109 protein-coding genes, 1 tRNA gene and 1 riboswitch (1 of these 111 running past the window's edge) are annotated in these 115,343 nt (G+C 35.0%); of the genes, 50 read left to right on the forward strand and 60 right to left on the reverse strand.

The features are described 5' to 3' along the window. The 7 genes from HXY53_00865 to HXY53_00895 all read right to left on the reverse strand — a co-directional run. The coding region (locus HXY53_00865; protein NWF75121.1) for a class I SAM-dependent methyltransferase at positions 1–4,595 on the reverse strand (4,595 nt) is incomplete at its 3' end. 829 nt (positions 4,596–5,424) lie between these two features. Next, positions 5,425–5,820 carry a DUF86 domain-containing protein gene (locus HXY53_00870; GenBank protein ID NWF75122.1) on the reverse strand — a complete coding sequence of 132 codons (396 nt, stop codon included), beginning with the start codon at positions 5,818–5,820 and terminating at the stop codon, positions 5,425–5,427. Then, complete coding sequence (locus HXY53_00875) at positions 5,804–6,271, reverse strand: nucleotidyltransferase domain-containing protein (protein ID NWF75123.1); 468 nt, start codon at positions 6,269–6,271, stop codon at positions 5,804–5,806. The genes HXY53_00870 and HXY53_00875 overlap by 17 nt, the downstream gene beginning before the upstream one ends. 229 nt (positions 6,272–6,500) lie before the next feature. Beyond that, entirely contained in the window at positions 6,501–6,986 is a 486-nt protein-coding gene (locus tag HXY53_00880) for a hypothetical protein (GenBank protein NWF75124.1), read from the reverse strand. Next, complete coding sequence (locus HXY53_00885) at positions 6,964–7,347, reverse strand: nucleotidyltransferase domain-containing protein (protein NWF75125.1); 384 nt, start codon at positions 7,345–7,347, stop codon at positions 6,964–6,966. Before HXY53_00885 ends, HXY53_00880 begins: the two co-directional genes overlap by 23 nt. Positions 7,348–7,604: 257 nt before the next feature. Continuing rightward, a complete protein-coding gene (locus HXY53_00890) occupies positions 7,605–7,982 on the reverse strand; it encodes a DUF5618 family protein (protein ID NWF75126.1) in 378 nt (125 codons plus the stop codon). Further along, entirely contained in the window at positions 7,975–8,157 is a 183-nt protein-coding gene (locus HXY53_00895; protein NWF75127.1) for a hypothetical protein, read from the reverse strand. Before HXY53_00895 ends, HXY53_00890 begins: the two co-directional genes overlap by 8 nt. A 641-nt stretch (positions 8,158–8,798) precedes the next feature. Between HXY53_00895 and HXY53_00900 the strand changes: the two genes are divergently transcribed. The 3 genes from HXY53_00900 to HXY53_00910 all read left to right on the forward strand — a co-directional run bounded on the left by HXY53_00900 (position 8,799) and on the right by HXY53_00910 (position 11,343). Beyond that, positions 8,799–8,873 (forward strand) — tRNA-Gly (locus HXY53_00900). Between the two features lie 268 nt (positions 8,874–9,141). Continuing rightward, positions 9,142–10,506: a putative sulfate exporter family transporter gene (locus HXY53_00905; protein ID NWF75128.1), complete on the forward strand. Its 1,365-nt coding sequence runs from the start codon at positions 9,142–9,144 to the stop codon at positions 10,504–10,506. Between the two features lie 243 nt (positions 10,507–10,749). Beyond that, the gene (locus HXY53_00910) at positions 10,750–11,343 is read left to right on the forward strand and encodes a hypothetical protein (GenBank protein NWF75129.1); all 594 of its coding nucleotides are present in this window, start codon (positions 10,750–10,752) and stop codon (positions 11,341–11,343) included. Positions 11,344–11,392: 49 nt separating this feature from the next. Here HXY53_00910 and proB read toward each other — a convergent pair whose 3' ends face one another. The 4 genes from proB to HXY53_00930 form a co-directional block, all read right to left on the reverse strand. Beyond that, positions 11,393–12,490: a glutamate 5-kinase gene (proB, locus tag HXY53_00915; protein ID NWF75130.1), complete on the reverse strand. Its 1,098-nt coding sequence runs from the start codon at positions 12,488–12,490 to the stop codon at positions 11,393–11,395. A gap of 215 nt (positions 12,491–12,705) precedes the next feature. Further along, positions 12,706–14,127, reverse strand: a complete 1,422-nt coding sequence (locus tag HXY53_00920; GenBank protein ID NWF75131.1) for an HD domain-containing protein — start codon at positions 14,125–14,127, stop codon at positions 12,706–12,708. Positions 14,128–14,239: 112 nt separating this feature from the next. Further along, complete coding sequence (locus tag HXY53_00925) at positions 14,240–14,872, reverse strand: response regulator transcription factor (protein NWF75132.1); 633 nt, start codon at positions 14,870–14,872, stop codon at positions 14,240–14,242. 1 nt (position 14,873) lies between these two features. After that, positions 14,874–16,301, reverse strand: coding sequence for a response regulator (locus tag HXY53_00930; protein ID NWF75133.1), 1,428 nt, complete (start codon positions 16,299–16,301; stop codon positions 14,874–14,876). A gap of 178 nt (positions 16,302–16,479) precedes the next feature. Here HXY53_00930 and HXY53_00935 point away from each other — a divergent pair, with 178 nt between their 5' ends. From HXY53_00935 to HXY53_00945, 3 genes are read left to right on the forward strand one after another with little or no spacing between them, the layout of a single operon-like run. Then, positions 16,480–16,671, forward strand: a complete 192-nt coding sequence (locus HXY53_00935; protein ID NWF75134.1) for a hypothetical protein — start codon at positions 16,480–16,482, stop codon at positions 16,669–16,671. A 52-nt stretch (positions 16,672–16,723) separates the two neighbouring features. Then, complete coding sequence (gene scpB, locus HXY53_00940) at positions 16,724–17,254, forward strand: SMC-Scp complex subunit ScpB (GenBank protein NWF75135.1); 531 nt, start codon at positions 16,724–16,726, stop codon at positions 17,252–17,254. A 17-nt stretch (positions 17,255–17,271) separates the two neighbouring features. Continuing rightward, a complete protein-coding gene (locus HXY53_00945; GenBank protein NWF75136.1) occupies positions 17,272–18,366 on the forward strand; it encodes a LysM peptidoglycan-binding domain-containing protein in 1,095 nt (364 codons plus the stop codon). Between the two features lie 7 nt (positions 18,367–18,373). Here the strand turns inward: HXY53_00945 and HXY53_00950 are convergent, their stop codons facing one another. From HXY53_00950 to galT, 5 genes are read right to left on the reverse strand one after another with little or no spacing between them, the layout of a single operon-like run. Next, on the reverse strand, positions 18,374–20,347 hold the full coding sequence (locus tag HXY53_00950) for a molybdopterin biosynthesis protein (GenBank protein NWF75137.1): 1,974 nt from the start codon (positions 20,345–20,347) through the stop codon (positions 18,374–18,376). Further along, entirely contained in the window at positions 20,347–20,697 is a 351-nt protein-coding gene (locus tag HXY53_00955) for a response regulator (protein ID NWF75138.1), read from the reverse strand. The genes HXY53_00950 and HXY53_00955 overlap by 1 nt, the downstream gene beginning before the upstream one ends. 15 nt (positions 20,698–20,712) lie before the next feature. Beyond that, the gene (locus HXY53_00960) at positions 20,713–23,163 is read right to left on the reverse strand and encodes a PAS domain S-box protein (GenBank protein ID NWF75139.1); all 2,451 of its coding nucleotides are present in this window, start codon (positions 23,161–23,163) and stop codon (positions 20,713–20,715) included. After that, positions 23,163–24,629 carry a glycogen synthase GlgA gene (gene glgA / locus HXY53_00965; protein ID NWF75140.1) on the reverse strand — a complete coding sequence of 489 codons (1,467 nt, stop codon included), beginning with the start codon at positions 24,627–24,629 and terminating at the stop codon, positions 23,163–23,165. Before glgA ends, HXY53_00960 begins: the two co-directional genes overlap by 1 nt. Further along, positions 24,626–25,621, reverse strand: a complete 996-nt coding sequence (gene galT, locus HXY53_00970; protein ID NWF75141.1) for a galactose-1-phosphate uridylyltransferase — start codon at positions 25,619–25,621, stop codon at positions 24,626–24,628. The genes glgA and galT overlap by 4 nt, the downstream gene beginning before the upstream one ends. Before the next feature lie 104 nt (positions 25,622–25,725). Between galT and HXY53_00975 the strand changes: the two genes are divergently transcribed. Next, positions 25,726–26,721 carry a ribonuclease Z gene (locus tag HXY53_00975; protein NWF75142.1) on the forward strand — a complete coding sequence of 332 codons (996 nt, stop codon included), beginning with the start codon at positions 25,726–25,728 and terminating at the stop codon, positions 26,719–26,721. On the opposite strand, the gene HXY53_00980 is transcribed toward HXY53_00975, so the two are convergent. Further along, positions 26,684–27,940 (reverse strand): beta-ketoacyl-ACP synthase II, encoded by a 1,257-nt coding sequence (locus HXY53_00980; GenBank protein NWF75143.1) that lies wholly within the window; start codon positions 27,938–27,940, stop codon positions 26,684–26,686. The two genes, HXY53_00975 and HXY53_00980, sit on opposite strands and share 38 nt — an antisense overlap. A 50-nt stretch (positions 27,941–27,990) precedes the next feature. Between HXY53_00980 and HXY53_00985 the strand changes: the two genes are divergently transcribed. The 3 genes from HXY53_00985 to HXY53_00995 are packed head-to-tail and all read left to right on the forward strand — an operon-like array spanning position 27,991 to position 30,984. Further along, the gene (locus HXY53_00985) at positions 27,991–29,685 is read left to right on the forward strand and encodes a DnaJ domain-containing protein (protein ID NWF75144.1); all 1,695 of its coding nucleotides are present in this window, start codon (positions 27,991–27,993) and stop codon (positions 29,683–29,685) included. Between the two features lie 2 nt (positions 29,686–29,687). Continuing rightward, a complete protein-coding gene (locus HXY53_00990; GenBank protein ID NWF75145.1) occupies positions 29,688–30,455 on the forward strand; it encodes a ribonuclease H-like domain-containing protein in 768 nt (255 codons plus the stop codon). Then, positions 30,442–30,984, forward strand: coding sequence for a hypothetical protein (locus HXY53_00995; protein NWF75146.1), 543 nt, complete (start codon positions 30,442–30,444; stop codon positions 30,982–30,984). Before HXY53_00990 ends, HXY53_00995 begins: the two co-directional genes overlap by 14 nt. Here HXY53_00995 and moaA read toward each other — a convergent pair. Continuing rightward, positions 30,967–31,971 (reverse strand): GTP 3',8-cyclase MoaA, encoded by a 1,005-nt coding sequence (gene moaA / locus HXY53_01000; GenBank protein NWF75147.1) that lies wholly within the window; start codon positions 31,969–31,971, stop codon positions 30,967–30,969. The two genes, HXY53_00995 and moaA, sit on opposite strands and share 18 nt — an antisense overlap. Positions 31,972–32,606: 635 nt before the next feature. On the opposite strand from moaA, the gene HXY53_01005 reads away from it, so the two are divergent. The 12 genes from HXY53_01005 to HXY53_01060 all read left to right on the forward strand — a co-directional run bounded on the left by HXY53_01005 (position 32,607) and on the right by HXY53_01060 (position 45,736). After that, the gene (locus tag HXY53_01005; GenBank protein NWF75148.1) at positions 32,607–33,299 is read left to right on the forward strand and encodes a hypothetical protein; all 693 of its coding nucleotides are present in this window, start codon (positions 32,607–32,609) and stop codon (positions 33,297–33,299) included. A gap of 37 nt (positions 33,300–33,336) precedes the next feature. After that, the gene (locus tag HXY53_01010; protein NWF75149.1) at positions 33,337–34,041 is read left to right on the forward strand and encodes a 4Fe-4S dicluster domain-containing protein; all 705 of its coding nucleotides are present in this window, start codon (positions 33,337–33,339) and stop codon (positions 34,039–34,041) included. 103 nt (positions 34,042–34,144) lie between these two features. Next, positions 34,145–34,753 (forward strand): twin-arginine translocation signal domain-containing protein, encoded by a 609-nt coding sequence (locus tag HXY53_01015; GenBank protein ID NWF75150.1) that lies wholly within the window; start codon positions 34,145–34,147, stop codon positions 34,751–34,753. Positions 34,754–34,801: 48 nt separating this feature from the next. Further along, positions 34,802–37,411 carry a molybdopterin-dependent oxidoreductase gene (locus HXY53_01020; protein NWF75151.1) on the forward strand — a complete coding sequence of 870 codons (2,610 nt, stop codon included), beginning with the start codon at positions 34,802–34,804 and terminating at the stop codon, positions 37,409–37,411. A 211-nt stretch (positions 37,412–37,622) separates the two neighbouring features. Next, positions 37,623–38,552, forward strand: coding sequence for a formate dehydrogenase accessory protein FdhE (locus HXY53_01025; GenBank protein ID NWF75152.1), 930 nt, complete (start codon positions 37,623–37,625; stop codon positions 38,550–38,552). Positions 38,553–38,593: 41 nt separating this feature from the next. Next, complete coding sequence (locus HXY53_01030; GenBank protein ID NWF75153.1) at positions 38,594–38,812, forward strand: SAP domain-containing protein; 219 nt, start codon at positions 38,594–38,596, stop codon at positions 38,810–38,812. Positions 38,813–39,044: 232 nt separating this feature from the next. Then, positions 39,045–39,926 (forward strand): hypothetical protein, encoded by an 882-nt coding sequence (locus tag HXY53_01035; protein NWF75154.1) that lies wholly within the window; start codon positions 39,045–39,047, stop codon positions 39,924–39,926. After that, entirely contained in the window at positions 39,911–40,945 is a 1,035-nt protein-coding gene (locus tag HXY53_01040) for a 6-bladed beta-propeller (protein NWF75155.1), read from the forward strand. The genes HXY53_01035 and HXY53_01040 overlap by 16 nt, the downstream gene beginning before the upstream one ends. Before the next feature lie 116 nt (positions 40,946–41,061). Next, positions 41,062–42,843, forward strand: a complete 1,782-nt coding sequence (locus HXY53_01045; GenBank protein ID NWF75156.1) for a hypothetical protein — start codon at positions 41,062–41,064, stop codon at positions 42,841–42,843. 2 nt (positions 42,844–42,845) lie between these two features. Continuing rightward, positions 42,846–43,880 carry a 6-bladed beta-propeller gene (locus HXY53_01050; protein ID NWF75157.1) on the forward strand — a complete coding sequence of 345 codons (1,035 nt, stop codon included), beginning with the start codon at positions 42,846–42,848 and terminating at the stop codon, positions 43,878–43,880. A gap of 111 nt (positions 43,881–43,991) precedes the next feature. Continuing rightward, positions 43,992–44,621: a hypothetical protein gene (locus HXY53_01055; GenBank protein ID NWF75158.1), complete on the forward strand. Its 630-nt coding sequence runs from the start codon at positions 43,992–43,994 to the stop codon at positions 44,619–44,621. Then, positions 44,615–45,736 carry a cytochrome C gene (locus HXY53_01060; protein NWF75159.1) on the forward strand — a complete coding sequence of 374 codons (1,122 nt, stop codon included), beginning with the start codon at positions 44,615–44,617 and terminating at the stop codon, positions 45,734–45,736. Before HXY53_01055 ends, HXY53_01060 begins: the two co-directional genes overlap by 7 nt. A 15-nt stretch (positions 45,737–45,751) precedes the next feature. Here HXY53_01060 and HXY53_01065 read toward each other — a convergent pair whose 3' ends face one another. The 11 genes from HXY53_01065 to HXY53_01115 form a co-directional block, all read right to left on the reverse strand. Further along, positions 45,752–46,414, reverse strand: a complete 663-nt coding sequence (locus HXY53_01065; GenBank protein ID NWF75160.1) for an NAD(P)/FAD-dependent oxidoreductase — start codon at positions 46,412–46,414, stop codon at positions 45,752–45,754. Then, the gene (locus tag HXY53_01070; GenBank protein NWF75161.1) at positions 46,411–47,091 is read right to left on the reverse strand and encodes a phosphatidylserine decarboxylase family protein; all 681 of its coding nucleotides are present in this window, start codon (positions 47,089–47,091) and stop codon (positions 46,411–46,413) included. Before HXY53_01070 ends, HXY53_01065 begins: the two co-directional genes overlap by 4 nt. Next, a complete protein-coding gene (gene ilvC, locus HXY53_01075; GenBank protein NWF75162.1) occupies positions 47,088–48,104 on the reverse strand; it encodes a ketol-acid reductoisomerase in 1,017 nt (338 codons plus the stop codon). The genes HXY53_01070 and ilvC overlap by 4 nt, the downstream gene beginning before the upstream one ends. Before the next feature lie 139 nt (positions 48,105–48,243). Continuing rightward, a complete protein-coding gene (glgP, locus tag HXY53_01080; GenBank protein NWF75163.1) occupies positions 48,244–50,358 on the reverse strand; it encodes an alpha-glucan family phosphorylase in 2,115 nt (704 codons plus the stop codon). Then, positions 50,355–50,813 carry a DUF4079 family protein gene (locus HXY53_01085; GenBank protein NWF75164.1) on the reverse strand — a complete coding sequence of 153 codons (459 nt, stop codon included), beginning with the start codon at positions 50,811–50,813 and terminating at the stop codon, positions 50,355–50,357. Before HXY53_01085 ends, glgP begins: the two co-directional genes overlap by 4 nt. Next, positions 50,814–51,677, reverse strand: a complete 864-nt coding sequence (locus HXY53_01090; protein ID NWF75165.1) for a transaldolase — start codon at positions 51,675–51,677, stop codon at positions 50,814–50,816. Continuing rightward, positions 51,674–53,506 (reverse strand): transketolase, encoded by a 1,833-nt coding sequence (locus HXY53_01095; GenBank protein ID NWF75166.1) that lies wholly within the window; start codon positions 53,504–53,506, stop codon positions 51,674–51,676. Before HXY53_01095 ends, HXY53_01090 begins: the two co-directional genes overlap by 4 nt. 24 nt (positions 53,507–53,530) lie before the next feature. Then, the gene (locus HXY53_01100) at positions 53,531–53,983 is read right to left on the reverse strand and encodes a hypothetical protein (protein ID NWF75167.1); all 453 of its coding nucleotides are present in this window, start codon (positions 53,981–53,983) and stop codon (positions 53,531–53,533) included. Between the two features lie 15 nt (positions 53,984–53,998). After that, entirely contained in the window at positions 53,999–55,381 is a 1,383-nt protein-coding gene (gene bioA / locus HXY53_01105) for an adenosylmethionine--8-amino-7-oxononanoate transaminase (GenBank protein ID NWF75168.1), read from the reverse strand. 52 nt (positions 55,382–55,433) lie between these two features. Beyond that, positions 55,434–56,291: a peptide chain release factor N(5)-glutamine methyltransferase gene (prmC, locus tag HXY53_01110; protein ID NWF75169.1), complete on the reverse strand. Its 858-nt coding sequence runs from the start codon at positions 56,289–56,291 to the stop codon at positions 55,434–55,436. A gap of 20 nt (positions 56,292–56,311) precedes the next feature. Further along, positions 56,312–57,190: an EamA family transporter gene (locus tag HXY53_01115; GenBank protein ID NWF75170.1), complete on the reverse strand. Its 879-nt coding sequence runs from the start codon at positions 57,188–57,190 to the stop codon at positions 56,312–56,314. A gap of 226 nt (positions 57,191–57,416) precedes the next feature. On the opposite strand from HXY53_01115, the gene HXY53_01120 reads away from it, so the two are divergent. The 6 genes from HXY53_01120 to HXY53_01145 all read left to right on the forward strand — a co-directional run bounded on the left by HXY53_01120 (position 57,417) and on the right by HXY53_01145 (position 60,282). Continuing rightward, complete coding sequence (locus tag HXY53_01120; protein ID NWF75171.1) at positions 57,417–57,725, forward strand: hypothetical protein; 309 nt, start codon at positions 57,417–57,419, stop codon at positions 57,723–57,725. A 110-nt stretch (positions 57,726–57,835) separates the two neighbouring features. Then, positions 57,836–58,072: a 30S ribosomal protein S16 gene (gene rpsP, locus HXY53_01125; protein ID NWF75172.1), complete on the forward strand. Its 237-nt coding sequence runs from the start codon at positions 57,836–57,838 to the stop codon at positions 58,070–58,072. A 29-nt stretch (positions 58,073–58,101) separates the two neighbouring features. Further along, the gene (locus HXY53_01130) at positions 58,102–58,335 is read left to right on the forward strand and encodes a KH domain-containing protein (protein NWF75173.1); all 234 of its coding nucleotides are present in this window, start codon (positions 58,102–58,104) and stop codon (positions 58,333–58,335) included. 173 nt (positions 58,336–58,508) lie between these two features. Then, the gene (trmD, locus tag HXY53_01135) at positions 58,509–59,246 is read left to right on the forward strand and encodes a tRNA (guanosine(37)-N1)-methyltransferase TrmD (protein ID NWF75174.1); all 738 of its coding nucleotides are present in this window, start codon (positions 58,509–58,511) and stop codon (positions 59,244–59,246) included. After that, the gene (rplS, locus tag HXY53_01140; protein ID NWF75175.1) at positions 59,243–59,626 is read left to right on the forward strand and encodes a 50S ribosomal protein L19; all 384 of its coding nucleotides are present in this window, start codon (positions 59,243–59,245) and stop codon (positions 59,624–59,626) included. The genes trmD and rplS overlap by 4 nt, the downstream gene beginning before the upstream one ends. 44 nt (positions 59,627–59,670) lie before the next feature. After that, positions 59,671–60,282, forward strand: a complete 612-nt coding sequence (locus HXY53_01145) for a ribonuclease HII (GenBank protein NWF75176.1) — start codon at positions 59,671–59,673, stop codon at positions 60,280–60,282. 243 nt (positions 60,283–60,525) lie between these two features. Here the strand turns inward: HXY53_01145 and HXY53_01150 are convergent, their stop codons facing one another. Both HXY53_01150 and HXY53_01155 read right to left on the reverse strand, forming a co-directional pair. Further along, positions 60,526–60,912, reverse strand: a complete 387-nt coding sequence (locus tag HXY53_01150; protein NWF75177.1) for a nucleotidyltransferase domain-containing protein — start codon at positions 60,910–60,912, stop codon at positions 60,526–60,528. Beyond that, positions 60,909–61,313 carry a DUF86 domain-containing protein gene (locus tag HXY53_01155; protein ID NWF75178.1) on the reverse strand — a complete coding sequence of 135 codons (405 nt, stop codon included), beginning with the start codon at positions 61,311–61,313 and terminating at the stop codon, positions 60,909–60,911. The genes HXY53_01150 and HXY53_01155 overlap by 4 nt, the downstream gene beginning before the upstream one ends. A 124-nt stretch (positions 61,314–61,437) precedes the next feature. On the opposite strand from HXY53_01155, the gene HXY53_01160 reads away from it, so the two are divergent. Further along, on the forward strand, positions 61,438–61,617 hold the full coding sequence (locus HXY53_01160; protein ID NWF75179.1) for a hypothetical protein: 180 nt from the start codon (positions 61,438–61,440) through the stop codon (positions 61,615–61,617). 38 nt (positions 61,618–61,655) lie between these two features. Here HXY53_01160 and HXY53_01165 read toward each other — a convergent pair whose 3' ends face one another. The 12 genes from HXY53_01165 to thrS all read right to left on the reverse strand — a co-directional run bounded on the left by HXY53_01165 (position 61,656) and on the right by thrS (position 72,888). Next, complete coding sequence (locus HXY53_01165) at positions 61,656–62,300, reverse strand: ABC transporter ATP-binding protein (protein NWF75180.1); 645 nt, start codon at positions 62,298–62,300, stop codon at positions 61,656–61,658. Between the two features lie 6 nt (positions 62,301–62,306). Then, positions 62,307–63,059 carry a cobalt ECF transporter T component CbiQ gene (cbiQ, locus tag HXY53_01170; GenBank protein NWF75181.1) on the reverse strand — a complete coding sequence of 251 codons (753 nt, stop codon included), beginning with the start codon at positions 63,057–63,059 and terminating at the stop codon, positions 62,307–62,309. A 15-nt stretch (positions 63,060–63,074) separates the two neighbouring features. After that, the gene (locus HXY53_01175) at positions 63,075–63,866 is read right to left on the reverse strand and encodes a hypothetical protein (protein NWF75182.1); all 792 of its coding nucleotides are present in this window, start codon (positions 63,864–63,866) and stop codon (positions 63,075–63,077) included. After that, complete coding sequence (gene cbiM / locus HXY53_01180; protein ID NWF75183.1) at positions 63,863–64,468, reverse strand: cobalt transporter CbiM; 606 nt, start codon at positions 64,466–64,468, stop codon at positions 63,863–63,865. Before cbiM ends, HXY53_01175 begins: the two co-directional genes overlap by 4 nt. A 2-nt stretch (positions 64,469–64,470) precedes the next feature. Continuing rightward, the gene (locus HXY53_01185; protein ID NWF75184.1) at positions 64,471–65,223 is read right to left on the reverse strand and encodes a DUF4198 domain-containing protein; all 753 of its coding nucleotides are present in this window, start codon (positions 65,221–65,223) and stop codon (positions 64,471–64,473) included. Between the two features lie 79 nt (positions 65,224–65,302). Further along, a complete protein-coding gene (locus tag HXY53_01190; GenBank protein ID NWF75185.1) occupies positions 65,303–66,412 on the reverse strand; it encodes a carbohydrate porin in 1,110 nt (369 codons plus the stop codon). Between the two features lie 218 nt (positions 66,413–66,630). Further along, positions 66,631–68,685 carry a phenylalanine--tRNA ligase subunit beta gene (locus HXY53_01195; GenBank protein NWF75186.1) on the reverse strand — a complete coding sequence of 685 codons (2,055 nt, stop codon included), beginning with the start codon at positions 68,683–68,685 and terminating at the stop codon, positions 66,631–66,633. Between the two features lie 50 nt (positions 68,686–68,735). Next, complete coding sequence (pheS, locus tag HXY53_01200) at positions 68,736–69,749, reverse strand: phenylalanine--tRNA ligase subunit alpha (GenBank protein NWF75187.1); 1,014 nt, start codon at positions 69,747–69,749, stop codon at positions 68,736–68,738. A gap of 7 nt (positions 69,750–69,756) precedes the next feature. Then, complete coding sequence (rplT, locus tag HXY53_01205) at positions 69,757–70,104, reverse strand: 50S ribosomal protein L20 (GenBank protein ID NWF75188.1); 348 nt, start codon at positions 70,102–70,104, stop codon at positions 69,757–69,759. Between the two features lie 34 nt (positions 70,105–70,138). After that, positions 70,139–70,336, reverse strand: coding sequence for a 50S ribosomal protein L35 (rpmI, locus tag HXY53_01210; protein ID NWF75189.1), 198 nt, complete (start codon positions 70,334–70,336; stop codon positions 70,139–70,141). A 225-nt stretch (positions 70,337–70,561) separates the two neighbouring features. Beyond that, positions 70,562–71,056, reverse strand: a complete 495-nt coding sequence (locus HXY53_01215) for a translation initiation factor IF-3 (protein ID NWF75190.1) — start codon at positions 71,054–71,056, stop codon at positions 70,562–70,564. Between the two features lie 17 nt (positions 71,057–71,073). Then, positions 71,074–72,888, reverse strand: coding sequence for a threonine--tRNA ligase (gene thrS, locus HXY53_01220; GenBank protein ID NWF75191.1), 1,815 nt, complete (start codon positions 72,886–72,888; stop codon positions 71,074–71,076). 93 nt (positions 72,889–72,981) lie between these two features. On the opposite strand from thrS, the gene def reads away from it, so the two are divergent. The 19 genes from def (at position 72,982) to HXY53_01315 (ending at position 91,856) form a co-directional block, all read left to right on the forward strand. After that, complete coding sequence (def, locus tag HXY53_01225) at positions 72,982–73,497, forward strand: peptide deformylase (GenBank protein ID NWF75192.1); 516 nt, start codon at positions 72,982–72,984, stop codon at positions 73,495–73,497. Positions 73,498–73,511: 14 nt separating this feature from the next. Next, complete coding sequence (locus tag HXY53_01230; protein ID NWF75193.1) at positions 73,512–74,435, forward strand: methionyl-tRNA formyltransferase; 924 nt, start codon at positions 73,512–73,514, stop codon at positions 74,433–74,435. After that, the gene (locus HXY53_01235; GenBank protein ID NWF75194.1) at positions 74,422–74,958 is read left to right on the forward strand and encodes a DUF116 domain-containing protein; all 537 of its coding nucleotides are present in this window, start codon (positions 74,422–74,424) and stop codon (positions 74,956–74,958) included. Before HXY53_01230 ends, HXY53_01235 begins: the two co-directional genes overlap by 14 nt. A 30-nt stretch (positions 74,959–74,988) precedes the next feature. Further along, on the forward strand, positions 74,989–75,681 hold the full coding sequence (locus HXY53_01240; GenBank protein ID NWF75195.1) for a PASTA domain-containing protein: 693 nt from the start codon (positions 74,989–74,991) through the stop codon (positions 75,679–75,681). 227 nt (positions 75,682–75,908) lie between these two features. After that, entirely contained in the window at positions 75,909–76,568 is a 660-nt protein-coding gene (locus HXY53_01245; protein NWF75196.1) for a ribulose-phosphate 3-epimerase, read from the forward strand. Next, entirely contained in the window at positions 76,522–77,664 is a 1,143-nt protein-coding gene (locus tag HXY53_01250) for a tetratricopeptide repeat protein (protein ID NWF75197.1), read from the forward strand. The genes HXY53_01245 and HXY53_01250 overlap by 47 nt, the downstream gene beginning before the upstream one ends. 86 nt (positions 77,665–77,750) lie before the next feature. Then, the gene (locus HXY53_01255; GenBank protein NWF75198.1) at positions 77,751–78,293 is read left to right on the forward strand and encodes a CDP-alcohol phosphatidyltransferase family protein; all 543 of its coding nucleotides are present in this window, start codon (positions 77,751–77,753) and stop codon (positions 78,291–78,293) included. Further along, positions 78,283–79,572, forward strand: coding sequence for a DUF512 domain-containing protein (locus tag HXY53_01260; protein ID NWF75199.1), 1,290 nt, complete (start codon positions 78,283–78,285; stop codon positions 79,570–79,572). The genes HXY53_01255 and HXY53_01260 overlap by 11 nt, the downstream gene beginning before the upstream one ends. Positions 79,573–79,664: 92 nt before the next feature. Next, positions 79,665–80,345 carry a lytic transglycosylase domain-containing protein gene (locus HXY53_01265; protein NWF75200.1) on the forward strand — a complete coding sequence of 227 codons (681 nt, stop codon included), beginning with the start codon at positions 79,665–79,667 and terminating at the stop codon, positions 80,343–80,345. Next, complete coding sequence (gene nadA, locus HXY53_01270; protein NWF75201.1) at positions 80,287–81,330, forward strand: quinolinate synthase; 1,044 nt, start codon at positions 80,287–80,289, stop codon at positions 81,328–81,330. Before HXY53_01265 ends, nadA begins: the two co-directional genes overlap by 59 nt. A 6-nt stretch (positions 81,331–81,336) precedes the next feature. Beyond that, positions 81,337–81,720, forward strand: a complete 384-nt coding sequence (locus HXY53_01275; protein NWF75202.1) for a DUF1992 domain-containing protein — start codon at positions 81,337–81,339, stop codon at positions 81,718–81,720. Further along, positions 81,717–82,562, forward strand: a complete 846-nt coding sequence (locus HXY53_01280; protein NWF75203.1) for an ABC transporter substrate-binding protein — start codon at positions 81,717–81,719, stop codon at positions 82,560–82,562. Before HXY53_01275 ends, HXY53_01280 begins: the two co-directional genes overlap by 4 nt. 104 nt (positions 82,563–82,666) lie before the next feature. Continuing rightward, positions 82,667–82,875: riboswitch (cobalamin riboswitch) on the forward strand. A 25-nt stretch (positions 82,876–82,900) separates the two neighbouring features. Then, positions 82,901–84,751: a TonB-dependent receptor gene (locus tag HXY53_01285; GenBank protein NWF75204.1), complete on the forward strand. Its 1,851-nt coding sequence runs from the start codon at positions 82,901–82,903 to the stop codon at positions 84,749–84,751. A 67-nt stretch (positions 84,752–84,818) separates the two neighbouring features. Next, positions 84,819–86,255 carry a cytochrome c biogenesis protein ResB gene (locus tag HXY53_01290; protein ID NWF75205.1) on the forward strand — a complete coding sequence of 479 codons (1,437 nt, stop codon included), beginning with the start codon at positions 84,819–84,821 and terminating at the stop codon, positions 86,253–86,255. 3 nt (positions 86,256–86,258) lie between these two features. After that, a complete protein-coding gene (gene ccsB, locus HXY53_01295; protein NWF75206.1) occupies positions 86,259–87,341 on the forward strand; it encodes a c-type cytochrome biogenesis protein CcsB in 1,083 nt (360 codons plus the stop codon). Between the two features lie 250 nt (positions 87,342–87,591). Next, on the forward strand, positions 87,592–88,434 hold the full coding sequence (htpX, locus tag HXY53_01300; protein ID NWF75207.1) for a zinc metalloprotease HtpX: 843 nt from the start codon (positions 87,592–87,594) through the stop codon (positions 88,432–88,434). A gap of 77 nt (positions 88,435–88,511) precedes the next feature. Further along, positions 88,512–89,474, forward strand: coding sequence for an NAD(P)-dependent oxidoreductase (locus HXY53_01305; protein NWF75208.1), 963 nt, complete (start codon positions 88,512–88,514; stop codon positions 89,472–89,474). Continuing rightward, positions 89,435–90,661, forward strand: coding sequence for a pyridoxal phosphate-dependent aminotransferase family protein (locus HXY53_01310; GenBank protein ID NWF75209.1), 1,227 nt, complete (start codon positions 89,435–89,437; stop codon positions 90,659–90,661). Before HXY53_01305 ends, HXY53_01310 begins: the two co-directional genes overlap by 40 nt. 73 nt (positions 90,662–90,734) lie before the next feature. Continuing rightward, a complete protein-coding gene (locus HXY53_01315) occupies positions 90,735–91,856 on the forward strand; it encodes an N-acetyltransferase (GenBank protein NWF75210.1) in 1,122 nt (373 codons plus the stop codon). Positions 91,857–91,926: 70 nt separating this feature from the next. Here the strand turns inward: HXY53_01315 and HXY53_01320 are convergent, their stop codons facing one another. The 15 genes from HXY53_01320 to HXY53_01390 form a co-directional block, all read right to left on the reverse strand. Continuing rightward, positions 91,927–93,306: a diguanylate cyclase gene (locus tag HXY53_01320; GenBank protein ID NWF75211.1), complete on the reverse strand. Its 1,380-nt coding sequence runs from the start codon at positions 93,304–93,306 to the stop codon at positions 91,927–91,929. Between the two features lie 21 nt (positions 93,307–93,327). Continuing rightward, positions 93,328–94,641, reverse strand: a complete 1,314-nt coding sequence (locus tag HXY53_01325) for a hypothetical protein (protein ID NWF75212.1) — start codon at positions 94,639–94,641, stop codon at positions 93,328–93,330. Between the two features lie 299 nt (positions 94,642–94,940). Continuing rightward, positions 94,941–96,185 carry a hypothetical protein gene (locus HXY53_01330; protein ID NWF75213.1) on the reverse strand — a complete coding sequence of 415 codons (1,245 nt, stop codon included), beginning with the start codon at positions 96,183–96,185 and terminating at the stop codon, positions 94,941–94,943. Between the two features lie 50 nt (positions 96,186–96,235). Beyond that, a complete protein-coding gene (locus HXY53_01335) occupies positions 96,236–97,546 on the reverse strand; it encodes a hypothetical protein (protein ID NWF75214.1) in 1,311 nt (436 codons plus the stop codon). Continuing rightward, positions 97,539–99,479 (reverse strand): hypothetical protein, encoded by a 1,941-nt coding sequence (locus HXY53_01340; protein ID NWF75215.1) that lies wholly within the window; start codon positions 99,477–99,479, stop codon positions 97,539–97,541. The genes HXY53_01335 and HXY53_01340 overlap by 8 nt, the downstream gene beginning before the upstream one ends. Positions 99,480–99,531: 52 nt before the next feature. After that, on the reverse strand, positions 99,532–101,154 hold the full coding sequence (locus HXY53_01345) for a peptidyl-prolyl cis-trans isomerase (GenBank protein ID NWF75216.1): 1,623 nt from the start codon (positions 101,152–101,154) through the stop codon (positions 99,532–99,534). Further along, positions 101,145–102,185: a hypothetical protein gene (locus HXY53_01350; GenBank protein NWF75217.1), complete on the reverse strand. Its 1,041-nt coding sequence runs from the start codon at positions 102,183–102,185 to the stop codon at positions 101,145–101,147. Before HXY53_01350 ends, HXY53_01345 begins: the two co-directional genes overlap by 10 nt. Next, complete coding sequence (locus HXY53_01355) at positions 102,175–102,759, reverse strand: hypothetical protein (GenBank protein ID NWF75218.1); 585 nt, start codon at positions 102,757–102,759, stop codon at positions 102,175–102,177. The genes HXY53_01350 and HXY53_01355 overlap by 11 nt, the downstream gene beginning before the upstream one ends. 65 nt (positions 102,760–102,824) lie before the next feature. Beyond that, positions 102,825–103,403 (reverse strand): DUF799 family lipoprotein, encoded by a 579-nt coding sequence (locus tag HXY53_01360; protein ID NWF75219.1) that lies wholly within the window; start codon positions 103,401–103,403, stop codon positions 102,825–102,827. Beyond that, positions 103,388–105,664 (reverse strand): hypothetical protein, encoded by a 2,277-nt coding sequence (locus HXY53_01365; GenBank protein ID NWF75220.1) that lies wholly within the window; start codon positions 105,662–105,664, stop codon positions 103,388–103,390. Before HXY53_01365 ends, HXY53_01360 begins: the two co-directional genes overlap by 16 nt. A gap of 78 nt (positions 105,665–105,742) precedes the next feature. Next, positions 105,743–107,368, reverse strand: a complete 1,626-nt coding sequence (locus tag HXY53_01370; GenBank protein NWF75221.1) for a YncE family protein — start codon at positions 107,366–107,368, stop codon at positions 105,743–105,745. A 347-nt stretch (positions 107,369–107,715) separates the two neighbouring features. Next, positions 107,716–108,663: an SBBP repeat-containing protein gene (locus HXY53_01375; protein ID NWF75222.1), complete on the reverse strand. Its 948-nt coding sequence runs from the start codon at positions 108,661–108,663 to the stop codon at positions 107,716–107,718. 92 nt (positions 108,664–108,755) lie between these two features. Continuing rightward, a complete protein-coding gene (locus tag HXY53_01380; protein ID NWF75223.1) occupies positions 108,756–109,910 on the reverse strand; it encodes a hypothetical protein in 1,155 nt (384 codons plus the stop codon). A 501-nt stretch (positions 109,911–110,411) separates the two neighbouring features. Then, complete coding sequence (locus tag HXY53_01385) at positions 110,412–111,572, reverse strand: hypothetical protein (protein ID NWF75224.1); 1,161 nt, start codon at positions 111,570–111,572, stop codon at positions 110,412–110,414. Positions 111,573–111,581: 9 nt separating this feature from the next. After that, positions 111,582–112,604 carry a hypothetical protein gene (locus HXY53_01390; protein ID NWF75225.1) on the reverse strand — a complete coding sequence of 341 codons (1,023 nt, stop codon included), beginning with the start codon at positions 112,602–112,604 and terminating at the stop codon, positions 111,582–111,584. Between the two features lie 332 nt (positions 112,605–112,936). Between HXY53_01390 and apgM the strand changes: the two genes are divergently transcribed. Continuing rightward, on the forward strand, positions 112,937–114,238 hold the full coding sequence (gene apgM, locus HXY53_01395) for a 2,3-bisphosphoglycerate-independent phosphoglycerate mutase (protein NWF75226.1): 1,302 nt from the start codon (positions 112,937–112,939) through the stop codon (positions 114,236–114,238). 4 nt (positions 114,239–114,242) lie between these two features. After that, positions 114,243–114,497 (forward strand): hypothetical protein, encoded by a 255-nt coding sequence (locus HXY53_01400; protein ID NWF75227.1) that lies wholly within the window; start codon positions 114,243–114,245, stop codon positions 114,495–114,497. A 106-nt stretch (positions 114,498–114,603) separates the two neighbouring features. On the opposite strand, the gene HXY53_01405 is transcribed toward HXY53_01400, so the two are convergent. Both HXY53_01405 and HXY53_01410 read right to left on the reverse strand, forming a co-directional pair. Continuing rightward, positions 114,604–115,266 (reverse strand): TIGR04282 family arsenosugar biosynthesis glycosyltransferase, encoded by a 663-nt coding sequence (locus tag HXY53_01405; GenBank protein NWF75228.1) that lies wholly within the window; start codon positions 115,264–115,266, stop codon positions 114,604–114,606. A gap of 3 nt (positions 115,267–115,269) precedes the next feature. Beyond that, positions 115,270–115,343: the final stretch of a VTT domain-containing protein gene (locus HXY53_01410; GenBank protein NWF75229.1), read on the reverse strand. It continues 1,618 nt past the right edge of the window; the window shows 74 of its 1,692 coding nt (coding positions 1,619–1,692); the start codon falls outside the window, past its right edge — the gene reads right to left on this strand; the stop codon is at positions 115,270–115,272.

The raw sequence follows: 115,343 nt of genomic DNA on the forward strand, positions 1-115,343 counted from the left end.
ACTTCTGAATCTTCAGGATTTGCCTTCAAATATTCATCAAACAACTCCTTAGCCTTTGCATACTTCTTTAAACTCATCAACATCTCCCCATAACCCATAACCACTGACCTATAACCTGCTACCGTTGCCTGTTGCCTGTTGCCTATTGCCTGACTCTTTGTAATTTTTAAAGCCTCTTCAAAATATCTTGTCGCGTTCTCAAAATCCCCTTCATCACAATAAAGACAGGCAAGATTGTTATAGGCAGGGTAAAAAGATTGATTAATTTTTGTAATTTTCAACAATATCTCTTTAGCACCCTGCTTGTCTCCTTGCTTAATCTTCAAAACAGCTTGTTCATTAAGAAGTTCAGGAGAATCAGGGAATTTTTGGAGTGCCTCGTTTATCACACCCTCTGCTTCAGAGAATTTTTGAATATTCATCAAACTGTTTATTTTTTGTATTTCCTCAAGTATGTTAGATTGGATACACATTGATTCTTTTTCTTTAACCCTTTCGGGTATTTCAGGCACTTCTCCTACAGGAATAATTTCAACTGAATTAATGTCCAAAAATCTATCAAACCATTTCCATTGAGGTTCTCCTAATTTTGGATTCCATAAAGACTTACCCTGAACAAAAACACGGGGTTTGTTCGATTGACTATTTAATGTTTGACTTATTGCATAGGAAAACACTTCAGGTAATATATCCCTGATACAATAAACTCTATGGTACTTACAATACCAACTGCATTTATAGCATTCTAAAGGAAGGCAAACAACTGATGTAAGAAACGAGAAGGGCATAAAACGACCAAATTGTCCACCACCAAGTAAAATGATATTGAATATACCAACTGCACATGCGATATGGGCCAAACCAGTTTCGGCTCCAACTGCAAGACGGCATTTTTTCATGAGAGCAGCAGTCTGACGAATAGTTAATTCACCACTAAGATTTATCGAATACATTCTAGTTGCATCAAGATTACTTTGATTAATAGCCCTGTCTTCGGCTGCACCAAAAGCAATGAGTGTAAACTTTTCGTCTTTTAAAGCATCTTTTAAGGCTTCTCCATAATACTCATAAAAACGAGTATTTTGTTGGACACCTGTGAAAAGCGCTATTGTCTTTTCAGGATCTAATTTATTTTCTCTAAAGAATTCTTCTGCAAATTTTTCATCTTCAGGGGTCAACCAAATAATAGGCTGTAGTTGTGGTGCTTCAATCCCAAGACCTTTAAGAAAATCTCTATGCCTTTCAAGCTCTGTTTTGTAAGTGACTTCTGTTTCTAAAAGCTTTGAATAATATTTATTATTTTCAGCCCAAACTTGTGGTTGTATATTACAATGGTCACCTTTAAATCCGATTCTTTCTTTAGCATTACTCCCAATTGTGAAGAAATCTGTCAAAGGTTCCCGAGAATATACAGAATTCAAGGCAATATCTGAATTTAAAGCTTGAACCTTAGCCAATATTTCATTTCTATAACTTTCATCTTGATAACATCTTATTCTATCAAAAGTAATTATTTCATCTATATGTGGACATGATTCGTAAAGCTCGGCTATATGTTTTTGACATAGTACTGTAATCTTAGTATAAGGGTATTTCTGTCTAATATATGGCAACATGGACATTGCAAGCACATTGTCACCTATAGAATCCGTGCGAATGAAAAGGATGTTAGATGGTTCTGTCGATGGTATTTCGTATTGTCTAAATTTCCAATGTCCAAGAATATTTTTTCGTGCAACAGGTCTAATTCCTATAGACGAAGTTGTGTTAACTTGTGCAGTATCTTTAACCCAAGGGAAATAGTCTCTTAAATAGACTGGAAATTTATTAACTTTTTGTAACTGCTTCCAAACAGAAGTAGCTCCTTTATATCCAAAATAAAATTCTTTAAAAGCTAATTGTTTTTCGATTGCATATGCATAATGTTGAAAGATCATGCCCCTTTCTTCTGTCTCACCGTGTCGGAATGGATTAATTGAGGCAATATCAATCCAATCATTTTCAATTTTTCTGCAAAGTTTTGGGGGTTCATGCGCAATCCACTTATCTCCGGGTTTATATCTCCACGTTCTAATCCATTCATAATTCGTATGATTACCATACGTGTCCCGCGTTGTAATTACCAAATCTTCCCCGACAAAATAATGACAAAAATAAAACGCTGCTGTTTTTTCAGGATTTTGTAGAAACATAAATTGAGCAGCACATATTTGCTCAACTGTCCATAATTCATCAGCATCAATTTGCCAGAGTAAGCATTCCTCGTTAATGTTTTTCAACGGGGCATTCACCATTTCGAGTTTTCCATCCCAGAACTTACCTCCTTCTTTTCGGTAGATGGTTATGTTATCAGGATATTGTTTTTTAAGGTCGTCAAGATATTCGGTTGTGCCGTCATTGCTAAGGCCATTCTTATGAATTTCATCAGTAATTCGTGCTCCAAATTGCAGGCTCCAGGCCGTATCGTGCTTTAGATCCGCAACTCCCTCAATAATATGCCAGTGCCATTTAAAAGGCAGTTGTTTGAATACTTCTATGTGATGACGGATAAAACGTTCACCGTTAAGGACGATGGTGAGAAAGTGAAAGGGCAGTTTGTTTCTAAGATTGTATTCCTTTATTTTCTGTCCGCATGCAAGGGTTGAGCAGTATTCATGATTCTCTAAAATATATTTTGCAATGTCATTCCAAAGACGTTCAGGTCCAGGCCATGAATGCACTACGTCATGGAAAGCAATTAATCCACCCTTTTTAATAAATGGATAAGTCATTTCAAAATCTTTGAGTACATCTAAAAATCGATGAGACCCATCAATAAAGATAAAATCAATCATTTTCCCATTAGTAAGTTCATCCCAACGGGACAATATATAGTGTGAATTTCCTTTTAGTGGTGTCACATGTTTTTCAATTCCATTTTTTCTGATATTTTCCTGCCAAACATCATAAAAGTTTCGTTCTTGAAAATCTGTTTCATTGCCATCCCATGTATCTATACAGTAAATTCGGCGTTTTGTGCCTTTACACGCATAGCCCATCGCAACAGTTGATCGACCTTTATATGAACCAATTTCAACTATGATTGCATCATCCTGTAAAGAATTAACTTTATTAAAAAGAAACTCTTCTTGACCTGGAGCTAATAGTCCAGGAATTGATAAAACAAACATTTTTATATCTTCCCACATAACGGTTTTTTTTGCATCTTGAATAACTTTGATTGGCTTTTGACCTTTTACATTCAGACTCAGTTCCCATCTGGCGCAATCTTTTTTTGTAAAATTATATAGAAACGGATTAAATTTAGATATATTGACAAGCCCCAATTCTTTAAGACATTTACTGAGCAAGACCTCATCAAACGCATTAAAATGAAAGTTTTCTTTATAATCTTGTCCCCCAAAAAGTGGAGGTAATATGTCCTCGATTCTTTTTGTTTCTAAATATTTTTTACATAAATATTCAAAATCTGGTACTGAAATATATATTTCTCCACCTTCTTTAAGTTTCGAAATCCATTTTCTTAAAATGTCTATTACCTTATCTCTTGGAAAATGTTCTAATATATGACTCGCATATATTAGTGAAAATGATTTATCGGGAAGAGAATTCAATGAACTTACATCATCAACAAATACATAAGGATTTATTTTTCTAATATCAACATTTAAAAAACCTGGTAAAACATTTTCCCCACATCCTAAATGCAACCTATCTGAGGAAGTATAAGTATCCTCGACAAATTTAACTATTTGCTGTATTCTTTTTTCAATAGTATGATTACTTAAACAATTATTATAACCATTTTCAGCAATTTTTTTATAATCATTAAAATTCTTTTTAACTTCTAATATCCTTTCTATTAAATTCTTAATACAATTTGGGTCATATGGATCATAATAAATTATATCTATACCATCTTTAAAAAGTTCATTGTTTTTAGGGCGGTTTTTTATTATATCTTGAAATAAAATATTTTTTGACGCTAAAGCTTCAAACGTGCGTGTATTGAATCCCCCAAAATTGCTTGGTAAGTTAATTGAGTATAAATGTCTTTGATACTCAGACATCAACTCATAGTCACTAATTTCTTTGTCATAGTAATCAACTAAATCATTATCTATTAAAGCCTGTAAAATTTTTATCCTTAAATCATAAAATAATGATCTACTTGTTTTCCCCTTAAAAAAGAGTTTTTCGCTATAAATATTTTTATTATTAATTGGGTAAAAGTGGTAATGGTCTACACATTGTGGCAACCAAATTGATGGAACATCGTATTTTTCAAATATTAACTTATCAATTTCATCACAATAAATAAAATGAGTAAAAAGATTAATTGCAGAAACAGTTTTTTCAATAGAATTTGGAAACTTTGATTCTAATATCGACTCATAACAAAAAACAATTGTAGGTATTTTGACTTTATGCCATAAATCTTTCTTGTAATCAGAATCATGTAAAAAATAAAGATGATGATCACCTCCCATTAAAATAATCATATCAGAAGATGGATTAGATATATATTCAAAAATTAAACTCTCTGTCAATTTATTCACATAAAAAGCTTTATTTAAAACACCCAGTTTCTTCAAATTATATTCCCAGCCTTGTTTTAAATTCCAAGAATGCCTGCCTGGTGGTAAAATTATATCGATCTTAATATCTTTAAACATTAAACTAAGTTCTAAATAGCAAAATCAAATACTATATTGATAGAGCATCAATTTAGGGGTCACCCATTAAAAGGTCCTTTGTCAAGAGAAAACAACTCCTATCGAAAAAATATTATTTTTTTTACCATAATGATTATGCATGATACTTCATTCGCACCCGTTATTTCTTTCTTTATTGGTTGCAGATAGTTACATGGGCATGGGGTCAGGTTTTGAATCTTGAATTTCTAATCTCATCACCACACGGCTAACCCCTTACCACCTTCTCTCTTATTAACTTAAAAATCTTCAATATCACAATAAACCTTTCATAAAAAATAAAATAACTCAAATCTTTATAAGGTGTTAACTCTTAGTCTTACTTAATTATAAATTAAATTTTTACAATAACTATTTCCACTTTTACAATAAAAATACTAAATAAACTCTTAACCCCTTGTATTTCTGAATTGCAAGGGAGCTTTGAGAGTTGACTAAAAAACTGTTTTCTTGTATTTGAACTAGATGTATAAATATTTTTGTGAATAGATTTCTTATGGCTAAAGCTAAAAAAGCTAAATTTTTGTTTTTGGAATTATCCATAAAAATTTTTTGTTTTTATTTCATTTAACCCTAAAAACCCTTAAAATTTCAAGGAAAAATAACAACCGACACAATAAATACCTTTTTTGTAATCTCCAAATTAGCTGCTATGTTACTTTGTTACTTCAGGCATGTTATTCCATATCCTTTTCATGCTTTATAGCCTTTAGATTAAATCTTTTATTTTTTGAATAAAATGACGGATATCATCAACGTTGTTTAATAAATCGTATAGTTTGCTTTTGTCTACGGTGAGATACTCGTGAATGAGTATATTCCTTAAACCAACCATACCAAGGAGTTTAACAGTTAAATTCTCATCAATATAACTATACTTTTGTAAAAGCTCAATGCATTCTGAGTACGTGGAGGGATTACCGAGATTATATTTGCTGACCAGATGGCATGCAATATCTATCACTATCTGAATTGTTTCGACAAATCCATATCTCAATGCCCATTCTTTATATTTGTCACTTTGAATATCCTCAAGTGAAATTCTCTTTTTAAATTCCAGAAGTTCTTTAATATTTTCTTCAAGTAATTTAAGCCGTTCCAGCATAATTTCTTTCCCCTAAGCGCTTCTCACTGAGCCGCTTTCTGAAACTTTCATCAACAGTATATCTTAACGGCGCTGTATCAAGATGATACAAGAAGGTATTCTTTTTAAACCCTATAAATTTCTCTTGATCATGGCACAGAATTAATCGCCCCTTTGATACTATCTCAAATGCGAGAACAGATTTCTTTTTGTATAAGTTATTCAAAATTATTATATCAACTTTCGTGTTAGCTATTTTTTCAATACGGGTTACTACCGCACCAATCTCCAAGAGAGAAACAGTTCGATTTGTGTAAATACCTATATCAATATCGCTTACGCGCATTGCTCTGTTTTCAGCAAAAGAGCCAAATAGAAGTGCAAATACAATAAAATCATATTTCGCCAACTCTTGTACAATTAAATTGTCTTCTATAAACCCTTTACTTTCCTTCTTGTCCTCGTTCCTCATAATCCTTATTGTAAAGTTTGGGGGTTAGGTCTTGAATCTTGAATTTCTAACTCCATATCCAAATTGCTAACCCCTTATTCCCCTCTTTTATTAACTTAAATATCTTCAATATCATAATAAACTTCTCACCAAGAATCAAAAACTTAAATCTTTACATATGGGATCACACATATAATATTATTTCTTATCAATAAATTTTCAGTTACTCACATAAAACATATGCAACAAACTACTCTACAAGCTTTTTTAAAAAACGAATAAAACTGTTAATCTCCTCTCTTAATCGTTCGTGGGTTCCATATATTTTCTCTACAAGACTTGTCAATCTTTCACTATCTATTTCAAATCCATATATGTTTCTTATAACGTGCCTGAATGCAAGATATTCTTCAAGAAGTTTCGATGTATCTTTCGATATTACTGGAGGTCTTATGTTTTCTATCTCAAGGGACATACTTTTTAGTAATCTCTTGTGCCAGTCCCATGAATGTGGAACCCCAACGTTAAGTTCATCTGCTATTTTCTGAAAAATACGTTCATATCCTGTATAAAAATTATGCAGTTTAAGGGCAAGACTTTCTTCATAAATTTTTTTTTCCGGGTTGGACGGAGGTATTTTATCAGCGGTTTCTATAATGTCATTTGCTAATTTATCTAATAGTAGAAGTTCATCTTTTATTTCTGAAATTAGTTCAGGAATCATTTCTTTTTTCATAGAGAATCTTTCCTTGTGAAATTCTCTTTCTGAGTAAATCACTTGTATCTTCGATAGGTTTCAAATCAACTTCAAAAGGGCTCTCCATAATAAGACGTGCAAGTGCTGTGAAAAAAGCATTCTTGGGAAGACCTTCAACGGCAAGATCAATGTCTGAATTTTCATCAAAGTCACCTTTTTGCAAAACAGATCCGAATATTACAATTTTTTTCACAGAAAAATTCTTTATGAGAATATCCTTGAGTCTTTCAGCGGTTTTTAAAGCATCCTTACGCAACTTTTCTTTTTTGACTTCAGACCGTAGTGCTTCCTCTTTCCAATACTTTTTATATTTTCTTAAATCAATCTTTGTGATTTGCATAAACTTATTATAACCTAAATCTAATCGATCTTGTAGATATTGAAACCGCTTCTCCTCTTCTAAGAAAAAAGATTTTTGATAATTACAAAATAATTTACCTAAAAGATGCCTCTTTGCTCTATCAGGTAGAATTAACGAGTCTAACTATTTAAACGGGGTCAAGATATTGATAGGGAAATCACACTCTTACACGCCCCTGCACCCCTCTTAATAGAGGGGAAATTACACACGCCGTGAAAATTTACACTTCGGAAGCACTACTTAATTTTATCTATAAAGGACTTAGCAGCTTTAAGTGCGTCTTTTACCATATTGACATCTTCTAAAAGACCTCTGTAATATCCAGCTATATGTAAGGCTTTGTACAATTTCTCAAATTCTCTTGTAAGCTTTCCGTTATGAACTGATAGGTGCTTTCTAATCATTTCTCTGTAACCTTCAATAGATTGTGGTAAGTCTTTTGAATCTACTCCTCGATTTATTAAATATTCATCTATAGCTTTTAGTATTGCGAGGTAGGCAGTGCCACATGCCTCTTGAACTGTTTTTATATCAGTATATGTATTGTCTTCAATTGAGGCCTTTCTTAAAATTTCCTTAGCATTTTCTAAATATCTTATCGCTTCTTTATGCATGGAAAAACGCTCCTTTTACCTCTAATTCTGCAAATTCTTTTTTGACTTCTTTGCGGAAACGTTCAAGTTTATCATCAACAGTAGTGACTCCCTCTGCTATAAATTGAATTTTTGTCTTCAATGATTCTGCAACTAATTTAAAATGCCTTTTGATTTCCTCAATGTCATTTTTCATTACAGCTCCTTATAAAAGAATTGTTCTTGGAGTCAAGTCTTGAATCTTGAATTTTTAATCTCATCATCAAACTGCTAATCCCTTACTACCTTCTCTTCTATAAATTTAAAAATCTTCAATATCATAATAAACCTATCATCAAGAATCAAAACAACTTAAATCTTTACAAAGTGTTATCTCTTATTTTTACTTATATTTATTACATTTCATTTAATTTTTACAAAAACCTTCTTCCTCTTGCAATTAAAATATTTCATAATAATCAACTCTATATATAAATTTACAATTTTTTGTACAATTATATTCAACCACCAGCCAAATTTATAATGAAAGCCTGTATTTTTTCATAACATAAATCCATACACAGTATTATCTAACTCACAATAACTTTTTGATACAATCGCAAAATCTTCTAATTTTAATTCATTTCTTGAATAATAGGGACACATCCCATTTTCTATATTGCCTCATGTAAAAATCTAAACGAAATTATTTTCCTTTTTTGTTAAGTTTATTTTGTCACTTAGTAATGTTTCTTTTAAGCTCTGCATGGTTAAGCTCCTCATACTGTCTTAGGGATGATTTCTTTTAAAATTCTTACGTTACTTGTTATAATAATTTAATTTGTAACCACTTGATTTGCGGGCGTAACTCAGCGGTAGAGTGTCAGCTTCCCAAGCTGAAGGTCGCGGGTTCAAATCCCGTCGCCCGCTCCATTATTGGTATATATGCTTTTTAGCATCCTTTCGACAGACCTTTTCCCTTTATAAAGATCAGGTAATAACCAGTATCTTTTATGGTGCGGAAGTTTTTCTACGCTACCCAATAAGTATTAAAATCATTGACGTTTCTTTTTGTGCTTTCTTAAGTCGTTTTGTGGCAATGGTACTCATTCGCACCTAAGTTTATATTTCAGTATTGACTTTTAATAATAACAGAGATAACCTATTTTCAAATAAATAATTTTTAGAAAGGAGGATATTTATGGAAGAACAAAAAAAGCCAATGGGATGGAAGGAACTCTATCTAAAAGAGGATTGGTGGGCTATATATCTTGGTCTTGGAATAGTAATCGCTGCTATTTTATTCTTCTATTCCGGAAGTCCATTTCTAAAATCCTTAAGTGTTCTTCCACCTGAATGGACAGACTTTAATAAATTAAGTGAGCACTTTTCTTCAAAATTCGGCTGGTATGTGCTTCAATTTTTTATATGGATAATAATATTTAGCATAAGTACTAAAATACTCGGTTTCAAACAATCTGAATATATTCCTTCATTTATTTTTCTTTATATCCTATCAATAATAACATTCATTATAGGCGAATATAAGCCACTAAGTTCATATGGTTTTGAAGCTCCTCTGGTTGCCCTTTTACTCGGGTTGCTAATTTCAAATATCATTAAGCTACCTAAATGGATGGATTCAGGTTTCAGAGTCGAATATTATATTAAGACTGGTATTGTGCTTTTAGGAGCTACGCTTCCTTTTACCTTGATAATATGGGCTGGACCTGTTGCATTTTTACAAGCAACCATTATTTCTGTTTTCACCTGTTTAACTATTTTTTTTGTTGCAACAAAAATATTCAAACTTGATAGAAGATTTGGTGCTGTTCTCGGTGTTGGAGGGGCTATATGCGGAGTTTCGGCAGCAATCGCAGTAGGAGGAGCTGTAAAAGCTAAGAAAGAGCATGTTTCGGTCGCTATAGCTCTTGTAACTATATGGGCAATCGTAATGATTTTTTTCATTCCATATTTCTCAAAATTGCTAAATTTGCATCCTGCACCTGTTGGAGCATGGGTAGGTTCATCTGAATTTGCAGACGCTGCAGGTTTTGCTGCTGCAGTCGCATATGGTAACATGGTCGGGAATGAAGAGCCAGCTATAAGAGCTTTTACTCTTATGAAAGTTATAGGAAGGGATATATGGCTTGGTATTTGGTCTTTTATGTTTGCAGTTATTGCTTGCATTAAATGGGAAAGGGACGAGACAGGGACAAAACCAAATATATCGGAAATCTGGTGGAGATTTCCAAAATTCGTGCTCGGTTTTTTCTTTGCTTCTGTGATTATCACAATTATCGCTTCAGGATATTCATTGGATGATTACAACAAGATAATCAAGCCTGAATTGATTAAACCTATAAAAAGCCTCAGGTCATGGACGTTTATTTTCTGTTTTCTAAGCATCGGGCTTACAACAAGATTCAGAGAACTCGCAGCAGCTGGTAAAAAACCTTTCTGGGCATTTACTATTGGTGTAGCAGTAAATGTTGTTCTTGGATTTATCCTCTCTGTAATAATACTTGGTGATTATTGGATAAATAAAACTATGACAGGATATTAAAATAGAAATGGAATTCACTTGCAGAGACTGTAAATATTTTAACAATAATGCGGTCTGGCTTGAGAAGATATTTCCTGGTTTGAATGCTTTAAGTTCTGCATATGGGTCAGCTCGGGGAGAGGCAGGTTTATGTAGCAAGAATGACATCTTTCTCTCCCCAATAAAAAAATGTAAATACTTTGAATATAAAGGCCTAACAGACCTCGATAATAAATAAAGTAGATTACATCGAGATTAGAGTTTATGAGAAAGGCTATATCCATTATGGTTATCATTTTTTTATTAGTATTTTATCTTTGCGGGTGCGCTTATCTTATAGAAAATAACAGGAGAATGGGAGCAGGAGCACTCGGAGGTTTTATAGTAGGCGGAATCATTTCAGGCAATGGGATTGGAGCTGTATTGGGTGGGATGTGGGGATCAGCAATAGGTGTGTTAATTGTTGATACATATGATAGACAGATTGAATCAAGGGAAGATGCTTTGAATAAATATAAATTGAAAGATGGGGAGATAAAGCTTGTTGCTGAGACGCTTTCGATTTCTCCACAAAAAATAGCTCCTTATTCAACAGTTGTTGTAAAATTTCAGTATACAGTTCTTGCACCATTGGAGAAAGAAAAAATAAAGTTGATTGAAAAAAGAGTTCTTTTTAACGAAAAAGAAGGAATATTAAGCCAAGCTGAAAGAGAGGTTTACAGAAAACAGGGAACTCATATTGCAAAATTCAAGTTTAAAATACCAGAGAAAATACCAAAAAGCGATACAACTTTAATAATTTCAATTTCGAATGAAAATCAAACGCAAACAATATCATCACCCTTAGAAATTATTTAACCTACAAAATGCTATTTCAATTAAGATAATGTCCCGATATAAAAAATATTTACAATAAAACAAGATTATCTCTGTGTATTGCTTCATCAGAATATTTATAACCTAAAATTTCTTCGATTTCTTTTGACCTTCTACCTTTTATCTTCTCAATCTCTGAAGATGAATAATTGATCAGACCCTTTGCAATGCGGTTCCCTTTGATATCAATACAATAGACTGAATCTCCTGTCTCGAAATCACCATTAATATACAAAATGCCAGATGGCAGAAGACTTTTTCCACCACTGACTAATGCCTTTACTGCACCATCGTCTATCACGACACTTCCTTTCGTCCGACTGCTATATGCAATCCATCCCTTCTTTGAGGACAACTTTTCCTCTTTTGGTTTAAATATAGTACCAGAATGTTTACCTTGCATAAGAGATAACAGAAGACCATTCTTTTTCCCATTTATAATATGGACAATAATACCATGATTAATTGCCCATTTTGCTGCAAGAATTTTTGAATACATTCCACCTGTTCCTACAATACTTCCAGATCCCCCTGCCCTTCTCTCAAGATCAGTTGTTATCTCTTCTACACATTCAATAAGTTTTGCCTTAGAAGAATGTTTCGGATCTTCTGTATAAAGGCCATCTACATCTGAAAGAATTATAAGTCTCTCTGCTTCGACCATACTTGCAACTAAGGCAGCAAGACGATCATTATCTCCAAATTTTATTTCGTCAGTTGCAACTGTATCATTTTCATTTATAATAGGAATGACGTTATAAGAAATCAAGGCAAGAAGGGTATTCTTTGAGTTTATATATCTTTTTCTGTCAGCAAAGTCATCTTGCGTGAGTAATACCTGAGCAACTTTTATCTGAAATCCTCCGAAACTTCTTTCATAAGCCCACATCAGACTGCTCTGGCCAACAGCTGCTGCTGCTTGTTTCATTTTTATATCTCTTGGCCTTTCTTTTAATCCAAGCTTTTTCATCCCAGCAGCTATCGCACCAGAAGAAACAATCACACAATGATATCCCTTCTCGCGCAGTTGAGCAATATCTGATGCAATAGAGGAAATTCGTTTTGTATCAAGACCCTCATTAATATCAGCGAGGATATTGCTGCCAATTTTTATAACAAGTCTTTTCATAAATGATAAGATTTATTTTAACAATAAACTACAATAGACTATATTACCAGACAGACATATAAACATCAAAAGCATTATAAGCCGAAAACTTTTTAGCAGGATTTAATGTTTAGGAAGTAATTATATTGTCATTAGATTAAATGGATAATTTAATAATCATATCGAGTTAAAGAAATTTTCGAGCAATGTCTGCATTATTTGGGTTAAAGGGTATTTTATAGAACCCTTAGAGCAATTTCTACAATTTCTGGGTCAAATTGTAACCCATTACATCTCTTCAGTTCAGAGAAAGCATATTCTTTGCCTAAGGCAGGTCTATATGGACGGTCAGAAGTCATTGAATCAAATGATTCAGCAATATGTAGTATCCTTGCACCAATAGGGATTTCTTCCCCTTTCAATCCTTCAGGATAACCTTTTCCATCGATTCTCTCATGATGATATTTGATTAACGGCACAATGTCGTCCATCTTTTTAATTTTTTCTAATAAAATTGCACCATGTACTGGATGTTGCTTTATCGTTTCGAATTCCTTGTCTGACAACCGAGTCGGTTTTTCTATAACAGATTTTGCAATACAGGTAGTACCTATGTCATGAAGCAGTGCTGCAAGGCAGAGCTTTTTTATCTGTAGTTCATCAAGTTCTGTTTCTCTTGCAATTTTTTCAGTATAAATAGCCACACGTTCTGAATGCCCCTTTTCCCAAATATTTTTTTCAACAAACGTGTTTACTATTGTTTTAGCGAAACAGACAAAAATATTTTCCATTTCTTTATATGATTCACAAATATCATCTATTATATTGAGAAATTCATCTGCATTTTGTGCCAATCTTTCTGCACAACTCCTGAATCGCAATTCACTTTCACGCAGTTTTTCCTCAGCATATTTTTTCTCTGTTATATCCTCTATTGTTCCTCTATAGTAAATTATATTGCCCTTACTGTCACGTATCGCAATTACATTCTCAGAAATCCATTTAATATCTCCATTATTACAATTAATCTGTGATTCAAAATTAGAAATAATATCATTTTTTTGCATTAACCGTTTAAATTCTTCATATCGATCAGTCATAACACTCATTTTGCATCTTATACTATTAAAATCAACCAAAAGTTCTTCTGGAGATTGGCAACCTAATATATTGGACAGCGCTGGATTAGCAGCAATACATTTATGGTCAGGCTTCATGAGATAAATGCCCTCAATGGAGTGTTCAAAGATGGAACGATACATATCCTTTTCTTTCTTTATTTTTTGCACTTTTATTGCATTAGAAAGAGTCTTAAACAGCACTTCAAGGTTGAATGGTTTTAATATATAATCAAAAGCCCCTGCTTTCATAGTCTCAATAGCATTATGAATTCTTTCCTGTTTTGTAATTATAATGCAGCTAATATAAGGGTCTATGGCCATAACCTGATTTATGAAGGTCATATAATCAAATTCTGGGGTATCAATATCAATTAAAAGAATATTAAAAGATTTATTCTCTAATATATTCAGTATCTCCATACTTGATGTGAAACCTACGTTAAAATATCCTGATTCCGTTAAAATTCCACTTAAGGATGACATATAATTAAGATTATCACTTAAAATAATAATTTCACCTCTTTGTGTTTTTACCATAGAATAACTCCTGATATTTTTAGAAATCTTATACATTTAATTAAAAGTAACAATTTCAGGAAGGAAAAACTATCGTTAAACTTTGATTTGTTTTTGTAGTATTTTTACTACATTATTCTACTAATCCTAATTTAACTGCATATCGGATAACATCTGCAATAGTATTCATTTTCATCTTATAAAGTATTCGAGACTTATAAGTACTAACGGTTTGTATACTCAATGATAATTCCTCTGCTATCTCTTTAGTTGTTTTTCCTGAAGCAAACATACACATGACCTGAAATTCCCTGTCGGATAGTAACTTATGGCATGGCTTTTGTTCATTCTCTTCCAATTCTATAACTAATTTCTCAGCAAGTGAGGCACTGAGGTATTTACCTCCCATTGAAATTCTTCTGATAGCACGAACCAATTCTTCAGGGGCACTTTCTTTTGTAAGATAACCGGAAGCACCTGCTCGAAGCGCCCTAATAGCATATTGCTCTTCAGGATGAACGCTTAACATTAATACAGGTAGTTTTGGATTTTTACTCTTCAATTTTTTCAATACATCAAGTCCATTTTTACCAGGCATTGCAATGTCGAGAAGAACAACATCATAAACATTTTCTGAAGCTTTCTTAATCGCTTCAAGACCATCTTTTGCTTCACCGGCAACAACCATATCAGAAACTTCGGAGATAATTTGTTTCAATCCTTCACGAACTACTGCATGATCATCGGCAATAAGTATTTTAATCATTTTATATCTCTGTTAATGGAATATTAATATAAATGGTTGTCCCTAAATTTGGGATACCCTTGATTTTTACTTCTCCCCTAAGAAGATGAACACGCTCCCTTATTCCTGTAAGTCCAAAAGATTTTGGATTAGAAATCTGTTCCTCGGTTATACCGATACCATTATCCGTGATTTTTATAATGATTTTATTTTCCACCTCTGTCATATTTATACTTAATTTCGTAGCACGTGCATGACGTGCTACATTTGTTAATGCTTCCTGAACAATCCGATAGATAGCTATTGAAATATCATGGTCTAATGTTGAATCGTTCGTATCCAAAAAAAGCTCGCATTTTATTCCCGTCCTATTTTGAAAGTCAGCAGAATACCATTCAATTGCTGATGAAAGGCCAAGATCATCAAGAATTCCAGGCCTTATCTCCGATGAAATTTTTTGTATTGTTTTTATAGCAGTATCAATCAATTCACACATAAATCTCGTTTTTGAAACGAGATTCTTATTGTCTTTTGGCATCTTGCAGTTTAACCAGAATAAATCTATCTTAAGTGCGGTCAAAATCTGACCCAATTCATCATGAATCTCTCGAGCAATATACTTTCGTTCCTCTTCAATAGCAGTCTGTAAATGTATAGAAAGATTTCTTAATTGTTCACGTGAGCATTTTAATTCCTCTTCTACTTCTCGGCGTTTAGTAATATCCTCAACAATACCTTCATAATAAAGAAGGTTTCCATTTTTACTATATACTGCATGAGCATTTTCAGAGACCCATATTTTGCTACCATCTTTACGATATACTTGTGATTCAAATCCTGTTACAACAGAATTTTTTTCTATTAGTTCTACGAATTCAGAACGACGGTTATGTTCAACATATAATTGTCCTATATCTTTGACATTCTCAATCAATTCATCAGGAGAATCATAACCAAGAATAGAAGCTAAGGCAGCATTAGCAGTTATACAACTTCCTTCTGGAGTAGTCTGATAAATTCCACCTATTGCATTTTCAAATATAGAACGATATTTACTCTCTGCTACTCTAAGCCTTCTGACCTCAAGTGCACGTGTTAGAATCTGCTTAAGCATCAACATATCTAATGGTTTCAATACATAATCAAAAGCTCCAGCCTTCATAGCTTTTACAGCGGTTTGAATTGTGCCCTTACCTGTAATAATAATTCCAACAATATATGGGTCTATCTCAATCGCTGCTTTAAGAAGTTCAATTCCATCCATCTCAGGCATTACAAGGTCTATAAGAAGCAGATCAAAAGTATAATCTTTTAGTAATTCAATTGCATCTTTCCCAGATGTAAAGCCTGTCACAACATAACCCCATTTTGAAATAATTTCACATAGTGGTTTTAAAGATTCATTTTCATCATCAACAATCATTAAGTTTGCCGGGTTTTTCTTTTCCATTTATAAATTTATAAATCCTTTCATAGTAAGTAAGAATTCAATGTAACAGAATCATAAAGAATCATGTTTTAATCACATATAATTTTTTAACAATAATTATAGCAAATGATTAATTAAATTTAAACATAACTATAAATTATTGCAATTTAGATACCATTTAGATATAAATTTATGAAATATGGTTAAACGACAAATATCAAAAAAAGTTTCAAAGAAAAAACTGAAAGCCCGCCTACCTCTTGAAGCAGCCTTGAAACTTAGAAACCATCCTGTAGCATCAAAGAAAGGAAAGAAAGGTTATGATAGAACTCGATTGAAAAAACAAAATCGAAAAATATTGCAAGATTGGTGGAAATATGACATTGAATAAGAAAATAATTGCAAATTTAACTATTTTCTGGTATATTTTAATTGTTTTGATTATGGAAGACAGAGAAGGAAAAGCAGTCATTGAGGCGCTTTTGTTTCTTTCGGGAGAACCACTTACGCTCTCATCTATTAATGAAGTTATTGAATTGCCACATGCTGAAATAAAGAGGCTACTTGAAGAACTTATTATGGACTATAGAGAGAAAAGAGGAGGTTTACAGATAGTCGAGATTGCTCAGGGATATCAGATGGTTACCAGTCAGGAATGTTCAGAATGGATTAAAAAGTTTAAGAATATTAATATTTCTACCAGATTGTCACTACCTGCTCTTGAAACACTCGCTATTATTGCTTACAAACAGCCTATCATAAGGGCAGAAATTGAACAGATAAGGGGTGTTAATTCTGATAGCGCTATACGAACTCTCCATGAGAAAAGGCTAATTAAGATTATGGGGCGCAAAGAAGCACCAGGAAGGCCATTTTTATATGGAACCACAAGAGAATTTTTACAATACTTCGGACTAAAGGATTTAACAGAATTACCAACGTTGAAAGAAGTAGTCCGAGAAGAAGCAGCTTAATACAAGGAGGTTATAGCATGAAATGGTTTTTTATTTTATTGACCACTTTTTTGCTATCACTTTTCATTACAGAATATAGCTATGCTGATAAGACTTATGTTATTAAAAAAGGAGATAATCCTGCAAGAATTGCAAAAAAATTCAATGTTAAAACAGAAGACATTCTAAGAATAAATAACATCGAACCACGGAAACTTAAACCTGGTGTAAAAATAATCATACCTACTAATAGTATCAAAACTGCAAAAAAAATCAGTTTATCCAGTAAACATAAGGAAGAAGATATTCAGAATAAAACTCAAGTTACTAATTATATTGAAGACGCTCTGTTCCACGTAGTGATAAAAGGTGATACACTTACTTCAATATCAAAAAGATATGGTGTTTCTGTAAATGAATTAAAAAAACTCAATCACTTAAGTTCTGCGAGATTAAAAATTGGCAAAAAACTTGTTGTAAAAGAAACAAAAACAAAAGTATATACAGTCAGAAAAGGTGATACTATTTATAAGATTGCAAAAAGATTTAAGGTTAATATCGATGAATTAAAGGATATAAACAATTTTGAAACAGATTTGCTGAAACCAGGGCAGAAAATATTGCTCGAGCAGGAAAAAGCAACTGATTTACCCAAAAAGTATGATACAATCATTTCTCAAGCAGAAACAGATGATGAAATACATTTATCAGAAATATCTGAAGATATTGGCATAAAAGAACGTCTTATGCTTTTTGCAAAAAAAATGCTGGATATACCATACAGGTTTGGCGGTAATAGTATCCTTGGTATCGATTGCTCAGCTTATGTTAAGAAGGTATATAGTCTGATTGGCATAGATCTTCCACGTTCTGCAAGAGAACAGTTTACAAAAGGAGAGCCTGTTGATAAAGAAGACCTTTCTATTGGCGATCTTGTTTTCTTCAGAACATATGCTTCATTCCCTTCACATGTAGGAATTTATCTTGGAAACAATTTATTTATTCATGCTTCCTCAAAAAAGAAGAAGGTAACAATAGATAGTATTGATGCACCCTATTATTTAAAGAGATTCATTGGGGCAAAAAGAGTTATTGATAAAGTTGATGATGAAAAACCAAATAATGATGGATAATTAATATTCAAGACTCAAAGATAATTTTACCCATGTCCGAAATATCATATCCTCCAAGACTGAGCACCATATTTCTGAATTCAGCGTCTTCTTGTATAATTTTTATTAGACGCTGAAGCATTTCTGTCTCATAAAATTCTGCAGGAATTACAATATCATATCGCTCTTTTGCAACAGGTATGAATTCAAGATTGAGTGCCCTTGCAGAAGCAAGAATTGCCAGCCCTGTATCTGCAACCCCTGTTAATACTGCTGAAGCAACACCCATATGTGTATACTCTTCATGTTCATAACCATTAACATCTCTGGGGTTAATAGATAGCTCTTTAAGACATTTGTCTGTTAGTAGTCTTGTCCCTGAACCAGCCTGTCTATTAATGAAAACAACATCATTTCTTATAAGATCATGAAAACCTTTTATATTCTTAGGATTTCCTTTTAGAACAAGAAGGCCTTGCTCTCTGTAAACAAGATTTACAAGAACAATTTTCATATCTTTTAAAAGTTTTTTGATAAAAGGAACATTATACTCTCCAGTTTCTTCGTCAAGCAAATGTGTTCCTGCAATATGTGCCTCCTTTCTCTTCAATGCAATTAATCCGCCCATTGAACCGACATGAGCTGATGATAGTGAAAATCTTGGATACCTTTTCTTGAGTGTATTTGCAAGAATATCAAGTGTATTGTCATGACTTCCTATACAAACAATTGTATTTTCGATATCTTCTCTTGATCTCATCAGTTCAACTCTAATTTCTGTCCCTGCCCCTATACCCTCTGACATTGCAGGTATTTGAACAAAACCATCAGCACGAACGAGTGACATCAGGACTCCAGCCCCACGACTTATAGGAGTTGCAATAAATTGATTACCAACCTTTCCAACTTTTACCCTGACAAATTCCTCATTCCCAAGAGTTGATGCAATCTGACGTGATAATTTTGCATTAAGGATTTCAGGCTTTTGCATTTCAAGTCCCTGCAGTTTATATATAAGTGGTTTAGCAAATAGATTAAAAGTTATGTATGTAGATACAGGATATCCAGGAATACCGAGAACAGGCTTTCCTTTTATTAATCCTAAAATAACTGGCTTTCCAGGTTTTATGCTTACACCATGCAAAATTATCTCTCCGAGTTCTTTTATAGCTTGCGCAGTAAAATCTTCTGATCCTGATGATGAACCTGCATTCACAACAACAAAATCGCATATATCGATCGAATTAACAAGAGCTTCTTTTAGTTCTTCGAGCCTGTCAGGAACAATTTGATGTCTAATTGGTTCACCTCCCCATTCAGAAACAAGGCCACTGAGTATTCTTGAATTGAATTCAATTATATCGCCCTTTTTCAAATCTTTTCCTGTCTCAACAAGTTCTGTCCCAGTCGGAATAATAACAACCTTTGGTTTTGTTCTTACCTTTATTTCTACATGCCCGCCGGCAAGCATTGCACCTATATCAATAGGTCTTATCTTTTGATTCTCAGGAAGTATCAATTCTGTCTCTATTATATCTTCACCGATAACCCTTATATGCTGCCATGGAGTTGCTGGTGAAATTATCTCTATGAATTCAGGCGGATTTTTTTCATTTAACTTTTGATTGTTGTATCCTGAATCCTGATTTCTGATAATATTTACATCTTCAATCATGATAACTGCATTAAAACCATCAGGAAGCGGGTCACCTGTATCAACATAAACAGCTTCTTCGCCAATCTTAAGACGTTTTGGTTTACGCTCAGTAGCACCAAAGGTATCAGTAAATCGAACAGCATAGCCGTCCATTGCAGAAGAATGGTAGAAAGGTGCAGATATTTTTGCATTTATGGCTTCAGATGTAACTCTTCCGAGTGATTCAATAACCTTTATAACTTCTTCTTTACGAGTCTTTAAAATACTTGCTTCTTCAATTTTCGAAAGCCATAATGAAAGTGCTTCATGTAAAGGTGTGCTTTCAAGATATATCTTTTTTGACATTATTGTTTCTCAAGTAATTTTTTAATCATTGACTTTAATTCATTCAAATCCGATGATTTTACTATATATGCTTCAGAAGCCCATACAGCAAAATCGTCTCTGTAATCATATGCGGTTGACATTATAATAGGGACTTTAGGTTTCTTTTCTTTCATCTGCCGCAAAAGACGTATACCGTCTATATCTGGCAACAAGATATCGAGTGTAACAATATCGGGGGACTCTGTATCAAACTTTTCCAGAGCCTCCTGTCCATTTGATGCAACAACAACATCATAGCCCTCGTCCTCAAATTCCTCTTTATAAAGTCTCTGGATATGCAGGTCGTCGTCAACTACAAGTATTTTCATCTTTTCCTCCTTTTTCTAAAACTTTTTTTCGCAATATTCAGCTAAAGGGATGAAAACTCTGAAGGTGCTGCCTTTTCCAAGGTTACTTTCTACATTTATAGTGCCACCATGCTCTTCGACTATTCTGTTTGTAATCGCAAGACCAAGTCCTGTACCGCTCTCTTTTGTTGTAAAAAATGGATCAAAAATGAAAGGCATATTTTCTTCGCTTATTCCTGTGCCAGTATCGTTTATTTCGAAAACACATAATCCATTTTTTGTATATGTCTTTACAAAAATTGAGCTATCTGCACTTACAGCTTGAACTGCATTCTTTAAAATATTCAGCAACGCTTCCTTAAACCTGTTTGGATCAACAAAAACTTCAGCCGACTGTTCATAATTACGCACAATGTTAATATGCTTTTCATCTATCTCAGACTGTATAACAGACAGAGCATCATCCATAAGTTTCTGTGAATTGATTGTTTCCTTTGAAATTCTTACCTCTTTTACAAAACTGAGAATCTCGTTAAGTATGCCCTCAAGTCGTAAAACTTCTTTTGCTATAATGTCAGCATAATCCTTTAGATTTCCATCAAGATTTTTTGTAAGTCTTCGTGCGAAACCACCTAATGAGATTAGAGGATTTCTGATTTCATGGGCTACCCTTGCTGCTACTTCTCCGAGGGCAGCCATCCTCTGAGTTTTAACAAGCTTTTCTCGTAGAATTTTCATTTCTGTTACATCTCTAACAACATTTACCGTCCCTATAAATTGCCCTGACATATCAAATATAGGTGAACTTGATGTAATAAATGTTCCTCCAAGATATTCATCTTCAATTTCGTTTACCGAAGCCTTTCCTGTTTCAACTGTCTTTTGATGTGGACAATTTATCCAGGGCTCATTCGAACCATGAAATATCTCATAACATTTCCTACCGATTATTTCCTCTGATGATTTTCCTAATTTCTTGCTCACTGCTTTATTTATACTCTTTATTACATAATCAGAATTTACGAAATAGACCATATCTGAAATGGATTCAAAAATATTCTCAAGCTCCTGTTCTGTTAACCGCACCTGTTCAAAAAGCCGTGCGTTCTCAATAGCTGCTGCAACGTGGTTCGAAAAAGCATTTAAAAATCTCATGTCTTCTTCAAGAATAGGCTTATTATTGAAATAATTATCTACCCATAGCACTCCGATTACTTTATCTCGTGATATAAGAGGAACAGTAGCGTATGCCTGTGTTCCTAACTTCTGAATAAGGACAGCATCGGATAAAGGTTCCTCATTAACATTTTTAACATTAAAACTGCTCTTTTCTTTTACTGCCATGGTTAAAATTGTTTGTTCTGATAATGGTATTTCTATACTGCTGCTGAGTTTGTCAAAGTTAGAATCTTTTCTTGAAGGTCCAACTTCAATCTCATGCATGATATCAGATAAAGTCTTCTTTTCTATAGAAAGACTTTCCCATATCTGTCCTGCTTCGGCAGGATTTGTAGGTCCTACACCCATTGCTCCTTTCAGCAAATTCCTTTTATCATCAACAAGAAAGAGTATTGCACGATTAAAGCCGAGTCCGTCTCCCATTGTCACGGCAGTAAGAACCATCCTGAGCAATTTTTCCAGTTCAAGCGTTCCTCTCATTGCAGAACTGATAAAGAAGAGCCTTGATAGCTCCTGATTTCTACGTATTAATTCATTTTCAACTTCTTTCAGTTCTGATATATCTCTGGAAATTCCACTGATACCAATAACTTCTCCTGCTGCATTTTTAATGGGAGAAAGAGTCAAACTTACGGTTATAATCGTTCCGTCTTTACGCTTTCTGAATGTCTCAATTCTCTTGATTACTTCACCATTCCTAATCCTTTTGTTGTTCTCCCATTCAGGATCAATAAGGAAATCAGGAACAAAAGGTAAAAATTTACCCACCGCTTCTTCTTTTGTAAAACCATAAATCTTATCCGCACCCTTATTCCACGAAGTTATAATTCCATTCAAATCGGAAGTTACAATCGCATCTGCTGAATTTTCGATAATGCCCTCTATGTATTCTTTTGTTTGTGTGACTTCATTGTAAAGTCTAAGAATTTCGTCATGACAGAGCATTTTATCAGTAATATCCTGAATAAAAACAACACTCTCAAAAACTTTGCCATTTTCATCTGTTATTGGATATGCTGAAAGCTCGGCATAATAAGTATTTTCTCCTCGGTTGAGCTTCTGAGTAACAATATTAACTCTTTCTGTTTCGAATGTTACTGTAGCAACACAATGCGGGCATAGGCAGCAATTCTCATGAAATACATCAATACAGCTTTTCCCAATGATTTCAGAAGAAGGTTTTCCTATCCACTTCTCAACAGATTTATTCGCTGCAATGATTAAGTAATTTCTATCAAGAATCACAATCCCGTCACGGATGTGTTCAAAAATGACTTCTGCCAATTTCTGCCTATATGTAATATCCATCAGTTATATAAACTTCTATCACCTCTTTTTTTTAAGGCATTTTTATATATTGTAAGATACTCTTCTGCTGATTTTCTCCATGAAAAATCCATCTTCATCCCTTCTCTGATTATCCTGTTCATTTTATCCTTATCAGTGTAAATACAGAAAGCCCTTTTCAGTGAATCAAGAAACGCAGAAGATGTATAATCAGTAAAGAGGAAACCAGTGCCTGTTACATTCAAGGGATCATAATCTTTTATTGTATCAGCAAGTCCACCAGTCTTGCGTGCAACTGGTATGCTACCGTAACGAAATGCAATTAACTGACCGAGTCCACATGGTTCATATTTTGATGGCATTAGGAAGAAATCTGCACCTGCGTATATCATATGTGCGAGTGATTCTTCAAATCCTATCGTAATAGAAACCTTTTCTTTATATCGGTTTGCCATTTCGAGTAATTTACTATGAAAACGCTCATCACCTTTACCGAGAATAACAAGCTTTATAGGAAAAGACAAGAGTTCATCAGCAGAATCGAGGATAATATCCAGCCCTTTTTGTTCTGACAGCCTGCCAACCATCCCTAAGAGTGGTGCTTGAATATCTTTTTGTTCTGAAGATTTAAAAAGCAACTTAATAAGTTCTTTTTTACAGATTGCCTTGCCAGAAAAATCATTGTAATTGTAATTTACAGGTATAAATTTATCGTTTGACGGATTCCACTCATCATAATCTATACCATTAATTATACCGAAAAGATCATCTGTCCTGGTCCTCAACACACCTTCTAATCTGAAGCCGTGTTCTTTTGTAAGTATTTCCCTCGAATATGTTTTACTTACAGTATTTAAAATATCTGCAGAGATTATACCTGCTTTTAGAAAGTTTACATTCCCATAGAATTCAATGCCGTCTGGTGTAAATAAATTCCATCCAAGGCTTATAAGAGGCATCTCTGATGCAGGGAAATTTCCCTGATATCCCATATTATGAATTGTCAGCAGGGTAGCAGTATTTTTAAAAAATTTATCGTCTTTATAGAGTTGTTTTAGATAAAGCGGCACAAGTGCAGTCTGCCAGTCATTACAGTGAATAATGTCAGGCTTTAATTGAAGAGCTTTGCATGCCTCTATGATCCCCTTTGAAAAAAAAATAAATCTTCGTGCATTATCAGCATAATCTCCATCTGGCGTTCCATACAATTCATCTCTGTCAAAAAATTCATCACAACTTATAAAATATGTTTTTGCATCATTAAATATTGTCGCATTAATTGTCCTTTCTCCCAGAGGAACCCGTATATTTATTCCTTTATTATTTATTTGAGGATTTGCATTCTTTATCTTTTTGTATAGAGGCAGGATAAGATATGCCTCATGCCCCATTTTATTGAATTCCTTACACAATGTGCCAGTAACATCAGCAAGACCTCCTGTTTTAGCATAAGGGATTGCTTCTGGTGTTGCTATAAGTATCCTCATATCTTTGCATCCCTCATGAATTTTGCTGACTCTTCAGGAGGAGTTGGATTAATGTAAAATCCTGAACCCCACTCAAAACCTGCAATCTTTGTCAGTTTTGGCACGATTTCTATATGCCAGTGGTAATATTCGTTGTTCTCATCATAAAAAGGTGAGGTGTGCAATATAAAATTATAAGGTGGGATATCGAGTATCTTATCAATTTGTTTTAATACCATCTGAAGCATTTCAGCAAGTTGTGAAAAGCTATTCTCATGAGGACAGAAAAATGACTCATGTTTCTTTGGCAATATCCAGGTCTCAAAAGGTGCCCTTGGAGCAAAAGGAGCAATAGCTACATAACGTGAATTTTCATAAACAACTCTCTTCTTAGACTCGAGTTCCTGATTAATAACATCGCAAAAAATACATCTCTCCTTAAGGTCATAATAGCGCTTAGATGCATCAGTTTCTTCCTTAACAAGTTTTGGAATAATCGGTAAAGCAATTAACTGGGTATGTGAATGCTCAAGAGAAGCACCTGCTGCATCCCCTTCATTTTTAAAAATCAACACATATTTAAAGCGACGGTCTTTCCTCAAATCTGTTAACCTGAGGTAATAGGCCCAGAGCACATCTTCCACCCTCTTCAGCGTCATCGTTGAAAGGGTTTCCATGTGATCAGGGGTTTCTATAATAACTTCATGGGCACCTATTCCATTCATCTTATCAAACATTCCCTCTCCTGTTTTATTCAAGTCTCCGGATATGTGAAGAGCAGGGAATTTATTAGGCATTACCCGTAATGTCCATCCTGGTTCATTAGGTTTTGTATTGGGTGGTCTGAATGCTATAATTTCAGTTGGTGTTGTATATTCGTTTCCTGGACAGAAAGGGCAGAATCCACCCCTTTTCTTTTGAGAAGGAGATACAAAATCAGTTGGTCTCTTACCCCTTTCTATCGAAATTATTACCCACCGGCCTGATATCGGATCTTTTCGAAGCTCGGACATGTTTCCTCCATATAAAGAAAAAGCTTAGATTTAATCAAAAAGTCTCTAAGCTCTCTATCTTCATGTATTTGGTAATATTATATCACAATGAGATATAATCACTCATGAAACCTACGTTTGTTCATAAACTTGTTAATAACCCTTTTGAAGATCCTGTGCTTTTCCTAAGGATTATAAGAGAAAACCGTGCTTTACTATTTGATATAGGAGATATCAGTAAACTGAAACCGCGTGATCTTCAAAAGATAACGGATGTCTTCGTGACACATACCCACATTGACCATTTTATCGGTTTTGACTTGCTTCTCAGGGCACTTTTGAGAAGAGAACAACCTTTGAGAATCTATGGCCCATCAAACATCGTTGAGTGCGTAGAAGGCAAACTCAGGGGTTATACATGGAATCTTATAAAAGAATACCCGCTTAAAATTGAGGTCTTCTGCATAGATAGAGATAGAATAATTTCTTTAAGTTTTCATGCTGAAAATTGTTTCGAGAAAGTTGAAAACGGTATTGAACCATTCAGAGGTATTCTATTAAAAGAATCGCTCTTTACGGTAAAAGCAGTCCAGTTAAATCATCAGATTCCATGTCTTGCCTTCTCTATAGAAGAAGATTTCCATATTAATATTAATAAGGTTTCCTTGAAAGAGAGGGGTCTATCAGTTGGCCCGTGGCTCTCTGAATTAAAAAAGGCAATTAGAGAAAATCTCAGTTCTGATACAGAATTCAAATTATCTGACAGGACATACATGCTCGATGAGCTAAGGGATATAACCATAATAACAAAAGGTCAGAAGATATCGTATGTTACTGATGTATCAACAGATAATGCGAATATCAGAAAAATTATAGAATTTGTAAGGGATTCAGATACATTATACTGTGAGGCATATTTTATGGATAAAGATATTGAAAGGGCTTTAAAAAGATCCCATCTTACAGCCAGAATAACAGGGAAAATAGCACGAGAGGCAAATGTGCGAAACCTTGTTGTTATGCATTTTTCACCTAAATACAGAGATAAAAAGGAAAATCCCGAACAAGAAGCATTGATAGAATTCAAACATCCAGACGCTTTAAAACCAGAACTGCATTAACTCCACCAAAACCAAATGACTGTGAGATGGAAATTTTAATATCTGCAATTCTTAACTCAGTCACATAATCAAGATCACAAACATCGTCTCTCTCTCGCAGATTAATCGTGGGAGGAATAATATTTTCTTTCATACTCATAAGAGTAAAAGCTGCCTCAATAGCACCTGATCCAGCAAGCATGTGGCCTGTCATTGATTTAACAGAAGTTATTGGTATGCGATAGGCTTTTTCCCCAAAAACTATCTTTATAGCCTCTGTCTCTATTCTGTCGCCCAGAGATGTTGATGTGCCATGTGAATTTATAAAGTCAATATTTTCAGGATGCAATCCAGCACTGTCAATTGCCATTTTTATTGCACGTGCTTCTCCTTCAACTAAAGGTATAGTTTGATGATGTGCGTCCGTTACATTGGAATAGCCAATAATCTCACCATAAATTTTTGCAGCTCTATTTACTGCATGTTCATATTCCTCAAGTATCAGAATACAAGCGCCTTCAGAAATAACAAATCCGTCCCTTGTTCTATCAAAAGGTCTGCTTGCTGTCTTATCATTTATACTTGATAATGCACCTGCTTTACCATATCCTTCAATGCATATTCTGCATATTGGTGCTTCAGTTCCTCCACACAAAACAATATTGCAATAGCCCTCCCTGATTAATCTATACGCTTCCCCTATTGCATTTGTGCCAGATGAACATGCGTTTGATATACCGAGACAGTAACCTGTTATACCAAGTTTTTGTGCAACAAATGAAGAAGCCATGCTGATTGTTGTTGAAGGCATAAGATAAGCTGATATTCGCGAAGTTTTTTGTATTTCTCTTTCTAAGGTAGATATTCCGCCCCTGCTTGAACCAATAATAACTCCAGCTCCTCTTAAAAGTTCCGAGCTTTCATTCTCTATCGTACCTTCTTCATTTGTGGAAAAAGGACTGATGGGGAGCAAGAGTCCTGCATCTTCTGATGCCATTATAGCAGAGGCTACTGCATAGTGAACAAAAGGATCGAGTCGGTGTATCTCTTTGTTTGAAAGATATCTTAGTGCATTAAACCCTTTTAATTCTCCAGCAATCTTCCATTTCATGCCCGAGGTATCAAACCTTACTATTTGTGATATGCCAGATATACCATGCTTCAAGGCATGCCAGGATTCATGAAATGAATTTCCCAGTGGACTTACACTGCCAATTCCTGTAACAACAACTCTTTTCATATTTAATAATAACATGCTCCTGCTACATTTATTGCTCTAATGTTAGTCATATGCTATTATTATCAAAAAAATATCAATGGTTAGAAATGTCTTCAGAGATAGATAGAGATAACAGACGTTTTAAGAGATACGACTGTTATAAAGAAACTCAGGTATTGTTTGAGGGCAAAAAATATAATTTACAGGCAATTAATTATTCACTGAGAGGTATTGGTTTTTATTTTGACGAATCATTAACTATTCCTGTGGGATCTCCGGGACATTTCAAAATTGAGGATCTCGGTATTGATGATGACGGTAAAATTATCTGGTGTAAAAAAATTGACTCAAAACTTCGAATAGGCATAGAAAGAAAAACTATTTCCGGCCTTCTAAGTGTTTACCCTCTTGATGATATACTATTTGATTTAAAACAGAATGAAATGAATGGAGTACTCGAGCTAAGAAAAGAAGCAATCACAAAAAAAATATTCTTTAAAAAGGGTGACATCATTTTTGCTACTTCCAATAAAACAGAGGATCGCTTAATAGAGATTATGCTGAAAACTGGAAGGATAACAAATGACCAGTATTATCAATTGATAAACTTTTCTAAAAGAACCGGGAAAAGTCAAGGAGCAGCTATTGTCGCTCTTGGATATTTGAAGCCTGATGAACTCACTTCTGCTATTAGAAATCAAATTGAGGAGATCATTTTAAGCCTATTTCAATGGGAAAATGCCAAATTTATATTTTTTGATGGGCATGTACTTCCTGACAAAATCATAAAAATCAGACTCGATATAACTAATATTGTCTACAATGGCTACAAAAGAATTAGCAATATTGTATATATTAAAAATTCTTTGCCGCCTGTGGATACTGTCCTTCTTCCAGTTCACAACTTAAGTAATTTTTTAAATAATATAAAATTAGATAAGATGGATAAGGACATTATAGAACTGATTAATGGGAATCGAAGTATACAGGAAATAATTAACATTTCTCCTTATGAAACTCGGAATACTATGAAAACGCTTTTTTCATTGATAAAAGCAAGGATTATTAATATTAAAAAATCGGATTTACAGGAAGATAAGTATGATCAAGAATTTATAGATAAAATTGAAGACCTTTATCAGAGATTAGATTCATCAGATTATTACAGTATTCTCGGAGTAGAGAAATGGGCTACTCTTGATAAGATAAAGAAAGCATATTATGCTGCTGCAAAGGAATTTCATCCAGACAAACATAAAGAGTTGCCAACTGAAATCGTGAAGAACAAATTGAATGCTATCTTTACCCATTTAACCGAAGCATATAAAGTATTATCTCAATCTGATGAACGGATTAAGTATGATCAAAGTTTATCAACCTCACATACAATTAAGAAAAAAAGCAATAAGGAAATAGCAAGAGAAAAATATGAAGAGGGGACCATTGCGATAAATAGAGGAAAGTATGATGAAGCTATAAAATTATTTGAACAGGCGCTTTATCTTGACAGTACTGTGCCTGACTATCATTTTTATCTCGGGATGGCTCTGAAAGGTAACAAAAAATATAACGAAGCTGCAAGGATTATTAATAATGCCCTGAAACTTGCTCCATTCAATAGTGAGTATTTAACAGAACTCGGTTACATATTCTTGCAACTTGGATTCGTGTTAAGAGCTAAAGGAACTTTTGAAAAAGCTATCAAGATAGATTCTAACAATGAACATGCAATCGCCGGACTTCGAAAAATTAAGGAATTACAATAAAAATGATAAGAAACACATTCAGTATAGTAAATGGAATCGGTGAAAAAATAGAGAAGAGATTGTGGGAAAAAGGCATACTCACATGGTCAGATTTCATTAATGCCAGTAATCTTACTTTCTTCAGTCCACAGAAAAAAATTCTTTATGATAAATTTCTGATATCTGCATCTAATGAACTCGAGAATAATAATGCAAATTATTTTGCTAATTTTATAAAAAGAAGAGAGCACTGGAGACTTTTTGATATTTTTAAAAAAAATGCGATATGTCTTGATATCGAAACAAATGGATTAATGCCAGAAAATGGAGGTTATATAACTCTCATCGGAATTTATGATGGATTTGATTACAGGTGTCTTATACGAGATATTGATTTAACTGATGAGAATTTAATCAATGCGATTTCTGGATATAAATATCTTATCACTTTTTATGGCTCTGCCTTTGATATACCTTTTATCTTAAGGTCAATGAAAGAAATCAAGTTCAATATACCTCACTTCGATGTTTGTCTTGGTGCAAGAAGAATCGGGTGTAAAGGAGGGTTGAAGAAGCTCGAGATAGAAACAGGAATTGAAAGGGATGAAAATGTAAAGGGGATGGATGGCTATGATGCTGTTAAACTCTGGGGATATGCAAAACAGGGAAGCAGCGAAGCATTGGAACTTCTCAGAATATATAATAAAGAAGATACTGTCAATTTATTTAAGATCGCAGAAATTATTTATCAAAAGTTAAGGAGTAAAACTGGTATAGATGAATATCTCTGAGTCAGGGCTACCATATCAAACAGATCTTTATAAAAATATAGTTATCCAAACCATTGCTAAAGCTAAACATCTTCACAGAACTCTCGGCAACGATTTACTAAAGGACAAAACTTTTTTAAACCTTATTAACAAGCTCGATCAGAGCATAGAAGCCACCCAGAAAGAGATGCAATCCATAGGTGTCATAAGTGTATGTTCTGAGTGTTCTATACACGGGGAAGGAACATGCTGTGGTTATCGAACTGGTTATAAATGTGACAGCATACTTTTATTCATAAATCTTCTTCTTGGAAGGTCGATATCTCTCCAATCAAAAAACCCCCATAGGTGTTTTTTTCTTACAGATAAGGGATGCTCGCTAAGAGCTCGACCTGTAATATGTGTGAACTTTATCTGTAGTCGCCTGCGAAATAATTTATCTCATAAACAGCTTGTTCACCTACAGGAGATTGCAGGAGTAGAAATTGAGATGCTTTTTGCTTTAGAGGAATATATCAAAAAATATTCGTCTTCATCCGCCAATCTTTGACATTGGCCTCATAGAGTTTTGTTTTGAACTTATCAATGTTCTTAATTCAGCATTCTGTATTGTTATATTGTGGCCTTTTGGTTTAACATCAATGGAGAGCTTAATAAGCCGATCTATTTCTTCATCAGAAGCATTGCTACGAAGTGCAGGTTTTAAATCAATCTCTGTTTCCGAAAAAAGACATGGTCTTAACTTTCCGTCAGCAGTCAGTCGAAGACGATTACACTCTGAACAGAAGTGATTGCTAATCGGACTAATAAAGCCAATCACTCCATCAGCACCATCAAATTTAAAATACCTGGCAGGACCAGATTTTTTCTGGACCACCGGAGTAAGTTTTCCAAATTTCTCAACAATATATCTTATCCCTTCTGAAGAAATAAATTTTTCAGGTTTCCACATTCCCTGTGTTCCAAATGGCATAAACTCTATAAATCTAATCTGGTACGGATGCTTTATGGTCATTCTTGCAAAATCCTCTATTTCATCATCATTTATCCCTCGAATTGGAACCATATTAATTTTTATCGGTGTCAATCCTGCCTTTTCCGCAGATTTTATTCCATTTAAAACACGATTAATATCTCCGCCTCTTGTAATTTCTCTGAATCTTTCTGGTCGCAAAGAATCAAGACTTATATTTACCCGTTTCAACCCTGCATCTACTAAATCATCTGCATAACGTTCAAGTAATATTCCATTTGTTGTTAAGCTAAGGTCTTTAATGCCTTCAATGCTATTTAATAACCTGATAAGATAAATAACATTTCTTCTAACAAGAGGCTCACCACCTGTAATTCGAATTTTTGTAACACCATGATTAACTGATATTTTTACAATCCTTACAATCTCTTCAAAACTAAGGATTTCTTTATGTTCTATTGGAATAAGGCCATCTGCTGGCATACAATAAATACATCGCAGATTGCATCTGTCTGTTACTGATATTCGCAGGTAATCAATTGTGCGTCTGAAGTGGTCTTTCAAAGGAACCATATATTAAATCATATCTTAATTTTCATTTCTCTTCAAGAGGAAGTTTTTTATCAAGTAAATAAATTACAACTTTAGTATTAATAATATAAAACTTAAGTTTTAATATTTTTTTAATACTTTTTTTTTTAAATCTAATACTTTTATGGGATTGAAAATATTTTATAAATATGTTTTCTTATTATTGAGATTAATCTTTTCAAGTAATTTAATTTATTTTATCTTAGAGAGATTATTTCATCATTTTATTTAAGAAATAATTCTTGAAAAGTTAATCAATCCATAAAAGTTTAGATAGAGGTCTGAACGAAGAGGGAGCGAGGGGTGATTGTTTTTAAATCCAAAGTTGTTACTCACCCTTATATCGTAAATCTAACAAATTTACCTTATATTAATATAACTTTATTCATTTTCTTATCAAATTTTTTTCAGACTTTCTTCACGTTCCGTGATTTTCACAGTTCCAAAAAATCTCTTGTAAGGGGGGGGAGGTGAAAAAAACTAACAATATAAAAGCTCCTTTAAGGGGTAAAAAAAGGGGGGTGAGGGAAAAAATAAAATATTTTAGAAGAGGATCTCTGAATAACTTAAGGGAATTAATTATGTAATCAAGAAACGGAGGTGAAAAAATGAAGAAGTATTTATTGCTTATTCTTATCGTAGTTTTTGCGATAGGTATGTCTACTTTTGTAAGTGCGACGGTCTTTAATACACCGCACGAACTTGCACCTGAGCCATGTGCTATGTGTCATACACCTCATAGTGGAACAGGCCAATATCCATTATGGAATAGATTACAAGTAGCACCTACTTATGAAACTTATGATTCGGTCTCATTCGACATGGGTCCTACTTTTCAACCAAGACCACCTTCTTCACTTTGTCTGGTATGCCACAATGGGCTTGCAAGCTCACTTGTTAATTATCCAGGTCCTTGTTCTGTAACTGATGGAGCATATGATCTACAGATATCAGGATGTGCTGATTTAGATACGTGGCTTATGGATGACCATCCCATTAGTTTCAATTATGATGATACTTTAGATACTGCCACTGATGGAAATGGATTTCCACCTGCTACTGATGTGTCGGTTGGCACTCGTGTCAGATATGCAATAGTCGGAGGATTAAGCGGAACTAATTATTTCCTGTATGCAGCTTCTGGCGCATCTGCTCCAACTGATAGATGGTTTGAATGCGCAACGTGTCACTCAGTCCATGACCTTGCAACATATGATGGTAAAGGTGATTATCAGGTCTATTTCTTAAGGAACGACAATACACGTTCAACAATGTGCAAAGATTGTCATACATTAAGATAATGTTTAGGATAAAGATCTATTATGAAAGGAGGGAGTAATGGCTTATAAAAGAAAATGGATGATGTTTATAGATACATCCAAGTGCATAGGCTGTAAAGCCTGTCAGGTTGCATGCAAGCAATGGCACCAGCTGCCACCAGAGACTACTACTTTTATTGGTTCCTACACGAATCCCCCTGACGTATCAGGGACTACTTTTACACGTGTTGAATACACTGAATATGAAGACATAAGGAATACACTGTTTTTCTTGTTCTTTAAGAAACAGTGCATGCATTGTAACCAGGCTGAATGCCAGATATTGTGCCCTAAAGGTGTAGAAAAAACCAAAGAGGGTTTTGTTATTTTCAATGATAAGTGTATACCTGCGAATGTAAAAGTAAGTGGTGATGAAGCTGCAAAAATAGCAGCATTTCTTGCATGTTGTCCATACGAAATCCCGAAATATAACTCAACACTTGGTAGGTTTGTAAAGTGTGACTTTTGCTTTGACAGGTTTGGTGGAGGATATGGAGTATATACAACTTACAGAGATGGTCAACCTACCACTGCATGTGAGTTGGCCTGCCCACCAGGTGCAATAAAAACTGGTGCTGCTAAAGATATCATGAACATGGCAAAGCAGAGACTCGCTGTAGTTAAAGACACATATGACAAAGCAACCCTTTGGGGGGGCAGAGGCCGCGTAATATTTCTTTTAACTCAACCTCGTGAAGCATATAATCTGCCACCTGCTGATTAAAAGGGAGGAAAATGGACTTTAAAGCTTACTTTAAAAAAATTATGAACAAAAGAGCTTGTAACAAAAATTTGTTGAAAAGCTTAAAAATGAAAGGAGGGAATTAATGGCTATTACCCGAAGAGATTTTTTGAAGTACACTGCTGTCACTGGCGCTGCCCTTTATCTTGGAATATTCGACCTCAAGCCTATTAAAGCTTATGCCCAAGCCAATCCGCCTGTATGGTTGTATGAAAATTACAGCATATGTCCATATTGCGGCATGGGATGCGGAATGATTATTGGAAGCAATGAAGATGGCCAGATTACTTACGTCCAGGGTGACCCTGATAATCCAAATAACCACGGGTCTTTATGTTCCAAAGGTTCAAGTGCAGCTAACCTGAATCATATCGAAGGGTATGTCAGGCCTGGAGGGGTTCCATATCTGGATAAATACGGAGTTCCTTACAAGGCTGATGACTCCGAGAGGATTATAACGCCGTTGAGGCGTTCTCCTGGAGAAAACAATTGGGAAGTGATAGACTGGGATACAGCTCTCACCGAGATAGTTAATAAGATAGTAACTACTCGTGGCACCATTTCTCCCGGAGGCATATGCACAAATATTGCCGTCCTGGGCACTGCCAAGGACACTAATGAAGATTGCTATTTGTTGACTAAACTGATGAGGGCTCTCGGCATTGTTTATTTCGAGCACTGCGCCCGTCTCTGACACTCTCCAACCGTAGCGGCTCTGGGAGAGTCGTTTGGCAGAGGGTGTATGACAAATAGCTGGACAGATATTGAGAATGCAGACGTCGTATTGATTATGGGCTGCAATCCAGCAGAGAACCACCCATTAGCGATGAAACATGTCTTAAAGGCAAAAGAAAAGGGTGCAACTATTATAAATGTTGACCCGAGATTTTGTAGAAGTTCTTCACAGGCAGATATATATGCACCAATGCGTTCTGGAACTGATATTGCCTTTATTGGTGGGATGATTAAATATGCTATAGACCATGGTCTTTACAATACGAAATATGTAAGAGAATGCACGAATGCCCTACTTATGGTAAACAGTGGCTTTGAGACATGCGAAGAGGGTACCAAAGGTGTATTTTCCGGATTAACAACACCGGGTACTTATTATCCACATCTTGATGCTACTTTGGATGCTGCATATACCAAGACAACTTGGGACTATGATGCACCGTTAACTCCCACTGTGGCGGCAAATCTCACTGATTCTGGTACTGTTTTTGATAAACTCAAAAAACAGTTTGCCAACTACACAATCGAAAATGTATGTGCTATTACAGGCACACCAGAGGCACTGTATCAGGAGATTTGCGAGACATTTTGCTCAACATATCCTGACAACAAATCGGCAACCATTCTGTATGCTATGGGAACAACACAACATACTATTGGCTCACAGAACATCAGGGCATATTCAATATTACAGCTCCTCCTGGGAAACATGGGGGTTGCTGGTGGCGGTATTAACGCATTAAGAGGTCAGGTTAATGTTCAGGGTGCAACAGACCAGGCAGTGCTTCACCACATACTGCCCGGATATCTGAAAGTCCCTACACCTTCTCAGACTACATTGACTGATTATATGAATGCTAATTACAATTCAGCACATGCGGTTAATCCCGTTCACAATTATACTGTGAGGGGGACGTCAGGTGTAGACCCGATAAGTGTGCACTGGTGGAAGAACGGGAGAAAGTATATTGCTGCTCTGCTCAAGGCGTGGTGGCCGGGTGTAGACTGCGACACAGGATATTCTTATCTGCTCAAGAAGACGGGGGACCACAGCATCCTTACGATGTTCGATGAAATGTCTCAGGGACATATCGATGGCGCTATCTTCGTCGGAGAAAATCCTGCTGTGAGCGACCCTGACAGCGATCATGTGAGAGCGGCATTGGCAAATCTCGAATGGCTCGTCTGCGTAGACCCATTTGAAACAGAGACAGCGGCATTCTGGAGGTTGAATACTTTAGCAAATACAACCGTCTACCTTTTGCCTTGCGCAGTCGGCATCGAAAAGTATGGCTCTTTCACCAATAGCAGCAGGTGGCTTCAGTGGTCATGGAGTGGAGGAAATCCACCGGGAGAAGCAAGAACAGACCTCGATATCCTTGTGGACTTAGGCACGAGGCTTAAAACTGCCTTTAGTGCAGAACCCCAGATGTCGAATCTCAACTGGCCGTGCTTTGGCTACACTGGACAAACAGGCGATGCCCTGGCAGAACTCGTAGCAAAGGAGATGCATGGATATTTTTGGAATGGTTCGAGCTGGGTGTTACATAATGGAACCTTTTTGAATTTCCCGGATTACACGGGGCCTGACTATCTTTATGCTTGCGGCAACTGGCTCCATTGCGGTTCTTTTGCTGTATCACTGGATGCGTTTGAAAGCCCAAATCAGGGCGCTATATGGCCAGCTGGTGGAGTCGGAAACAGGGCAAAGAGGAGATACCCAATTGATGTTGGTAATGCTGGTTGGACAGACCCCGGCAAGTTGTGCTCCAGCCTATATTCCTATTGGTCGTGGTGCTGGCCTGTCAACAGGAGAATCGTTTATAACCGTGCGTCAATGTATCTTAGTGATAAAGATTTGACTACACTTGCAGGCGACCCGCTTGCTCCGCAAAAATATGTAGTCAAGTGGGACCCCGCTGCATCTACATTTAGAGGCGATGTAATAGACGGCGGCGGGAATCCGGGACCGGGAACATGGCCTTATCCTTTTATTATGCTAAAGGATGGTCACGGACACCTCTTTGGTGGATGGACTCTGTCAGATGGCCCATTCCCATGGCATTATGAGCCTGCTGAAAGCCCGATAGCTTATCCATCATGGCTTGGCACTTACAGGATGAACCCGACTGTTCATTTGTATGACCCTGGAAATGTTGCTACAAACTTCGCAGAGCATGGAGACGATGAATATAACATCTTTGCGACATCTTACAGAATAACCGAGCACTATCATACGGGGACTATGACGAGAAATATACCCATTCTGATTGAACTTCAACCTGAGCCTTTTGTTGAGATAAGCGAAGAGCTTGCGGCTGATACCACCGGAACCCTCGTTAAAAATAGTGATACAAATGGACCCATCAGCAATGGAGATGATGTGATAGTAACCTCAGCCAGAGGAAGTATTACAGTCAAAGCATGCGTCACTAAACGCTTCAAACCATTCAGGGTGAATGGCACAATAGTTCATCAGGTAGGTATCATCTGGCATTGGGGATTTATGGGTCTTAGTACTGGTGACAGCGGAAACATTCTGACACCTTATATCGGAGACGCCAATACGAGAATTCCGGAATCTAAGTGCTTCAGGGTAAACATCGAGAAGGTATAATACATAGTGCATAGCGGATGAGATTATATCTACTCTAATTTTCAAGATTGCCCCGGCACAAACCGGGGCAATCTATTGATAGTTACCTTGTTTGTCATTGTAAGAAGTCCCGAAAGCTTTCAGGACGGCGAAGCAATCCTAAAAGGGGAGATTGCCATGCCTTCGGCTCGCAATGACGGAAAGAAGTAATTTTTTTAAAAAGGAATACATAATGAAAAGAAAAAAACCTAATGAATTGGACAGGATCATCCATAGAATAGATGTCATTGAGAAAAATAGACCCAGTTATAAAGAAATACTCGAATTTTTTAAAGACATTGTAAAACAGCAGTATAAGATAAAATCACTTATTAATGTAGAAGCTGTTGACATAAATAGGGAAACAGTAAAAAAGCAGATGATGGAAGGATTTCCTTTGATAGATAAGAATGAGATAAAGCTGGATATGGACTCAGCTACAACCCTATTTAAGAAAATATGCAGGACTATCCAGAGAAAGAATAAAAAGATCGCTCCTGAAATAAAAAAGATAAATCAAGCCTTACGTCATAACAAAATAGAAGTGCAGGAGCTATTCAAAAAATTGCTTTCAGGCGATAAAGAATACTTTGATTCAATAGGCAAAAATAATGGTTCTTATTTTAATAAATGGCTGTTAATTTTTTTAGCACAAAACAGCATTAATCCTGTGCTTGAGGCATATGCTGATAGAATAAAAGGGTATGTGGAACAGGATTCATGGCGGAAAGGCTATTGTCCAGTATGCGGTTCTGAGCCACTAATGGGAAAGATAAAAAATGTCGAGGGTGTTGAAGGAGCAAAGTTTCTTATCTGTTCTTCCTGTGGCTTTGAGTGGCGATTTGATAGGATATTATGTCCATTCTGCGGCAACGGAGACCATAAAAAACTGAGGCATTTTTATATTGAGAAAGAAGGTAAGGGTTACAGGGTGGATGTCTGCGATATATGTAAAAAATACATCAAAACTATAGATTTAAGAGAACTAAAAATAGATGTTATCCCCCATGTTGAAGATATCGGAACTATTCATCTTGATATCATTGCTCAGAACGAAGGGTATAAAAGGGATATTCTAAATATTTTAGATATGGAAAAAATGGGGTCGGATGCCGAGGTATAGCATATAGCATAGTAGATTTTATACATAGAGGCCGACAAATTATGACACTTAGAGAACTGAAGCTGTATGCAAAAACAAAGGGATTAAAGATTCTTAATATGAAAAGGGAGAACATCATTCGAGCAATCCAGAGCCTTGAAGGAAATACTCCTTGTTTTGGAACATCTAAAGTAAAAAATTGTGACCAGAAAAACTGCTTATGGCTTCAGGAATGTTTGTATTACTACAATAGGCTTAACCTTGCAGATAATGAACAATAATTATTTAAGATTTTTATTAATAAAACTGTTATAAATAGTATCTGCCCATAAAATTAAGTTGATATTATGGCTGTTTGTCTATAATGCCCAATTACAAAATGTGGGAATGATGTCAAGATAAATGTCAATTCTATTTTAAGAACCTTAAAAATATTAATTGACAAGTTGAAGAAATAGAGTTAAATTATTGTTATAAAAGAATAAAATCTATCGTAATAAGGCTATTAAGCGATTGAATTTTATAAAAATAAAATACTCGCTTCCCCGATTAAGTCGAGGAATAACAAAAAAGAGTATATTTTTTTTCTCTAACAGCTTTACCAGAGATTTTACATTATTCCTATGTTTAATTGTTTGCTTTTTAATCCTCACCTTAAGCTTATTAACTTTTGACTCTTACTCTGCTGAAGAAAACACCTGTTTAGCATGTCATATAGATCTGAAAAAGCCTAAAAAAAGTATTCATGTAGTATTAGATAAGGGCTGCTCAACATGTCATAAGACTGTTGAAGGAAAAACTCATCCTGACCAGAAAGGCAGTATTATACTCACACAGAAAGTACCTGCTCTTTGTTATATTTGCCATGATATATCGAAATTCAAAGGCACATCAGGCCATGCCCTATTAGGTATGTGCACAGGCTGTCATAATCCACACAGCTCTGATTCAGATAAACTTTTAAAAAACGACCAGCCCAATCTTTGCTATGAATGCCATGAAAAAACAAAATTTACAAAAAAATATGTTCACGCAATAATAAATCTTGGAGGATGCACATCTTGCCATGCAGCACATACTTCTGAATATCCATCCCTTCTACTAAATTCGACACATAAATTGTGTATAAGCTGCCATGCTAATAAACTGAAATTACCACATGTTGTTTCCCTGCCCGGTAAAAAACGTCATCCGATTGATGGAGTAATAGATCCAAGTACCATCAAGTTGATAAAAGTTGAAGACCCAAAAAATCCAAAAAGACAGATAGAGATTCCAGACCCTAATGTTCCAGGAAAAGAGATGACCTGTGCAAGTTGCCATGAACCACATAGTTCTGATTTCAGGTCACTTCTAACCCAAGAAAGGATATGTATTAAATGCCACAAACTTTAATGCGAATACCTTACTTTACTCACTATTTACTATCCACTATTTTGCTATTACTTTTTGCATGTACCCCAAAAACACCCTTACTCGAAAAACCTAAAGGTGAATACATCTGGCCTCCACCTCCACAAACTCCGCGCATTCAATGGGTGACACAATGGTCAAATTCACAGGACTTTAAAATGATAAACCCTCTTGATGTACTTATAAGAGAAGCTGTGCTTCATGTTTTATTCAGGCCAAATGGGGTCGTAGTTGATAACGCAGGTAATATTTATGTTGCTGATTCACAGCTTCATAAAATTTTTGTCTTTGACATGGAAAAATTTACTTTGCGTTTTCTCGGCGAAGGTATACTTGATGCCCCAATATGTCTTGCTATAGACAATAAAAGAGGAATTTTGTTTGTTTCAGATTCAAAACTTAACAGTGTATTTGGACTGAATAAAAATACAGGACAGGTAGTTATGTCACCTGTTCCAACAGGAGAATTTAAAAATCCATCTGGATTGGTTTATGACGAAGAAAGAGAGAGACTATATGTTTCAGACAGTAAAAATCATATTATAAGGGTCTTTGATAAAGATGGGTTGCCTCTGTTTACATTTGGTAAAAAAGGAACTGAAGATGGTGAATTTCATACTCCAAGCTATCTGGCTCTTGATAAAAATGGCCGAATTTATGTTGTTGACTTATTTAATTTCAGGATACAGATATTCACTCCTGATGGAAAGTTCATTAGAAAATTCGGGAGACTTGGTGATTGTCGTGGCTGCTTCACAAGGCCAGCAGGTATTGGCCTGGATTCAGAAGGACACATATATGTGGTTGATACTGCATTCAACAATTTCCAGATTTTTACTGACGAAGGAAAGCTTTTACTCGATATTGGCAAGGCTGGAATAGGAGCAGGTCAATTTTCACTTCCAACAGGATTATATATTGATAAAAAAGACAGAATTTATGTAACTGATACTTTTAACAGAAGGATACAGGTTTTTCAATATTTGAAAGAAAAAAAATGAGGATGTCTAAGCCTTGAAGGAAAAAATTCATTGAGTCAGAAAAAAAGAATTATCTTTTTTTTAACTATATTTCTTTTTTTTTTATAGCTCTCTTATTTGAAAAATCTGAAGCACAGATGTCAAATGCTGCGTATGCATACCCCAAAAGGTTCCGTTTTACGGGTCTTATAGAACTTACATACCGCGATTATAGCTTTGCATCAAGTTATTATGGACATGGTACAGACACCAGCTATACGAGCTTCGAGCAACGCTATATGTTAGGGCTAAGGGGGTATATATATCATCCCAAACTTGTATCTTTTTACGCAAGCTTAACTTACAGAAAAGAAATAGCAGATGATGGTTCAGATAACAACCGTGATTTAGATACTATAAATTATAATTTTTCAGCCAATATTCTACGAACTAATCCTATATCTTTAGATTTATACGCCCTAAAAACTGACTCTACTATAGAAGGATGGGGCACATCTCCTTACAATATCACCACAAGTTTTTTTGGGGCGAGACTACGTTTTACAAGAAGAAATTTTCCTTCTATAGTAATTGGATATGATCACTGGGAATATACTATTGAGAGAGAACATGGCTTTTTAATCAATAAATATGGATTTGGGGAGCTTATTATCGAAAAAAAGATTAAGGAAGAAAATACCGAGAATACCAGATTTAATATAAATATAAATGGTTTTTTAAAGACTATAAATACAAGATATAATATTATTGGAGATTTATCAGAGTATTCAAGTCCTTTTAGAGAATATGATGGAAAAAATATAATAGCCAATACATATACTAATATAAAAAACCAAAATTCACTGTCTACTTCTTTTCAACACTCTGACATAGATATAAAAAAACTGACAATGTTTACAGCAGATTTAAGATTATCCCCTATCGGCAAGTTAAATCATAACTATGGATATGAATACCTTACTTTCGAAACCGAAGATGAGAAAGCAGATTTACAAACGGTCAGTAGTTATTTACTCTACAGACTATCTAAAATGATATTCGGAACAGCGAACTTACGTTACAGTTTCGGGAATCGTAACGAAAGAAACGAAGAATCATATGGGGTTAACATTGGACTAAATTATGGCAAGCTTATTAAAAATTTTGATTTTACGTCATATTATAAGTTCTCTATTAAAACAGATGAAAGCCGTGGAGAATATAAATTTGTTGGGAATTCTCTGGGCATTGGTCTCTCTACAAGAAAATTCAAGCTTGGGAAAATTTATGCAAATTATGATATCTCAACAAGCAAATATGATTATAATTATACATTAAAGGAAAGTGAATATTACTATTCGGAATTTGAAGAATTTGGCAAATTATCAGCCGAAGGTGATTACATAGAGCATAGAGTCAGAACAGGAATAAATGGCAAAGGACCAAGGAGGGCATACTGGAATATTGAGGCTGAAGCGAGAATTTTCGACGCTAATACAAAAAATCACGGAACTACATTCTGGATTGGAGAAGAACAATGGGCTGAGAAAATAAGGCATTATACTTTAACAGGAGATATAGGCTATCCTATCGGACAAAAAGGATTGGCCACATTGAAGGGAAGTTATACTACAGGAGAAACTAACTCTGAAAATATCGAAAGTTATTATTATGAAGTCCGTCTTAATTATCGTATACTCAGGAACCTCAATTTTTTAGGATGGTGGAGAGAAGATTGGCGAAATCAAGGATGGTGGGCAGGATCAACTGTTGATTTCCAGAGAAAATATGGATGGAAGAACAGGGAATATCAACTTGAACTACGTTATTTAATAAGAAGTATAACTCTCTCTCTTGAGTATAATGTATACAGGTTAGAGGAAGGTCCATTAGTTTCAGAATATAAAAGGTTTTATGTAAAACTGAGCAAACCATTTTAAAAATGAATAAGAAATACCTCATATTTTTTATTATTCTATTTCTTTTTGCCGGATGTGCTACATCGGAAGTTGCAATTCAAGATTCTGAATTAGATATACGAGGACCGAATCCTGTCTGGCCTCCGCCTCCCCAGACAGCGAGGGTTCAATATATAAGAAGCATTTCCGGACAATCTGATATAAAAAAAAAGAAGTCTTGGTTTATTAAAACAATGGATAGTATTCTCGGGAAAGGTCAAACATCAGGAAATTTACTCAGACCATATGGAGTATTCGCAGATGCTGATAAAATTTATGTAACAGATCCTGGAACTCATTTTCTTCATATCTTTGACATAAAAGAAAAAAGATATCTTGAAATTAGAAACGCTGACAGAAAGGATTTAATATCGCCTATCGGTGTAGCAGTTGACAAAAATGGAGAAATATATCTCTCTGATTCCATATTAAAGAGAGTTTTCCACTTCGATAAGGATGGTAAATATATCAGGGAAATCGGATCAGATGATTTATTTATCAGGCCTGCAGGTATTGCAATTGATGAAGAAAGACTTTATGTTATAGATACACACAAGCATAATGTTTTAGTTTTTTCAAAAAAAGATGGATCATTACTTTTTAACTTTGGTAAAAAAGGTAACGGAAAAGGAGAATTCAATTATCCTACTAATATATTTATTGCAAAAGATAACTTGCTTTATATATCTGATTCAATGAATTTCAGGGTTCAAATCTTTGATAAGAACGGCAAATTTATCTCAACTTTTGGTAAACATGGTGATGGTTCAGGTGATTTCTCTAAATCCAAAGGCATAGCTGTTGATTCAGATGGACATATTTATGTTGCTGACGCACATTTTGATACTGTCCAGATATTCGATAAGGATGGCAGGCTACTTCTTGCCTTTGGTAACACAGGCCGTAAAAAAGGACAAATGATCCTTCCGGCAGGTTTATTTATTGATGAACAGGACAGAATTTATGTTGCAGATTCAAATAATAACAGGATACAGATATTTCAGTATCTGAAAAAGTAAACAATGAGAAGTAAAATAAAATTAATATCTTGCGTTCTATATTTCACATTTTGTATTTTATTTTTAAATCCCTTTTTAGTTTTAGCACGTGTTGAAGATACTAAACATAATTTGTCTGTTTCAGGTACAGGGGATGTGAAAGCAGTTAGTGAAACCCAAATTTGTATATTCTGCCATACCCCTCATAATGCCTCACCTGCAAAACCTCTCTGGAATCATGAGATAACGGCGGTTGTAAATTATATAAATTACTGGAGTCCCACTTTGCAATCTTACTCTTCTGAGGCAGAAGCACCACCTATTGATGGATTCTCAAAACTCTGCTTAAGTTGCCATGATGGAACTGTAGCAATAGGTTCAATTATAAGCAGATGGGATGAGATTCAGATGATAAGCATTACAGATGTTCTTGATGCTTCAGGAAGACTCATTAGAGGGCCTGGGTACCTCGGGACAGATCTTTCAGGAGGGCATCCTATATCCATTATATTTGACGAAATACTGGCTAATAAAAGAAATACCTCAGACCCTCCTTTAAGCCGTCTTAAATGGCCTATAAACGATCCTTATGTAAAACTTCATCCTACTCAGAATGGATACGGAGTGCAGTGCACATCATGCCATGATCCACATACAAACAGAGCAGCAGGTGGTTGGCCCCCATTCTGGAATAAAACAACGCATGATGAAGTATGCATTGTATGTCACGAAGAGATACCACCAGGGGATATAGAATGGTAAAGAAAAAAGTTTTTATTATGAATATCGTTATCCTTTTTCTTATCTCCTCTTCTCTTAATGCTAACTCCGGGATTAAAAGGCCGCATGGTGATGAGAGTAAACTTCTCAAGGGGTGTGCAAGTTGTCATAAAGGTCATGGAATATATAATACACCCATGCTTTCGGTTAGAAAAGAATTATTTTGCTTTAAATGCCATGGACATAGTATTTATGTAGAAAATGCTAAAAGATCTGGAGACATTGCTAATGACGTCAAAACAGAGGATATACAGAAAGAATTTGAAAAACCTTACCATCACCCTATTGAAAAAACAGGTATTCATAGATATGATGAAATAATTCCAGAAGTAGATGGAGCTATGCCGAGACATTCAGACTGTGTTGATTGCCACCATCATCACTATGTAAAAAAGGAAAACAAGATGTCAGGTATCAGGGGTATAAATAAAGATGGAGTTAAGGTGAGGATAACTTCTGAGTATGAACTCTGCTTTAAGTGTCATTCTTATAGCGCTAATCTCCCTTCAAACCAAACCAATAAAGCAGAAATCCTTAATCCATCAAATCCTTCTTTTCATCCGATTATAGCGCCTGGAACTAACACTGATGTGCCAAGTCTTATCCCTCCTCTATCTACATCGAGCCTTATTAAATGCACTGACTGTCATAACAATGATGAACCTTCAGGTCCAAAAGGGCCTCATGGTTCTATTTATAAATATATTTTATCCAAGAATTATACGACTATTGATAGTTCAGAAGGTCCATTTCAATATGAACTCTGTTACAGTTGTCACAGAAGGAGTAGTATTTTAAGTAATGAAAGTTTTCAGTTACATAATCTTCATATATCGAATGTGGGCACTTCCTGCAGGACGTGTCATAACCCTCATGGGAGTATACAATATACACATCTGATAGATTTTAATAGGGCAACTGTTATGCCATCAAAAAGTATGCAACTTGAATACAGAGATTTAGGTATTAGAGCCGGCCAATGTTTTCTAAACTGTCACGGACATGAACATGACCCGGCTGTCTATCCCTCAGCAATATCAGGGACCATTTTACACAAACCTTCTTTTCAACCTAAACGATTTCCTTCACGTCGTTAAACCAAAATTGCAATGTTATTTTAGCACTGCCTTTTTAAATTCCTCTACTCCAATTCGTTCAATAAATCTTGGCATCCTTTCTCTTGTTTTCGCATTCTTCGAATAGTAATCAAGACATCTCTCTATTAACTTAAATGCCTCTTCATCATTTAGTTTTTCTGCTATTATATTACCAATTCGTGGTCTCCCGCCTGAATTCCCTCCAACTACTACTGTCCAGCCATCAGGTGCTGCAAAGGCACCAAAATCTCTCAGAAAACTCTCTGCACAATTAAGCCTGCATCCTGAAATGCCGAATTTTGTTTTTGCAGGAACGGTCTGTTCCTTTCCAACATACATTTTTTCTATTTTTGCAGCAAGTCCAAGTGAATTACCCTGCCCGAATTTACATGTTTCTGTTCCTGGACATGCCTGAACATAATGGACACATAATCCCTCAGCAGGTCCTATTGCCATATCCAGATCATTCCATACCTGTTCAACCTCTTCTGGTTTCATACCGACCAGTGCAATACGCTGACCGGATGTTATTTTAATTATTTTAATTTTATATTTGCGTGCAACCATCGCAAGCTTTTCAAGAATTTCAGGTGTCAATACACCCATCGGTATTCTGGGAACAATGGCATATGTCTGTTTATCCCTCTGAAGAATGGCCCCTCTTGGTTCCTTGCTCATTTTGTTTCCTCCCTTGCTATTACCGTCTCCCCTGCTTTCACCTTTTCCCCTAATTTGACCATAATTCCGACATCCTTTGGAAGATACACATCAAGCCTTGAGCCGAATTTTATCATTCCATATCTTTCTCCTCGTTTTAATATATCACCGATTTTTACCCTGCACACTACTCTTCTTGCAAGAAAACCTGCAACCTGTCTTACAAGTATTTCTCCGTATTCCCCTTCAAGTATCAGGGCAATATTCTCGTTTTTTAATGAAGCATCATCTTTATATGCTGCTTGAAATTTACCAGGTGTGTATATAACATCAACCACCCTACCGTCACAAGGTGAACGGTTTACGTGAACATCAAGAGGTGACATGAAGATACTTATTTCTTTAACTTCAGACTTTAAATTTTCCTTTTCGAATATATCCCTTATTTGTATTACTTTTCCATCAGCAGGTGATACAAAAAGACCTTTTTCCTGAGGTATATTCCTTTCAGGGTCTCTAAAAAAGAAAATTATAAAAACTGATAGAACAAATGAAAAAAAAGAGCCACCCACCAAGAGATAAAATATAGTTTCTGAAATGCCGGTTTTTAAACTCCAGAGTAACAGCAGCGAAATTATAAAAGTAACAAAAAGAGATATTACAATATACAGATAACCTTCTGGAGCAATTTTAATCACGCTTTTGATTTATCAACTAATTTTCCCTTCTTAAGCCATGGCATCATGGCTCTTAGCTTTGCTCCAACATCCTCGATAGGATGTTCCTCACCCTTTTTTGTAAGAGCATTGAAAACAGGCTTATTCGCTCTGCATTCCAATATCCATTCTCGTGCAAACTCACCGGACTGAATTTCGTTCAAAATTTTCCTCATCTCTTTTCTTGTCTCATCAGTAATGATTCTCGGACCACGTGTTAAATCACCATATTGAGCTGTATTGCTTATTGAGTATCTCATATTTGAGATACCGCCTTCATAAATAAGGTCAACAATCAATTTAACTTCATGCAGACACTCAAAGTAAGCCATTTCTGGTGAATAACCTGCTTCAACAAGTGTTTCAAAACCTGCTGTAATAAGTGAAGTTAATCCCCCGCAAAGCACTACCTGTTCTCCGAATAAATCTGTTTCAGTCTCTTCCCTGAAAGTAGTTTCAATAACGCCTGCCCTACCCCCTCCTATTGAAGAGGCGTAGGCAAGTGCAACTTTCTTTGTATCTTTAGAGGGATCCTGGTTTACAGCTATGAGGCATGGAACACCACTTCCTTTTGTATATTCAGACCTGACAAGATGACCTGGTCCTTTTGGAGCAACCATAAATACATTTACATTCGATGGAGGAACAATCTGACCATAATGTATATTAAACCCATGTGCAAACCCGAGATATGCACCTTTCTTTATATTCTGAGAGATTTCTGCTTTATAAATGTCAGCCATGTATTCATCAGGCACGAGCATCATTATAACGTCTGCTTTTTTAGCCGCATCCGATGGCGTAAATACTTTGAAACCTGCTTTTTCAGCTTTTTCCCATCCGGCTCCGCCTTTTTTAACACCTATAATGACATCCATCCCGCTTTCCCTTAGGTTATTTGCATGAGCATGTCCTTGGCTTCCGTAACCCATTACAGCAATTTTTTTGTTCTTTAAAATCTTCTTATCAGCGTCCTTGTCATAATAAATCTTCACCATCTTTCCTCCTCCAAAGTTTTTTAAAGCCAACAATGCAATTTAATAAAAATATATTATACACCACTCAACTGTCTTCCTGATATTTGTTTCGGCAACTATTTCAGGAAGATCAGAATTATTCAAAAGATGTTTTTTATTATTTGGCTGATTTCAGGGCATTCTGATAAAACTTCTGCACATACTCCTTTACCATTCTTCTTGCACTAAACTGCGAGCCAATACTTTTTATTGCCTCTTTCATGACCTTAACCCATTCTACAGGAATTCCAAACTCGTCAACACGATAATACAAGGGTATAATCTTTTTCTCAATGAGATCATAAATTGCTTCGGCATCACTATTATCACCAACCCCTTTAAAAGCCCATCCATTGTTGCCATTATAACCCTCTATCCACCATCCATCAAGGATACTCAAGTGCGGGACCCCATTCAGTGAAGCCTTCATTCCACTTGTGCCACATGCCTCTAAAGGTGGTATAGGATTATTCAGCCAAACATCAACTCCATGAACCATATATTGAGCGAGTTGTTCATTATAATTTTCTACAAATGCAATTCTACCTCCTAATGAAGGATCGTGTGCATAATTAAATATACGCTGAATCATTCTTTTACCTTCATCATCTACAGGATGAGCCTTACCAGCAAAAATTATCTGGACAGGGCGCCATCGATTATTAAGAATCTTTTTCAGTCTATCACTGTCATAAAATATAAGATCTGCTCTTTTGTAATTAGTAAATCTGCGCGCAAAACCTATAGTAAGTGTGAGGGGATCAAGCAACGTTCCTCCTGCGATAATATTGATTGGATTTGCGTGATTCTCTATCCAGCGCCTCCTTGTTTGCTCTCTAATAAAATTGATAAGCTTTATTTTCAACCAGTAATGAACCTGCCACAATTCCTTGTCAGGTATTTTATCAACCAAATGATAAATCATGGGATCATCATGTTTTTCAAGCCAATCAGTGCCAAGATACTTGTTAAACAAAAGCTGCACTTTTGGTTCAATCCACGTTGGTATATGAATGCCATTGGTAATATAATCAATAGGCATTTCTTCTTTACTACTTTTATCTGGCCAGAGTATTGACCACATTGCCCGGGTAACCTCATTATGTTTTTTGCTTACACTATTATGAAATTTAGACATTTTAAGTGAAAATGTGGTCATATTGAATCCTGCAGACGGTTCTTTAGGATTTACACCAAGTTGGATAAATTCTTCACGGTCAATACCAATAAGCTTACAATAACTACCAAAATATTTATTAATAAGATGGAAAGGAAAAACATCATGTCCAGCAGGCACAGGAGTGTGAGTAGTAAAAATTGATGTACTACGCACATATTCTGCTGCCTCTTCAAAACTCATTCCTCCTTCTACTCTTTCTCTTATTCTTTCAAAAAGTGCAAATGCTGAATGTCCTTCATTGAGATGAAGGATTGAATGATGGATACCAAGGGTGTTTAAGACTGCAATACCTCCTATACCAAGAACCATCTCTTGTCGTAAACGCTGTTCAATATCTCCTGTGTAAAGATGATAGGCGATTGACCTATTCCATGGATCATTTTCCTTTATGTCAGTATCCATTAAGTAAAAGGGTACACGCCCTATCGTCACCTTCCATATAGTTATGTAAATAGGTGGTTCAATAAAAGGCACCTTTATTATCAACTGCTCTTCTTTTTTATTAAAAACCCTTTCGATGGGTGCTGCATCTCTATCAAGAAATTCGGGGATATCTTCCTGCCATCCATCAACCCTGATCTTCTGTCTTAGGTATCCTCCTGGATACATAAATCCGATTCCTACTACAGGAACTCCAAGGTCACTACATTCTTTCAAATAATCCCCTGCAAGAAATCCCAATCCGCCTGCATAGAAAGGCAATGAATGATGCAGACCATATTCTGCAGAAAAATATGCTATTGGCAGACATTTTGGAAAGGGCATATTTTCAGAAAACCAGCACTTACCGGATTTCAGATATTCATAAAATTGTCCGATTACCAAATCATAATGCCGGAGATATTCCCTGTCTTTTGCAGCAGTTTCTATTATTTCAGCGGGTAATTCTTTAAGCATTTTTACTGGATTATGTCCACTGTCTTTCCATGCTATCCTGTCCAGCATTTTAAAAAGCATCCTTGCCTCAGGATGCCAACTCCACCACAGGTTATAAGCAAGATCTGCAAGACCTTCTAAACGTTCTGGTAAATTTGAAAATCTAATTTTCGTCATGTAAATATTATCTTTATACCTATAAATATCTGGATAACATAAAGACATATTATCAAAATACCAGATGCTAAATGTAGAGTTCTCCATTTTGATTCACGGCTTTTAATTTTTTTGGAGAGGATTAATGTAATTATAATTGAAAGAGTAATCAAAAGTCCGATAAAGAAATGTAATGGATATACCATGATATGTCCTTCCGCTATATAAACGATTGTCATACCAGCAAGAAAGCCTATAACGCCTTCCACTGCAAAAATTGGCCCTGATTTTCTGTGCTTTCTAATTGTGTGTATATTAGGAGGATTTCCTTGTAGTCTTTCTTTTCTGATTCTTAAACCTATAATTGACTGATAGATAAAGGCAATAAAAACAAAAAAATTATAAGTACCATGAATATATCCTAAAAGATTTATTATAGGGCTGTATGAATGTATATCTGACATTTCCTTAGTCAATTATTGAATCAATGAAATCCAGTCATCAACAAAGCGTTTTAGTCCAATATCTGTTAATTCATGCCTTATTTCATAATGCTGCCATTTTTTCCCAAGATCAATTTTTTTATAATCTATTTTCTTCAGGTTTTCAACCTTATAGATATATTCATTATCAGGCACTTGAAGTCCCTTCCCATTCCATTCTATCAATACTTTGAAAGGAACAGTGACAATATCTGATGCAAGTTTTAGAGAGCATAATAAATGTTCATAATTCCTTACACTTGCGGTCAATACTTCAACATGTCCATCACCATTTTCATACATTTTTATTATGTTGGATATTAAATCCATTCCATTTTCACCCCTGTCATCGAGTCGTCCAACAAAAGGAGAAACAAAAACGTCGCCTTTTCTTGCACCTAAAGTAGCTACATATACAGCAGCAGCCTGTTCTTGTGTAAAACATAAAGTCATGTTTATACGTATCCCTTTTTTTACTGCAATTTCTGCTGCTTTGAGACCTTCAGGAATTATTGGGAGTTTGATATGAGCATTAGGAATCCAGGAAAACATCTCTTCTGCTTGTCCTATCATTTCTTCTGCTGTTGTTGTGTGATCAGCATAGACTTCAACTGAAATTGAACCATGTGGAATAAGATTTGACAGTTCTTTTACAACACTACGATAGAATTCCAGTATTTCAACTTTTTTAAATTTCTCACCTTTTTCCATACGTTGTCTGGCTATCGGATTTTTTGCAATCAGGGTAGGATTTGTCGTCTGTCCGTCGATAAAGCCCATATTTTGTAATATCTGCCTTGTTTCATCAGGGTCTCCTCCATCCAAAAATATCCTTGTCCTGAGGTTTTTTGGTTTCATATAATCTCCTTTATTTTTGCAATAATAGCACTCTTTGATATCTCTTCATAATCAAGAAGTTCAGCTGGTTTACCGCTTTTGGGCATCTTCTTTACAGATAGTGAATAAATAGGGACTGCAATATTACTTAGGGCAGATTGGACAGCTTCTCCAATACCTCCCTCAGCAAAATGGTCTTCAACAGTAATAATGGCCTTTGTTTTATTTGCGGCTTCTTTCAATGTTTTATTATCAATAGGCTTAATACTGTAAAGATCAATAATGCGAATATTAATTCCTTTCCGCTGAAGTTCATCATAGGCTTGCAATGCTTCAAAAATGGTTATCCCGGCAGCAACAACAGTAACAACGTCTTTATCACTAATCTTTAATATTTTACTTCCACCTATTGAGAATTCTTCGTCAAAACTATAAAGAATTGGAGTCTCTTTTCTCGTGGTTCTTATATAAACGATACCTTTATGTTTTGCTGCTTCTTCCACTAATTTTTCAGTAGAAATCGCATCTGACGGATAGACAACAGTACTGTTCAATATTGCCCTGAACATAGCAATATCCTCAAGCCCCATCTGTGAAGGGCCGTCTTCTCCAATGGAAACACCTGCATGGGAACCGCAAAATTTAATGTTTGCATTTGAATATTGACTCATCCTGATCTGGTCGAATGTTCTTGTAAAAAAAGCACCGAAGGTTGAGATAAAAGGTATCTTTCCCCTTCGTGAAAGACCAAGAGCTGTCCCTACCATATTTTGTTCTGCTATATACATTTCAAAAAAACGTTCCGGGTATGTATCTCTGAATATCTCTGTATATGTAGAATTGCTTACCTCTGCGTCTAAGACCACCATCTCCGGAAAAGAAGGGAAGATTCTTACAAGAGCGTTTCCATAAGCCTTACGTGTAGCAACAGGTTTAGTGGTATCGTATTGTATTTTTTTTACTGGAACTGGATATTTTTTCTCTGGTTTCTGGTCTTCAGGTTTTGGTAAATCAACCCTTATTGACCTGTCTACTTTTCCCACCTCTTTTAAAGCCTGTAAAAGTTCTTCTTTTCTTGGTGCCCTACCATGCCATCCATGCTTGTCTTCAAGAAAATAAACGCCCTTCCCTTTTATGGTCTTCGCTATAATCATCACCGGCATACCATTTCTTCTGACAGCCTTCTCATATGCACGGATAATCTGAGAGAACGAATGACCATTAATCGTTATTGTTCTCCAACCAAATGAAGAAATCCTTTTTTTATAAGCATTGAGGTTATGTCCATACATTGTCTCTCCCCGCTGACCAAGACGATTAACATCAATTATTCCGATAAGATTATCAAGTTTATAATGTGCTGCTATCTGTATTGCTTCCCATTGTGAACCCTCAGACATTTCGCTATCACCGAGTAAAACGTATGTCATATAAGGAAGTTTATCAATATATTTAGCATTCAAAGCCATACCTACACCAATTGAAAGCCCCTGACCAAGAGAGCCTGTAGCAGCTTCTGTATATTTGAAAGTAACTGTTGGATGTCCTTCAAGGTTACTATTGAACTTTCTCATAGTCATTAGATCTTGTTCTGACACTGCTCCAGCGACAGTCCAGATTGAATAAAATAGTGGGGAAGCATGTCCCTTCGAAAATATTATCCTGTCATTATTTGGATGTTCAGGGTGAGTTATATCAAACTTAAAAAAACCTCCAAAAAATAGCGCTGTCATGAGCTCAGTTGCTGAAAGAGATGATGTCGGATGCCCCGAGCCTGCTTCAGCAGTAGAAGTAAGTATGTAATAACGGATGAGTTTTGCTATCTTTCTTAAATTATATATATATGTCATATAATCATCTCAATTCAATCAAAATCACCAATATTCAGGAAATCCTTGTGTCTTTATTATGAGCCACTTTGTTCTCTCTTTTTCAAGTGAAAAAACAAGATGAGCAGGGTTCGGTAAATCACCCAGAACATATCCTGTCTCGGTTCCAATAGTCGCTATTATTCTTACGTCCATTTCGGCTGTGGCTTTTCCATCATTAACTTCTATAGTAGTATTTTCATATTCTATCTTTATATCTTTCATCCTTTGAAATGATGACCTGATATTTTCTTTTATTAATAAATATGTTAAACCATATTCATCAAGATAATTGTAAGAAATTTTTGACATAACATCGTCGATGTGCTCTTTTTCTATTGCTTCAGATCCTTCTTTAAAAAGTTTCTTTATTCTTTTCTCATCAGAGGGCCAGAGTAAATAAAGAATTAGCGGAATGATGATTATAAAAAATAATAGTGCTATGTTTTTTTTACTCAAGATTTGATCCTTGTATTATCCTTCTGTAACATTGATTATAGCTTCATGTATAACTTTCAGCAATTGGTTTAGATTCTCTTTACTTATACTCAATGGCGGCATGATTACAACAACATTCCCAAGAGGTCGGATGAAAACTCCTTTTTCTCTTGCAAAGTATGCTACACGCCAACCCATCTTTTCTTTCCAATCATATGGCTCTTTTGTCTTTTTATTCCTTACTAATTCAATTCCTGCCATCATACCAATATTACGGACATCTCCGACATGTTTCAGATTTAATATATTTTTGAGCCATGACTTAAGAATCTTAATTTTACCCTTAAGATTTTCCATTACTTTTTCTTTTTCAAATATATTCAGACATGCAAGTGCTGCAAAGCATGCAAGAGGATTCCCTGTGTATGAATGACCATGAAAAAATGTTTTCAGGTCTTTAAAATCACCCAAAAATGCATTATAGATTTCATCCGAACAAATTGTTACAGCAAGAGGCATGTAGCCACCTGTTATCCCTTTAGAAAGACACATAATATCAGGCACTACGCCTTCATGTTCACAAGCAAACATCCTTCCTGTGCGTCCGAATCCTGTAGCAACTTCATCAGCAATCATAAGTATTTTGTATTCATTGCATAATTCTCTAACACCTTTAAGATAACCAGGCGGAGACGTTATCATTCCACCTGCTGCCTGAATCAAAGGCTCGATAATTATTGCAGCTATCTTTTTTGAATTAGATTTTAATATATCTTTCATATTATTAAGACATTCATACTTACATCTTGGATATTTTTTACCGAACTCACATCTATAGCAATAAGGAGAAGAAGCTTTATATGTTTTGTAAAGAAGAGGTTTGAATGTTTTATGAAATATATCAATTCCGCCAACACTCACAGCACCAATTGTATCTCCATGATATGCATTTTTGAGAGAAACAAACGTATTTTTTCCTCTAACACCTTTATGCTTCCAATACTGAAATGCCATTTTGATTGCAACTTCGACTGCTGTCGAGCCATTATCAGAATAAAAAACTTTTGATAGGGATGATTTATTATGGATAAACGATGCCTTTACAATGCGAATCAATTTTTCAGCAAGTTTTATTGCAGGGACATTACTCAATCCAAGTAAAGTGCTGTGTGATATCTTATCAACCTGCGCTTTTATCGCTTCGTCTAATTCTTTTTTACGATGTCCGTGAACATTCACCCACAATGAAGAGACGCCATCAATATACCATTTACCGTAAATATCTTTTATAAAACAATCTTTTCCTTCAGAGATAATTATAATATCTTCCTTAAGCCAATCTTTCATTTGAGTGAAAGGATGCCATATGTATTTTTTATCAGCATCCACGAGTTTTTTATTTTCTTCAATAATGCTCATATTTATTCTTGAAACCTCTGTTAAAATTTATATTATATTAATCAGAAAATTATCATTTATTTAATTTTAGCGTAAATATCCTTTCAATTCCCAAATAATCCTTAATTAAAGTGATATTTGTAAAACCTGCAATTTCTGCTATTTTCCTTATTGATTCTGCCTGACTCATGCCTATCTCCAATATAATATATCCGTTTTTTTTCAGATAATCCTTTGCATCGGGTATTATGATCCTATAATAATCAAGACCGTTATTACCTCCATCTAATGCATTTAAAGGTTCCCAGTCTTTAATATCTGGCTGTAAATTGCTCAAGTCACTTTTTTTGATATAAGGAGGGTTTGATACGATTAAATCAAATTTAAAATCTTTTCCAATAGACTCATATAAATTGCTTTCGAAGAACGTTACATTCTGAATATTGTTTATTTTTGCGTTTTTTAATGCATATTTAATAGACTCTGAAGAATTATCTATACCATAAACTTTTATCTCAGGTATTACACTCGCAATTGCAAGAGCAATACATCCGCTTCCAGTGCATAGGTCAAGAACCTTGATATTTGAATTTTGAGATCTGAAATCTAAAATCCTTTTTACTGCTTCCTCTACTAATAATTCTGTCTCAGGTCTTGGAATAAGAACTCCTGGTCCTACTTCTATCTTCAAACCGTAAAATTCAGTATAACCGAGTATATATTGCAAAGGTTCTCTCTTAGACCTTCTCTTCAATATAGCTTCAATTTCATTATCAATGCTCTCTGGAATATCTGGATTGTCTTTATACAAAACTATCCTGTTTATATTAAGGCAGTGTGTTACTATTAATTCTGCCTCCCTGTAAGCATCTTTAATATCAAATTCTGCAAGATAATCTGATGCTCTTTTTATTTTGTCAAGGGCATACATAAAAATATTTAAACAAATTATTACGAAGCTGTTACAATCATTATGAATCCTATAAACATAAGCAACGCTCCTGTAATCCTTTCCTTTAGATTTCTTTCTCGGAACAAAAAATAACCGTAGAGGACACCCATCAATAGACTCGTCCGTTTAACCGATATCATATAAGCCACATTTGTAAGGCTCATGGCAATCATATGTGATACTATCATTACTGAATAAAAAATACCTGGAAACAGAAGTTTTTTATATTTTTTCTCTGACATAAATATTTTCAGCTCATGCCTTCCACAGAATAATGATATTGGTGTAAAAAAAATAGTCAATACCAGAAAATATGTTATACCAAAAAACAATGGTGATGAATGTTCTATCGCCATCTTACCAAGAGATGATGTTATGCTATAAATAAAGGCAACAAATATCATTAGAACTGATCCCTTCTCTTTTTTTATAGCAAAAAATGGTTCCAATATACCTTTTCGCATTAAATTTAGGTTCAATGTATAGCTTCCTGCAGCAAGCAAAAAAATACCAAAACCACCTTGAATAGATACTTTTTCACCAAGTATTACATAAGAGATAATTATCAAAAACATAGGTGTGAGAGAAAGAAAAGGAAGCGTCATACCCAACGGAGAGAGACGAAGAGCTTTGATATAAAAAATAATAGCTATTATTTCGAGAGGCAATGAAAAACAAAATGCCTGATAAAATTCTGTATCAAGTTCCGGTTTTGGTATAAATAGCCATAATAGTAGAAGTATGGGTATCGAAAAAACAAGTCTGAACCATGCAACAAGATATTCGTTATGTTCATGAAGAGCTTTCTTTGTAAGTGCATCACTTGTCGCGAGCGATAATGCTGAAATCAGTGATAAAATAACCCAATTGTATAGCATTTATAATAATACTATAAAAAATCACCAACGATAAAAATCGTCATCTCGAGTTTAAACAATGCAATCTCATCTCTTAATTCCCCCTTCGCTAAGGGGGGACTAAGGGGGGTGTATTCGAATATCGGTGAAATAAATCCGCTAAAATTTATGAATTAAGTGGGTTAGTATTTAAATAACTTTTTGCAACAATGTGATAGAATAAATTCAATAAAAGAAAGGCTCTGTTATGAAATACTTATTGATTATAAGTTTAATAATTGTAATCCTTTTTTCTATTACTGCATGCAAAGAAAAACCAAGAACACCTCTGGATGATTATGGTGATGCTTTATTAGATTCTTACAAAAGAGGACAGGATACAGAGGAAATAGCAAATCTGGATGCAGTGAAAAAGGCGGTAATGGTATATTATGCATCAAACGGTAAATATCCCCAGAGCTTAGAGGAAATAAAAGACCTTTTAAGCTCAGATATTGACCTTTCCCGTTATTCTTATAATTCTGAAAATGGTAAGGTTACTCTAAAAAATAGATAAACTTTACTTTGCAACTAAGTTTCAAGACCGGAATCATATTAGAAATATCAAATCCTTTACTTTCTTTTAAAAATATATTAAAATGATTAACTTCATAAGGAGGTGATGTTTTGGTTAAAATCAGACTTACACGATTAGGTGCTCATAAAAGACCTTTCTACAGAATAGTAGTAGCTGATTCACGCACAAGAAGAGATGGACCTTTTATTGAAATTCTCGGCACCTATGATCCATTAAAAGAACCGTCTGAGGTAAAACTTAATTTTGAAAAAACAAAGCTATGGTTACAGAAAGGAGCACAACCTACTGTTATCGTTAAAAAGCTTATGCAAAGGGCTGGCTTGTAAACAGTCCAAAACTCGCATGGAGGTGGAATATGATGAAAGAATTAGTAGAAAAGATGGCGAAGGCTCTGGTAGACAGACCAGAAGAAGTAAATGTAACAGAAGTTGATGGAGAAAAAACCACCGTATTTGAGTTAAGGGTGGCTCCGAGTGATCTGGGCAAGGTTATAGGCAAACAAGGAAAAACCGCTCGCGCTATGAGGACGATATTGAGTGCATCAGGTACAAAAATTGGTAAGCGCTGCGTACTTGAAATACTCGAATAATTAATATTAAGAATGTGCTCCTTCAGGGATAAATAATTTTTCTGATTTTTATCCCTGTATAGAATCTTACAGGATGAAAAGGGGTAGAAGGAAAATAACAGAGCCTTTTACCCCTTAATTTTTTTAAAATAATTATTAAATTTCGAATCCTAAAGTTTTCGTGAATCGTATAAATGAAATGCGATATAATTACAATATTCCCTGAAATATTCAATGCATATTTCAATGAGGGAATTATCAAAAGGGCTTTACAGAGAAAAATTATAGAAATCAATGTGCATAATCTTAGAGACTTTGCAACAGATAAACACAAGACTGTTGACGATTATCCATACGGTGGTGGGTCAGGAATGGTTATGAAACCAGAACCTTTCTTTGCTGCTGTTGAAGCTATATGTCCGGAACAGAGTGAACGTAGGGTCATAATGCTCAATCCTGCAGGAGATAAGTTCAGTCAGGATATGGCTTCTGCATTATCCCAAGAAAGTAAAAGACTTATATTTCTCTGCGGAAGATATGAGGCTATTGACGAAAGGGTAAAAATATCTCTTGCAGATTATGAAATCTCCATAGGAGATTATATACTGACTGGAGGAGAATTACCTGCTTTGGTTATAATAGATGCTATTACAAGATTGATTCCCAATGTCCTTGGGGATGAACATTCTGCTGAGGAAGAATCTTTTTCATGGGGGATACTCGATTATCCTCATTATACAAGACCGCAGATGTTCAGAAATATGGCTGTACCGGACGTCCTCTTGTCAGGCAATCATAAAGATATTAAGAGATGGAGGCGTAAGGAGGCTCTACGCAGGACAATAGAAAGAAGACCTGATCTTCTAAAAAAAATAAGACTTAATAAAGAAGACCAAGAATTATTAAGGGAAATAAAGGAGGAATTACTATGAACCTGCTAAACGCTGTTGAAGAAGGATTCAAAAAAGATATTCCAAAATTTAATGTGGGAGATACTGTCAGGATTTATGTGAAAGTTATTGAAGGTGATAAAGAAAGAATACAGCCTTTTGATGGCGTTGTTATTGCCAGACGAGGAAGCAATACACGCGAAACATTCACTGTTCGAAAGATATCTTTTGGTATTGGCATCGAACGAATCTTTCCTCTATTTTCTCCATCTATAGATAAGATCGAAGTTTTGAAAAAAGGTGATGTAAGAAGAGCAAAACTTTATTATCTAAGAGAAAAGAAAGGAAAATCTGCAAAGATAAAGGAAAAAGATAGGGTTTTTGAAGCAACCACTACCGAAAGTCAAACATTAGAAAGTTAAACTAATTTAATCACAAAAAACTGGCTCAAATGGATTAAGCTTTAATGGACTTTTACCAGTATGATGAAACCCTTAGAAAAAAGGGATTTAAGATAATCGCAGGCATTGATGAAGCTGGTAGAGGTCCACTTGCAGGTCCTGTAGTTGCTGCATCAGTTATTCTTAAAGAAGGCATAAAAATAGATGGATTGAGAGATTCAAAAAAAGTCTCTCCTAAAGATAGAGAAATTCTTTACAGTAAAATTAAGAAGACTTCTTTAGATATTGGAATAGGAATCGTTGATAATGAAGACATAGATAGGCTGAATATTTTAAAAGCTACAAGGTTAGCAATGCAACTTGCTGTTAATAATCTCTCAATACTACCCGACCTGCTTATAATCGATGCCCTTTCTTTACCACTAATCAAAATAAAACAGATTTCACCTATAAAAGGAGAGTCTGTTAGCGCTTCTGTTGCTGCTGCTTCAATTTTAGCAAAGGTTGTTAGAGACAGGATTATGCTTGATTATCATAAACAATATCCATGCTATAATTTTGAAAAACATAAAGGTTATTCTACAAAAGAACACCTTGAAATGATCCGACTCTATGGCCCCTGCCCTATCCATAGAAAAAGCTTTTGCAGGGTGATGACTCTCGATCTGCCGTTTTAAGTCATCTTATCAAATAAGTCTTTACAGTTTAGAAAACCAATAAATAACAATGTATCCAGCGATAAGCATTTTACTACCTTGCTATATTTGTCATTGCAAGCCCCGAAAGCATTCGGGGCATGGCAATCTTTTCTCGAACGACAAGATTCCTCTCACGAATCCCAAACGTTTTCGGAACTGTGCGTGGCAATCTGACTCCAGAACATGTATAATAATCAAGCCTGACCCCCGCTGTCTTTGACGTTATTGCATACCAGTATGTCTTCTGAGAAAATATTTCCAGTCATGATATTTTGATAAAACTTTCGATTCAAATAGAATTCTTTTTTCAGTATTTTTATCAACAAGAAGCAATCCGTTTTTTATTATCTGAAATAGAAAAACAGGTGAATCAAGATTGTTCAAAGATATAATTTGGACCTCTTTGCCTATCTCTCCTGATATTTCAGATTCAAGATAAAAGATAGTCCATTGAGGAAGTTTTTGCGGATATTTTTTAAAATAAATTGCAATATCCCAATCGCTTTTTTCATCTGCGGTACTTTTTGCCTGTGACCCAAATAAGTAGGCAAATTCAATGAACTTATTTCCTTTTAGTATCCTTTTTACGCTTTTTATTTTACCAATCATAGTTTATCAATAAAACTAATAAATCTTTTAGTATCATTTAATCCTGATTTTAAAAATCTTATCAATTCATTACTTGTATCTATCTGGTAATCGTGAGCAAGAAAATTTCTTAATCCAGCAATATAAACGAATTTTCTCGCAAAGCTTTTTGGAATAATTTTATAATCACCAAGTTTATATATGGAATCGCTATAGGTAGATGGTTTTGGAAGTCCTCTCATTGAAATAACAAGATCTGCAATATCAAGGGTTATCTCTGTGCAAAGATAAACTGAACGTTCTGTTATCTTTTTTGTCTCAACAGATATTTTAAGATTTTTTAGAAATTTTGTTCTGTTTGTCTCTAAATATAATACTTCCTCTTTAAGTCTTTCAAGTTTCCTGAAAAGAACCTCATTCATGGGCTATTATAGCATATGCAGTCTTCGTGGTTCTGGTTCCCCGGTTTTCATATTGCAAACAAGTTTTCTTATGAACGCTCAGAGCCGTTAGGTAAGACATTCGGGATTCCACGGTTTATACAATATGTGGCGGTATATCAAACCTGACAAGCTTCAGAGTTTCGTAAATCTGCCCTCGCCAAAAACGCTGAATTCTATTGAAGCTCGTGAATTTGGAATAAATTATCAGAGAAGAGGCTATTTCATTGAAGCAGAAATCGTTTATCGAAAGATACTGGAATCATATGAAGAAATAAAAATTTGAATGCCTTATCAAAAATAGTGGAATAGGAAATCATCTATTTAAAGCAATTTTAAATTTCCGTCTTTAAGTTCGTAAACTTTTTCTACAGCCTGATTTAAAAAATCATGATTATGTGTAATTATTATATATGTTTCAGCATAAGTTTTTAGGTAATCTAAAAAACGCCTTGTAGTAGTTTCATCAAGTCCTGTAGTAGGTTCATCAAGTAAGTAACATTCGGGCTGCATTGCTACAATAGTTGCCAATGCTACAAGTCTTTTCTCACCACCTGAGAGTCTATGAGTTATTTTTTTTTCATATCCATTAAGTCCCATTTTTTCACATGTTTCATGAACAATTCTATGAGCCTCTTCATGTGTTTTACCAAGGTTCAGTGGACCAAATGCTATATCTTCCTCTACAGTAGGGCAAAAGAGTTGGTCTTCCGAATCCTGAAAAAGTAGTCCTATCCGCTCCCTCACCTCTCTGAAATCTTTTTCCTCTTTTCTAATTCTTTTAAAGATCTCTATAGTCCCTGACTCAGGTTTCAAAAGACCCATGATTAAATGAAAAAGGGTTGTCTTTCCAGCACCATTAGGGCCAATCAATCCTATTTTATCGTGTTTCTGAACAGAGAATTCCAAGCCATTAAAAATTTTATTTCCGTTTGAATATCCAAAATGCAAATCTTTAATATGTAACATTATTTATCAGTTTGATACTGAAATTAATATTATTAAAATTGTAATAATAAACATCAGTAAACCGAAAAACACATCCTTATCGCTTAGACTAAAATGACTTACTATTGGGAATTTTCCCTTGAAACCCCTACATAGCATAGCATTGTAAATTCTTTGGGATCTATCAAAACTTTTAACAATAAGCATTCCGACAAGATATGCATAAGTCTTATATGTATGAATATTAGTTTTAGGTTTAAATGCCCTTACAGCTATTGCCTTTTTCAAACGTGAATACTCTTCATGCATAACACTTATGTATCGGTAAAAGAAAAAAAACAGGTATATAAGTTTCAGTGGAACTTTAAGGTGCACAAGGGCATGAGCAAGTGTAAAAACTTCTGATGTCCCAAGTATCGCAATCGTTGCTAAAACAATCGCATTGGCTTTAAGTGTCATTGAAAGGACAAAAAGCAAACCTTCACGGGTTGCATCTAATGGCCCTAAACTAAAAATAACTGCTCCGGGATAACTGAATGGAATAAACACCCACAAAAGAACAATGAATATGTTGACTACAAATAACCTTGATATTATCTTCTTTAAATCGATACGTGTAATAAAGATCATTATAATGGATATGAACAATGCAACTATCGGGCCATTTAAACCCTTCATTACAGCAATAATGAAAATATAAGGCATGAGGGAGATAAACTTAACCCTTGGGTCAAGTTTATGAAAAATAGAATTGCCCTCTGCAAACTCCTCAAGATGCATTATTAACGATTTACTTTACTTCTCTAATTTATTTTTTGATTGTATACTTCGTATAATATTTTTACTTTTGAAATAGAGAATTACTCCTAAAATACCAAAAATATAACCTATACCCCCAACTATCTCTGTTATTCCAGGTCTTTCCATCTTTTCAGCAATTGATGTTAGCATTTTTAAAACAGGCTGTAGTTTTTTATCTATAACTCTTTCAATAAGTGCTTCTAATTCTTCAATATCATATGCATTATACTCTTTTGATGAAGATATTTGCTCCTTTGTCTTAGTTTTTTCTTCCGATTCTTTCTCTTGTACAATTTTATCTTTTATGGCTTTTTGTTTTGATGATCTTTCATTTAGATTAGCTTCTGCTTTTCCTTTTTTTAAATCAGTGCCACCCATTGCTTCCTTTATCTCATCTTCTGTTACTGTAAATTCACTTTTATGTCCCATGCTGGCATTTAGCACGATTTTGATAGAAGTTATGCTTGGAATTTTAAATGAGAACTGTCCATTTTCATTAGTATATCCTTCCAGAAGTTTTTTCCCGCTTTTTTCATCAAAAACTTCTATAAGTGAATTCTTGCATTTTGAGCCATCAACAAAATATCCTTCAGCATGTATCTTGCCATTTTCAGCATAAGCAAAAATGTTGACTTTATGTGCATAAGCATTACTCACAGAAAAGAATATCAGAGACACGATAACGAATATGATAACTGAAGAAAATATTGCCACATACCCCGAAAGCGTTCGGGGTGCTCGCAACGAAATTTTATATAAGATTTCTCTTATCTTAGAGCCATTCATCTTATAACCTCCAGAATTTCAGGTTTCACCTTCTTTAAAAAAATAACACAAAAAGCTGTAATAATTCCCTCTATAAACATTACTGGCAGATGTGTAATGAGAATGAGTTTGGCAACATTTGTAAAACTTTCTCCAGTTGTAATTAATGCGAATGCAATCAAGATTCCACCAATGGCTATACCTGTCATTCCAGCCAAGAATGCTGCTGATGCTGTTAAAAATAAATTCTTTCTTTTCACCAGAGGATAAAAAATAACATATGCAATTAGAGCAGGTAATGCCATATTAAATGTATTTACACCGAGTACGGTGAAACCTCCAAATTGAAAAAGCAGTGCTTGCAATGAGAGGGCAACAAAGATAGAAGGAAATGCCATCCACCCAAGAAGAATACCAAGTAATCCATTCAGCACAAGATGTATACTGGAAGGCCCTACTGGCACATGAATAAGTGATGCAACAAAAAATGCTGATGAGAGCACAGCAACTTCTGGAATCTTATCATATCGCATTTTTTTGAGTCCAATACCAATTCCAGCTGCAGATAGTATGGCACCTGTAATTAGAACAGGTGCCGATAAAACTCCTTCAGAGATGTGCATGTTTACTTCATCTCCATTGTTTTAATCCATATAACAGCTCCAATCTCAACGGGATATTCTTTCCCGTCATGTTTAATTTTATAATCAGCGGTATTCAATGCTGCAAAACCCCACCATCCAGCTTTAGGTATTGCATAAGTAAATACACCGTCTCCGTCCGCTTTTATTACTTGAGTTATATAGGGATCTGCCGGAGATTTAATCTTTCCGTCCTCGTTATAATATTCTACTTCAACCTCTGCATAAGGAACAGGTTTGCCATCAACTTTAACAATTCCTTGAAAAACATTACCTGACCATAGTCCATAAGGCCTTGTAAGAGGAACTATCTCTGTCTTAAGCCCTATTTCTGTATCCCAGCCTTCTTCAAGTCCAAGGGCATTAACAACTACTTTGGTATAGTGAATAATAAAAGTCTCTTCTGCTGGTTCCCAATAAGGTGATGGTTCAACAAAAAATATGTAATCTCCGGGCTGTCTGATTTTATATGAAGCTTCCCAAGTAGTATGTCCTTTTACAGCCTTCTTTTTCAAAGAGTTAAGAAGGTCTTCCTTTCTTTCACCAGATAATACTCCAAACGTCTTCGGCTTCTCCATATCCATATAATGTCCTTCAAATGGATGTATAAACTGAACCTTTAACGTTAGTTCTTTTTTATCCTGCTTTGATATTATGTCGTCAGATGGGATGACCATTCCAAAATGCGCCCATGCAGTTCCAAATGAAAAAGTAAAAAGAACAACAGTTAACAGCATATTAATAAATCTTTTTTTCACAGTTAAAACCTCCTTTATCCATACTTTCAATTAATTTCTTTATAGGTTGAATCAACGTTTAAAAATAGGCGTTGACTCTCATCCCGTAAATCAATCCATCCTGGTCTCGGCCTTGTTTCATGTTGTCGCTGATATACTGAAAATCAACTGTTACATCACTGAAATCAGATATTTTAAATTTGGCGTAAGCCTCGAAAGCATCGGTATTGTCTATTTCTCCATCATCCGCACCATTCAAGTATGAGTAACCAGCACCGAATACATCATCCTTGCGGCCCCACAGGTCTCCATTTAAATTTACTCCTCCTGAATAAATCTGATCGTGACCAATAATAGCACTATCGTCCTGCCAACCCAATCTTGCAAATATACCAATAATTTTACTCAGTTGCTGATCAATTGATATACCTACACCCGTCAAGTTTTCTTCGTCAGCACCATTCCATGCTGTAAATTTATCGTTAGTTATAAATCCGTATATTCTGTAATTGCCTTCACCAATGCCTGTATTTAATTTGTAAGCAAGTTGTAATGAATAATAGTTATATTCACTATTTTCCTCATTTTTCGAACTCATAAATAGGGCCTTTAGAGAAAGATTTGATATGTTCAAATCAGCAACACCTCCTATATCATATGAAGGCAGATTTGCGAGTGGATTATTAACAAAACTATCATTCATAAATTGTGCTACTTCATCATTTGCAAAATTATTATCATCAATATACGCTGTTGCATCTATAATCCCTCCTGTTAATCCAAGGGACATATTTTCAGAAAATTTAAATGTATGTTTATACCAGGCTTCAAGGAGATAGTCCCTGTTCCGTCCGTTAATATCCTTCAGGTCATCCTCAAGGTCATCTGCATAAGGTGCCAGAGAAAATAGCTCCATGTAGTTAAGTCCATTGCCGGCAGCAAAACTTAGTGTTATCTGAAATTCGTCTTTTTCTGTTGGATGAAAGTTAGTCCCGAGATCAAATACTACCGCTCCTCTGTCAGCTTCATCAACATTATCTATATCCAGATCACCATATTGATATACTCCTGTCAATGTTCCTTCAACAGTAAATTTCTCACTTATATCATAGGCAAATGCATTTACGGATAAAAAAAGAAAAATAACGCTAATGTCCAGAACAAAATATTTTCGAATTTTCGAAAACATGTTTAAACCTCCTTATCCAAATATTAAATGAAAAATCTTTCATAAATAAAACAAGTTTTTATATCTCACCCTCCTTCCTCGGGCAATAAAAAAGCCCCGAAAGCTTTTTAACCTGCTGGTTATTATTTAAGCCTTCGTGGCCTATATTCTATTCAAACAGTATCACACTGCTAAAAAAGAAGTCAAGCTTTTATTATCGATTACATGATTCTATACAACTATTTTCTCAATTCCCCACCTGTTTTGTTAATAATATATTTTATAAGTGCAGTATGGATTTTCTCTACCTCTTCATCTGTCAGGGTTTTTTCCTGAGATCTATATATTATATTGAATGCAAGACTTTTCTTATCCAAGGGGATATTAGCCCCTTTATAATAGTCAAACAGAGAAACTTCTTCAATAAGATCAGAAGGAAAAGACTCTATTATCTCCATAATATTAGAAGAAGGGATGGTATCATTAACAACAATTGATATATCACGTTCAACTGGTGGGTATTTGGGTATCGGATTAAATTTTAAACCTTTGGGTATGAAGTGCATAAGATTATCAATGTTAATCTCAAAGACCACAATTTCAGGCTTTTGCTTTTTTAAGTCAAGTTCTTCAATGATTTCAGGACGCAGAATCCCAAGATAGCCTATCTGCATATCAGATATAAATATATCAGCTGATTTGCCGTGATGTAAAAATGCTTGAGAACAAGAAATAAATTTATATCCGGATATTTTCAATTCTAAAAACAGAGATTCAATCGCACCTTTTACAATAAAATAATTGTGTGTATCGTCTTTCCAGAGAATAGGTACTTTTTCTCTATAGAAAATTCCTCCAAGCATTAACTCTTCAGAAGGAAGCATATTCCCCTTATTTATAAAAACATTTGCTATCTCAAAAATCTTTAAGTCCTTAATCCCTCTGTCAAGATTAAATTTCAAATTATCAATAAGGGCAGGGATAAGGGTAGTCCTTAAAAGACAATCTTCTTGATTTAGAGGATTGCTTAAAGTAATTACCTGTCTACGTATATCTGATTCAGGAATAAATAACATATTAAGTTTGTTCATATTAGCAAAACTGTAATTAATAACTTCTGTGAAACCTGCTCTTCTTATAGAATCGCGTATTTTATTAATATGTACCCTCTTATTATCTAACTTGGCAGTGGATAAAGTAGTTTTTGGTAGAGTTGTTGGAATTCTATTATAACCATAAATCCTTGCTATCTCTTCTGATACATCACTTTCTCTCTGAATATCACGCCTGTACGAAGCTGGATATACAAGGAACACATCGCCCCTTTCCTCTATTTTCATACCAAGCCTCTTTAAAATCTCAAGCATTTCAGCTTTTTGAATTTCAGTACCCAGAAGTCTATTTACTTTTTTATAATCCACTAAAACAGGTTCAGATAAATATTTAACAGGATATTCGTCTATAATTCTGTATACTGTTCCTCCAGCAATTTCTTGAATTAAAAATGCTGCTCTGTTCAGGGCATTTTCAAGGAATAAAATATCAGTGCCTCTTTCAAACCGATAAGATGATTCACTTTTCAAATTTAGAAGCCTTGAAGTCTTCCTGATTGACAATGGTTCAAAATAAGCACTTTCAAGAAAAATATTTTTCGTCTTTTCCGTAACCTCTGTATCACGACCACCCATTACTCCAGCTATAGCTATGGGTTTTACATTATCAAATATTAGCAGTACGCCTTCAGGTAAAATTCTTTCAATGCCATCAAGTGTTACAATCTTATCACCAACTTTAGCTGTACCAATGATTATCTTCTTATCAATTATCTTATCAGCATCAAAGGCATGTAAAGGATGTCCAAACTCCAGAAGAACATAGTTTGTAATATCAACAATATTATTAATTGTTCTTATACCACCTTTTTCAAGCCTTTTCTTTATCCAATCAGGTGACTCAGAAATGGTAATATTTTTAATAAGTCTTCCTGTATAACGATTGCAAAGCTCTGGATTTAGAATCTCAATAGAATAATCGGAAATGGCCTGATGTCTTGCAATTTCATGTTTTGGAATTTTTATGGGGATATTGAATGCAGCAGAAAGCTCTCTTGAAATACCCAGTATACTTAGACAGTCTGGCCTGTTTGGTGTAATGTTTATTTCAAAGACTGTATCTCCGTGAACATATTCGGTACCTTCAACCTCAAGTCCTATCATTGTCAATGTATCAGCTACTTCTTCAGTTGTTGCTGATATATCTATAAAATCTTTTATCCATTCAAATGAAACACGCATGGTGATTACTATATTTTTGCTTTATCAGTAATGACAATTAAACAGTTCACTCAAAACTGCCTTAGAAAGCGCAGATCGTTTTCAAAGAAAATCCTTATATCATCGATTGAATATTTGAGCATAGCTATTCGTTCAACACCCATTCCGAAAGCAAACCCGGAGTACTTATCAATATCATAACCAACCATCTCAAAAACTCTTGGATTAATCATTCCTGCACCAAGTATCTCAAGCCATCCTGTATTTTTACATATTCTACAACCATCTCCAGAACAGAATATACATTCCATATCAACCTCTGCGCTTGGCTCTGTAAAAGGGAAAAAACTCGGCCTGAATCTCAAAGAAATTTCTGCACCAAACATTGTGTTGATAAATTCCTTAAGCACGCCTTTGAGATCGCTAAAAGCGATTTCTTTATCAACCATAAATCCTTCAACCTGATGAAACATAGGTGTATGACTTATATCAGCATCACAACGATATACTTTTCCAAAAGCGATGATTTTCAAAGGGGGTTTTCTTTTCTCCATAACGCGGATCTGTACGGGTGAAGTATGAGTTCTGAGCACAACTTCATCAGAAATATAAAAAGTATCCTGCATATCGCGTGCAGGATGATTTTTGGGTATATTTAATGCTTCAAAATTATAATAGTCAAGCTCGACTTCAGGTCCTTCCTCAATCTCAAAACCCATTGATATGAAAATTTGAGATATCTCAGCGAGTATTTTGTTGATAGGATGCTCTCTTCCAAATTGACTAAATCTTCCAGGAAGAGTTATATCAATAGTTTCAGAAAGAATCCTTTTTTTATGATCTTCATCTTTGAGGGTAGATTCGATATTCTTTATTTCACGCTCTATATAGGTTTTAACCTCATTGACTGCTCTGCCGTAAGCTGGTTTCAGTTCAGGAGAAATTGTAGGAAGAGCCTTAAGTCTTTCAGTAATAAGACCTCTCTTCCCAAGATATTTCACCCTTAGCTGTTGAAGTTCCGAGAGAGTTTTAACAGCCTTTGATTCACTAAGGAATGAATTTTTGAGCGACAGGATTTCTTCCACGACTTGATTAGCTTTTTACTTTTTCAACAAGTTCTGAAAATGCAGCAGGATCATTATATGCCATGTCAGCAAGTAGCTTTCTGTTTAAAGATATATTAGCTTTTTTAAGTCGTGCCATGAATTGACTGTATGTCAATCCGAAGGTCTTCACTGCTGCATTAATACGTATAATCCATAGAGCCCGAAAATCACGTTTTTTCGCTTTACGGTCTCTATAAGCATATTGCAGTGCTTTATCTACAGCTTCTGTAGCTATTCTGTAAAGATGGCTTTTTGATCCGTAATAACCTTTCGCTCTTTCTAAAATCACCTTTCTTCTTCTACGTGTCTTGAATCCGCCTTTTGCCCTTGGCATCTATACCTCCTTTGCTTGGATTACATATTATAAATTATAAATATGGAATAAGTTTCTTAATTTTATTCTTTTCTCTTTCGGAAACCAAACTGCCTGTTCTGAGCCTTCTTGTTCTCTTTGCTGACTTTCCTGTAAGAAGATGACTCTTATATCCGCTCCTTTTTTTTATCTTTCCTTTGCCGGTTACTTTAAATCTTTTCGCAGCTCCTCTATGTGTTCTAAGTTTTGGCATCTTTTCCTCCTGTAATTATCTCTCTCATGTTGTATCAGCAATTTCAATACTCAGATTTATTCATCATTTACTTAAAAATAGAATAGTTATTATAACAAATTATAAAAAATAATTTTATTTTTAATTTCTTTTCACCGATTAAATCGGATGATAAAAAATGGTCAAGGAATGACATACAACTTTAATCTAATTTATGGACATATACTATTTAATAAGGTTATGCATTTATTTTGGCGCGATGACCATAGTTATATGATTGGCTTCTAATTTTGGTGATTGCTCTATGTTAAATTTTCCTGTCAGCATTTCAGTCAGCTTTGCAAAGACCTTCATCCCGAGTTCAGGTCTAATAATCTCCCTCCCTCTAAAATACATGGTTATCTTTGCCTTATTACCTTCATCAAGGAAACGTCTGATACTTTTTACTTTTAGCCCGAGGTCGTATTCTGTTATCTGAGGTCTAATTTTAATCTCCTTTATACTCATCGGTTTTTTCTGTGTCTGCCGTTTGCTCAATTGATACCTGTATTTCCCGAAATCCAGTATCTTGCATACAGGGGGAACAACACCTGGTGCAACTTCTACAAGATCAAGCCCTCTGTTTTCTGCTACCTTTAAAGCTTCACTCACTGACATTATCCCAAGCTGCTCACCATTTGCGTCAATTAACCTGACCTCTCTTGCTCTTATTTGTTCATTAACCCTTATATCTTTTGTTATGCTCTCACCTCCTGTTTTTAAATTTCCAGACTTTTTTCCTTTATTCTTGTTTTTAACATTCTGATAAAATCCTCTGTAGTGAGAGGACCAACATTATCACCATTGAGTTTTCTCACTGTTACTGTATTTTCTGACATCTCCTTATCACCTATTATAACCAAATAAGGCACCTTCTTAATAGTAGCGTTTCTGACCTTATATCCAATTTTTTCATTTTCAGTATTCAACTCTGTTCTGATATTTTCTGAAGTGAGGATATCTGATATCCGCTTTGCAAAATCAGTATGCCGATCAGCTATTGTTAGAATAGCAACTTGAACAGGAGCAAGCCAAACAGGAAATGCTCCTGCATAATGCTCAATCAATATCCCAAAAAATCTTTCCAAAGAACCCATTAATGCCCTATGTATCATGATTGGCTTATGTTCTTTTCCATCACTACCTCTATATGTCATCTCAAATCTGTCCGGATTATTAAAATCTACCTGTATTGTGCTACACTGCCATGGTCTGTTTAGTGAATCTTTTACTTTAATATCTATTTTTGGACCATAAAAAACACCTTCGCCAGGGTCAATATTATAAGAAAGTTTTTTAATATCAAGTGCTCTCTTAAGAGCATTTGTTGCTCTTTCCCAGTTCTCAGATGTCCCAACATATTTCTCCGGTCTTGTTGACAAATATATATCATAATTTTCGAAACCAAATGTTTTAAGAATTAAAATAGTAAAATCAAGAACATTGAGAATCTCTTCTTCAATTTGATCTTCCCTGCAAAAGATATGTGCATCGTCCTGCGTAAAACCTCGAACCCTGAGAAGTCCGTGTAAGACGCCAGACCTTTCATATCTGTAGACAGTCCCCAACTCAGCATAACGTAACGGAAGTTCTTTATAACTCCTCAATGTATTCTTATATACGTGAATATGGAATGGACAATTCATGGGTTTAATCTCATAATCGACACCTTCAATCTCCATAGGAGAATACATATTTTCCCTGTAGAAATCTATATGTCCACTCTTTCTCCATAAATCAAGTTTTGCTATATGAGGCGTATATAAAATTTTATAACCTGCTCTGTAGTGTTCATTCAGCCAGAAATCTTCTATAATTCTTCTGACCATTGCACCATTAGGATGCCAGATAATAAGGCCAGCTCCGATTTCATCTCCTGTGCTATAAAGATCAAGTTCTTTGCCGAGCTTTCTGTGATCTCTTTTTTTAACTTCTTCCAGAAAATCCAGATATTTCTTTAATTCTTTTTCATCTTTAAAGCAAGTCCCATAAATACGCTGAAGCATTTTATTATTCTCATCACCACGCCAATAAGCACCTGCAATATTAAGAAGTTTAAATGCAGATATCTGTCCTGTTGAATCAAGGTGCGGTCCTTTGCAAAGATCGATAAAACTACCTTCTTCATATAATGAAACCTCTTCATCTGGTATTTCATTGAGTAGTTCGACCTTATAGTCTTCACCTAATTTTTTGAATATCTCTATGGCTTCGCTCTTTCGCACAATCTTGCGTATAAATGGATTATTTTTCCTGATTATTTCTGCCATCTTGTTCTCTATCAAAGAAAGGTCTTCTGGCGTAAATGGTCGATCGATATCAAAGTCATAATAGAAACCATCTTCTATTGCAGGACCGATTCCGAGTTTTGCTTCAGGGAAGATTTCCTTCACAGCATGAGCCATAATATGAGAGGTACTATGCCTGTAAATTTTCCTGTCTTCAGGAGAATCAAAATCAATACTGCTAATCCGAATCCCTCCTTTATAAAATAAGATCAGTTGACAACTTAAAACAGCATTTATAATACACAATAATTTCGATTAATTTCAAAAAAATTAGAAAACTTAATTAAGAATATATATAATATCACAAGAAATATCTTAAATGATTTATACTATTTTTATATGGCGATAATCGAGATAAAAAAATATCCTGATAAGATACTTAAACAAAAAACCGTAGATGTAACGGATCTGAATTCGGATACACAATATCTTATTGATAATATGATTGAAACAATGTATTCTGTCAGAGGTTTAGGACTGGCTGCAAATCAAGTTGGGGTCTCTCGTCGGTTATGTGTTATTGATTGTTCATCAAAAGAAGACAAAGGCCAGATAATTGTTCTTGCAAATCCCTTGATCATAGAGAGAGAGGGCACGATTGAATCTGAAGAGGGTTGTCTGAGTATTCCTGGATATATATCATCAATCAAACGTTCCGAAAAAGTGTTTGTTAAGGGTCTCGACAGAGAAGGTAAACAAATAGAACTGGAAGCAACAGGCCTTCTCGCAAGAGTTCTTCAACATGAAATTGATCACCTTGACGGACTTCTATTTATTGACAGAATGAGTCCTATAAAAAGAGAATTTTTTAAAAGGCGTTATAAAAAGTACTTACAGGAAATAAAAAACAAATAAGATTCTTCTGCTAAATGCGTATAATATTTTTTGGCACTCCTGAGTTTGCTCTTCCATCACTGGATATACTTATAAGTTCAGAAGAAGAAATAATCGCTGTTGTTTCACAGCCTGACAAAAGAAGAGGGAGGATAAGTATCTCTTCCCCTACCCCTGTAAAAGAACTTGCTCTCAGAAATGGATTAAATGTTTTACAACCTACGAATATTAAAAGCCAGATATTTATTGATGAACTGAGGAACATGAATCCCGAACTAATTATTGTTGTTGCATACGGAAAAATTCTTCCTCTTGAAATACTTCAGATTCCAAAGTTTGGATGTATCAATTTACATGCTTCACTGCTTCCTAAATACAGAGGGGCTGCTCCAGTACAGTGGGCTATAATCAATGGTGAAAAGATAACCGGGATTACCACTATGTTCATGGACGAAGGGCTTGATACTGGTGATATATTGCTTCAGGAAGAGATAGAAATCTCATTTGATGATACTGCTGAGACCTTAAGTAAAAAACTTGCTAAATCAGGTGCATCATTGTTAATGAAAACTATAATAAAAATAAAAGACCGTTCAATCACGCCAATCGCTCAAACAGGAATACCGAGTTATGCACCACCTCTAAAAAAAGAAGACGGGAAGATTATATGGTCAAAGACTTCACAAGAGATATTTAATTTTGTACGCGGCATGTATCCATGGCCTGGCGCTTATTGTTATTTAGACGAAAAAAGAATTAAAATTCTGCGGGTTAGTGTTCTTGAAGGAAACGGAAAACCTGGCAGGATTGAAAAAGCAGAAAAGGAACTCATAGTAGGAACAGGAAAAGGTCTTATATCGATTTTAGAACTCCAACCTGAAGGTAAAAAACCTATGACCGCTAATGCATTCATTCAGGGAAGAAAGGTAAAAGAGGGTTCTTTCTTTGATAAGCCGTAAATGGATGAGAGGATTTATATTAAAAATTTTATACCCTATACTTATGATTATTGGTTCCTTTTTTAAACATAAGAAAGAGGGTTTTCAAAGTTTTATTATCAATTTTAATAATTCGCTTGTGAAAAAAGAAAAATTCAATCCTAAAAAAATACTTCTCCTTCTACCACATTGTCTCCAGATGGATGAATGTGACATCAGGCTTACATACAATATTTATAACTGTAAAAGATGTGGGAGATGTGAAATTAAAGACCTCATTCAGATAGCTGAAGAAAATAATCTGACACTTTCTGTTGCAACAGGAGGTTCACTCGCAAGAAGAATAGTAAACAATACAAAACCGGATGCCATAGTTGCAGTTGCATGTGAAAATGATCTAAGCAGCGGGATTGCTGACATTTATCCATTGCCGGTTTTGGGTATACCAAATATTCGGCCGTTTGGACCATGTATTAATACAATGGTTGATCTGTCAAAAGTCAGGGAATATATTGAATTTTTCGCCAAAAAAAGTGAAAATTAATCTGCAAAAATATATCTAAAGGAGTAAAGATTGCAAAAGGGATTCAGCAGTTTATTAAAATTTACAATTTTTGCAATAGCTTTTATATTCCTTGGACTTTTCTTTGGATACATTACATTCAGAATACTCAGTTTTAGCAGAACAGTAGAGGTCCCCGACCTTCGTGGTAGAAATCTTTTAGAATCAAACAGGCTTCTGACTGATAAAAATCTTTATCTCAAGATTGAAGGTGAAGATTATGATTCTACTATCCCCGTAGGTTATGTATTAAAACAGGATATACCAGCAGGCAAAAAAGTAAAGGAAAAAAGGGCAATTAAGGTGGTTATTAGTAAGGGGCCCAGGGTCAAATCAATCCCATTGCTCGTAAATGAAACTCTCTTTAATGCAGAGTCAATTCTGATTCAGAAAGGACTGAGAGTTACAAGAGTTTTTATGGTTCATTCAGATATTATCGAAAAGGATAAAATTATTGCTCAAAAACCTGGAATTGATGAACCGCTAACCGATACTATTACATTACTCGTAAGTTTAGGTCCACATCAGAAAACTTACTTCTGCCCGGATTTCAGGGCTATGCCGCTTGAACAGTCTCTCGAAATTATAAAAAAATTGAATCTCAAAGTTAATATTGAAGGAACAGGTGAAATTGTTGAGTCTCAAAAACCTGAGCCGGGTAAACAGATAAAGACTGGTGAATTAGTTAAATTGATACTCTACTGATTTTTTTTATTTCAAAAAACCAGCGATTTCTTGTATTATTGCTATATTTTAGTTATGAAGATTACAATAACTCATATCCAACGATAATATGACAGAAACCTTTGATAGTATGTCATTGCAAGCCCGGAGGTTTTGGCAATCTCACTACGAGAAACGAAATGCTTTCCTCCTTTTGTGGATCACAATGACAATCCGAATTGCTGTATTACTGTATAAAGCGAATAAATATGACTAAAATTGCACCTTCTATTTTATCAGCAAATTTCTTAAAACTGGGAGAAGAGATAAAAGCAGCAGAATCTGCTGGTGCTGATATGCTCCACATCGATATCATGGACGGTCATTTTGTCCCAAATATTACAATCGGACCTTCAATTGTTTCGTCAATCCGAAAAATTACATCTTTACCGCTCGATGTACACTTAATGATCGAACAGCCTGAAAGATATCTGCAGGATTTTATCAAAGCAGGGGCTGATTACCTAACAGTTCACTTTGAAGCATCCATACATCTACACAGAACTGTTCAGAGTATTAAGGAAAGCGGTGTAAAGTCCGGTGTATCAATCAATCCCGCAACTCCTGTATGGAATCTTGAAAATATTTTGTCTGATGTTGAAATAATACTCGTTATGTCTGTTAATCCTGGTTTTGGAGGACAGGAATTTATAGTAAATTCAATTGATAAGATTAAAACACTCAAAAAGCTTATCAGAGATAAAGGTCTTTCTGTTCAAATAGAAGTGGATGGTGGATTGAAACTCGACAATGTTTCGATGGTCATATCTGCAGGAGCAGATATCATTGTGATGGGATCAGCATTTTTTAATTCTCAGGATTATGTTACAACTATCAAAAAATTCAGAGAAATCTCAGGAAATAAATAGCATAATCTTTCTTGCCGAGAAGCTTAGAGAAAAATTTTTATATTCTGAATCTCTCAAATTATTCGAAAAGGCACTAAAAGCATGCAAGATGATGAATGACCATCAAACATATTTTAAATGTGCAATTTCCTCAGGTGATATACTTAGAATGTTAGGAAAATTCAATCGTGCTGCTGAACGTTATAACGAAGCATTAACAATAGCTAAAAAACTAAGAGATCTAACAAAAGTTGCAGATGCAAAAATCGGTCTTGGCCTTTCATTCAGAGCACAGGGCAAATGGAAAGATACATTAAAACTATTGAAAGAATCCGAAATAATTTACAGAAGAAAAAACGACATCGAGGGTATTGCATTCTTAAAATGGGCAGAGGGAGGCACTTTACGTATTAAAGGGGATATAACAAATTCAATCAGGTCCTATAAAAAATCATTGAAGATGTTTAAAGCCATAGGAGATAGAGCAGGTTCAGGTTATTGCCTATGCGGTCTTGGTGGAGCCTCGAGAGTTTCAGGAAAATATATTAATTCGCTGAGATTTTACACTGAAGCAAATAAACTGTTTCTAACTCTTAAAGATACGTTCGGGAAAGCTTATTCTTATTGCGGTATCGGAAATGCTTACAGGTTAATGAATGATTTCAAAAATTCTTCTAAATATTTTAAAAAAGCAATGCGTTTATATAAAAAAATAGGTGATAAAGTAAGTTATGCATATACCTTATGGGGTTTTGGTATTTTGTACCTAATGATTGGACAATATTTAAAGGCCAGTGAATATCTTAAAATGGCTCTATCTTTTTTTAAACTTACAAACGACCCAAGAGGAATAATCTATTGCGAATTAGGGTTCGGACAGATTGCATTGCTTAAATGCAAAAACAATTCAGCAAAAAATCTATTTTTAGCCGCTGAAAGAAAATCAAAAAGATATAATTTTGCACTTGAAAAGTGCCATGTAAGGCTATTATTAAACTATTTGAACAGTATATATTTTAGAAAAGATCAAAAATTAATTTTTAAGACAAATAAAAAATGTTATAATGTTCTCGGTGTAAAAATTGAGTTTCAAGGATTACCTTTTAATATTCCATAACAAAATTTAATTTGCATAACAAAAAGTTAATAATATAAGATTCCATAAAACTTTCATATGTAACTTTTGGTTTCTAAGGGGAAGCTTTGGTAGTTGTATTTAATATTCCAAATACACTAACTATTACGAGAATCCTGATCATACCTATTTTTGTTACATCAATTATTTATAAGTGGTATGATTACTCTCTGTATCTTTTTGTAATCGCTGCAATAACAGATGTTTTTGATGGTTTGTTTGCCCGTCTCAGAAATCAGAAAACTATATTAGGAACTTTTCTTGATCCACTTGCGGATAAGTTCCTACTTGTTACATCATTCATAATTTTATCCTCTTATGGATGGATGCCTAAATGGATTACTATAACTGTACTAAGTAGAGATATCATTGTTATAACAGGATGGTTCCTTATTTATTTTGTGGCAGGATATTCAAAGGTTGAACCATCAGTGCTTGGTAAAATTACGATGTGGGTTCAGAGCCTTCTAATCGCATATATTCTTCTTGACATAAATCTTCTTTTTTTGCCAGATAATCCAAAATTTCTTCTTTTAACGACAACGGCTTTCACTATTTCTTCAGGACTTCATTATATCTATAAAGGATTGAAAATAACGCATGCACGGTGAACACGGTATAAAAGTGGCTTATGTACATCCGGAAAGTCCGGCTGAGAAATCAGGCATCATGCCAGGAGATATTTTGCTCACTATTAATTCTTACAAGCTTCGCGACCCAATCGACTTGATGTTCTATGGTGACGAAGATCGTTTAAATATTGAACTGAAAAGAAAAAACAGGATAATGAATGTCCAAATACTCATGACAAATAGTAAAGGAATCGGAATAGATTTTATGCCATTTAAGGTAAAGACCTGCCGAAACAATTGTCTTTTCTGTTTTGTAAAACAACTTCCAAAGGGAATGAGAAAAAATCTTTATATAAAAGATGAAGATTATAGACTATCATTTCTCTATGGAAATTATATTACGATGTCCAATCTCAGTAAAGAGGACAAAAAACGAATAGTAGAACAGCATCTCAGTCCACTATACATCTCTGTTCATACAACCAATAAAATTTTACGAAATAAACTTCTCGGAAATCCAAAGGCACCAGATATTCTTAAGGAACTAAAATTTCTTTCAAATAATAAGTTGCGATTTAATGTTCAGATAGTACTTTGTCCTGGATACAATGATGGGAAGGAACTTCAGCAGACATTAAACAATCTTTACAAATTTTATCCTTATTTGCTTTCCATAGCTGTCGTCCCAGTTGGTTTAACAATACACAGGGAACACCCTCTTAACCCTGTAAAGAAAGAAGATGCATTAAATGCTATTAATATTATAGAAACATTCCAGAAGAGATTTATAAAAAAACATGGCAATCCAATTGTTTACTGTGCGGATGAGCTTTATATATTAGCTGAGCGCCCTTTGCCTCCACTAAAAGAATATGGCGAATTATATCAAATAGAAAATGGTGTTGGAATGGTGTCATATTTCATGAATCAAGCTAAAAAAGTGAAGTTGACAAAGAAAATTAAAATAAAAAAAAGATTCCTGACATTTACAGGAATTTCATTTTATCCTTTTTTGAAAAAATATCTTGATAAATTATCAGAAGATGACATTGTTCAAATCGATGTATTACCTGTTGAAAATACTTTTTTTGGATCATCTATTACTGTAACAGGTCTTTTAACAGGCAGGGATGTTATGAAAACAGTGCTCGACAAGGTTGAAGATCACGACATATTGCTTATTCCCGATGTAGTTCTTAATGAAGAAGATAAATTTCTGGATGATATAACACTTACTGATATCGAAGAAGCTCTAAAAATCAAAGTAAAGAAAATACAATCTACACCCTTCGGACTGATTCAGGGTATTTTGGATTAAACCAAAAATTCAAAATTATTGACAGATAAACCCTTTAATGCTATGATTTTATTATGAAAATTTTATTTTTGATCAGTATTTCAATTCTTCTTATGTTTAATTTTGTCTATGCCGATATTTATAGATATGTTGATGAAAATGGGGTAACATGTTATACAGATACTCCTTTCAATAAGAAAGCAAACAGGATTATCAAGGAAAAAAAATATTCTTCTTTTTCTGAATCTACTAAAAAATTCAAAACTTCTTCTGAAGATCCTTCAATGTATTCTGATATCATCATTGAAAAAGCTACAGCATATGATATTGATCCAACCCTTATAAAAGCTGTTATAAAAACTGAATCTAACTGGAACAGTAGAGCTGTTTCAAGGAAAGGAGCAATGGGGCTTATGCAGTTAATGCCATCGACAGCTAACGAAATGAATGTCACTAACCCTTTTGATCCTGAAGATAATATCGAAGGAGGAACTAAATATCTTAAATATCTACTCGAAAGATTTAATGGAGATCTGACACTTGCCTTAGCTGCATATAATGCAGGCCCAGGCGCTGTTGAAAAATATGGATATATTCCTCCGATTACAGAGACAAAACAATATGTTAAAAAAGTGCTCTCGCATTACAATGGAAAAACGGTTTATCCTTTAACAGGGAGCAAGACAGGGAAAACAGATAAAAAGTCAGAACCTATATATAAAATAGTGCTCGAGGATGGTACCATCCTCTTTACGAATTCTTATCTATTTGGAAAAAATCTTGCCAGGTATTGATGACCTCGAAGAAAATCGACTTCAGGAAGAAATTTCTGAACTGAAAAAAAAGAGACGTGCTATAATCCTCGCGCACAATTATCAGAGGGATGAAGTTCAGGAGATAGCAGATTTTGTAGGTGATTCGCTTGAACTTTCACGTACCGCTTCAACAATAGATTGTGATGTTATTGTTTTCGCAGGTGTAAACTTCATGGCAGAAAGCGCTTCAATTCTCTCTCCTGATAAAACAGTGCTTCTTCCAGAGATTAAAGCTGGATGTCCAATGGCAGATATGATACATTTAGACTCACCAAGAATGAAGATAAAACGTTTTCCTGGATTCGAAAATCCTCCATCTTTTATATTTCCAATAGAATTTTCATTAAGAGATATAAAGACACGATATCCTGATGTTCCGGTTGTTGCCTATGTTAATACTACAGCCGATATTAAAGCAGAAAGTTTTATTTGTTGCACATCAGCAAACATTGTTAAGGTTATAGAGTCTTTACCGGACGAAACAGTCATAAGCGTTCCTGATAGGAATCTTTCAATGTGGGCTCAGAGGAATACAAAAAAAAATATAATAGCATGGGATGGTTATTGCCATGTTCATGAAAGGGCGAAACCGGAAGATGTTAATAAAGCAAGAAAAGAACACCCTAAAGCTTTGTTCATGGCACATCCTGAATGCAGACTCGATGTGCTTGAGATGGCAGACCATGTCACAAGCACATCAGGTATGTTAAGGTTTGCTAAGTCATCCTCTTCAAAAGAGTTTATTGTTGGTACAGAGTTAGGTCTAATGCACCGTTTGAGAAAAGAAAATCCTGATAAGGAGTTTCATCCTTTAAGGAATGACATGATTTGTCCAAATATGAAGATGACGTCTTTAAAAAGCATTCTAAGGGCACTTAAAGAAAATACATATCTCATCAAGGTACCTGATAACATAAGGATTCCTGCTAAAAAGTCTCTGGACAGAATGCTTGATATTAAGTGATATAAAATGGAATTTTTAGCAAAAATAGCTGAAAGAAAAATTATAGAAGCTATTGAGAACGGAGAATTTGATAATCTCGAAGGCAGGGGAAAACCCATAATATTCGAAGATGACACATGGATTCCTGAAGATCTGAGAATGGCTTACCGATTTCTTAAAAATGCTGGCTGTACACCTCCAGAGCTTGAATTGAGAAAAGAAATAATGAACCTGTGTTCATTGATGAATAATATAGATGATGATAAAGAAAGGCTGAAAAAATTTAGAGAATTGAACTTCATGATTCTTAAACTGAACCTGACCCGCAAAAAACCTTTTGATCTAGAAGATTTTCCTGAATATGAAGCGAAGATAATGGATAAAATGCTTAAGGAAAAAAATCCTCGGTGAATGTTCAAAGGTTATTTTATTTAACTTTCCTATTTTTTCTTTTTCATCCTCTTCCTTTCCACTTTCTTTATGCTGAACCTCCAAAGAGAATTATATCTTTAGCCCCAAATCTTACAGAAATTCTTTTCGAATCAGGACTCGGCAATAGGGTTATAGGAGTAACAACCTTCTGTGATTATCCTGAAGAGGCAAAAAAAATAGCAAAAATTGGCGGCATGTCCAATCCTTCTCTTGAGGCTGTCGTTAGATTAAAACCTGATATAGTAGTAATGACTACTGATGGAAATACAAAAGATTTCGCTAATAGAATACAATCATTGAATATAAAAACATATGTGTTTAAAGCACGTCGCCTATCGGAGTTGCCTGGAGCTATTCGCGACATGTGTTCAGTTTTAAATTGTGCTCCTGAAGGGTATTCACTTGCAGAAAAAATAGAAAATTACATAAACAATGCCAGCCTGGAAATGAGGAATAAAAATAAATCATCGTTACAAAAAAATGTTCTTTTTATAGTCTGGCCTGAACCTCTTATAGTTGCAGGGCCAGGAACAGCTATTAACGAGGCAATTAACCTTTTAGGTAGTAAGAACATTGCTGAGAAAGCGAAAACTGCATATCCAAAATATTCTGTTGAAGAGATTATTCGTCAATCACCTGATGTTATTATTATTGGCAAGGGTCATGAAAATATGAAAGTTGTGTCAACAAAACTCATCATGAGGTTAAAAAATATTCCAGCAGTAAAAAATAATAAGGTTTTTTATATTAGCGATAGTTTATATAGACTTGGCCCACGAGTCATCAACGGGATTGAAGAACTCAAGACTTGTCTGCAATAACTCTTGATAATTTTCTTTAATTTATGATATAAACTAACACCTTTGACAAAACGTTTAAAAAACCAAAATAAAAAGGAGGTGATGGTTAGACAATAAGTAGCATAAAATTTACTCACTGTCTGGATTCAAGGGAAGAGAGGTAAAAAATCCTCCGCTGCCCCGCAGCCGTAAGGGGAACAAAAGCCCTGAAACAAACCACTGTCAAAAGAATCGATTTAAACTTACGAACGTTTGAATCGTTAAGTTGATGGGAAGGTGGGCGAGTAGGTTAAAGCCCTGAGCCGGAAGACCTATCCAGACATGGTTCTTAAAATTTAACTTTCTCGAGGGAGGAAAAAATGAGATCATTTTTAAAACTTTTCAATATTTTGTTATCATCTGCTTTTTGTCTATCACTTTTCACTTTATCATTTGCAGAAGAAAATACTATCTCAATGGAAGAGATCATCGTAACAGCTTCAAAAATTAATGAAGAAATCGAAGAAACAACAAGCACTGTTATTGTTATCAAAAATGATGATATAGAAAAAATGAACGTTCAATTTATTCCAGACATTTTAAGGAAGATTCATGAATTAAATCTTACACAATCCGGAAGCACAGGAACACTTGCAACTGTAATCATGCGTGGTGGAGATTCCACACATACAATCGTCATGATCGATGGCATAAAAGTTAACAGTACATTAACAGGATCATTTGATTTTTCAGGAATAACTATCAATGATATCGATAGGATAGAGATAGTTAAAGGGCCACAAAGTACGATGTATGGTTCAGAAGCAATGGCTGGGGTCATCAATATTATCACAAAAAAAGGGAGCGGTAAACCAAAGGTTGTATTATCTCTTGAAGGTGGTTCATATGGAACATATAATCCATCGGTTAATATTTCAGGGGGAGATGAAAAATTTGACTACAGGCTTACAGTCAACCATTTTTATACAAATGGCATCTCGATTGCAAAAACAGGCGAGGAAGAAGATAGTTATATGCATTCCTCTGTTTCCAGTAGTTTTGGTCTTAGAGCCTCAGAAACAATACAGTTTGAACTCATGGGAAGATATTCATACAATCGTTCTGAACTTGATGGATTCGACTTTCTGCAGATGGAGGCTTCTGATGATCTGAATTTTATTCAACGTGGAAATCATTATCTTGTCTCAGGAAAAGGAAAGATTCATATTTCTGATATCTGGAATCAGTTTATTACTATCTCAACAACTCAGGATTCCCTTAAATTCACAGATCCTGATACATATTTCAATAATTATCAGATAATCTCAAATATTGACACAATTGACTGGCAGAATAACATTTACTTATTGCAGATACTTACAGTAACTGGAGGTATAGAATATAGAATAGAAAAAGGAGAGAATGTAGATAACTTTGATGAATCTATCAAAAATAAAGCATTTTACCTTAATAACAAACTGAAACTCCTGAACGACGATATAGTATTTAATGCTGGCCTGCGATATGATGATCATGAGACCTTCGGTAATAAAACAACATATAGAATCGGGGTAATGTATCTTGTCAGTCCTTTGAATTTGAGAATAAAAAGCAGTTATGGAACAGGATTTAGGGCACCAACTCTAAATGAACTTTTCTTTCCTTTTTATGGCAATACGAAGCTGAAATCTGAAGAGAGTTCTTCATGGGAGTTATCGATAGAGGGGAATTACTTGCAAAAAAAAGTAATGGTTTCTGTCACATACTTTATTCAGGAATATAAAAACCTGATACAGACAGATCCTATCACATACACTGCTGCTAATATTTCAAAAGCAGCAATAAAAGGAATTGAAGCAACGGCTTCTTATCACATGACAGACTATCTATCTCTCAAAGGTGGTTATACATATCTTGATACAGAAGATAAAACTACCGGTGAAAATCTCACGAGAAGGCCTGAAAATAAATTTCTTGCATCTCTGGAATTTTCTAAAAAAGGGCTATCCTTGCTTGCTGATTATCTATATGTAGATCAATGTTTAGATTCATCTGTAAACAGAAAACTTTCATCGTATTGGCTTGTCAATTTATCAGGAACATATCAGGCAACAAAATCGCTTAGCCTTTTTGGAAGAATCAACAACCTTTTCGATGAGGATTACGAAGAAGTTGGAGGCTATAATACTCCTGGATTTTCAGCTTACGCCGGGCTAAAAATATTTTTTTAGAACTATTTCTTTCTTGTTTTCTCTTTTTTAAAAATATTAAAATAAATACTCGGAGTGTTTTAAATAATTGGAAAAAGAAAATAACAAGAAATTAACGGACAAAATCTGGAACTTTTTTGCATCAATAAAACTCGCCATTACCGTTTTTGCTCTCATAGCTCTTACATCAATAATAGGGACTATTATCGAACAACGTGCTGATCCGGAAAAAAACATTCAGATACTTTCGAAACTCTTTGGAGAATCTCTCGGTCCAACTATGTTTAGCATATTCGATAAACTCGGATTTATGGATATGTATCATTCATGGTGGTTCACTGCTCTATTGATACTTTTCTCTGTCAATCTTATCATCTGCTCACTTGAAAGGCTACCAAAAACATTGAAAATTATTAAGGACCCAATAGCCCCTGTCTCCGATGAACAAATCAAAAATTTCCTCATAAACAAAGAAGTTATTTTGAAGGCAAAACCGGACAAGATAAAAGACAAGGTTGCCTTGGCAATGAGTTCCGTTGGATTCAAAAATTTTCAGGAGATAAAAGAAGACAAAGGATACCAATTATTCTTGCAGAAGGGACGTTATGGAAGACTCGGAGTATACGTTACCCATTTCAGCATACTCATTATACTTATAGGAGCGATTTTAGGAATGAGGTTTGGTTTCAATGGATATTTGAATATTCCAGAAGGTGTGGTATCAAACATAGCTTTCTCCACAAACGGCAAAGAAATCCCATTAGGATTTGAAATTCGATGTGACAATTTCGATGTGGAATTCTATGGTGCGTCAGATATGCCAAAAGAATATAGAAGCTGGCTGAGTATAATAAAAGACGGGCAAATTGTTGTTCAAAAATCCATTGTGGTAAACAATCCCCTTGTTTATAAAGGCATAACCTTTTATCAGTCAAGTTATGGTTTTATTCCTGAAAATGCTGGAAGAGGTATTCTTTTATTAGGTATCACTTCTCGCGAAGGAAAAACATCTGAGTTTCAATTAAGACTTGGGGATACTTTTCACATACCAGGGAGTACTATTTCTGGTAAGATTCTTGACTTCAGTCCTGCACTTAAGGTCGATGAACATGGACACGCCTTTACGTATACAAACCAGATGAATAATCCTGCAGTTCTTATCGCATTTTTTGATTCTGATAAACACAAATATACAGGATGGATATTACGAAGATATCCTGAAACCGGCCAGTTACCAGAAGGTCACAGGATAGTTTTCAAGGATTACTGGGGTGTTGAATACACAGGGCTTCAAGTAAGAAAAGACCCTGGTGTATGGGTGGTATATTTAGGTTGTATTGCAATGAGTATAGGATTGTTTATAGCTTTTTTTATAAGCCACAGAAAGGTCTGGATAAAAATAATTGAAGATAAGAATAACAGTAAGATACTAATAGGAGCGTTAGCAAATAAAAACAGGGTTACTCTGGAAAAAAAGATAGATAAATTGATCTCTATTCTCAGGAAGAATCATGAAGGGAGATAATAGATGAACAGTTCTTTTTTATTTGGTCTATCAACAATGGCTTATATTTTTGCAATGATGATATATATAACTTATCTTGCTTTCAGAAAGAGTTCTGTTGGAATTTTTGCAACAATAATAACTGTTATTGGCTTTGTCTCCCAGACCTTTGCTATTTTTCTTAGATGGAAAGAATTTGCTGATCTCAGCGGGTTAGGTCTTATACGTTCTGCACCTCTTACAAATCTATATGAATCGCTCATATTTTTTGTATGGTGCCTGATACTAGGATATCTGATTATTGAATTCAAATTCAAAAACCGTTCATTCGGCGCATTTATAACTCCTATTGCTGGTCTTGCACTGGCATTCATCGATCTCACCGGTGTTACAAAGGAAATTCAACCTCTTGTCCCTGCATTGAAAAGCAACTGGTTGTTAGCTCATGTAACGATGAGTTTTCTTTCATATGCTGCATTTGCTTTATCATTTAGTACAAGCATTATGTATCTGATTTTCACAACTGAAAAAGGGAAAGATTTATCGTATGTATTCTGGACAATAACATTCGGATGTTTTGTTGTAATCCTTATTGCAATGGGCATTGATTTTCTCACTTTTAAAGTTGCGGTAAAGCCGGATATCTTCATTAAAAGTTATCTGTTTAAATCTTCATTTATGAATCCATCGGGTATTATTAAAATAATCAGCTGGATTGTAACAATTGCCGTTCTTTTTCTTGTGTGGAAATATGGCTATATCCTGAAAACAGCTATCATGAAATTCAATATAAGTTCTGAAATACTTGATGAAATAACATATAAGAGTATTGCTGTAGGATTTCCAATCTTTACTCTCGGAGGACTTATTTTTGGTGCTGTATGGGCAGATCAGGCATGGGGTAGATACTGGAGCTGGGATCCAAAAGAAACCTGGTCACTGATAACATGGTTTATATATGCATTCTATTTACACGGCAGGATGATAAGGGGATGGAGGGGTAAAAAAATAGCGATTGTTGCAGTTATCGGTTTCACTGCAGTGATGTTCACATATCTCGGAGTTAATTTACTCCTTTCTGGACTTCATGCATATGGCTCAAAATAGAAACCAAACGCCTAACAGAAAACGTTGAACGCTTTCCTCCACAACTAAATATTGATCTACATTGTTGAAACAATAGATTATAGCTTCAGAAACCCAACTCAGTAAATACAGATATTAGGGCAGTTCAACAATAAGTGTATATATGTTTGGCTTGCAGCCGCAAAAGACACCTATTCTTGAAAATATAAATATTTTTAAGATAACATATTATTAGCAGTAATTAGACTTCAACGGAGGTAGATAAAAAACTATGAATAACATAAAAACAATGGTTCTTCTTGTAGCGTTAACTCTCATCCTTGTATGGGCTGGGGGTGCGCTTGGCGGCAAGCAGGGAATGACCATAGCTCTGATCTTTGCTATTGGAATGAACTTTTTTGCATACTGGTTCAGTGACAAAATAGTATTGAAAATGTATGGAGCAAAAGAAGTAACAGAGTCAGAAGCTCCTGAGCTTTTCGCAATGGTAAGAAGACTTGCTCAGAAAGCAGAAATACCCATGCCCAGAGTCTATATTATTGATGCAGACCAGCCAAATGCATTTGCAACTGGAAGAAACCCGAAACATGCTGCTGTTGCAGTAACAACGGGTATTATGCGTATTTTGACAAATGAAGAACTTCAGGGAGTAATAGGGCATGAACTTGCACACGTAAAACATCGTGATATTCTTATCAGCACAATAGCTGCAACTATTGCAGGAGCAATAAGTTATCTTGCACAAATGGCACAATGGGCAATGATCTTCGGTGGTCATAGGGGAGATGATGACGAAGGTGGAAATCCGATTGCCGCTATTATTATGATGATTGTTGGTCCTATAGCAGCAATGATTGTTCAGATGGCTATCTCGAGATCAAGGGAGTATGCAGCAGATGCAGGTGGTGCAAAGATTGTAGGTAATCCAAGATATCTTGCAGGTGCACTCAAAAAACTTCATATGGCATCTCAGAAAATACATATGCAGGCAAATCCAGCAACATCCCATATGTTTATTGTTAATCCATTATCAGGAGGTGGTCTGTTAAAACTTTTCAGTACACATCCTCCTATTGAGGAACGTATAGCAAGACTAAATTCTATGAGCCTTTAAGTCAATATAATATCGTAATATCGGCTCTATTTATGCTTGACTCTACAAATCTCCTTTGTCCAAAATATTGTTAAATTATGAAAGCTCTGGTGACAGGAGCTACAGGATTTATTGGTAGCCATCTTTGTGAGGAACTTATTAAGAGAGGCTATAAGGTTACGTGTCTCTCAAGAAAAACATCTAACTTAAAATGGATAGAAAACCTTAACATAAATGTTGTTAACGGTGATTGCACAATATCAGAATCTTTAATTAATATAGTTTCAAATTTTGATTATGTTTTCCATATTGCAGGACTTACGAAATCTATAACAAGTAATGATTTTTATAACATAAATACAAAAGGCACGGAAAATCTATTAAAAGCCACTGTCAAAAGAAATCCGAATATACAAAGGTTTATCTATCTTAGCAGTCTTGCTGCTGTGGGGCCCAGTAAAAATGGAAACCCTGTAAACGAATATTCGCATCCGTCACCTGTATCTGATTACGGGAAAAGCAAACTCGAAGGTGAAAAAGCTGTTTTGAAATATAAAGATATAATACCGGTAACTATAATAAGGCCTCCCGCTGTTTATGGCCCAAGAGATAAAGATATGCTGTTAATATTCAAGATGATCAAAAAGGGTTTTTTCTTTGATCTCGGGAAATGTTATTATTCACTATTATACGTAGAAGACCTCGTTCGTGGCATTATATCATGTGCTGAAAACAAGCAAGCTGATGGGAAGATATATTTTATATCAGATGATAAAGCATATAGTGGCGAGGAAATAGCCATATATATATCATCTGCATTAAATGTAAAGCCACGTCATTTAAAGGTTCCGAAATTTTTTATGCCCTTTTTCGCATTTATGAATGAAAGAATAAATAAATATGGTATCATCAATAGAGACAGGATAAAGGATTTCAGATATTCACATTGGATTTGTGATGCAAAACTGGTACGTGAAGAAATAAATTTCATACCAGAAGTCACAATTAAGGAAGGTATAAAATGGACAGCAGACTGGTACAGAATTCACAGATGGCTATAAAAAAATCATCAGATATATTTGATAAGTGTTACCGTTTTGATAAGGCAAAGTTTTTTATAGCTCAAGGATTATATCCATATTTCAGGGTCATAGAGAGTGCACAGGATCCTGAGATTATAATGAATGGCCGCAGAATGATTATGGTTGGTTCAAATAATTATCTTGGACTTACAAACCATCCAAAAGTTAAAGAGGCAGCAATAGAAGCTATCAAAAAGTATGGTACAGGTTGTGCAGGTTCAAGGTTTCTTAATGGCACTCTTGATATACATGTGAAACTCGAGGAAAAACTTGCACGCTTCATGAGAAAAGAAGCAGCTTTAGTCTTCTCTACTGGATTTCAGGTAAACTTAGGGGTAATATCTTCACTCGTGAGTAAAGAGGATGTTGTATTAATAGATAAGATGGATCATGCAAGCATAATCGATGGGTGCAGACTTTCCTTCGGCGATATAAGAAAATTTAAGCATAATGACATTTTAGATCTTGAAAGAGTTTTAAAGGAATATGATGAAAAAGGAAAACTCATAGTAGTTGATGGGGTTTTCAGTATGGAGGGAGATATTGTTAAACTTCCAGAAATTTTACAGCTCGCAAAAAAATATAGTGCACGCTTGATGGTTGATGATGCACATGGCATTGGAGTACTTGGGAACACAGGGCGTGGGACGGCAGAACATTTTAATCTTGAAAATGAAGTAGATATAATAATGGGTACTTACAGCAAATCCCTTGCTTCTATTGGTGGATTCATTGCGGGGGATGAAGATATTATACACTATGTTAAACATCATGCTCGTTCTCTTATCTTCAGTGCAAGTCCACCTCCTGCGTCAGTAGCTTCTGTTAGTGCAGCTTTAGATATTATTGAGAATGAACCGGAAAGAAGAGAAAATCTCTGGAAAAATACAAGAAAAATGTTACAGGGGTTCAAAGATCTTGGTTTTGAAATTGGACCCAGTCAAACCCCGATAATCCCTATTATAGTTGGTGAAGATGAAAAGGCATTTTCAATGGCAATGATGCTTCAGGATGAAGGTGTCTTTGCAAATGTTGCTGTAACACCAGCAGTCCCTTTTGGAAAGTCTTTGATAAGAACAAGCTATATGGCAACCCATACGGATGAACACCTTGATATTGTACTTTCAGCGTTTAAAAAAGTAGGCAAGACGCTGGGAATAATATAAATGGCACTATTTAGTCATTAGTCATTGGTCACTGGTCAATGGTAAAGAAGTTTAGAATAATGACTTATAACCAATGATTGCTGAAGGTATAAGAATAATCGAGGTTAAAACCCAAAAAGAACTCGATGATTTCATAAAATTTCCATATTTTCTTTATTCTGATAATTTATTTTACATCCCACCTCTAATAAGAGAAATGAAAAAAAAGTTTTGCCGCACAAAAAACCCTTTTTTTAAGCATGCAGATGTGAGATTCTTTCTTGCTTTTAAAAATGGTAAGACCGCAGGAAGAATAACTTCAATTATTAATTATAAACATATCGAATTTCATAATGAAAAAGCAGGGTTCTTTGGTTTTTTTGAATCGATAAATGATCAAAAAGTTGCCTTTGCCCTTTTCGATACTGTGTCTGAATCACTAAAAAATGCCGGGATGAAAATCATGCGGGGGCCAATGAGCTTTTCAACAAACGATGAGTGCGGTCTTCTAATAGAAGGTTTTGAAACTTATCCTATGATTATGACTTCTTATAATCCCACCTATTATCGCGAAATTATAGAAACATACGGAATGGAAAAAGCAAAAGATCTTTTCAGTTATATAATTGATATTCCTGACAAACTACCCGAAAAAATAGAAAGGGCTGCTGAAATAGCTACAAAACGTGGGATACATGTCAGACCGATAAATATAAAGAAGTTTGATGAGGACATGGAAAAATTCAGAACTGTATATAATTCTGCATGGGAAAAGAACTGGGGTTTTATCCCTTTGACAGATGAGGAACTTACATATCTCGGGAATGATTTGAAACCGTTATTGGTGCCCGATATTACACTTATTGCTGAAAAAGGTAATGAGCCTGTTGGATTTATGGGAATATTACCGGATTATAACTTTGTCCTAAAACAGATGAAAGGCAGATTCAACCTTATTAGTATAATGAAGGGTATATATTATTCTAAAAAGATTAAGGATCTAAGACTTTTACTTCTCGGCATAAGAACTGAATTCAGGCAGAAGGGTGTTGATGCCCTCTTATTCAGAGAAGGATTTAAAGGAGCAAAAAAAAGAGGTTATAAGAGGGCAGAATTTTCATGGATACTTGAAGATAATATTCCTGTTCAGAAGCTTGTTGAAATGATAAAAGGAAGATTGTATAAAAAATATAGAATTTATGAAAAAATACTTTAGAGAATAATTGAAAATTTCGATTATTTAATTAATGAAATCTATGAAATGTTAAAATCTTGAAATGTGTTTTTCATGGCATAGAATTTGACCTATAATCTTCTATAACATATACCCTATCTCTTCCCTCCCCTTTTGCAACATATAAAGCATTATCTGATCTTTTAATAAAACTTTCTATATCCTCACTTTCTGGATTATATTCAGCAATACCGAGACTGAGCGTAACTCTAACTTCTCTTTTTATATTTATTTTAAATGGATAATTTTTTACCATTAAACGAATCCTTTCTGCAATCTCCATTGCTGCTTCCATTGAGGTCTCTGGCAGAATTATAAAAAATTCATCTCCTCCATATCTACCGATTACATCGATATTACGTAGTGATTCTCTCATCAATAAAGAAACTTCTCTTAGTATTCTATCTCCAACATCATGTCCATAAGTATCATTGATTCCTTTAAAATAATCAACATCAATTATTATCAAAGACAACTTAGAACCATATCTTTTAGCCCTGTTAATCTCCTCTTCTAATTTTTCTATAAGAGCCCTTCTATTAAGAAGTCCTGTCAGATCATCTGTACGTGAAAGGTGTTGCAATTTATCTAACATAAAATCTCTTTCAGCTTCGATCATTTTACGATTTGTAACATCCCTTGTATATTCAATGACATGAGATATTTTTCCACCTTTAATAATAGGATATGTATAAATCTCTAACCAGATATTCATTTCTGGAGGAAAATTTATCTTTTTTTCTTTTGTCTGAGGTTTGCCTGTATCAAAAGTTTCCTTAACTGCACAATTATCACAAATTGTATTTCTTTGATATAGAACCTTGTAACACAAATTCCCTATCAACTGTTCAATACTTTTTCCTCTAAGCCGGGCATATGATTCGTTTGCCTTAACTATTCGATAATTATTATCAATAATATTAAACGGATCATTAATGCTTTCAAATATCATCTTGTGAAATATTTCAGATTCACGTAGAGCTAATTCAGAATTTTTAAGCTCTGTTATGTCAATCGCAATTTCCATTCGAACATAGCGCTTATCAGGCCAAAGAATTGCCTTGTCAATGCAATGATACCATCGCCCTGTTTTCTTATTCTGAAAACACCAGGTAACTGGTGGTGCTGGTTTGCCATTTATGAGTATACGATTGTTTGTACAAAATTCACAAGGCTTATTTTGTCCATCTTGAAATACTTCAAAGCATTTTTTACCTATAATATCATTACCATAATGATCTTTTATATATTTATTGACACGCAGGATATTATAATTCTCAATATCAGAAATATATACTATCCCGTCAATTCCATCCAAGATTGAAAACATTTCATCCACTATCTCCTTCGCAGCTTCGATTTCTAGCCTTCTAATCCTATCTCTTGAATTTTTCTTATCTAATATATTTTTTGAACTTTTATATTTAACCACTATATATCATCCTCTCAAAAATCAAAACGAATCTCTGCCATATGAAAAAGAACCATGGTAATGGCAACAATTGCAATTTATTGCCTCCCATAGTCTGTTACACGGTTGTAAGCCTCCTCCTCCACTTGACCCCCCATGGCAAGTATTACAACTGCCTCCTGTATAAAACGGATCCGTAGAATTTCCGTGATGGATATGGTAATACCTATTTGGAGTACAATTTGTATCAAACTCATAATCATCTTTATGGCACCTATTGCATAGATAAGCCATCTCTTTATTTGTATCATTAAATGGTGGTATTTGGCCTGAAGTATAACAATTATCTGTTGATTGAATATTCGTTATAATACCGTTTAGTAATCCACCATTTACTTCTCTCCTTATTAATACTCTGTTAGGTGAACCATGTGGTTCATGACAATCTGTGCATGCAAGCACCTTACCCATAATAGACCCATAAGGATTATCCATACTTATTGCTATATCAGCATCTTTTTTACCATGTTTGTCACCAGAGGCACCCCAGTTAATAATTCTTAGATTTCTCCCGAGTGTAGAACTATATATAGTTGAAGTACTATGACAATCAGTGCAAAAAGTGACATAGTCTGTCAAGTTAGAACCATCTGTTGTAGTAGAACCGTCTGGTTCATAGGTGGTGGTAGAATAACGATAAGGAGCCTGATAATTTGCTGTATAATAACTCATCCTCTCTGTTGAATCGTCTCCCCAGAGACCCCATGCATTATTATCTGTACTATGCTGGCTTGGTCGAGAAACAGGCCATCCCCTATTGCCAGAAGTATGAAGGTCTCTCTGTGCCCTGTGAGGATTATGACAGGCATTACACGGATTTGAATCAGCAGTATATCCCCAGGATTTGCTGGTTATTAGAGTCTTAATATTATTAAGGTTATGAGAACTACCTGGATAAGTAAAAGAAAATGCCTCTAAAATATCATTTAACGTGTCAGAGGTCCAGCCACCAGCACGATAACTATAACTACGGTTGACAATTCCACCAGACTGAAAAGAACTCAGATCTGTATGACATTTAAAACAAAAATTATCCGTCTGGCTTACATGATTAATGTAAAATAATGCATAAGCATTAGGTCCGCCTGTAGGATTTGGTTCACTGCCACCAATCATCGCATGCTGTTCATGGCAGTGTGCACAGTTGCCTTTTGAATAACCAAGTGCAGACAAACTCGTCCTGTCCACTCCGAAAGAAGTATCACCGTGAGCAGACTCGAGATAAGGACCAGAACTTGCACTGTCAGGCAGAATAAAGCATAGAGATAAGAGCATAGAACATAAAACTAAGAACATTGAGCGAAGAGTAAATCTGCTCTTAATGTTCCAATAGTTTCTAATGTAACAGTTTAGTTTCCAGAAACCCTTTTGCATCCCTAATTCTCCTAACTCTTACATGCCCCTAACCCCTCTTTTTAGAGGGGAATTTTTGAAAAACCTCTCTATCAAGATGGGAACTATCGGAAAACCCCTCTTAATAAAGAGAAACTTTCGGAAAGAATTGCCTATTACTTTCTCATAAACTTTTTCCTTTACATTTGTCATTTAATGCCCTGTTATAAATGTTTAATGGCTTCTTTCTCTGACTAATGACTTTAGTCTTTTGACGTATGGCATACAATACATCCATTCGTACCGCCGTTTCCCGGCCAGCCCTTATAATCCCATCGTAGTATTTTAAAATAAGGCGATGCATGTGCATGGTGACAAGAAAGGCACATGATCATGTCTGAGTTAAGAGTTACGACGCCACTCGGTGCTGTCCATCCGCTAAGACTCTGCCGTGCAACAGGAACAAGTGGGTCATAAGTCCCTGTACCACCGACCGCATTAAATGCACTCGAATATTCTCCTGAGTTAGGGATAATCAAATCTGATGGATGTCTGATCCACGGACTACCAGTTGAAACATCATCCTCTATATGAAAATTTCCATGGCAGCCAGTACAATATGCTGTCATAGTATTTCCCAAAGTTGAAAAACCTCCAGTGGATGTTTTAGTACCACTATACCCAAGATATTCGTTATGATCTGTTGAGTCTGCATTATATTGCCAATCATCATCCTCAATCCCGGTTACACCACATCCGGAACCCAATTGATGACCATCTAAAAATCGATACCAGCCTTCATCAGCACTGTCAATTACAGGACCTGTATCATCAAGATGATGATAGCCTTTTGCGTAAGTGCCACTACCTATCATATGGCACTTTGTACATCCCTGCCTACCATCAAAACCAGCACCTACGACTGTTCCATGAATGTTGGCATGACAGCTTTCTGTCCCGCATGAACTATTTCCTGTATCACCGGGTGCAACAACTGGATTTAAAGTATCTTCCGGGTTCGAAGCTAAAACATTATGTCCTTTTGTGTCATCTGTTTGTATCCAATAAAAATTTCCTGCGGCAAGACCCTTAAAAGTATTATAGGTAGGCTCTACAGTGTTGAATACAATTGGAGCCTTTGTAATATTATCCTGCCAAGTTATAGAATCTGTCTTTGAATGACACCCTAAACAGCTATGAATTAGCATATTCCCTCTGGGGACATCAGTTTTTACGAAAGACGTGCCATCAAAGTCATAAGCTACAGCAACCCCATTCTGGCTGTTATGCATAGTATGACAATTGTTACATGCACCAGTTACTTTTGCCTCCAATTGGTCAGTAAAAAGCAGAGCGCAAATAAGGATAAGCAAACAAAAAAATGCATTTTTTGAGTATGCAGCCTTAATAAGGTCTATTGAGCTTTCCGTCTTCCAAAACTTCAAAAACTGTGTAAACCCAGTACACCTTGTAAGCACAGCAATTTTTACCAGCTTCCTTTTTTGCATATGCTTTTCTCTTAGTCCCAAGTTCTTTGCAATCTTCTAATCGCACTTTACTACGACTTTTTATGGCACTGAATACACAACTGTCTTTTCCTGTCAAAATATAACATGAATTCAGCCTTTGCAGAATGCATACTGTGGCATGTGATACAGGTTATCGGTTTTCCATCTCTCGGATCTTTCACATTTTCGCCAAGTGGATGAGCAACTTTATGTTGTGCTACATGGCATCTTGCACATGTTTGAATCTCATCAACCTTAAAATATAGCTTATTGTTAGAATGTGGCGGTACATGACATTCAAAACATTTTCTCTCTTTTATAGGGGTGCATCTGACAGGACTTGCTCTTAGTGCCTTTTCCATTGTGATAATTCTTCTTTCGGTAGTTTCATGGCAAGTAAAGCATAGTAACGACTCTTTTACTGTAAGGGTTTTATTCTTTGAAGCATGAGGATTATGACACATTACACAAGCACCTTTTGCATCATTAATATGAACATCTTTTTCTTTTAGCTTTGCTGGATCTACTTTGTGACAGTTAAAACATAAATTCTTACCAGACGATTTTGTTGTTATCTTTCTGTCAGTCAGAATAGGTTCATGACATTGTTCACACTTCTTTTCTAAAAATGCTGTATGTCCATAAGGTCCCAGAAGACTAATAGTATTAGATGCATGACCACCGTGACATGAAGTGCAATCCATATTTTCTGTGGCAAATGTTATAGACACTTCACCAGCCTTACACTTCGCTGTATGGCATTTTTTACACATTCTATCTGGTTTATCAAGAAGCTGATTTTCTTCTGAAGATGCATGAGGATTATGACAGGATGCACATTCTCCTTCTTTAAAAGGCAAATGAGCATATGTCCTTTTGAGTTGCTCTTTTAACGTCTCGTGACAACCCCAGCAGAGGTTTTTCTCATCTCTTATCAGAAGATGTTTATTTTGTCCACCATGAGGATAATGACAATCAGTACAAATTCCTTTCTTCAGTGCCTGATGCACATAATTATTTTTGAGAGTCTTCTTAATGCCGTCATGACAACTTAGACAGAGGAAGTTAATATCTTCCTTTATCAAATCCTTCATGTTACTTGCATGCGTATCATGACAGACAATGCATTTCCCATCCTTAAATGGAAAATGTAGATTGTTACTTAACAGGCTTTCTTTAAGTTTTGTATGACATTGATAACAAAGATCAGGTATCTTTGCTTTGAGCTCTCCCTCTGCGAAAGCAGATGCTGTGAATAATAAGAAGTAAATAGTAATCATTGTAATAAACATAAGATTAGTTAACTTAACAAGCTTTTTATTATTTATTAATGACTTTTGATCATAGACTTTTTTATTCATGGCAATAGGAACAGTCTCCTTTGGCAAAAGGACTATGTTTCATCTGTTTAAGCAGACCGGGCCTTTCTGTTACATGAGGGACATGACAGCTCAAGCATCGATTGATTTTAGCTAATGGTTTTATATGTGCTTTAGACATCGTGTCTTTATCAGTTGAATGACATGTAATACATAATGCCGGGTCTTTAGCATTTAATAATTTCTTCAAATCAGATGAATGAGGTATGTGACAACTTATACAATCTCCTATCTCCATGGTTATATGCCCTTTTCTGACAGTTGTAGTAACAATTCTTTCATGGCATGAAAGGCATAGTTCTTTTGGATTATTGAAAAGAAGATTTGTGATCATAGTTCCATGAGGACTGTGGCAAGAAGTACATTTCCCCTCTTCAACCGGTAAATGTATATATTCCTTTTCTTTAATATTGTTCTGAACAGTCTTATGGCAATCATGACACAATTCAGGCATCGTCCGCACTGTGCTTGCTACATAATCACTTGCATGGGGGTCATGACAGATTCTGCATGACTTTTCCCTGAATGGTTTGTGCTTTTTGTCTTCCGTAAGTTCATTAAGCATACTTCCGTGACAACTCATGCAAATCTGTTCAGGAGGATTATTTAATAGGGTTCTATACGAGGAACTATGTGGTTTATGACAGGAAATGCATTTTCTCTCATTCACTGGTGTATGAATATAAGTCTTGAAGAAATTTTTCTCCTCCTTTTTGTGACATGAATAGCAAAGAGTAGCCATTGAAAATTTTAACAATGCAGGATTGTTGCTACCATGCGAGTCATGGCATTTTTTACATTCAAGTTTTACAAATGGCTGATGCAGATATTTTTCTTTTGTTTCCTTATCAGTTTTATCATGACATGTAAAACATATCTTTTTTTCAGAGACCTCAAGATAATAAAGGTTTTCAGATGCGTGGGGATTATGACAGCTTGTACACCCTTTATCCTTTATTGGAGCATGCATCTTCGATTGCTTCATAATATCTGATTTTTTCTCATGGCAATGAGTGCAGAGTGCTATCTTATCCCTGAAAGTAGCTCCGGGATAATCCGTCGCATGGGGATTGTGACATTCAAGACATTTACCTTCATCAACAGGGCGATGTCTATGGGTCTGTTTGAAATTTTTCTCTTCTTTAATGTGGCAGCTATAACAGAGTTTACTACCTTGAGCAACAGGTTCAAGAGGTTTCGGATCTGTTATTGGCTTATGACATGAAGAACACATACCCTCCTTTAGAGGCGTATGAACTGATTCACGGAGCAATTTGTCATTGGTTGAGCTGTGTGGTGTATGGCACTCTGTACATCTTCCTTTTTCAACAGGGTATTGTCTGTGAGCTTTTCTAAAATCATTCGATGAAATATTGTGGCATGACTGGCAAATGTCCAATTCTGCTTTGATAAGATTATTCTTGTAGTTTGAACCATGTGCCGAGTGACATGTCGGACATCCTTCTAAAACTGGCTTATGTAGGGTTGGCCGGTTGAATGTGTCTTGCTTATGGCATATAAAGCACTGTTCATTACCTACGTTTCTCTGAAGGGCTTTATTATCTGATGAATGCGGATAATGACAGGGAAGGCATTTACTCTGTTTTATTGCGGTATGTAAAAATGGCATTTTTTCAATTTCAGTCACTAATTCTTTATGACAAAGGAAACAGAGTTTTTTCTCATCACGCTCTTTGAGGGTAAGCACTGCGATCTTTCCATGTCTCAGATGGCAGGCTTCACAATCTTTCTTTTCCATCGGAGAATGGATATACTTCTTCTGAAAATCACTTAATGTTTTTTTATGACAATCAAGGCATGGTTTTGCTTCAAATCCTCTTCTTTTTACCATTGGTTCAGATGCACATGTACATAAAAAACAAAAAGTAAATAGTATTATTATAAATTTATACATTTTATACACCACAGTAATTATTTATAAGCAATTGCTATAAAGTCAAACAATTTCATCTTTGTAGTTTCACTTCAAGTGATTTGATAACATCTTCATATACCAATATCTCAGCATCTTTCTTCAGTTGATTCACATATTTTTCAACAATTTCTTTAAATTTCTTATCATAAACTGCTTTGGAAACATCATTTTTTACTTTTTCGAATTCTTCAATTGCTTCTTCTTGCTTTTCCAGAATTTTTATTATTTTATATTGAGAATTTGCTTGGATTACCGGGCTTAGCTCTCCAGTATTTAAGTTCTCTACAATATTTCTTAGAGGTTCAGATAATTCTCTTTTTGTAAACCAACCTGCTTCTCCACCCTTTGAAGATTCTGAGTCTATAGATTTTCTTTTTGCTATCCATGAAAAGTCTGCTCCATTACGAAGATTTTTTTCTACCTCTGTTGCTTCTTCAATCGTTTTTACTGTAATCTGCTGAATCCTATATTTAGCAGGGCTGAGAAATTCTGTTTGATTATTTTGATAATATTCTTCCAAATCAACTTCAGTAATAGTAATCTGTGGTTTGATAACTCTTTCAGTAAAAGTTTTTTTAAGGAGCTGGTTTTCATAACGATGAATCATTCGCTGAAGGTCTTTACCTTTTTCATAGTGTCTGCTTAAGGCTTCAATATCTATTAGTTTTCTCTCAATCCAGCTATTCAATAAATCATCAGTTGATTTAATTCGAGACGACTTAATTAACTTCATAAATTCTTCTACAGATAAAACTTTTTCTCCATTGATTTCTACTAACACTTCTTTATCTATTAATGATGAATCCTTTTCCTCTTTTTCAGTAATCTCTTTAATCTCTGCTAAAAGTTCACGATTTATCTTCACCTTCATTTTTTCACGTAGATATTGAAGGTATTTATCACTTAGTTCTTTCTCCTTTTTCTTTCTGATCTCTTTTTCTATACTTTTTTGTAATTTTTTGAATTCGTCCTCTGGTGCTGCTTTTCTCTCAATAAGTTTGACAATATAATATTTGTCTTTATTGTTTATAACGTCGCTGATTTCTCCTGGTTTTAGATTTACTATTACATTTTTTAATAACGGATTCAGCGTCCCTTTTAGTAAGATAATCTCGCCTCCTTTCTCTTGTGAAGAATGCAAGGAATATGCCACTGCTATCTGCTTAAAATCTACGTTATTTTTTAACTGCCCTAAAGCCTCTTTTGCCTTTTCTTCCGAATCAGTTTCTATATAACCTATGGTGAAACGTTCATAATTACACTTGTAATATTCCTTAATTTCCTCTTCTGTCACAGAAACCTTTCTAACAATTTCTTCATCATGAAGTCTTACCACAGATTCCCTGAGTATATAAGCATCAATAGCCTGTTTAATTTCAGGAAGTTTATCCATACCCGATTTTCGTGCTTCCTGAATTATCAATTCATCATCTATCAGTTTCTGAATGTAATTTTTTAAATCTATCGAGCCAGCTGATGATAGATCTTCTCTTCTATGTGATATTGTCAACACATATTTTAAATCTTCCTCAGTCATAGGTTCACCATCTACAATTGCCAGAACCAGATCATCTCCTGTTTTCATTGACGCACAACCAAGCAGGAGAGTGAACATTAAGCAATAAACTACAAGCAATAATTTTTTCATCGCCATTTTATTTTTCCCATTTTATTAACAAGCTTCCAGACTGTCTTGTATGCAATATTCTCTGCTGATCTCACTTTTCCAAAATCAAGGATTAAAATGTCATCTCCACCAGTGCAATGCATTGTTTCAGACCATAATATTTTTTTGTTTCTTGCATTTATCAGTCGAATACTGATAATAGATTCAGGAGGATTGTTTCCCTGTGATTCCTGATAATTTTCAACAGTTCCTAAGATTATTCCATCAACCCCTAAGTTGTCTGCTATTGCATCAATATTCGTATAATCTATTTCTCCTTTATCTTTAACTCTGCGATCTACAATAAGCTTCTGCACATCACCATATTCAAGTGGCTCAAATTTTTCACTCTTCAGAAGCTCAACAATAAACATATTCGTTACTATCATCCCAGCATCTTTTATTTTTGATTTGTTCTGAAAAGGCATAACTGCAATCTTAAACGTTGCTTCCTTTTCTTTTACAGGAGGCGATGTGCTAAAAGAATCAAACATCTTTTTAATAACTTTTACAGAAAGCTCTTCAATATTTTTTATTGTTCCAAGACCAAAAATTGTTGTAAAATCCTCGCCTGTGGCAGATGCATGTTCTGCCCAGAGAATCATATTATCTGTAGCATTAATAAGACGTGCTGAAATACCAAAAATCGGATTATCATTTATTAAAAATGTATTTATAGAACCAACCATTATACTATCGACTTTTAATTCTTCAGTAGCTTTAGCGGCAAGCTCCTTTGATATGTATCCTGTAGACCTGACTCTTTCTTTTAATAAAAAAGCATTAAGAATCTCTTCGTATAGCACTTCTAATCCCTTTTCTTCAAGCATTTTTTTCATTTCTGGCATTACAATATCCAGCGCTCTTTTATCTTCACTGAAGTTGTCAAACGGAAATAAAGCTACTCTATATTTACCTTCATTAATTCCAGCAAAGGACTCAAATACTGGAAATATTAAACTCAGTAAAATAACTATGATTGCCTTTGCAACACCTGTTTTAATAGCTTTAATATTCATAGAGTGTCTGTATAGCTTCTCTAACCACTTTTAATACTGTCTCGCTCATAGTGTCTGCTCTTGCACCAAAATGTTTTGACCAGAAACTGGCACCTCCGCGTATCTTTGTCACAGACCATATAATACTGCCAGAATTTGCATCAGCCATCATCAAGGTAATATTTACTTCAGGTGCAGTAACATTTCCCTCTCTTATCTCTCCATATTTATTTACCGCACCCAGAATAACTGCCTGAACCTTCAAATTTTTGCCTATTGTTTTAATCTGTTCTGCATTTGGAGATTGACATTGTTTTAACTTTATAGCTTCGCATGCAGTGACAACATCGCCGGGACATACTACATCGACAAGTCCTGATGCCAATAGCTCACTAATTACAACCTGCCTTACTGCTTCACCAGCAAACTTTTCATTTGTCAGATTTTCCAGAGGCAAAACAGCTACTCTCTTAATAAAGCTAAAGTCTATGTCCTGGTTTATATAAAAAGAAGGAGACCCTCTTCCCCCGCAGCCTGCACAAAAGAGTAATAAAAAGATTGCGAACAATATAAAGATTTGCTTTAACAGTTTCATATATAAATACCTCTCATTAGTCATCAGTCATTTGTCATTAGTCATTTCAATAACCAGTGACTTTTTTAAAATAATGTTCCAATTGCCTCTTTCACAACCTTTTTTGCAGTTTCACTCAGAGAAGGGCCCTCAGATCCGAAATGCCTTGTCCAGAAATCAGGACCCCCTGATGTTTGTCTTATTGACCAGATTACAGAACCCGTTGAAGTTTCAATCATTCTAAGAATTATAGTTACCTCGGGATATTTAACTGAAATTCCATCGCTTATTCCGAAATTCTCGACGACACCAATAATTACAGCATCAGCCCCGAGCGTCTTTCCAATCTCTTGCAACTGCGAACCCTGTATTGAACTAATGTATTTAATTTTTAATTCACGAAAAAGTTTACTTATTTCACCAGGCTCCACTACATCCATTTCTTGTGAAATTAGTTCTGTTATAACAATCCTTCTAACTTTTTCTCCTGCATGCTCATCAGATGTAAAGTTTTCAAATGGTAAAACAACTATCTTTTTGATATTTTTAATATCAGCTTCTGTTCTTAGATAATACTTCTCTGTCCCACAACCACTTATAAAAATCAGCAAAAAACACATAGCTATTAGTGTTTTACTCTTCGCTCTTCTTACCAGAATCTGCACGTTAGATTTCCTCCAAAAGTAAATGTCTCTGTTTGTATTTCATCTTCATCACGTTTGTAATTAAAATTTAGTTGCAAATCCAGGAATTTTGTTATGTACCAGAGCACATATCCACTCAATATGTGAGACGTTGTCAATTGTGGTTCTGTTTTCATATATTGATATTGTGCATTTAATCTTATTGCTGGTAACAGAAGCCAGTCATACAAGAAGCCGCCTGAAATTGTTGTATCTCCATCAGAATTTAATATCTTCAAGTTAGTTGAGAGGCTAATAAATCTTCCTGGCCTGTAAGTCAAGATTAAAGAACCGTCATGTAATCTATTTGCTTCCTTTCCTGATGTCTGCGAATACCCATATGACATATTCCCGGACCATTTATCTGTTAAGCGTGCATCAAGAATTGCTCTTATGTATTTTGATGTAATATCACCAGGCATATCTTCATATGTAGTCGTCTTTGTATATCCGATATCAGTTATCATATTTACATCTCTGTGAAAACGTAAACCCATAGCTAACAGGTAAATGTCGCCTGTCGATTGTTTTTCCTGGAAACTATAATGATATGTCCTTATAATCGAAAAATTTGCATTGAGTGTTGGTAGTGGGGTTGAATTTAAAGTAAGTGAATATGTATCAGTCTTTAGATCTGTCTCAAATTTATTATCAAATGACTCATTTCTCTGGTACCTGACTGTTGTGTCAAGTTTTCTGTGTATAAGCCAGGCTGCACTTGCCCCATACGTTCTCGTTACATTACTTTTCAGCTCAGTATTATTTCCATTAAAGGATTTAGTGAATATGCTTTTGAAAGCATCTCCGACAGAATCAATAAATGATTTTGGTTCCTGATCAGTTCTGTTTAAAAAATAATTAAGTGTAAAGGTTAAACGCTTAAAAGGCTTTAGATTTGTATTGAAATTAATACCATGTGTAAAGAATGTTGAAACATCGGTAAGCTTACCCGAAGCTGGTATTATATCTGTTCCAAATGCCTCAATCTCTGTTACAAAAACATCATTGGTTGTTGAATTTTCGATATTGACAGCTTTATAAAACAGACTTGTTTGTGGTTCTAAGAAATGCAGTTCATACCTGTATATATTATTCAGAGGATCATAAAGAGATGTTGTTATATTCTCTAATGATATCTCTATCCATGTACCAGGCTGATTAAAATCACTTCTATAAATTCGCCAGTTAACAGGATTTATGAGATTTGTATCTGGTGTTATGTCTTTATTTACATAGATAATTAGAGTATCAACAGCTATATCTGAAGAAAATAATTGAATCCCGATATTATTAAATTTACTACCATTCTGTCCTATATTGATATTGCCGATAGCAGTGGTAACAGGTGCAGTATAGATATTATCACTCAGCGATAAAACTAATCCCAATATCTCTACATCTGGCTTCAGTTCAGTTCCAATCCCATATAATCCTGAAGAAGGTGTCCTTTCAAAGGATACTTCACCTGTTTGTGTTGCATATTGTTCGATTTTAGTACGAGAATAATTACCTTGATATCCTGCTGCTATGTTTATAAAATCCTTTAACAATGATTTTGTATAACTTAGATTGTATAAAGCGTTAAAATTTCCAGTCACCGTCTTAGAAATCATACTTACAGGTGTTCTATTTTCGTTATAAATGTATGTAATGTTATATGCTGCTTTTAACCCTCTATACTGAAGGTCATACCATGAGCTTCCTGTATATTTATCATTTGTTGTGTCTGTTTGTTTTGGAGAAAGATAATCGTAATCTTTTTGTTTATCATATTGTAAAGATAAGGAAGGTAATTTATATGGGATAATGTTTAACCTTGAATAATAGAACTCTGTAGTTTTTCTGCTGTCATTATGTAAATTTGCAGTTGACCACTGTTCAAGTCGCCGTATTCCTGCATCAAGACCATATACAGGATGCCTGAAATTAATATCAAAAGCAGGTTCTATTGCACGCTGATATTTTGTTGTCTGTATATCATTTTCAGCGGTTACATGAGAATTAATCAAAGTCGTCCTGAGATATAAATGATAGGAAATAATTGCAGTAATTGATTTATCCAGATTAAAATAACAATTTTGTGAAAAACTATCAGAGTTTTGAATTCTTTCTCCCTCTTCATATTGACTTGTATCAATATAATTCATATTTAGTAATGCACCCATCCCTTCAGCAAATGCATTTGAATAAAATAAAAAGGTTACTACTGTTATAAATATAAATTTCCATATCGTATACTTCATTAGTCAATTTTTCATCAGTCATCAGTTATCAGTCATCAGTCATTAATATTCATCGACCGGTGACTATTGACATTTCATTTAAGGGAACATTGTTACTCCATAAGGTTTTTTACCAACAGGAATTATCCTTTCCTCTTTCATTGTTGTTTTGTTTATAACAGAGACATTATCAGAACCCCTGTTTACGACATAAATATTTCTACCTTCTGGATCCATTATGAATGTTCTCGGTGAGATGCCTACAGCTATAGTGTTAATAACAGGTGATAGGGCTATCCCTACGCCAAAGGTTTCTGAGTATGGCCTTATAACAAGAATTTCACCTGGATATTCTCTTAAGAGATACAATCTATCAAATTCTGGATCAGCTATGATTCCCACTAAAGATGTACCTACACCAGTAAGGTCATAGACAGTAGAAGTTTTATTACCTTTAATTAGTTGAAGAATGTCTATAATTGTCAGATTATCGTAAGCGTTATTAGCTACATAAACCTTTGCTTTCTGATAATCAACAGCAAGTGATATGGGATTCCACTGGACATTAATATCTATAATCTCATATGGTCTTCCTGTATTTAAGTCCATCTTGATTACAGAAACATTCTTTGAATTCCTGTTTGCAACATACACGTTGAAGTATTTTTCCCTGTATTTATGCATAAGATTAATCGAATTAAAATTTAAATATCTTGAACCTGATAAACTTGTAACAGGTGGGTCTACTGCTATGGCTATAGGTCCATCTCCAACTTCTATTTTATCTATCTCCTGATATGTTGATGCATCAATAAGCGATATGTTTTGAGAACGATAGTTCGCAACAAATACAATCTCTCTATCATGCAAAATTTTTGCAACCGCAATCCCCTCTGGTTCTCTTCCGAATCTCACTGGTATTTCTATTTCAACCTTATGTGTAGTCGGATCAATAACTGATACACTGTTTGACCCTGAATTAGCGACATATATTCTCGGACGTTCTTTACTCTGGCTTGATGCAATACCCCTTGGATTTTTACCAACCTTTACAGTTGCTACTACATCACCTGATTGCCTGTTTATGACCGAAACATTATCTGAATGTTCATTGGTCACATATATCAACATTGAGCTCAATTCTGGAATCTGCTTTTCGATAGTAAAAAAAGGATTGAAAAGATATCCGTCTTTAATTGATAAATCTGGATTCCATGTTATAAAAAGTGAAGTATTCTGGTTTTTCTGTATTTCGAAATTGATATCTACGTCGATGTTCTCAGATGGAAGAGCCAAATGAGCTTTTTGTTTATCTCTTTTTAAAAACGCCTCTTTAACTGTAAAACTTAGTTTCTTAAATCTGCCTTCAGGAATCATCTTCTCACAGAGACGTATTTGCTTGCCGCTAATATCATGTGAATTAAAAGTAACGGTGGTGTCTATCATCTCCCTCGAAATATTATCTTCTGTGATAGCTTTTATTTTTGTAATAATAAAAGTAATGTTCGTTGAGGTTCGTGAAGGTGTTTTCAAATAGACTGTTACTTGACCATCAGCTTCTTTCGTAACATCAATATCCTGTTGAAGTGTTGCACAACCACATATTAAAAGCGAAGTGCAAAGCATGAAGAACGTGCAGAAAGCAGATGTTCGCAATGACAATTTAGACAGACATTTAGCCATGTTATTGCTATATTTGAAAATATATTTTCTATATTTTGTCATATCACTACATCAAACCATTTTTTCAATGTTATCCACCGCATTACACTAAAAATATTGCTAAAACAATTTCAATGCCAGCAAACTATTTTAATCATTAGCTAAATTATTTTCCAGTCATTATTTAGAAAAAAATACAATTTTTAAAAATGATTTCTTATTAATTATTTAAAATTTTAGAATAATATCAATTTGTTTTAATGAATTAGTAATACTTTAATTTAATTTTTAACTGTAACTCATAAACATATTTCTTGATATTATTATTTAATCAAAATATAAAAAAAATGAGAATGAAATTATTTAAAAATGAGAACAAAGATTTTTATGGCTCTTTTGGAAATCTCAATTTACCCTTCAGGTTTAAAAACTTGTATCCTGTCATTGTATGTATCAGCTACAAAAATTCTGCCTTTATTATCAACAGCAATATTTGTCGGATACTGAAACCAGCCTTCACCCCACCCAAGTCCACCAAATTCGAATAAGTATTTGCCATTTGCGTCATATGCAAGAACAGTATGTCGCATATAATCTACGACATATTTCATTCCAGTTCGCTCATCTACTGAAACTGCCTGCGGACGACTTAATTTCCCAGCACATCCTCCCTTATCGCCAAATCTATACAGGAACTTTCTGTTTTTATCATAAACATAAATATGTCCTTTTTCTTCACTTACAAGATATATATTTCCAGTTTTATCGATTGTTGCATAATCTAATTTTACTTTTTCACCCTCTTCTTCAACGATCATAATATCTAAAATCTTACCTTGATTATTAATCACTATAACTCCTGGAAAGTAAGACCCTGTTACATATATATTCCCGTTTGAATCAATTGCAAGATTATTAGGAATAAACAAATCAGATCCATCAAAATTCTCTAAATATATATCGCGCTCCCATTTAAGTCGGGCATTAAAAACAGATATCCTGTGCTTTGGATAATGCTGGGTGTCTCCTTGTGCAATGTAAAGATTACCTCTGTCATCAACTGTTAAACCATATGGATTTTCGATACCATCCTTTTTAGTAAGAGTAAATACAGGAAAAAAATCAGATGTATATAAAATAATTTTATTTTGACTTATTACATATATTTCATCTCTTATAGGTTCTATAAAAACTAAAGAAGGAAATAACAATCTATCGTTATTTTCATCTTCTGTTATACTGTCCAGATACTTTACAGGAAAATCCTGTTGTGCAGAGATATCTGAATGAAAAAAAATTGTAAGTGATAATATGATAATTTTGCAGAAGCAATTAATAATTTTTTCACAAATTTTCATATTAAAACTTTTAAAACCTAATTAAATTCAATTAAAAGGGAGGGTATAGAATATCTATTGCCCTCCCCTAAACACACTATAACTTTAAAAGTTTAACTTCCGGTATCTTTCGTCGTATGGCATATAAAGCAACGTGTCGCATCCGCGCCAGTGCCTGCACTAATATCCTCATAATTCCATCTTAGAATATCGGCATTAGCAGATCCATGAACCATATGGCAGGAGAGACACATTACGATAGCGTCATTGGTACCAGGAGTTGCTGTATTTTTTGGTAATGGATAATTTGCACTATTGATAGTATCAGCTCTTGCAACTGGTGCATTAACACTATACGTGGATGCAGCACCACCACCAACTCCACCATTATAGTATTGGTATTCAGAACTATTAGGCAGAATTATGTCTGTGGGGTGCCTGAGCCATGGAGAACCAGTCGCGGTATTGGTAATATCGCTTCCAACAGCCCGTGGTCCATGGAAGTTGCCATGACATTCTGCGCAAAGCCCACTAATAGTTCCACCGCCAGGAGTTGTTGCACTTCCAGCCTCTACCCCATCGGTAGCACCTTTATACTCATTGTGGTTGTTCGAGTCTGTATTCTGCCAGTTTGAAGCTTCTGCGCCTTTAACTCCTTTTAGAAACCTGTAACTGAGTGCTGTTGTACCACCCTGTGCTGTTTCATCAAGAGATGCTCCGAATTTTAAAACAGTATCGTTTACATGGTGTGATCCTTTTACAGCTGCATAACTGTCAGCAGCGGTGCGATCACCATGACAGCCATATAATCCACCACAGGTAAAATTCGCTGCGGTAATTGCCTGCGCATATTCATCACCTGGGGGAGGGAACATTGCATCGTATCCTTCTGGATTGCCAAGTTCTGATACATTGTGTCCAACTGTATCTGGATTTGCAACGGCTACAGAGTCATTAAGATCAACATTTTTACTACCGATAATATATGCAAAGTTTCCGCCTGCAAGATCTGTTGCATTAGTATGAGCAACCTGAGGAGTATTATTTACTATATTTTGTCCTGTTGTTAGACCCTGTGAATGACATCCGTAACAGCTTCCTTTTAGTAGAACTCCGTAAGGACCACCAGCAGCTACAACCTGACCATTTTGCATATTGTGCATGGTATGACAGTTTGAACATGCACCTTGTGCTACTGCACCAGCTACACCACAGGTCAAAAATACGCAAAATGCAGCTAAAATTCCTATTACTGTCATCTTTTTCATCCTTATTCACCTCCTTTCTTTAAATAAATCTTCTTAAAACTCATTACGTATCTCTCATAACTAATCAAATAATAATTATTTTTTGATTAAATCCTGTTACCATCTCTCAATCTTCTTCATATGCTTCTCTTACAACAAAAAGTTAGTAATCTTCTTTATTGACAGCAATATTTATGCCATCTGTTTGTTTGGAATTTAGTTGAAATATAGTTTATGAAATATATCATTTGCTTATATTATTAACCTTTTTAGGAATATTTTGTCAATATTTTTTAATCTTATGCTAATTATAATACTTATAAATTAACCCTAAAAATGGGATTAAAATCATGAAGATATTACGTGAAAATTTATTTAATCTGGTTAACAAACTTCTGAGACACTTATCGATGGATCTGGGTTGAAAAAGGCAAGTAAATGATGAGTTATATTATGAGGTATGATGTCTCAAATGTGCATAAATATTCTCACTTTGAGACTCTATGATTTATTGGGATAGCTTTAATGACCTTTTCTTGTATGACATTTAAGACATCCCTGTCCTGATAAATCATTTTGTATCGTAATCTTTGTATAATCCCATCTGAGAATATCAGGGAAAGGGCTTGCGTGTGCACGGTGACATGAGAGGCACATAACTATGCTGTTTTCATCAACTTTTTGCTCTTTACCTGTAGGGTTTTCATAAGCAACAGGCACTTCAAGACTGTAAACAGTGTAATCTTGATATTCAGAATAGGCATAATTTCCATGAATAGCCCCAAATGCAATATCAGTAGGATGTTTATACCAGATGGAATTATAAGCTTGTCCAACTTCTGTTTCTCCCCCAAGTTTTGGATGAGGATGAAATTTTACATGGCACTCACCACAAAGATAACTGATTGTATTCATAGTATCATGGCTAATATCTCCGCTATAACCATTATGATCATCAACTGTAGCCATATATTCCCAATTTTTATGCTCTTTCCCATTTATACCATAAAGAAACCGATAGCTCTTTCCTGTTGTTGATCCATCAATTACTGAATCGTCTTCGTGATGTGCTCCATAAATCGAGATATAAGGGTCTTCAAATGTTCTATTTCCATGACACCCCCATGTTCCAGAACACGTAAGTTGCTTATCTTCTAACCAATATGTAGGACCAAGTCCTCCTGGGATAGTTACATTTTCTTTGAAGCCAGGAGGCATATTCATCGGAGTATTTTCTTTTATGGATATCGCACGAACATTGTGTCCTTTTGAATAATCAGGATTAAAACCATCTGCAACATAATAGTAATTGCCTCCTGCAAGATCTGCTTTATCCATTTTATGTATTATTTGAGGTATTCTTGTCTTGCCCTTTGTAATAATATTCAATTGGCCTTCAGGTTCTTGTCCATGACAACCAATACAACCACCTTTTGTTAGAACAGGGAATGGTCCTTCACGACTACCAAACGTTACTTCTTTTCCCTCATAGCTATAATGCATTGTGTGACAATCCTTGCATTTACCTTTTACACGGGCTTCAGAAATACCAGAGACCAGAACATTAAACAACAAGATAAAAATATTTATGATTATTACTTTTCTCATCTCTATCGACTTACAGTCAATGGTCATTGACTGCTGATTGTTGTCCAGTGACTGGTGACTGTCTTTTAGTGCCAAATGACTTTTTTATTTCTCTGTATGACAAATCAAACAGCCTCCCTTCCCTTCTTCTCCTGTAAATATAGCGTCATAATCCCACCGCAATATAGAATCATATGGACTTGAATGGGCTACATGACACGAAAGACATAGCACAACATCTTCCCCTAATTTCACCTCATCACTTGATATCTGAACAGGATTTGTTCTTCCAACCGGAGCATCAGTGTTGTAAATTCTTAAATTTGGTCTCTCTAATAGCGGTGGATTTTCAGGATTATAATTTACATACTCTCCATGATCAGGTAATAAAATACCAGTTGGATGTCTGAACCAAGGACTCTTTTTTGAGTCTGTATCTTTCAAATGAAAAGAACCATGACAGCTTGCACACAATATATCTATTGAAACTGCATATTCATTATGCTTCTTTGAAGTGCAATTCTTATTCCATTCTTCATCTTCAAAACCAATCACTCCATTTACCTTATCTGTATTTTTTAAATATCGATAGCTTTTAGCTGTTGTAGTTCCATCAAGAGGTTTATCAGGAGCGTGATGCGTTCCTAAGATTGCACGGAATGGATCTTCAATGTTTCTGTTTCCATGACAGCCGTTAGAACCTGAACATTTCAATGTATTTTTATTATTGTATCCAACTATAGAAGGATCATATCCTCTTTTATAGCCTGGAGGGGTATTCATAAATTTTGAGTCTGTTAAAGCAATTCCATCGACATTATGTCCCTTTCTATCACCATATTTTTTTGTAACATAGTAGAAATTTCCTCCTGCAAGGGGATAATCTGGTTTTACAGTGTTATTGACTATTGGGACTTTACTATTTCCAAGTATTTTAATGGTTTCAGCGTTAGAATTTGAATGACAAACTATACATAAAGTATATGGTAAATCCTCTTTTGGTACACCAGGAAATAAGACATGACAGTTTTCACAATCCCCAGAAACTGAAGCAATTGAATAATTTAAAAGCATAAGGTTAATAAAAATATTAATCAGAAATATTAACAAGATATTATGTCTTTCCATTTTATTTTAATTATTTATGCAAAAATAATGCTAATTCTATAAATTTTATTTAATCAATAGCTTAATTTAAAAAATTAACACTAATAAGTCAATACTATGTATAAGTTAAAGACATTTGCGACATTTCTCCATTTTCGATTAAATACTGAGTAGGGCTTTTTAATCCCAGAGATTTATATGCTCTATGAATATTATAAAAGATCATATAATCAGCAAGTCTTTAGTTAAACAGTAGGTTATAAAGAAGAGATAGATTGTAAAGATGATTGATTTTATATATATAGTAACTACTTATCAGTAGAATTAATATATCCAAAATGTTATACAATAATATGCGTTGTATCTTAATAATTCTGGACGGTATTGGTGACAGAGGACAAGAGTGTTTTGATTGGAAGACCCCACTCCAAGCAGCATACACACCTAATCTGGATTACCTCTCATCAATAGGTATGAATGGTTTATATCACAGCACTTATCAGGGTATTCCCATGTCAAGTGAGGAAGCACATTTCCTGATCTTTGGTTACACTTTAGAAGATTTCCCTGGCAGGGGATATATTGAAGCAAGGGGAAAAGGAATAAATGTTAAAGATAACGAGATTGCAATCCTCTGTCATATATGCTGTGCAGACCATAGAAACAACCATCTTATTTTGACATTGGGCAGGCCAGAAATTTCTAAAGAGGAAGCTCAAATCCTTATGAATGAAATAAAAATTTTTGAATTGAATACAGTAAAGATTAACCTCATACCTTCTCAGGGAATAGATGGATTTATTATTCTTAATGGCGATGTAAACGAATACATAACTGATTCAGACCCCATCTATGAAGGGAAGGCTATCATGGAAATTCTGCCTTTTAATCAGAAGAAAAAAGACAGCTCATCAAAAAAAACTGCTTCAGCTTTGAATCAATACCTCATATGGTGCCATCAGAAACTTTCCAGCCATCATATAAATAAATCACGAATTGCATCAAATTTACCGCCTGTGAATGCTCTCGTAACACAGAGGCCTGGCAGAAAGAAAAAGTTAACACCCTTCAGAGAAAAATGGGGGCTTCGTGGATTGTCAATTTCCTCTGGCTCAATTTACTGGGGGCTCTGTACTGAATTGGGGATGGATGTAGTAAGGGTTAAAGATACAGGAGATATAGAGGGAGATTTAAAATACCGTATTCGCTTAGCAAAGGAAGCAGTTGATTATGATTTTATTCATGTTCATACGAAGATGCCTGATGAGGCAGGTCATACAAAAAATCCTTGGTATAAAAAGGAGGTAATAGAGGCAATAGACCGTGCTATGTCTGTTGCAGTCAATGAAATCATAACAGACAAAGAATTCTTGTTGGTTATTACAGCAGACCATTCCACAGCAAGTTCAGGCACAATGATCCACACTGGCGAGACAGTGCCTCTCACTATAACAGGTAAATATGTGCGAAGGGACAAAGTGCAAGAATTCAATGAAATAACCTGTCCGAGAGGTGGGTTAGGGGTTGTAAGAGGAAAAGAATTAATGTATCTGATACTTAATTTTCTTGATAAGGCTAAGATGCACGGACTTATGGATACACCTTTTGATCAGCCTTATTATCCCGGAGATTATAAACCTTTAACATTATTATGAATAGATGAATATAAGCGGGCGTTTACTTGAGATTTTAGCCAACAAGCCTGACCACGTCACAGATTTTCCAGAATGGATGCTCTCCAATTCAACAATACAGGAAATAAGAAATACTGAGAATACTGCTATTGCAGAGATCGTGGGCAGGGATAGTATTGCAGCAACGATACGTGCATGTGAAACGCGTCCGATTAGGTCAATTGTTCCAACTATAGCCTATGCAGGAACTGAATATGGAAATTGGACATTCCCTTTTTAGAAGGTAAAGGTCTTACATGTTAAATTACAATCAAACAATATTAAGGTCTTCGAACCAATTATTATAGGTTCACCAAAATTCGCTTTTAAAAAAGCTGATGATATTATCAATGGTTATCTTTTGAATAAAGAGCTTTAGTCTGACCATTTTTGCTTGTTTTGCTCAATCTCCATCGATTCAGGGTATCAAGGTCATCTATGTCATACCATTCAGGAAGAAGAAAATAATTTATTCCTGCATTCATGGCATTAGAAATGGTGTCTTTTAGAACCATATCTCTCCCCCATTCAATATTTTTAAAAACATCCTCAAGAGGTTTCTTCATACCGATAAGATAATAACCACCGTCTTCTGATGGACCGATAACAAGTTCATAAATGTCAAGCTTTTGAAATGCCATTTCTATGAAAGAAATTGGTAGATCTGGAGAATCAGTCCCGATGAGTGAAACCTTCAGATATCCATTGTCAAAAAGCCATTGAAAAGCATTACACATCTTTTCGCCAAGGTTATGACCTTTCTGTGGATGAAAAGATATATTCTTTTTTCCTAAAAATGGGATCTGGTAATTTGGAGATGTTATTTCTCCTTCATAAAAACCATAGATATCTATGCCCTGAATTCTCAGGACGTTTGCAACAGTTGCATCAAGCATAGATATATATGCTTTCAATGCTTCATCTTTTCCTATTTTATTAGCAATTCTTTTCTTAACCTTACCAGATTGAGGTGCTCGGAAAAATATTCCGAGTGCTGATCTGCTCTTCATTTTTTAATTATCTTTATGTGATGATACCTTTTTAACAAGTGGTTTTAAAGCAAAGGGTAATAGGAATGCTACAGAAG

It is taken from the genome of Nitrospirota bacterium, assembly GCA_013388455.1.
Classification (GTDB): Bacteria; Nitrospirota; Thermodesulfovibrionia; order Thermodesulfovibrionales; family SM23-35; genus JACAFF01.

Excerpts from the sequence above, each read along its gene's own strand:
- HXY53_00870 (NWF75122.1), bottom strand. The coding sequence starts at position 5,820 with ATGCTGGAACGGCTTAAATTACTTGAAGAAAATATTAAAGAACTTCTG.
- HXY53_00875 (NWF75123.1), bottom strand. The coding sequence starts at position 6,271 with ATGAGGAACGAGGACAAGAAGGAAAGTAAAGGGTTTATAGAAGACAAT.
- HXY53_00880 (NWF75124.1), bottom strand. The coding sequence starts at position 6,986 with ATGAAAAAAGAAATGATTCCTGAACTAATTTCAGAAATAAAAGATGAA.
- HXY53_00885 (NWF75125.1), bottom strand. The coding sequence starts at position 7,347 with ATGCAAATCACAAAGATTGATTTAAGAAAATATAAAAAGTATTGGAAA.
- HXY53_00890 (NWF75126.1), bottom strand. The coding sequence starts at position 7,982 with ATGCATAAAGAAGCGATAAGATATTTAGAAAATGCTAAGGAAATTTTA.
- HXY53_00895 (NWF75127.1), bottom strand. The coding sequence starts at position 8,157 with ATGAAAAATGACATTGAGGAAATCAAAAGGCATTTTAAATTAGTTGCA.
- HXY53_00905 (NWF75128.1), top strand. The coding sequence starts at position 9,142 with ATGGAAGAACAAAAAAAGCCAATGGGATGGAAGGAACTCTATCTAAAA.
- HXY53_00910 (NWF75129.1), top strand. The coding sequence starts at position 10,750 with ATGAGAAAGGCTATATCCATTATGGTTATCATTTTTTTATTAGTATTT.
- proB (NWF75130.1), bottom strand. The coding sequence starts at position 12,490 with ATGAAAAGACTTGTTATAAAAATTGGCAGCAATATCCTCGCTGATATT.
- HXY53_00920 (NWF75131.1), bottom strand. The coding sequence starts at position 14,127 with ATGGTAAAAACACAAAGAGGTGAAATTATTATTTTAAGTGATAATCTT.
- HXY53_00925 (NWF75132.1), bottom strand. The coding sequence starts at position 14,872 with ATGATTAAAATACTTATTGCCGATGATCATGCAGTAGTTCGTGAAGGA.
- HXY53_00930 (NWF75133.1), bottom strand. The coding sequence starts at position 16,301 with ATGGAAAAGAAAAACCCGGCAAACTTAATGATTGTTGATGATGAAAAT.
- HXY53_00935 (NWF75134.1), top strand. The coding sequence starts at position 16,480 with ATGGTTAAACGACAAATATCAAAAAAAGTTTCAAAGAAAAAACTGAAA.
- scpB (NWF75135.1), top strand. The coding sequence starts at position 16,724 with ATGGAAGACAGAGAAGGAAAAGCAGTCATTGAGGCGCTTTTGTTTCTT.
- HXY53_00945 (NWF75136.1), top strand. The coding sequence starts at position 17,272 with ATGAAATGGTTTTTTATTTTATTGACCACTTTTTTGCTATCACTTTTC.
- HXY53_00950 (NWF75137.1), bottom strand. The coding sequence starts at position 20,347 with ATGTCAAAAAAGATATATCTTGAAAGCACACCTTTACATGAAGCACTT.
- HXY53_00955 (NWF75138.1), bottom strand. The coding sequence starts at position 20,697 with ATGAAAATACTTGTAGTTGACGACGACCTGCATATCCAGAGACTTTAT.
- HXY53_00960 (NWF75139.1), bottom strand. The coding sequence starts at position 23,163 with ATGGATATTACATATAGGCAGAAATTGGCAGAAGTCATTTTTGAACAC.
- glgA (NWF75140.1), bottom strand. The coding sequence starts at position 24,629 with ATGAGGATACTTATAGCAACACCAGAAGCAATCCCTTATGCTAAAACA.
- galT (NWF75141.1), bottom strand. The coding sequence starts at position 25,621 with ATGTCCGAGCTTCGAAAAGATCCGATATCAGGCCGGTGGGTAATAATT.
- HXY53_00975 (NWF75142.1), top strand. The coding sequence starts at position 25,726 with ATGAAACCTACGTTTGTTCATAAACTTGTTAATAACCCTTTTGAAGAT.
- HXY53_00980 (NWF75143.1), bottom strand. The coding sequence starts at position 27,940 with ATGAAAAGAGTTGTTGTTACAGGAATTGGCAGTGTAAGTCCACTGGGA.
- HXY53_00985 (NWF75144.1), top strand. The coding sequence starts at position 27,991 with ATGCTATTATTATCAAAAAAATATCAATGGTTAGAAATGTCTTCAGAG.
- HXY53_00990 (NWF75145.1), top strand. The coding sequence starts at position 29,688 with ATGATAAGAAACACATTCAGTATAGTAAATGGAATCGGTGAAAAAATA.
- HXY53_00995 (NWF75146.1), top strand. The coding sequence starts at position 30,442 with ATGAATATCTCTGAGTCAGGGCTACCATATCAAACAGATCTTTATAAA.
- HXY53_01005 (NWF75148.1), top strand. The coding sequence starts at position 32,607 with ATGAAGAAGTATTTATTGCTTATTCTTATCGTAGTTTTTGCGATAGGT.
- HXY53_01010 (NWF75149.1), top strand. The coding sequence starts at position 33,337 with ATGGCTTATAAAAGAAAATGGATGATGTTTATAGATACATCCAAGTGC.
- HXY53_01015 (NWF75150.1), top strand. The coding sequence starts at position 34,145 with ATGGCTATTACCCGAAGAGATTTTTTGAAGTACACTGCTGTCACTGGC.
- HXY53_01020 (NWF75151.1), top strand. The coding sequence starts at position 34,802 with ATGACAAATAGCTGGACAGATATTGAGAATGCAGACGTCGTATTGATT.
- HXY53_01025 (NWF75152.1), top strand. The coding sequence starts at position 37,623 with ATGAAAAGAAAAAAACCTAATGAATTGGACAGGATCATCCATAGAATA.
- HXY53_01030 (NWF75153.1), top strand. The coding sequence starts at position 38,594 with ATGACACTTAGAGAACTGAAGCTGTATGCAAAAACAAAGGGATTAAAG.
- HXY53_01040 (NWF75155.1), top strand. The coding sequence starts at position 39,911 with ATGCCACAAACTTTAATGCGAATACCTTACTTTACTCACTATTTACTA.
- HXY53_01045 (NWF75156.1), top strand. The coding sequence starts at position 41,062 with ATGTCAAATGCTGCGTATGCATACCCCAAAAGGTTCCGTTTTACGGGT.
- HXY53_01050 (NWF75157.1), top strand. The coding sequence starts at position 42,846 with ATGAATAAGAAATACCTCATATTTTTTATTATTCTATTTCTTTTTGCC.
- HXY53_01060 (NWF75159.1), top strand. The coding sequence starts at position 44,615 with ATGGTAAAGAAAAAAGTTTTTATTATGAATATCGTTATCCTTTTTCTT.
- HXY53_01065 (NWF75160.1), bottom strand. The coding sequence starts at position 46,414 with ATGAGCAAGGAACCAAGAGGGGCCATTCTTCAGAGGGATAAACAGACA.
- glgP (NWF75163.1), bottom strand. The coding sequence starts at position 50,358 with ATGACGAAAATTAGATTTTCAAATTTACCAGAACGTTTAGAAGGTCTT.
- HXY53_01090 (NWF75165.1), bottom strand. The coding sequence starts at position 51,677 with ATGAAACCAAAAAACCTCAGGACAAGGATATTTTTGGATGGAGGAGAC.
- HXY53_01095 (NWF75166.1), bottom strand. The coding sequence starts at position 53,506 with ATGACATATATATATAATTTAAGAAAGATAGCAAAACTCATCCGTTAT.
- bioA (NWF75168.1), bottom strand. The coding sequence starts at position 55,381 with ATGAGCATTATTGAAGAAAATAAAAAACTCGTGGATGCTGATAAAAAA.
- prmC (NWF75169.1), bottom strand. The coding sequence starts at position 56,291 with ATGTATGCCCTTGACAAAATAAAAAGAGCATCAGATTATCTTGCAGAA.
- HXY53_01115 (NWF75170.1), bottom strand. The coding sequence starts at position 57,190 with ATGCTATACAATTGGGTTATTTTATCACTGATTTCAGCATTATCGCTC.
- HXY53_01120 (NWF75171.1), top strand. The coding sequence starts at position 57,417 with ATGAAATACTTATTGATTATAAGTTTAATAATTGTAATCCTTTTTTCT.
- HXY53_01130 (NWF75173.1), top strand. The coding sequence starts at position 58,102 with ATGATGAAAGAATTAGTAGAAAAGATGGCGAAGGCTCTGGTAGACAGA.
- trmD (NWF75174.1), top strand. The coding sequence starts at position 58,509 with ATGAAATGCGATATAATTACAATATTCCCTGAAATATTCAATGCATAT.
- rplS (NWF75175.1), top strand. The coding sequence starts at position 59,243 with ATGAACCTGCTAAACGCTGTTGAAGAAGGATTCAAAAAAGATATTCCA.
- HXY53_01145 (NWF75176.1), top strand. The coding sequence starts at position 59,671 with ATGGACTTTTACCAGTATGATGAAACCCTTAGAAAAAAGGGATTTAAG.
- HXY53_01150 (NWF75177.1), bottom strand. The coding sequence starts at position 60,912 with ATGATTGGTAAAATAAAAAGCGTAAAAAGGATACTAAAAGGAAATAAG.
- HXY53_01155 (NWF75178.1), bottom strand. The coding sequence starts at position 61,313 with ATGAATGAGGTTCTTTTCAGGAAACTTGAAAGACTTAAAGAGGAAGTA.
- HXY53_01160 (NWF75179.1), top strand. The coding sequence starts at position 61,438 with ATGTGGCGGTATATCAAACCTGACAAGCTTCAGAGTTTCGTAAATCTG.
- HXY53_01165 (NWF75180.1), bottom strand. The coding sequence starts at position 62,300 with ATGTTACATATTAAAGATTTGCATTTTGGATATTCAAACGGAAATAAA.
- cbiQ (NWF75181.1), bottom strand. The coding sequence starts at position 63,059 with ATGCATCTTGAGGAGTTTGCAGAGGGCAATTCTATTTTTCATAAACTT.
- HXY53_01175 (NWF75182.1), bottom strand. The coding sequence starts at position 63,866 with ATGAATGGCTCTAAGATAAGAGAAATCTTATATAAAATTTCGTTGCGA.
- cbiM (NWF75183.1), bottom strand. The coding sequence starts at position 64,468 with ATGCACATCTCTGAAGGAGTTTTATCGGCACCTGTTCTAATTACAGGT.
- HXY53_01185 (NWF75184.1), bottom strand. The coding sequence starts at position 65,223 with ATGCTGTTAACTGTTGTTCTTTTTACTTTTTCATTTGGAACTGCATGG.
- HXY53_01190 (NWF75185.1), bottom strand. The coding sequence starts at position 66,412 with ATGTTTTCGAAAATTCGAAAATATTTTGTTCTGGACATTAGCGTTATT.
- HXY53_01195 (NWF75186.1), bottom strand. The coding sequence starts at position 68,685 with ATGCGTGTTTCATTTGAATGGATAAAAGATTTTATAGATATATCAGCA.
- rplT (NWF75188.1), bottom strand. The coding sequence starts at position 70,104 with ATGCCAAGGGCAAAAGGCGGATTCAAGACACGTAGAAGAAGAAAGGTG.
- rpmI (NWF75189.1), bottom strand. The coding sequence starts at position 70,336 with ATGCCAAAACTTAGAACACATAGAGGAGCTGCGAAAAGATTTAAAGTA.
- def (NWF75192.1), top strand. The coding sequence starts at position 72,982 with ATGGCGATAATCGAGATAAAAAAATATCCTGATAAGATACTTAAACAA.
- HXY53_01230 (NWF75193.1), top strand. The coding sequence starts at position 73,512 with ATGCGTATAATATTTTTTGGCACTCCTGAGTTTGCTCTTCCATCACTG.
- HXY53_01245 (NWF75196.1), top strand. The coding sequence starts at position 75,909 with ATGACTAAAATTGCACCTTCTATTTTATCAGCAAATTTCTTAAAACTG.
- HXY53_01250 (NWF75197.1), top strand. The coding sequence starts at position 76,522 with ATGTTACAACTATCAAAAAATTCAGAGAAATCTCAGGAAATAAATAGC.
- HXY53_01260 (NWF75199.1), top strand. The coding sequence starts at position 78,283 with ATGCACGGTGAACACGGTATAAAAGTGGCTTATGTACATCCGGAAAGT.
- HXY53_01265 (NWF75200.1), top strand. The coding sequence starts at position 79,665 with ATGTTTAATTTTGTCTATGCCGATATTTATAGATATGTTGATGAAAAT.
- nadA (NWF75201.1), top strand. The coding sequence starts at position 80,287 with ATGGTACCATCCTCTTTACGAATTCTTATCTATTTGGAAAAAATCTTG.
- HXY53_01275 (NWF75202.1), top strand. The coding sequence starts at position 81,337 with ATGGAATTTTTAGCAAAAATAGCTGAAAGAAAAATTATAGAAGCTATT.
- HXY53_01285 (NWF75204.1), top strand. The coding sequence starts at position 82,901 with ATGAGATCATTTTTAAAACTTTTCAATATTTTGTTATCATCTGCTTTT.
- ccsB (NWF75206.1), top strand. The coding sequence starts at position 86,259 with ATGAACAGTTCTTTTTTATTTGGTCTATCAACAATGGCTTATATTTTT.
- htpX (NWF75207.1), top strand. The coding sequence starts at position 87,592 with ATGAATAACATAAAAACAATGGTTCTTCTTGTAGCGTTAACTCTCATC.
- HXY53_01305 (NWF75208.1), top strand. The coding sequence starts at position 88,512 with ATGAAAGCTCTGGTGACAGGAGCTACAGGATTTATTGGTAGCCATCTT.
- HXY53_01310 (NWF75209.1), top strand. The coding sequence starts at position 89,435 with ATGGACAGCAGACTGGTACAGAATTCACAGATGGCTATAAAAAAATCA.
- HXY53_01315 (NWF75210.1), top strand. The coding sequence starts at position 90,735 with ATGATTGCTGAAGGTATAAGAATAATCGAGGTTAAAACCCAAAAAGAA.
- HXY53_01325 (NWF75212.1), bottom strand. The coding sequence starts at position 94,641 with ATGTTCTTAGTTTTATGTTCTATGCTCTTATCTCTATGCTTTATTCTG.
- HXY53_01330 (NWF75213.1), bottom strand. The coding sequence starts at position 96,185 with ATGCAAAAAAGGAAGCTGGTAAAAATTGCTGTGCTTACAAGGTGTACT.
- HXY53_01335 (NWF75214.1), bottom strand. The coding sequence starts at position 97,546 with ATGAATAAAAAAGTCTATGATCAAAAGTCATTAATAAATAATAAAAAG.
- HXY53_01340 (NWF75215.1), bottom strand. The coding sequence starts at position 99,479 with ATGTATAAATTTATAATAATACTATTTACTTTTTGTTTTTTATGTACA.
- HXY53_01345 (NWF75216.1), bottom strand. The coding sequence starts at position 101,154 with ATGGCGATGAAAAAATTATTGCTTGTAGTTTATTGCTTAATGTTCACT.
- HXY53_01350 (NWF75217.1), bottom strand. The coding sequence starts at position 102,185 with ATGAATATTAAAGCTATTAAAACAGGTGTTGCAAAGGCAATCATAGTT.
- HXY53_01355 (NWF75218.1), bottom strand. The coding sequence starts at position 102,759 with ATGAAACTGTTAAAGCAAATCTTTATATTGTTCGCAATCTTTTTATTA.
- HXY53_01365 (NWF75220.1), bottom strand. The coding sequence starts at position 105,664 with ATGAAGTATACGATATGGAAATTTATATTTATAACAGTAGTAACCTTT.
- HXY53_01370 (NWF75221.1), bottom strand. The coding sequence starts at position 107,368 with ATGACAAAATATAGAAAATATATTTTCAAATATAGCAATAACATGGCT.
- HXY53_01375 (NWF75222.1), bottom strand. The coding sequence starts at position 108,663 with ATGAAAATTTGTGAAAAAATTATTAATTGCTTCTGCAAAATTATCATA.
- HXY53_01380 (NWF75223.1), bottom strand. The coding sequence starts at position 109,910 with ATGAAAAAGATGACAGTAATAGGAATTTTAGCTGCATTTTGCGTATTT.
- HXY53_01390 (NWF75225.1), bottom strand. The coding sequence starts at position 112,604 with ATGGAAAGACATAATATCTTGTTAATATTTCTGATTAATATTTTTATT.
- apgM (NWF75226.1), top strand. The coding sequence starts at position 112,937 with ATGCGTTGTATCTTAATAATTCTGGACGGTATTGGTGACAGAGGACAA.
- HXY53_01400 (NWF75227.1), top strand. The coding sequence starts at position 114,243 with ATGAATATAAGCGGGCGTTTACTTGAGATTTTAGCCAACAAGCCTGAC.
- HXY53_01405 (NWF75228.1), bottom strand. The coding sequence starts at position 115,266 with ATGAAGAGCAGATCAGCACTCGGAATATTTTTCCGAGCACCTCAATCT.